The sequence below is a fragment of the Ruegeria sp. CDSB029 genome (assembly GCF_059611125.1).
This window is the reverse complement of the sequence record NZ_JBXWOX010000006.1, coordinates 115,344-227,518: the sequence shown is the minus strand read 5'-3', so window position 1 is coordinate 227,518 and position 112,175 is coordinate 115,344. Positions and strand designations below refer to the sequence as shown.

Here is a 112,175-nt window from a genome sequence, read left to right as displayed (position 1 = left end):
ACGCTTGGGGCACGTCCTCCGCATTGTCCGCGCGGATCATTTCGGCTGGCCGGTCAAAACTGGTTCCTGACCCGGCTGGCCCCTGATCAAAACGAATACGCAATTGCATCCTCATTTGCCGTGCTGCGCGGTATAGAGAATACGCCGCCAAGGGAAAGGGGGGAAAGCGGCAATTTCGCCCCTGTTTCCGATCCCCCTTGCACCTTTTCGCGCGGTCCCTATAACGCAGGACAATTTGGGCGCTTGGGGGTGCCCTGAATCGCGGACAATCGAAGGAACGTGGCCATGCCGAGAAGAACCGACATTCAGTCGATCATGATCATCGGGGCGGGCCCCATTGTTATTGGTCAGGCTTGCGAGTTCGACTATTCCGGCGCTCAGGCCTGCAAGGCACTACGGGAAGAAGGATACCGGGTCATTCTGGTGAACTCAAACCCCGCTACGATCATGACCGACCCCGGGCTGGCCGACGCAACATATATCGAACCGATTACGCCCGAAGTTGTCGCCAAGATCATTGAAAAAGAACGCCCCGACGCGCTGCTGCCCACGATGGGCGGGCAGACCGGCCTGAACACCTCGCTCGCGCTGGAAGAGATGGGCGTGCTGGACAAGTTTGGCGTCGAAATGATCGGTGCCAAGCGCGACGCCATTGAAATGGCCGAAGACCGCGCCTTGTTCCGCGAGGCGATGGACCGGCTGGGCATCGAAAATCCCAAGGCCGAGATCGTGACTGCCCCCAAGAACGAAAGCGGCAAGAAAGACCTGGACGCCGGTGTGGCGCTGGCCCTCGAAACCCTTGAAAATGTCGGCTTACCCGCCATCATCCGCCCCGCCTTTACGCTGGGCGGCACAGGCGGCGGCGTGGCGTATAACCGCGAAGACTATATCCATATTTGTCGCACCGGCATGGATGCCTCGCCAGTGGGCCAGATCCTAATCGACGAAAGCCTTTTGGGATGGAAAGAATACGAGATGGAGGTGGTGCGCGACACCGCCGACAACGCCATCATCGTCTGCTCCATCGAAAACATCGACCCGATGGGCGTGCACACGGGTGACTCGATCACCGTCGCCCCGGCCCTGACGCTGACTGACAAAGAATACCAGGTCATGCGCAATCACTCGATTGCCGTGCTGCGCGAGATCGGCGTCGAGACCGGCGGATCGAACGTACAATGGGCGATCAACCCGGTCGACGGACGGATGGTCGTGATCGAGATGAACCCGCGCGTATCGCGTTCTTCGGCGCTGGCGTCAAAGGCAACCGGTTTCCCGATTGCCAAGATCGCCGCCAAGCTGGCCGTCGGTTATACGCTGGATGAGCTGGACAACGACATCACCAAAGTCACCCCGGCCAGCTTTGAGCCGACCATCGACTATGTTGTCACCAAGATTCCGAAATTCGCGTTCGAGAAATTCCCCGGCTCCGAGCCCTACCTGACCACCGCCATGAAATCGGTGGGTGAGGCCATGTCTATCGGCCGTACTATCCACGAATCGATGCAAAAGGCGCTGGCTTCGATGGAATCGGGTCTGACCGGGTTTGATGAGGTGGAAATCCCCGGCCTGAATGTCGGTGTCTGGGACGAAGCCGACGACAAGGCCGCCGTCATCAAAGCAATCAGCCAGCAGACGCCCGACCGTCTGCGCACCATCGCGCAAGCAATGCGCCACGGGCTGACCGACGATGAGATCTTTGGCGTCACCAAGTTCGACCCTTGGTTCCTTGCCCGTATCCGCGAGATAATCGAAGCCGAACGCCAAGTGCGCAAAGACGGCCTGCCCGTGACCGAGGAAGGCATCCGTAAGCTCAAGATGCTGGGCTTTACTGACGCGCGTTTGGGAAATCTGACTGGTCGTGACGAAGACAACGTCCGCCGGGCGCGCCGCAATCTGGGCGTTACAGCCGTGTTCAAACGCATCGACACCTGCGCCGCCGAGTTCGAGGCGCAGACGCCCTATATGTACTCGACCTACGAAGCCCCCATGATGGGTGACGTAGAATGCGAGGCGCGTCCGTCTGACCGCAAGAAAGTCGTCATCCTTGGCGGTGGCCCGAACCGGATTGGTCAAGGCATCGAGTTCGACTATTGCTGCTGCCACGCCTGTTTCGCGCTGACCGACGCTGGTTATGAAACCATCATGATCAACTGCAACCCCGAGACCGTGTCGACCGACTACGACACCTCGGATCGTCTTTATTTTGAACCTCTGACTTTCGAACACGTCATGGAAATCCTGACGAAGGAACAGGAAAACGGCACGCTGCACGGTGTGATTGTTCAATACGGCGGTCAGACCCCGCTAAAACTGGCCAACGCGCTGGAATCAGAAGGCATTCCGATCCTCGGCACCACGCCGGACGCCATCGACCTGGCCGAAGACCGTGAACGGTTCCAGGCACTGGTCAATGATCTGGGCTTGAAACAGCCTAAGAATGGCATCGCATCTACCGACGAACAAGCGCTGGAAATTGCTGAAGATATCGGTTTCCCGCTGGTGATCCGCCCCTCATACGTTCTGGGTGGTCGCGCTATGGAAATCGTGCGCGATATGGATCAGCTGAAACGCTACATCAACGAGGCGGTGGTCGTCTCGGGTGACAGCCCTGTACTGCTGGATAGCTATCTGGCTGGTGCGGTTGAGCTGGACGTCGACGCCCTTTGTGATGGCACAGACGTTCACGTTGCAGGCATCATGCAGCACATCGAAGAAGCCGGCGTCCACTCGGGTGACTCGGCCTGTTCGCTGCCGCCCTATTCGCTGTCAAAAGAAATCATCGTGCAAATCAAGGACCAGGCATACAAATTGGCCAAGGCACTGAACGTTGTCGGCCTGATGAATGTGCAGTTCGCGATCAAGGACGATGAAATCTACCTGATCGAAGTAAACCCACGCGCCTCGCGGACCGTACCGTTTGTGGCCAAGGCGACCGACAGTGCGATTGCTTCGATTGCAGCACGCGTCATGGCCGGTGAGAAACTTTCGAACTTCCCTATGCGCCCCGCATACAAGGATGGTCAGGATACCAAGATTGCCGACCAGATGACGCTGGCCGATCCGGACATGCCGTGGTTCTCGGTGAAAGAGGCTGTTTTGCCTTTTGCCCGCTTCCCCGGCGTTGACACCATTCTGGGCCCGGAAATGCGTTCCACTGGCGAGGTCATGGGCTGGGACCGCGACTTCCCGCGCGCCTTCCTCAAGGCGCAGATGGGCGCAGGCATGGTTCTGCCCTCTTCGGGTCGTGCGTTTATCTCGATCAAGGACGCCGATAAAGGTGCCGCTATGCTTGAAGCCGCTCAAGTTCTGACGGAACAGGGCTTTTCGCTTGTCGCGACCCGTGGCACACAAAGCTGGTTGGCCGAGCAAGGCGTTGCCTGTGAGATCGTCAACAAGGTCTATGAGGGTCGCCCGGACGTGGTCGATATGTTGAAAGACGGCCAGGTTCAGCTGCTGATGAACACCACCGAAGGGGCGCAAGCGGTTGAGGACAGCAAGGCCATCCGATCCATCGCGCTGTACGACAAAATCCCGTACTACACGACGGCTGCCGCAAGCCACGCCGCCGCGCTGGCGATCAAGGCGCAGGCCGAGGGTGATGTCGAGGTTAGATCGCTACAGGGCTGATCGGCCTTAACCTGCTTACACGACCGAACGTTTCGCGCGCCCGTTGACCTTGTGTCCGCGGGCGCGCATCTTTTCTATGATTGAGCAGAAGGAAAAAAACAAATGCGCAGGTTTATGGTTTTCGCCGCAATGATGACGCTTGCAGCGTGTGATGTGCCCTTTGTCCCGTTGATCTAAAACAGATTTCAGTGCCGTTTTTCTGTAACCCTCCGATATAAAGGCCGTGTGATACCGTCTCTAAATCGGGGGAAGCCGTGCGCCTTTACGCCACTTATGGAACAAATGACCTGTCGCGGGCCAAAAGGTTCTATGACGCGATCTTTTCTGTCTTGGAACTGCCACGCCTTCCGGGATGGACCAAAGATCGTGCGGGTTGGGGAACCGAACCAGACGATGGGACCGGGTTCTGGATATACACACCCTTTGACGGGAACCCTGCCAATGTGGGCAAAGGGACGATGATCGCATTTCCCACCCAAAGCGCCGCAACGGTCCGACAGTTTCACTCTGCAGGGCTGGAGTATGGTGGCACAGACGCTGGTGCCCCGGGTACAAGAGACTATTACGCACCTGAATTCTATGTCACTTATCTGCGCGACCCTGACGGGAACAAACTGTCCTGTTTTTATTATCACTATGACCCGGCAAGGGATCCGGGCGACTGAACCCGGCGCTAGAAATACCGATGAGCTGGCTATCTAAGCGCATGTAAGTTGGCGGCAACAATTCGAAATTGCCAGCAAGTTTAAGGCAACGACTTTGACACAAGAGCACTATCCGATTTTTGCCTCCAGCAGCCTTACGGAACTCGGGCTACGCCGCGAAATGAAACCGGGCCATGTTGGCCCAGACTATACCGAGCACGTGTACGACTATGACACGTTCTGGTACGATGCATTTTGGGACCGGGGCAGCCTGGTGGTTTTCTGCCCAAAACTGTTCGGCCTGTACCACGTGATCCGAGAAGGCCAGTTTTATCTGGATGAAGACAAAGTCGGGAAACCCCGCCTGAAGTCCCATGAGTTCTATGATCTATTGATCATCCGGACGTCAAAGAAGCCACAAACCCTAAGGTTTGAATGGCGCGGTTCTGGTGTCGAGTCGCCCGTGAATTCGGTCCAGCAGGATTCGGCCCCTCACACTGGGAAAAACGTGGCCGTAACCTTGTCGCGTGACAACGACCTGACCTGGATTGAAGATTTTGCCCGTTACCATTGCCAGGTGCATGGGCTGGAGCAGATGCTGTTCTTCGACAATGCCTCAACCCGGTATGGGCTGGACGACATCCGCGAAGCGCTGAGGCGGGGTGGGATCCATAACCCAACGGTGCTGTCCGCGCCTTTCAGGTACGGCGTTGTTTCGCAAGACAGAAAGGGCAAAAACCGTCACAATACGATGTTTCTGCAGACTTCGCTGCTGAACATCGCGCGCTTGCGTTTTCTTTCGGGCGCTCGCGCGGTTCTTCAATGTGATATTGATGAACTGGTCTGGTGCAAAAGCGGTTCAATTTTTGACCTCACCCAAAAACGGCCAACCGGGTTTGTCCGCCTGGGTGTGGAATGGCGGTATCCGGATGCAGGCTGCACCGAAAATTTTCGACATTCCGATCACATCCGCAAAAAGGCGGACGACAAACTGTGCAGAGCCAAATACTGCATCGCGCCCTCTGGTCCTCTTTGGTTTACGTCATGGCACGTCCACACAATCGGGCTGTTGAAGTCACGAGGCAGTCTGATCACCCCAAAATCCAATGGCGTCTGGCATTGCAAGGCAATCACGTCGAGCGCTTGGCGAAGTTATGACACTAATGCCCGATCCAACTATGACATTGCCCCTGAAACGCAGGCGGCCTTAGACCGAGTCAATTGGTCGAAAAACCCGGCTGGATAGGACACCAGCCGGGTTTGAGAAATTCGACAAAAATCTGAGCTGTTACGCAGCGGCTTCTTTAATCTCACGCTTTTCATCTCGCGCGAAGAAGATCATGTAGAAGACGGGCGCTGCGACCATCGTCAGGATTGTCGCGAAGGCCAGGCCGCCCATAATCGTCACCGCCATGGACTTGAAGAACGCATCTGTCAGCAACGGCGCCATGCCCAGAATAGTGGTGATCGCGGCCAGCATCACTGGGCGCAGACGTGAGACCGAGGCCTCGATGATCGACTCGCGCAAGCCTTTGCCGGTTTCGCGGACCAGATCGATTTCCTCGACCAAAACAATGCCGTTCTTGATTAGCATCCCCGACAGGCTGAGCAGACCCAGCAGCGCCGTGAAGGTGAACGGAAGACCAGTACCCAACAACCCGATAACCACGCCATTTACGGACATCGGCACCAGCAACCAGATGATAATCGGCTGACGGATGGCGTTAAAAATCAACACCGAAATCAGCACCATGATCAACAGGCTGACCGGCAACTGACGGCCCAGGCTTTCGTTGGCGTCACCGGCGTTTTCGAACTCGCCACCCCACTCCATGCGATACCCTGCGGGCAGTTCCATCTCTTCGATGGCAGCGCGAACTTCCGAGTGGACCTGAGCCGCCGTCAGACCCGCCGGAATTTCGGCGCCGACGGTAATGGTCAGCACCCGGTCACGACGATGAACCAGCGTGTTGAGCGATTTGTACTCGAACCCGTCGACCATCTGTTCGATTGGCACAAACTTTTCGGACTGATCCGAGTACACGACCTGATCGACGATCGAGTAATCTCCGTCCGCAGGGCGGCGGATGATGATCGGGATCAAACGGTCGCGTTCCCGGAATACACCCGCCCTGATACCATCGGTCGAAAATTGCAGCGTTCCGGCGATGTCTTCACGGGTGACACCGGCAGTCTGCGCTCGTTCTGTCGCATAGATAGGCTGAACCGCCAGTTCCTTCTCACGCCAGTCCTGATAGACATGCAAAGCGTTCTCGGACGCACCGCGCATCCGCTGAATCGCTTCGTCCGCAAGCTGCCGCAGAACAGCCGGATCACTACCCGAGAACCGGGCCTGGATCGGATCACCGCCGCCAGGGCCAAAGATCAGACGCTTGGTGCGGAACTCACCTTCGGGGAATTGAGCGGAGCCAAACGCCTCTAGATCAGCCTGCAATGCGGGAATGTCATCCAGAGTTTCTGTACGGATGATCATGTGGCCATAGCTGGGGTTCGGTTTCTCTGCCGAATAGGTCAGCAGAAACCGGGTTGCCCCCTGCCCAACAAATGTGGTGACGGCAACGACATCGTCGCGTTTGTCCAGCCATTCTTCGAATACAGCCATATCCTCGGCCGTTCGCGCGATGGGCGTACCTTGCGGCAGTTTGTAGTGCACGAAGAACAGCGGCGTGTTCGAATCGGGGAAGAACTGCTGTTTGACCAGTCCAAACCCGGCGAAACAGGCAACAGTGACGCTTATCAAACCGGCAACAACCAGCCAGCGGAACCGGAGCGCCCAGCGCAGGATGCTGCCGTAGACACGGAACATGATCCCGCCATAGGCATCCACAGCGCCTGCCTCACCCTGCTTGAAGAAATAGTGGCCCAGCATTGGTGTCACCGTCAGAGCCAGCACCCAGCTCAGCAGCAGTGAAATACCGATCACCGCAAACAGAGAGAACAGGAACTCGCCCGTCGCATCCGGGCTAAGACCGATCCCTGCAAAGGCCATGATCCCGATGACGGTCGCGCCCAACAACGGGATTTGCGTCTTGGAAGCAGCTTCATCCGCAGCATCGCGCGAGTTTTTCCCGCGCAGCATCGCGATCTGCATGCCCTCAGCCACAACGATGGCGTTATCCACCAACATACCCATCGCGATAATCAGCGCACCCAACGAGATCCTCTCCATCTCGATTGAGAACATCGACATGAACAGCAGCGTTCCCACCACGGTCAGCAACAGGGTTGAGCCGACAACAACCGCCGCGCGCCATCCCATGAACACCGCGAGTACGATAACCACAATGGTCACGGACATGGCCAGATTTACCAGAAAGTCATTCGAGGCCTGCTCGACCACCACGTGCTGTTGGTAGATCGGCAGGATTTCGACGCCAAACGGGATTTGCGAGTCCAGCTCGGCGAATTTTGCATCAGCGCGTTTGCCGACCTCGACAATGTTTTCGGTGGACAGACCCGCAATGCCCAATGTGAAAGCTTCGGTCCCGTTGAACCGGATCATCACCTCGGGGTCGGTCTGGCGACCACGATACACGTCGGACATATCAAACAAGTTGATCACCTGCCCTTGCGAGCCTACCGACAATCCCGCAATCGCTGAGACACTGTCCGACCCTTCGGCAGTCAGGATGGTCGTGCGGTCATTCTCTGAGCGGACCGAGCCCGAAGCGTTCACCGAATCCGCATTGGCAATAGCTTCATTGATGGACTGCAGCGGCACATTCTGGTTCACCGAGATGGCCAGATCGGGTTCTACAAAGATAGCCTCTTGCGGCAGGCCCATCACTTCTACGTCTGCGACGCCTTCGACGGTCAGCAATTCGCGCCGCAAGAAGGTGGACAGCTCGTGTTTTTCAGCGTCTGAAAACCCATCAGCCGTTACCGCATAGAACAGCCCGAACACGTCGCCGAACCTGTCATTGACCAGCGGCGCCTGCACTCCGGACGGCAGGCTGCGGGCCGTATCACGCACCTTGGCGCGCAGCTTGGTCCAGATTTCGGGCAATTCGGTTCCGTCATATGTCGATTGGATCTCAACTTCGATCAGCGAAAGCCCGGGCTGATTCACGGATGTGATCGTATCAACCTCACCCATTTGCTGGATGGCGGATTCCAGTGGCTCGGATACCTCCAGCGCCACCTGTTCAGCCGTTGCACCGGGATACTGGGTCACGATGACCGCGTTTTTAATAGTGAAGGCCGGATCTTCCAGACGTCCCAACGACAGAAACCCCCAGACGCCACCAAACAGGGCGATCAGGATTATCAGCCACGTATAGATCGGGCGATCAATGGATGCGCGCGCAATGTTCATCGATCCGCCCTTCAGTTTGCAAAGCCGACAAAGCGGCGAACGGCTTGGCCATCTGTCAACGTGCTGCCACCCGCGACGACGATCTCGTCACCATCGTTCAACCCTGTCAGAACACGGACTTCGCCGGTCTGCGTGGGTTCGATGGTAACCGGCACAAGCTGGACGGCGCCTTCATCGGCCCCAACCGGTGAAAACACCATGACGCCCAGACCGCCCTCAGCGTCCGAAATGATGGCCGTTGCGGGCACAACGATACCTGTCCGGGCGTCCTGGACTTTCACATTCACGGTCACTGACGAACCCGGCAAAATCTGCAATCCTTCAGGTGGCGTGAGGCCAAACTGGATGCGGAAAGTCTGACCCACGCTCGAGGTTTCGGCGTCAAATTCCCGGATCTGCAGGGGGAAGACCTCGTCGCTGGTTGGAAACTTCGCCGTAATCGCAATGTCATCTTCCTGACCCGATCGTTGGAACAGGATTTCCGGAACATCTACTTCGATCCGCAATTCGGACATATCGTGGATACGCACGATGGGCGCCCCTGCGTTTACAGTGGTAAAAGACTCGACCGTTCGGCGTGAGACCAGCGCGTCAAACGGCGCGGTCAGTGTGGCGTGTTCCAGATCATATTCGGCATCGCGGACGGCGATATCCGCCAGTTGCGCTTCGGTTTCCGCGTCGTCCACCGCCACCTGGCTGGCTGTGGTTCCGCGCAAACGAGAAAGACGGGCCACGGTACGATCCGCCTGATCCTTTTGCAGGACAGCGCGGTCATAGCGGCGCTGGAATGGTTCCTGATCCAGTTGCGCGATCAGCTCGCCCTTGGGTATCACAAACCCCTCGGTCACCGGCATTTCGACGATTTGCCCGGAAACCTGAAAGGCCAGATCGACGGTTTGCCGCGCAGCGACGCGACCAAAAAACTGGCGCGAGAAGCCGGGCGAAGTCTCTTGGACCATCATTAGTTTTACGGGCTTGGCGCTATCCTGCGCCAAAACGGAGGTGGCGAACACGGTCAGAGCGACGCTCAATACAGTGAAGAGTTTCATTTCTTCAATCCCTCAGGAATTCCTGTTTTCATTATATTTTCCCGGATTTTCCGGGCCAGTCGTGCAAATTCGGCAGTTTCGTCAGCATCCAGCCCAGAGGCTCGGCGGAACAGGTCCCCCGCCTCGGACATCAGAACCTGTCGCATCTCAAGCCCCTTGTCGGTCAGAACCAACAACCACGCCCGACGGTCTTCCGGATCGCGCTGTCGGGTCAGGTATCCTGCCTCTTCCAGCGCGTCAGCGGTTGACGTGATGGTGGACGGCACCGTCAGCATGTCTGCAGCCAAAACGCCCATGCGTTTGGGTCGCTCAAGCTTGACCATCATATGGCATTCCTGATGGCTCAGCCCGACCTCAAGTGCGTCAAGGCTTTCTTCCAGTTTCCAGTAGAGCGCATAGACCCCCATCATCGCCTGCACTTCTGGACTGAGGCAGCGCACCAGCGCACTGTCGTCATGGGTCATCGGTGAATCCGTTTGTGACTTTGGCCTCGCATATACTTCGAAATATGAACTATTCAAGATGCGAAGTGGATTTCAGCGCAAACTTTGACATTCCCTTGGGTCAACGTCTCTTGATCTAACCCTTGTAAGCCTGCATTTTGGGCGAATCCGAAACATTCAGGTCTTATCATGTACACGCCCGCGATCACCGGCTCAGGTGTTTTCACCCCCGAAAACGTCATCACCAACGCCGAACTTGTCACGGCCTTCAACGCCTATGCCGACAAGATGAACGCCCAAAACGCAGACGCAATCGCGGCGGGTGAGATTGAGCCGATGCAGCATTCGTCGGAAGAGTTCATCTTCAAGGCCTCGGGTATCGAGAAACGCTACGTGATGGACAAGGACGGTGTTCTGGACCCTGACGTGATGCATCCTTTGTTGCGTCAACGTGGCGATAACGAACCGGGCATCATGACCGAGATGGCCGTGGATGCGTGTAAAAAGGCGCTGGAACAGGCCGGGCGCAGCGCTGAGGACGTTGATCTGGTGATCTGCGCCGCCTCGAACCACGAACGCGCCTATCCTGCGGTTGCTATCGAGATACAGCAGGCCCTTGGGATCAGCGGGTTCGGGTTTGATATGAATGTCGCCTGTTCTTCGGCCACTTTCGGGATTCAGGCCGCCGCGGACATGGTCCGCTCCGGCTCGGTCCGCGCCGCATTGGTGGTAAACCCCGAGATTTGTTCAGGGCATCTGGAATGGCGCGACCGCGATTGTCATTTCATCTTTGGCGACGTGGCCACCGCCACTTTGATCGAGCGGGTCGAAGACGCGAAGGGTCCGCATTTCGAAATTCTGTCAACACGCTGCGCGACCGAATTCTCGAACAATATCCGCAACAACAACGGCTTCCTGCGTCGTTCACGCCCTGACGGGGTGGTCGACCGCCGTGACATGCAGTTCATGCAGAACGGACGCAAAGTCTTCAAAGAAGTGCTGCCAATGGTCAGCAAGCACATCTCGGATCACATGGACGCGGAAGGCGTGAACAGCGATGACCTGAAACGCCTGTGGCTGCATCAGGCCAACAAGACCATGAATGACTTCATCGGCAAGAAGGTTCTGGGACGCGAACCCGAGGTAGGCGAACAGCCCAACATCCTGCAAGATTATGCCAACACCTCCTCGGCCGGGTCCATCATCGCGTTTTCCAAGTATTCGGATGATCTGTCAGATGGAGATGTCGGCCTGATCTGTTCCTTCGGCGCGGGGTATTCAGTTGGATCGGTGATTGTTAAGCGCCACGGGTGATATGCCGAGATCACTCGGGGCAAACACCAAGCCAAGGGCCGTCGCGGCTCTCGCGTGTTACTTCCAACCAACGGTTTGGCTCTGACTTACACCATTGGTACAAGGCTGGGTCTAGTGGCCGAGTGAACGTCGCTACAACCTGATCCGTTTCCAAATTGACCTGCTTTAAACCAGCTTCGGGCAATACCGCTTTCAGCGCATCACCTAGTGCGGACAACCCGGCCCGTGCAGCAATATCCGACGTCGGGAATTGTGTCGAAATGTGAAAACTGGAAAACGCCACTTCTTCATCTTTGGGCATTCCCCTTAAACCAGCGACAATCAGCTTTCGTCCCAGATCTTGAGAGGCAAGTTCACAGCCTCTGCTCGAGTTCCGGGGGCGGGGCCATTTCCAAAGTTCGGATCCCAAATAGATCTGGAGTTGCCCCTCATTTGGCAAAACGTAGCGGCCGGGACTTGTTTTGATGTCAGCAACGCTCGTTGCGCCATCAATTAGCCAGACAGCGTCATCGGTCACGTCCGCGGTCACTTCGGCCAACTCTTTCAGCTTGAACTTTTCATCCAAGACCGGGCGCACCAAAATCGCCTTCGGAAAAGCCTGCGTACAGACCTTCAAAATTACCCGAGACGTTTCGAGCGTGATCCGATCCAAGTAAGCTCGAAAGTAAGTTGTTTCGCCGGACAAGTCAGTGTTTCTGTCTGCATCAGGGCTGGATTCCGTGGGTAGAACACCCTGAACAGTGACACCAAAATAGTGGCAGAAATGCCTCAGCGAAATCGTCCCGTCTAAGATCGGGCCAACATCCGCCTCAAGAATCGGTTCGGCGCTGGCGGGGTCGGCACCGGGTTTTTCAGCAATCTGAACGCTCAGCCGACCGCCTCGGTAGCGAACATAAACATCCCGTTCGTCATGAGTTTGGCCATAGAACTGGCTCGGGCATGACCCGCCGCCGTTCAGCAAGGCAAGGTCAAGATTCAGAGGTTTAGGAAGCTTGGGCGTATGGAAATTAAACATAGCTTGTCGCCTGATCCCCATTCGAGGGGCAATTGACCGTAGCGAGTAGAAGGCAAACAGCTGTCAGCTCACGCTTTCCTCTTCCAGATGCAGCTTCATATCCAGCAGGACCTGTTGCAGCTGGCTGGTTTCCCTCAGAAGACGCTTGGCTTCGTTCACCGTGATGATGCCGTCCTCGATCGCCGATTGATATTCGGTCATCAGCATCGCAAACCGCTGGCTCAGCGCGATGACGTCGGAATTCACTCCACCGGTGCGGGGGCTGTCGTCATTGCGCCCGTCATAGGACAGGGTGATATTCTTCAGATCGGCAAGCGCCGAGGTGACGTGAGGGAAGTTTGCCACTGCCTCAAGCCGCGCCACCGCATCGACCGGCATGAACCGATCAGTATGTTCGACATTGTCAGAATAATAACGGCCCAACGTGGCTTTTGATTTGCCGGTAATCTCGCACGCGGATTCGATTCCCACGTCTTTAACCAGCGCTTCTGTGTGTTTTTTCAGGTAGGCCCCGATATCTGCCATGTTTTTACCTTTACTGCCTGCACGCCCCACTAAATCTGCCATTGCGGGGGAAAGGGAAAAGAAAATTCCCATACTCGATTCATAATTGAAATGTCATATGTTGGCTATCCCTCAGATATGCGGGGGTTTTGTGAGTGAGTGGCGGCATTTAATGCCGGTAATGAGTGATTGCGGGTCGGTATTCTTGTCCCGCTACGGTTAGGCCGCATGTTGGCCGACGGCGTCGCCGTTGTTGGGGCGGGGGGATCCATCCCCAATGGGCTTACGCTCGACCTCTGCAACGATAATGGCGACGTCGCTTATTAAAGCTCTTGATGGCTTGCCCGATCAAAGCAGGCGTTTTAGACCCGACCCATGGCAAAACTATACTTTAATTATTCGACGATGAACGCGGGAAAATCGACCGTGTTACTGCAAGCCTCGCACAATTACCGTGAGAGGGGGATGGACACCTATTTGATGACCGCGGCCCTTGATGGCCGGGCCGGTGTTGGCAGGATTGCGTCGCGGATCGGCATATCGGCTGATGCGGACACGTTCGCCGCTGGAACCGACGTGTTCGCGATGATTGAACAGCGCCTGAAAAAAGGGAACATCACCTGCGTTTTTATTGATGAGGCGCAATTTTTGACCGAAGAGCAAGTCTGGCAATTGGCCCGTGCAGTGGATGACCTGCGGGTGCCTGTGCTTGCCTATGGCTTGCGCGTGGATTTTCAGGGCTGCCTGTTTCCCGGCTCCGCTGCCTTGCTGGCATTGGCAGACGAGATGCGCGAAGTGCGGACCATTTGCGAATGCGGCCGCAAGGCGACGATGGTCATCCGTCAAGACGAAAACGGCAACGCCATCACCGAGGGCGCGCAGGTGCAGATCGGCGGCAATGAAACTTATATTTCGCTGTGCCGCAAACACTGGCGCGAGGCCGTCGGGCGCTAGACCGGGTTCGGCAAAGATCGCCCCGCGACGAAAGCAGTAACGTTGTCCAGCGCTATATGCCCCATATCGGTGCGCACCTCTTCGGTCGCTGTGCCAAGATGGGGCAGTATCGTCACATTCTCCATATCGCGCAGGGCCTGCGGAACGGTGGGTTCGAACTCATAAACATCAAGGCCCGCGCCTGCGATCTGACCTGATTGCAGGGCGTTGACCAGTGCGGATTCGTCCACAACTTCTCCGCGCGCGATGTTGATCAAGATGCCCGAAGGTTTCATCGCCTCCAGCACCGGCGCATTGATCAGGTGGCGCGTTTGCGCACCGCCTGGAACGGCGAGCACCAGGAAATCGACCGCAGCCGCCAGTTCTTTCAGGTCCGGTATGTTTTCTGCGGGAAACTCCACCTCTTTCGGGCTGCGCGACTGGTACGCCACGTCCATCCCAAAACCGAAATGACAACGCCACGAAATGGCCTGACCAATTCTGCCCATCCCGACGATCCCAACGCGTTTTCCGGTCACATGATGCCCCAGCATTTGCGTCGGATGCCAGCCTTGCCATTTGCCCGAACGAACCAGCCGTTCCCCCTCGCCCGCGCGGCGCGCGGTCGACAACAGCAACGTCATCGCGATGTCTGCCGTGGCATCGGTAACCGCACCGGGGGTGTTTGAGACCTGAATCCCTGCAGCCCGCGCGGCTACGACGTCGATATGATTGTACCCTACGCCGAAATTTGCCAGCAGTTTGCAGCGCGGCTGCGGCACTTCCGCGAAAATTGTGGCCGAAAACTGATCGCCCAGGGTGGGCACGACCACATCAAATTCGGCCAATGCGTGCCGCATTTCGTCGGGCGACATTGGCAACGTGCTGCTGCGGATCTCGACGTCGAACTCGGCGCGAGCGCGCGCCTCGACGGCGGCCGTCATGGGGCGTGCGATCAAAAGTTTCATCAGTGCATCCGCCCGCCGGTTGGAACCTCGCCATCCGGACCGATCAGAACGATCTCGCCCTTGTCGTCGGGCAGGCCCAGCACCAGAACCTCGGACATGAACTTGCCGATCTGGCGCGGTGGGAAATTGACAACGGCCATCACCTGCTTGCCAACCAACGTCGTCGGATCGTAATGCGCCGTTATCTGGGCTGAGGTTCGGCGCTCGCCAATTTCGTCTCCAAAGTCGATCCACATCTTGATCGCGGGCTTGCGGGCCTCTGGGTAAGGCTCGGCGCGGACAACCTTACCGACCCGAATGTCGACCTTCAGAAAATCATCGAATGAAATCTCACTCACGGGACAGCTCCTTGGATCGGTCAGTTGCAGCCTTGACGGCGCGGTGCAACAGATCGGGGAAACCTTCTTCCTCATGCATCAGCACTTCAAGCGCAGCTTGCGTCGTACCGTTGGGCGACGTCACGTTGACACGCAGCTGCGATGGGTCTTCCTCTGCCGCCATGGCCAAAGCCCCTGCCCCGGCAACGGTCGATTTGGCCAGTTTCATCGCCAGATCAGGCGGCAAGCCTTGCGCCTGTCCGGCTGCTGCCAGCGTTTCGATCAGGTGGAAGACATAAGCAGGCCCCGAACCGCTCAGCCCGGTCACCGCGTCCATCTGCGCCTCGTCCTCAAGGCGAACTGTGTCACCAATTGCGGACAGCAGGTTTTCCGTTAGGGCTACATCGGTGTCTGAGGCGTTTGCATTGCCGATCAATGCTGTGATCCCCTGCCGGATCGCCGCCGGTGTATTTGGCATCGCCCGCACAATTGGGGTGCCTTCACCCAACAAAGCTTCAAAGGTGGCGATTGATGTGCCCGCTGCGACTGACACAAACAGGCTGCCGCCTCCGCCCAGCGCTTTGATCGCTGGCAGTGCCTCGCCCATCATCTGTGGCTTGACGGCCACCAATACGACCGCCGGGGCCTCGGGTAATGGAGTGTTGATATTGACGCCCTGCGCCTTCAGCCAATCCGAAGGATACGGGTCGATCACCCAGACGGCTGACGTAGGAAGGCCATGCTCCAACCAACCGGCGAGCATGGCCGAACCCATCTTGCCGCATCCCAGAAGAACCAGCCCCTGCTCGGCGACGCGTGACATGTCCATGATTGCCCCTCTCCATATCCGGTTTGGGGCAAATCTTTACGCGCGGCCGTAGGCCTCTGCAATGGCGACCTGCATCGCGTCCTCGGGATCGCGGTTGCCCCAGGTGACCAGTTGGATCGCGGGGTAATAGCGCTCGGCGCTCAGAACCGCGGCGGTGATCATTGTGTCGATCTGTTCCGGGCTGGCCATCTGGCCACCCGCCAGAACCAAACCGTACCGGTAGACCATCAGCTTTTGATTGGCCCAATACGTAAATGCACCAGCCCAGCACTGATCATTCATCTTGTTGAGCAGCTCATAAAGCTCGTTCTCGCGCTCGGATGGAGGTTCCATTTCGAAAGAACACACCATGCGGAGCGTTTCGTCATAGTTGGACCAGGCCAAGGTGATCGAATAGGTGCGCCACTGTCCTTCGACAGCCATGGCAATCTGATCATCCCCGATCCGGTCGAAATCCCAGTCGTGGTGTTCGGCAAGATGTTCAACAATGTCGATTGGATGAAGGTCTTCTTCGAGAAACTGTTCGGAAAGGGCCATAATGCCACCTCACTAATCTCTAGCCTTTTAGGGGCTGGCAGCGCCCCAGCGCTAGTTGCTTGCTCTACAAGCCGGGCTTCCCCAGTCTGCCTGTACTAGATATGGTGCGCCGCTGGCAGGGTTCTGGCAACCCTATTTGTTGGGGATAACATCAATAAGTTGTGGACAGTCGGCAACGGCGATCAAAATATTGGCGCCACCGCCAGCTTTGTCTTGATTAAATTTGGTAAGGTGTCAAAATACACAACACCGCACAATCCCAGCGTGGATTGCGCGGCGGTTTTCTTTTTTCAAAATCTCGAGTGTGCGGAACTTATTTGTCCAGCTTGGCTTCAAGCGCGGCAATACGTGCCTCAAGCGCTGCGTTCTCTTCGCGCGCCTTCTGGGCCATGGCGCGCACAGCATCAAATTCTTCGCGCGTGACGAAATCACGATCGGCTAACCAGCGGTCGATCATCGACTTCATGGCGTTCTCGGCTTCTTCCCGCGCGCCTTGCGCGACGCCCATGGCGTTGGTCATCAGTTGGGAAACGTCATCAAGAATCTTATTACGGGTTTGCATGGCTTTACTCCGGTATCGCGGTTGGTCTCTATATGGGCAAAGAATGGCCCGGGCTCAAGGTTGACTTGCCCCGCTAACCCCGGGCAATGAGACGCACATGCAGGCTGTTCTGAATTTCCCCGACCTTTCGCCCGAAGTTTTCTCGATCTCGCTGTTCGGGATGGAGTTCGCACTTAGATGGTACGCGCTGGCCTATATCGCCGGTATTCTGATCGCATGGCGATTGGGTACTGCGGCGCTGAAGCGTCCGGCCCTTTGGCCTGCAGATACTCCACCGATGAAACCGCAGCAGTTGGAGGATCTGATCACCTGGATCATCCTCGGCGTGATTCTCGGCGGGCGTCTGGGGTTCGTTCTGTTTTACCAACCGGCTTACTACCTATCGCACCCGTTGGAGATATTGATGATCTGGCAGGGCGGTATGGCCTTCCATGGTGGTTTGCTGGGGGTCGTCGTTGCGTCCTATCTCTATGCGCGGCGTTACCAGGTCCCGGTTTTGTCTTTGGCCGATCTGATCGCACACGCTGTGCCGCCCGGACTGCTGTTGGGGCGGTTGGCGAACTTCACTAATGCCGAGCTTTGGGGGCGACCCAGCGACGTTCCATGGGCAGTGATCTTTCCAGGTGGCGCCGCGCAGGACTGCCCTGGTGTTGTGGCCGGGATGTGTGCCCGACACCCCTCGCAGCTTTATGAAGCTGCACTGGAAGGTTTGTTGCTGGGCGCACTTCTACTGTGGATGGCCTATCGGCGTGGGGCGTTTCACAAGCCCGGTCTGGTGATGGGTGTATTTCTGGCAGGTTATGGCGCCTCGCGTTTCATTGTTGAGTTCTTTCGTCAGCCTGACGCACAGTTCGTCTCGGCAGGGAATCCGCTGGGGCTGGCGTGGCACGTGGGCGGCTATGGTCTGACCATGGGGCAAATGCTATCGCTGCCAATGATCGCGCTTGGCCTTTGGTTTGCACTGCGCGCGCGACGCACTCAATGAACCTTAAGCATCACCTACTGGCGCAAATTGCGCTGAATGGCCCGATGAGCGTGGCCGATTTCATGACTGAATGCCTGCTGAACCCTAAGTTTGGATACTACACCACCCGCGATCCGCTGGGGGCGCAGGGGGATTTCATCACTGCACCGGAAATCAGCCAGATGTTCGGAGAGTTGATCGGGCTTGCTCTGGCGCAAAGCTGGATGGATCAAGGCAAGCCGGACAGGTTCATTCTAGCAGAGCTGGGACCGGGTCGCGGCACACTGATGGCAGATATCCTGCGCGCAACCAGCAGCATATCTGGATTTCACGAGGCCGCAGAAATTGTTTTGTTCGAGGCCTCCCCTGCCCTGCGGGACAGGCAGGCGCAATTGCTGAGCTGTCACAACCCGCGTTGGATCGATACGCTCACCGCCCTGCCCCAAGCCCCCCTGTTTCTGGTGGCGAACGAGTTTTTTGATGCCCTGCCAGTCCGCCAATTCATACGTGAAGGTGATGGCTGGCGCGAACGTCTAATCGGTGCGCAGGGCGAATCGCTTACGTATGGGCTGGGGCCGAACACGGCTCAGATCGGTCTGGCAGATCGCATGACCGACACCCAAGATAGCGATTTGGTTGAACTTTGCGCGGCCGCAATTCCGATCCTGACCGTGATCGCTGGGCGGATCGCCACTTATGGCGGGGCGGGTCTGATCGTGGATTACGGTGACTGGCATTCGCTGGGCGACACGTTTCAAGCTTTGCAATCACATGAACGTGTTGATCCCCTGCAAGCTCCGGGTCGGGCGGATCTGACCGCGCATGTAGATTTTGAGCCCCTTGCTATTGCCGCACGCGCCGCCGGTTGCGCCCATACAAAGCTGACACCTCAGGGCATGTTTCTGGAACGGCTGGGCATCACGGCCCGCGCACAGGCGCTGGCTGCGCCACTCGGCGGGTCTGAGCTTGAGGCGCTCATTGCTGCACATCGCCGGTTGACGCATCCCGAGGAAATGGGAAATCTGTTCAAAGTACTGGGCCTCTACCCTTCTTATGCTGCACCTCCACCGGGACTGGAACCATGACATTGGAAATTCTGACCTCGGACGTCCTATCGCCTGTCCGCCACGGGTTTTTCAGCCGTCGGGGCGGAGCGTCTTCCGGAATATTCGCGGGTTTAAACTGCGGCTATGGCTCGTCTGACCAAACCGAAGCGGTGGCAGTGAACCGTCAGCGCGTGGCCGCGGCGATGGAGGTCAACCCGGACGCATTGGTCGGGGTGCATCAAGTGCATTCCCCAACCGTTCTGACGGTGGACGCTCCGATAAATGGCGACAAACCCAAAGCGGATGCGGTTGTCACCGCAACCCCGGGATTGGCGCTGACGATTCTGACAGCGGATTGCCAACCGGTCCTGTTTGCCGATTCTGACGCGAATGTGATCGGGGCTGCGCATGCCGGGTGGCGCGGTGCTTTGGACGGTGTATTGGAGGCAACCCTGGACGCGATGGAGGCATTGGGCGCGCAGCGGGAAAACACCGTCGCTGTCATTGGTCCTACGATTTCTCAAAACGCGTATGAGGTCGGTCCAGATTTCCTGGATGAATTCGCAGCGGATTCGCCCGAAAACCTTAGGTTCTTCGCGAATGGCAATGGGGATCGACTGCAGTTCGACCTGCCCGCCTTTGGTCTGCACAGATTGCGGCAAGCCGGGGTGGGTCAGGCGGAATGGACGCGGCACTGCACCTATTCAGACCCGGACAGATTTTATTCCTTCCGCCGCTCGACCCACGCGAAAGAAGCCGATTATGGCCGTTTGATCTCCGCCATTAAATTGTAGAGCGCGCCCAAAATGTGGCGAAATCGCCGCTTTTTCGCCACATTTGTTGTGTCTGTTTGAGTCGAGACATTTTGACTTTTATTGTCCGCACTCAGGTGTTTATCAAACGATTATCCCGCGGTGCGAGGCATTCCAAAGAAGAGGATCTGCCGACCTTCGACTTTACTGTTTAAATCCTGAGTCAGCCTTATCGGTGCCGCATTGACGCGCCACACTGATCCTACACAGGAACCCGGGGTAGCTGCCCCGGTACGACTAGGAATAATAACATGAAGGTTAAATCTCGTTTTCTCAGTGCCGTTGTTGCGGCCACGCGAGAACAGGCACCGGAAATGCCGTGGAAACGGGTTTCCAGTTCTTCGATCAGGGTCGCGCGCCGCTTGGCACGCCAACGCTGATCAAAAGCCCAAGGAACCATGCTGCCGGTTCCAAGGGTCAAGACGCACATCGGAGGGGTGCTCCGGGCCGGTGTGTGACCAACCGCTGAAATTTCCAGCGGCCTGGTTCAGGGGTGTGTGTGCGCAGGTAATTTCCGCCTGTGTTTTAGTGAGTTTGTCTGGGGGGTCAGTGTGTTGACCAAAGGAAAGCGAAAGTTCATCGCGTTGCGACGCCGCAAAGGCGTGCGCCCTGAGGTCGCTATCTCATTAAAGACAAAGAATACGCCGGTCAGGTTGCCCTGTACGGAGGGCTTTACCCGTCTGAACGGTATTTTAGGAGGGACGGAATAAAAATGACAATTCCACATTCCTTGACGCGCGCAGCCAGAAACGCGGTCGAAACTTCGGCCATGCTGCGCGAAATTCCGAAGACAAACGCAAGACCAAAGGCGCAGTTGCGGCGCTATGAGGTCAGTACCTTGATGCCGAACGGAGATGTTTCGCAAACGCGCCACATCGCCCCGGCATTGCCCATGTTCGAAGACGCCTTTTGTGCCTTTACACGCGGATCCCTGGTGGAAACCGAAAACGGCCCATTGGCGATCGAAGATCTGCTTCCGGGCGACATGGTTCTGACACAGGATGGCGCACTTCAGACCGTGTTGTGGAAGGGGTCGGTGACCCTGATTCCCGGGCGCGCGGATTCGCGGGGCCGAACACGCCCGCTAACTCGGATCATGGCCGATACATTTGGAATGCAAAAGCCGCTGTCCGGCGTAATCGCGGGACCCGCAGCACGTCTGCTGGGCACACCTGCGCATCTGCGCCATTTACACGACGGGGGCGAAATTCTGACCCCTGTCCATGAATTCCAGGACGGTATGAGCGTGATCGAAACATTGCCGCCGACCCCGATTGAGCTGTTTCACATCTGCCTGAAACGTCATTCGGTCATCAAGGTCGATGGCCTGCAATTCGAATCATACCATCCGGGAGTCAATGCCGCACGCCAGGTTAGCCAATCGCTCAGATCGATCTACTTGAACTTGTTTGCGCATATCGAATCGCTGAGCGATTTTGGTCCACTGGTTCTACCACGCGCAGGAGACGGTGAGATAAATGCGCTTTCTGCGTGACAACGAAAACTAACTGCAATGTGGGGGCATTATGCAGCTGATAATTAGTTGGGTTCTATCATTAACGGTCGCTGCTTTTCTGCCGCCGTCAAAACCGCATCAAAAGCGAATGATGTTCACGCCGTCCGGTTCATTCGTTCTTCCAGAACGTCGAAGGGAACGCCGGGTTCGTCCTTGGCGCCGCGAATAACCAGCGATGTTTTTACGCTGGCTACATTGGGCGTGGTCAGCAGCTCACCCGTCAGAAACTGCTGAAAACTGCTCAGGTCGGGGGCGACGCATTTCAGGATAAAGTCCACCTCGCCGTTCAACATGTGGCATTCCCGGACCAGCGGCCATTCACGGCAGCGTTCCTCGAACGCGTTCAGTTCGGATTCGGCCTGGCTTTCCAGCCCCACCATGGCAAAGACCTGAACCTCGAACCCCAACTCGCGTGAGTTCACATCGGCATGGTAGCCGCGGATAAGCCCGGAATCCTCAAGCGTACGCACGCGCCGCAGGCAAGGCGGCGCAGAAATACCTACGCGTTTTGCCAGCTCTACATTGGTCATGCGACCGTCTGCCTGCAATTCTGCCAAAATCTTGCGGTCAATCTCATCCAGCCGTATCGCGACCATGAAATGCTCCTAATTTTTCGGTTGTTATATCAGCACCCGACCAATGCGCAATTATCTTTCGTACCTGCGCAATATTCTATATTTTCAATGTTCTTTTTTTGGGCGCCTTGCCGCAAATGCATTGCTGCCTGTCAAAAGGTTGGGGGTTTAAGCCCTGCGCGACGCTCGCTATATCCATCCGTCAGGGGCCACGCGCCCCAATCAGGCAGATCGAGTTGGGGGTACTATGGCCGAAACACGACACACCAGGGTTCTGATCATCGGATCGGGACCGGCCGGTTACACGGCCGGCGTTTATGCAAGCCGCGCGATGCTAGAGCCGATTCTGGTTCAGGGCATTGAGCCGGGTGGCCAGCTGACCACAACGACCGAGGTTGAAAACTGGCCCGGAGACACCGAGGTTCAAGGCCCTGACCTGATGGTGCGTATGCAGGACCATGCCAAGGCGATGGGTTGTGAGATCATTGGCGACATCATCACCGATCTGGACGTCAGCAAACGCCCGTTCACCGCAACAGGCGACAGCGGCACAGTCTATACGGCTGATGCTGTCATTTTGGCCACCGGCGCGCGCGCCAAATGGCTGGGGCTGCCGTCGGAAGAGAAATATAAGGGCTTTGGCGTTTCGGCGTGCGCGACCTGCGACGGCTTCTTTTATCGCGGGCAGGAAATCGTGGTAATCGGCGGCGGCAACACCGCCGTGGAAGAGGCGCTGTTCCTGACCAATTTTGCCAGCAAGGTCACGCTGATACACAGACGGGATGAGCTGCGCGCGGAAAAGATCCTGCAGGACCGGCTGCTGAAGCATGAAAAAATCGAACCCCTGTGGTTCCACGAGTTAGAAGAAGTGACCGGCACCGATGCCCCGCTGGGCGTCGAAGGTGTGCGGGTCAAAAACGTGAAGACCGGCGAGATTACCGAAATCCCCTGCAAAGGCGTTTTTGTCGCGATCGGACACGCACCTGCCAATGAACTGGTCAAGGACTCGCTGGAAAGCCATATGGGCGGCTATGTCGTGACCAAGCCAGGTTCGACCGAGACCTCGGTGCCGGGTGTATTTGCGGCGGGCGACCTGACTGACCACATCTACCGGCAAGCTGTCACCAGTGCGGGAATGGGATGCATGGCCGCACTGGACGCCGAGCGCTTCCTAGCCGAACAGGACTAATCAGATGCTGGAATTCTCTGGCCCGGTCTGGAGAATTTTGTTTCTGTCACAATTGGACGCCCCTTTGGCCCCTGCCCGGGCGCCAGAGGGGCGTTTTCATTACGCGGGACAATCGGCGCTTTACGCTTCGCACAGCGCGGAAGGCGCCGGAATCGCCATTCGGCGATATGTCACGGCAGGCGATCCACCAAGGGTGTTGGTGCAGGCAAACGTGACAGACGCAAAGCTGCTCGACCTACGGGGCCAGTCTGATGCATCCGTCATATGGCAGGATATTCACGCCAAATGGGGCACCTCGCCGACATGGCGGTTCTCGGACCGCGCGCGTGACGCAGGCGCTGACGGGTTGCTATATAGCTCACGCTCGCGCCCCGAACTCAGCCACATTGTCCTGTTCGACCCGTCTCCTTCGCTGATCCGTGTGAATACGCCGTCAACAGATTGGACGCCGCCCTATCCGCAACCTGCGCTTGACCGCTAAGCCGCGGCGTATCAGACTCGGCCTCAGGCGAGACCAACGCAGGTGATCTGATTGAAAACTGTTCTGTGGCAAGGCGGGTGGGCAACCCGGCTGAGGATCGGCAGCGGCCTGGTTCTATTCGCCTTTGCGTTCTTTCACTTCATCAACATCGGCCTTGGTCTGTTTCACACGGACTACCTGCATGACATGCAGGATGCCCGGCATGTAATCACACGTCACGATGTCGGCAGCATAATACTCTATGCTGCTCTTTTGATTCACTCGGGGTTAGCCCTGTACTCGATCAGCCAGCGCCGGACTTTGCGCATGCCGTTCAGCACAGGGTTGCAGATGGTTCTGGGGTTGTTGATCCCATTGCAGCTGATCTCGCATATCGTGCAAACGCGCTATGCGAACACGGTCTACGATGTGAACGATGAAATGGGCTATATCATCGTTCTGATGTGGCCCAGCTACGCGGTCTGGATGCAAAGCCTGTTGTTGCTGGTGGTGTGGGTACATGGCTGTATCGGACTGCACATGTGGCTGCGGCTGACCCGCTGGTGGCCCAAACTGGTGCCATATCTGATTGGCCTGGCTGTGTTTGTTCCCACATTTGCCCTTGCCGGAGTGCTGACGGAAGGGCGCCGTATCTGGGCCGATTTTGCAGACCCGTTTTTGCGCGAACAATATATCGAGCATTACAACTGGCCCTCTCCCGAAGACTTCCAGCACCTGTTCAGCGTAAAAGACAATGCGCTCATGGCGTTCTGGGTGGCCCTTGGCGCATCCCTGGCGGTATTTGCGATCCGCAAGCTGTGGCGCCGCCGACATTCCGTGCGCGTCAAGTACGCTCAAGGCCCTGAGGTCGTTGCCGAAAAAGGGATGACCCTACTTGAAATTTCCCAAGCCAACGGTATTCCACACACGGCGCTATGCGGTGGCAAAGGGCGCTGCACCACCTGCCGCGTGATTGTCGAGGCGGGCGGGGATCAACTGCCCGAACCTGGTGAGGTCGAAGCCCGAAGCCTAGCTGCGGTCAGCGCCCCGGCGGGTGCCCGGCTGGCATGTCAAATCCGACCGATGGCTCCGATCACAGCGTTTCGCATGTTCCGTCCAGATGGCGCCCGACACCGGGCACATGCAAGCCAGGGTCAGGAACGGCAATTGGCGGTCCTGTTTCTGGACATGCGCGGCTTTACCTCGCGCACCGCTGGCCAACTGCCCTATGACATCGTTTTCCTGCTAAACCGCTTTTTCGACGCCATCGTCCCCGCGATCACGGCCGAGGGCGGAGTGGTCGACAAATACATGGGCGACGGCCTGTTGGCCGTGTTCGAAACCAACGACGCCCAAAGCTCTGCTCGGGCCGGGATGAAAGCGGCCATTGATATCAGCCTTGCCTTGCAGCGTTTCAACCAGCAGCTGGAATCCGAGGGCAGCCCCCGGATCCGCATCGGAATGGGCCTGCATCTAGGGGACCTTGTTCTGGGTGAAATCGGTGCCGCAGGCCACGCCGCCCGTACAATCATCGGCGACACCGTAAATGTGGCCAGCCGGTTAGAAGCCGAAACCAAATCCCTGGGCTGCGAACTTCTGGTCTCGGAAGAGTTGTTGCTGGCGTCAGGATATGACGGCGATATGCGGCAGGTTCGCCCATTCGAGCTGCGTGGCGTGACGCGACCGATTCCCGCCCTGCCCGTCCTCAAAGCCGCGGATCTGAACGCCAATGTCACTGCATAAGAACACTCGCCCTGAATTGGGTGGAATTGTTGCCCACATCGGGAACCAGATTCGCAGATTGCCACGCAAACCGGAATTTCCTTCCATTGCGTGGAAAAACCGCGCATATCGTCCTTTGTTTCACCAAGGTATATGGACTTCACCCAAAAGCCGGGGCAAACGCCCCGTAATCAACGGCAAAGCAGCACTTTTACAAGAGTATTCCCATGACGATGTTAAGTAACCTGGCCCCAATCCCCGAATTGTTCGTGTCCTACGATTCAGCACAGAAACTGAAGGTGGAAGCCGCCGATCTGACCAGCTGGGACCTGAGCCCGCGCCAAATCTGCGATCTGGAATTGCTGATGAACGGCGGGTTCAACCCTCTCAAAGGCTTCCTGAGCCAGGCGGACTACGACAATGTCGTTGAGAACATGCGGCTGACCGATGGTACCCTTTGGCCGATGCCCATTACTCTGGACGTAGACGAGGCGTTTGCCGACAAAGTCGAATTGGGCCAGGACATCGCGCTGCGCGATCAGGAAGGCGTCATTCTCGGCACCATGACCGTCACCGACCGTTGGACACCGGACAAAGCCCGCGAGGCCGAGAAAGTCTTTGGTGCCGATGACGAGGCGCACCCGGCGGTGAATTACCTGCACAACGTGGCGGGTAAAGTGTATCTGGGCGGACCCGTGGTCGGCATTCAGCAGCCCGTCCACTATGACTTTCGCGCGCGCCGCGACACTCCGAACGAGTTGCGCGCCTATTTCCGCAAAGTCGGCTGGCGGCGTATCGTGGCGTTCCAGACCCGCAACCCTCTGCACCGCGCGCACCAGGAACTGACCTTTCGCGCCGCGAAAGAGGCGCAGGCCAACCTGCTGATCCATCCGGTCGTGGGCATGACCAAACCTGGCGACGTCGATCACTTCACCCGCGTGCGCTGCTATGAGGCAGTGCTGGACAAATACCCGGCCTCGACCACATCGATGTCGTTGTTGAACCTGGCAATGCGCATGGCCGGCCCGCGCGAAGCTGTCTGGCACGGGCTAATCCGTGCAAACCACGGCTGCACGCATTTCATCGTGGGTCGCGACCATGCGGGCCCGGGCAAGAACAGTCAGGGCGAAGATTTCTATGGCCCCTACGATGCGCAGGATCTGTTCCGCAAGTACCAGGATGAGATCGGCGTCGAAATGGTCGACTTCAAGCACATGGTTTTTGTGCAGGAACGCGCGCAATACGAGCCGAACGATGAGATTTTGGATAAGGACAATGTCACTATCCTGAATATATCGGGCACCGAGTTACGCCGTCGTCTGGCCGAAGGTCTGGAGATCCCGGAATGGTTCAGCTTTCCCGAGGTTGTCGCCGAATTGCGCAAGACCCGCCCACCGCGCAGCCAGCAGGGCTTTACTGTGTTCTTCACCGGCTTTTCGGGCTCGGGCAAATCCACCATCGCCAACGCGCTTATGGTCAAACTGATGGAGATGGGCGGCCGCCCGGTTACTTTGCTGGATGGTGACATCGTTCGGAAAAACCTGTCGTCCGAACTGGGCTTTTCGAAGGAACACCGCGACCTGAACATCCGTCGCATCGGCTATGTGGCCAGCGAGATCACCAAGAACGGCGGCATCGCAATCTGCGCGCCGATCGCGCCCTATGCCACGACCCGCCGTGCGGTCCGGGAAGAGATCGAGCAATTCGGCGCCTTCTGCGAGGTTCACGTGGCCACCACCATTGAGGAATGCGAACGCCGCGACCGCAAGGGACTGTACAAGCTGGCCCGCGAAGGCAAGATCAAAGAGTTCACTGGAATATCGGACCCGTATGACGTTCCCGCGGACCCCGAACTGAGCGTCGAGACCGAAAATGTCGAGGTCGACAACTGCGCCCATCAGGTTCTTCTGAAACTGGAAAGTATGGGGCTGATTGCAGCATCCTAATTGCTACAACAAACAAGCAAAGCGGCCAGCAGTGGCCGCTTTTTGTGTTGGATTGGCAAGCGCACGCTGCCTTGGTGCAAATGCAGACCCTAACCAAAACGCAAAGTGCCCATGACCCGCAACCTGCCTGCAATTGCCAGTTTCTGGTTCGGTTCAGACCTGAGCTGGCTCGAGGCGCTGTGCATTCAATCCTATCTGGATAACGGTCACCGGTTTATCCTGTATACCGTGCATGACATCCAAGGCGTGCCCAGGGGCGCCGAAGTACGGCCCGCTTCTGATATCCTTTGGCCCGCGCCGTTTGATTTCCGACCGGAAGACCGGTTAGGGGTCGCAGTGTTTTCCGACATTTTCCGGCTGCGGTTGATGCAGAAAACCCCGTTCATTTGGGTCGATCTGGATGCCTACTGCGTCAAGCCATTCGACTTTTCTTCGACTTACGTTTTCGGGTCGACGCAATCAGGCACTTTTCCCAATGGTGTTCTGCGTCTGCCACCAGACTCAGAGACGCTGGCGCTATGGATTGATTTCGTGATCTCTGCCAACCCGACCCAGCCCTGGCGTGGCGGTCGGCTGTTTCGACACAATCGCAGGCGCATCCGAAACGGAGAGACCTGGGGCATCGAAGCACTTCCCTGGGGCAGCTCCGGCCCCAAGGCGTTGGAGTATTTTCTGCGCCAGACCGGCGAGGACAGCCACGCGATGCAGCCGGATGTGTTCTATCCTTTGGACAAGGAACAGCTATGGAAACTGCACGATCCGCGCATTTCCACGGCCGAGATCGAACGGGATAAGGTGCATTCAGTTCACATCTACGGACATCAGAAAAAATTCATGGCAGCCAAAACCGCCGGGCTGCCGGTCAGCGGATCATATCTGCAGCGCCTTTGCCTTCGACATGGGATCAACGCGCTGGCGAATCCGATCTTGCCGGTGGGATGGCTGGCCCCGCGGCCATTGGACGACTAGGCCGCGTTTATCTGTTCCCGCAGGGTTCGCACCGCTCGGCCTTCAAAGTCACCGAACTCTGCCGCCTTGCTTTGTGCAGCTTTCAGATGCGGCAGGCGTTCGGCATAGTCGTCAGCGGACAGGCTGTTGATTGCGCGCTGAATGTCGGCCTCGGACTCACAGAGGATCATACCGGCTGTGTCCATGAAGTCCCCGATATTCGGGCACCCCCAATAGATCGGGACCGTTGAACACAGGACCGCATCCGTCAGCTTTTCCGAAAAATAGTTCTTCTCGCGCACATTCTCGATCACAACGGAATAGCGATACGGAGCCAGCCCGTCTGATTTGCGATCAAACGGCGTGTATCCCCGCCCCATGATATCAACGTCAGCGCCCGTTTCCCGCACCCAGTCAATCACCGAATGGCGAAGTTGGTGCCCTTCCAGATCGCGTTTGGCTGAGGCGATGAGCGAGCAGGATTTCGTTTTCTCTACGTTGAGGTCTCGCCAATCCGGCACCATCGTCACGCCGTAGGGCAGAAACACAGCGTTCGGAAGGTTCTGCAGCAACACGTCGTGGAACGTCATCACGCGAAAGAAACGCCGCCACGTGTAGCGCAGCATCTTGTCGTGCTTGGCGTGAATTGCCGACGGCTCACCCATCATCAGGGAAATCCGGGCGCGGGTCCCTCGGCGCAGGCGCAGATGGACGGTTGAATTAGGGTACATGATCAGGTGATCGGTACGCTCAAGATCGCCAACCGTTTTGCCCATCAGGCGCTCGGGGCACCCTTCGGGCCAGATCAGATCGGACAATGGAACCGAAGCCAGTTTCGGACCCAACCGATGCCCATAAGGAAGGATGGCGATCGCGGGTTCAGTCATTACAGTTGCCCGGGCAAATTGACCTGACCACGCATCAGAATATAGCCACGGCCCGCCACCTTGATACCGGTCATCGCATCGGCAGGTCCAACGCGTGTAACGGTCGCTTGGCCGGGGCGGCCCAAGTCGTGGCCCTGTTCTGCCGTAAACGTGTCCTTGGGCATCAGGCCATATTTCCAGAGATAAGCTGCCATCGCCCCGGTTGCGGAGCCGGTGAACGGATCCTCGGGCGGGCTGGGCGGCAACATCAAAAGGCGTGAGAACGTGTCGCCCGCCTCGCTCGCGCCCTCCAGCGTCACAATAAATGGCTCGGCCATATCCGATCCGGAATACCCTCCGGCCTCCATCACCTTGCGCAGCGGTTCTTGTGCCAGCTTTGCGGCACGTAGCGCTTCGAGGTCGCGCAGCACAGTGACGCAAAACGGCAACCCTGTGGATACCATCTGAGGTGGCGAGATGATCGCGCTTTCCGGTAGGCTGATGGCAGCGGCAACCAGGTCGGCAGGAACGATCGCACCGAATTGCGGGGCAACCTGCGTCATTTCAATCTCGTCACCGTTGAGTTGGATTAAAACGATCCCTGCCCCGGTGTCCAGTGTCAGCGCATCCCCCTGAAACAGCCCACGCGACCGCATCGCCGCCACAGTGGCTATTGTGGGATGCCCCGCAAAGGGGATCTCACGGCTGGCTAGAAAATAGCGCACTCGGACGTCGGCCACGTCAGACGGCCCGGTAAAGGTACATTCGACCAAGGACGTTTCGCGCACGTAAGCGGTACAGACATCTTCGGGCAGGACGGCCCCACCATGGACCACGGCGCATCCATTGCCGCCAAAGGCACGGTCGCTGAATGCGTCCACCCAGTCGAAATCAAACCAGCTCATGTATGGTGCCTCCGCCCTGCGAACCTGTATTGGTTCGCATATCTCACCCGTGGGGCGGCGGATGTCACGGGAAAATCACCTTCTGCGGGGCCGTTTCAGTGAACGGCCACCGGCGAGAAGTCATGTTCGCGCGCCAGAACAAAGGCTAGCTTGCGGTCTGCAACCAGCGCCAGTTGCTGGCCGTCGGAGTCGTGAACAGCGTAAAGCTGATCCAGATCACCGGCCTGTTCGCGCACTTCGCGCGGCAGGTCAGCTACATCGACAGCTTTCACATAAACGATCCGATCGCCTTCGGTGTTGATTTCAATCGGTGTATTCATTGCTCTTACCCCTTCCGAATATTGATTGTCTGAACCACGGTTTCCGGCACGGCGCGGGTCAGGTCCACATGCAGCAGACCGTTCTCAATGATCGCTTCGCCCACCTCAACACCATCGGCCAGCACAAACATGCGCTGAAACTGACGCGCCGCGATGCCGCGATGCAGAAAGATGCGCCCCTCGCTATCGTCGCGTTGACGGCCCCGGATCACCAGCTGGCGATCCTCGATGGTAATCGACAGGTCCTGTTCCGCAAAACCGGCCACGGCCAGCGTAATGCGATAGGAAAAATCCGAGGTCTGTTCGATGTTATAGGGCGGGTATCCTTCGTTTCCGGCCTTTGCAGACCGTTCCAGAAGGCGTTCCAATTGCTCGAACCCCAAAAGATGCGGGTATGAGCCAAGAGTAAGTTTCGACACGTATTTTCGTCCTTTATTGCCAAAGCGACGTGTAGTGCGGTCCCGTTTTGGCAACCGCGTATGATAGAATATGGGAATATGCAGGGATGTCCACAAGGTCTGGCCGGATAAACCCTGACACACTATCTTGTGTGGAAAGCACCACAACAACAACCGAGTCGCCCATGAACGCGCCCACTGACATTTCAATGAAGACAGATGAAGTTCTTCGGGTCGAACTGGAGGTCTTTCGCCGCCAGCACCGCGATCTGGACGAGGCGATCGAAGCGCTGCAAGCCACGGGGACGTCGGACCAGTTAACGATCAAGCGGCTGAAAAAGCAGAAACTGCGCCTTAAGGACATCATTCGCCTGATAGAGGATCGTCTGACCCCGGATATCATCGCCTGAAGGCCCTGTACCGCATTGCCAGATAGGCCGATTTGGCTATAGTGCGCGCTCTTTCGACAGGCAGGGGCGACAAGCGGATGAGCGATGTGAAAGTGGGGATCATCATGGGCAGCCAGTCGGACTGGCCCACGATGAAAGAAGCCGCAGATATTCTGGATGAACTGGGCATTGCGTATGAAAAACGCATCGTTTCGGCCCACCGCACCCCTGATCGCCTTTGGGACTATGGCAAAACCGCTGTTCAGCGCGGCTTGGATGTGATCATCGCGGGCGCAGGTGGTGCTGCACATCTGCCCGGGATGATGGCCTCAAAGACGCGCGTGCCGGTGATCGGTGTGCCGGTGCAAACACGGGCCCTGTCCGGCGTCGATTCGCTGTATTCTATTGTGCAGATGCCTAAAGGTTTCCCGGTGGCGACGATGGCCATCGGATCGGCCGGTGGGGCCAATGCCGGATTGATGGCGGCCGGTATCCTTGCCCTGCAAGACCCAGCGCTGGCTGATCGTCTGGATGCATGGCGCGCGGCCCTTTCGGCCTCGATCCCCAAGGAACCGCAGGGATGAGCCGTATCGGCTTCATCGGAACCGGACATATTGCAGCCCCCATTGCGCGTTTTCTTGTGGCCAAAGGGCACGAGATTGCTGTGACTGAGCGCAACGCCACAGTGTCCGCCGAACTGAAAGCTGAACTGGATGTCGTGGTCGCGAACCCACAAGCGGTTCTTGACGCATCAGATATCGTTTTTCTTTGCCTGCGCCCCCAAATCGCCCCGGAAGTTTTGGAACAGCTAAACTTTCGCTCGGATCAGCAGATCGTGTCGGTGATGGCGGCGGTATCGGCGGATCAGCTTGCTGCGCTGTGCGCGCCCGCATCTGACTTTGTACAAACAATCCCATTAGGGTTTCTTCAACAAGGTGGATGCCCGCTTGCAGCGTTCGGCAACGACACCTTGCTGGCTGAACTGTTCGAGCCCGAGAACCCGGTCGTCAAAGTATCCAACGAAGCCGCGCTTAATGCACATTTTGCCGTCTGCGCCATGGTCCCGGGCCTTCTGGACGTGTTGGCAACGGGTGCCGAGTGGCTGGCCGAGCAAACGGGCGACGCGGATGCCTCAGAGTTTTATACGACACAGCTGCTGTCCGGGTTTCTGCACACGATGCAAACCGGGCAAGCCGGGCGTTTGGCCGAAGAACGGGACGCGCTGGCAACTGATGGAACACTCAGCCTGCAAATGACGCAGGCCTTGCATGCGGGCAACGCACATGATGCGTTACGCTCGGCCCTGCAGGCGATTGGAAAAAGGTTGGAGACAGACTGATGACGGACATGCTTGCTCCGGGGGCGCGGATTGGAATTCTGGGCGGTGGCCAATTGGGCCGGATGTTGTCCGTCGCGGCGGCCCGGTTGGGCTTTGTAACCCACATCTTTGAGCCGGGCACCAACCCACCCGCCGGTCAGGTGGCGCATCGTGTGACCACTGCAGCCTATGATGACGCTGCGGCGCTCAAAGCGTTTGCCGAGTCGGTTGATGTCATCACCTATGAATTCGAAAACATCCCGACCGAAGCGCTGGACCTGCTGGAATCTCATTGCCCTATCCATCCGGGGCGCGAGGCGCTGCGGGTCAGTCAGGATCGACTGACCGAAAAGACTTTCCTTGCCGGGTTGGGTTTGAAAACAGCGCCATTCGCCGACATCACTGATCTGGACAGCCTAAAGGCAGCGATTGACCAGATTGGCACGCCAGCCATCCTAAAAACACGTCGTTTCGGCTATGACGGCAAGGGACAGGCGCGGTTGCGCGGTCCCGAGGATGCCGAGGCCGCACTGGCCGATATGGCAGGTGCGCCCGCAATCCTCGAAGGGTTCGTCAATTTCAGCCACGAGGTATCGGTCATCGCCGCCCGCGGTATCGACGGTCAGGTGGCCTGTTTCGACCCCGGCGAGAACGTACACCGCGACGGCATCCTGCATACAACGACGGTCCCTGCCCGTCTTGCCCCGGCGCAGCGAACCGATGCTGTTCTTCTGGCCGCCAACATCTTGAACGCGCTGGATTACGTCGGTGTCATGGGTGTCGAACTGTTCGTCACACCGCAAGGGTTGATCGTGAATGAGGTTGCGCCTCGGGTACATAACTCGGGTCACTGGACTCAGAACGGCTGCGCGGTGGATCAGTTCGAGCAGCATCTTCGCGCCGCAGCCGGTTGGCCGTTGGGCGACGGTCAACGCCATTCAGACGTGGTTATGGAGAACCTGATAGGCGACGATATGGACCGCGTGCCGGAATTGGCGCGGGAACGCGACGTTGCGCTTCATCTCTATGGCAAGGCTGAAGTCAAACCGGGCCGCAAGATGGCGCATTTTAACCGCATTACGCGGTAACTCAGCCCACGAACCTTGCGGCGATATCGCCGGACATGAAACTCACCCGCCCGCCAGCCAGCGTGGCGGCGACGCGGTGGGACCGAGCATCAAGGATCACTAGGTCTGCGCGTTGACCCGGGGCGAGCGTGCCCCGGTCCTGCAACCCAAGAACCCGTGCCGGACCGGAAGAGACCAACGCCCAGGCTCCGGCCAGATCCAACAGACCGGATTTGGCCAGCATCAAAGCCGCGCGCCTGGGACTGGGGTAATGGTAATCCGAGGCGAGCGCATCACACAGCCCCATCGTGATCAGATCCAACGCGCTGACGTTGCCCTTGTGCGATCCGCCACGCACCACGTTGGGTGATCCGAGAATAACGTGATCCCCAGCAGCCCGTGCAGCCTCGGCTGCCTCTAGCGTTTCTGGGAATTCCGCGATCTGCGCCCCCCGCGCCCGCCAATCGGCGCGGGTTTGGGCGGATGCGTCGTCATGACTGCCCATACGGACACCCTGCTCGGCCAGCGCTGTACAGAGCGTGTCCAAGGCAGCGGGCACATCATCCCGGCGGGCATGCATGGACAGCAGCATCTCAAAATGTGCGTCCGGATTGCGCCCTGCCTTAAGCGCCTGCCCCGTCAAACGTGGCGGCTTGCGCCCCTCGGCCAACCGGTCATGCGGCAAGTGGTCGTTGAACACGACATAGGGCACCTGCCAATCGGTGATGCGTTCAGGCAGGTTGGGATATTCCGCCAGCATGTGCGTTTCGAACCGTAACTGAGGCAGCAGATCGGTCACGACGCGATCTTTGACCGACGCGATAGCATCAAACACTTGGCCAGCGAATTCAGGGCCGCGTACGCCGCCCTCCCAACTCAGGAACTGGGCCAGGACCGCCGTCGTGATCCCGTTGGCGGCCAGTTCAGCCTCGACCGACAGGATGCCCTCGTCCATCTGCTTCATCGCCCCTCGTCGCGGTGCGATGTGACGCTCGAACCCGTCGCCGTGCAGGTCGATGATGCCGGGCATCACCAAATATCCAGACAGGTCGATTGTCCGTCCCGCCCGGTCCCGTTGCACGGCCCCTTCAGAAATGGACAGATCGGCACGAGTCATGCCCTGATCCGGCAACAGAACCTTTGCGCCGGACAAAGTCAGAGAAAGTGCGGTCATTCAGAGCGCTCCGAGTCCGGTTCCGAGCAATCCTGCCCAATGCAGATTTCATCGATGATTTCCATCACCCCATCCAGCCATGTGATCTGCGGATCAAACTGACCGAACTCGATGAAATGCAGCGCTTGCGCCATCACGCGTGGATTGTTCATCATGAACGTGTGAGTCACCGGTAGGACGATATGATCCGCCATCCCTTCGACCTTGGTCGTTTCAACCGAAACTTTCCCGTCATCCGAGCCATCGATCATCGAAGAAAACAGTGGGTTCAACGAATTCTCCCCGGCGATCACACCAAGTTCGAAATCCACGGGGGGCAGTCGTCGTGGGATACCTTCGGGGCCCGTGCCCAGCGCCAGACCGGCCGGGCCATTCAACATCCCGAACACCTCATACGCGCTAAGTTCGTCCACCAGCTGGCTGCCCTGATTGGGCGGGCCGAGCATGACTACGCGACCCAGGTTTTCCGGATGATTGTCCTGCAGCCAATAGCGCAACAGAATACCGCCCATCGAATGCGCGACAACATTGACTTTGTCGTCGCTGCATTCCGCAAATGCACCCGGCAGCGTCTGTGCAGCCAGATCGGGAATTGGCAGGTCGGTAGAGGAATACCCCGGGCGCACGACGGTATAATCATGCGTTTTGAACAACTGTTCCATGACGGTAAAAGACGCTTCGGTCCGTGCCAACCCATGCAGCAGGACCACGCATTTTGCCTGCACAATGGCAGGCACAAAGAACAGAAAGAGGGCAAGCAAATAACGCATAGCCGCCAGATAAGGCCTAACGTCCAGCGAATAAACCCCTACCGCGGCGTCCTGCGCAGAACGGCCAGTGCAATTCCGCCCAATACCAGCCCGGCCCCCATGATCAGGCGCAGGCTGGCGGCCTCGCCCAGCAGGAGGACACCGCCAATAATGGCTATAATCGGAACGCTGAGTTGCACGACGGCCGCCGTTGTGGGCGTCAATTCCCGCAGAACCTGATACCACAGCGCATACCCCATCCCTGATGTGACCGCACCGGCCAACGCGGCCAGCAAGTATCCGTTAGCAGTCATGTGCCACGCCCCTCCTGTCGCCAATAAAGCCAGCGTTGTCACTGGCAATGCCACGACGAAATTTGCAGCAGTGCCGGATAAGGCATCCGGTTCGGACTTGCCAACCAGCGAATAGATCGCCCAGCCGATCCCGGCAGCAATCATCAGAGCTGCTCCGACCGGGTTGACCTGTATCGATCCGGACGGCCAAAGCACGTAGCCCAACCCCAGCAACGCGATTGCGGCGCCCGCGATCTGCCGACCAGTGGGCAGAGTGCCTTTCACTGATGTCACAGTGAACATCGTCACCTGCACCACCCCGAACAGGATCAGCGCGCCAAGACCCGCGTCCAGCGTCAGATAGGCGACAGAGAATCCGATCATGTACAGGGACAACGACCCTGCCCCGGCAATCCTGCGCCGGTCAAACAGGGGCAAATGGCCAGCCCTCAGAAGAACCAACCCGGCCAGCACCACTGCACCGGCTAAAACCCGCACCACGGCAAAGGCAGCGGGATCGCTGGCGCCACTATCAATCGCTAGCCGATTAAGTATCGAGTTGGACGCAAAGGCGCACATCGTCAGGCACGTGAGTAGGAACAGTTTCATATCAACCGCATAGCCGGTTTCGGCGCGTTTTGCACACTCACATTCCTGCGGGATGGTCCGCAAAACGAAACGGGGCCGCCCGAAGGCGACCCCGTCCCTAGATACTAAGGCTTCCCTCTCGGCAGCTTGGCCTTACAGCCAAGCGCCTGTCGGGACCGTCAGAATTCGCCGAGGCGAATTCGACGTCTTACATCATGCCGCCCATGCCGCCCATGTCGGGCATGCCGCCGCCAGCAGGCGCGCCGTCTTTGGCAGGCTTGTCAGCAACCATTGCTTCGGTGGTGACCAGCAGGCCAGCAACCGATGCTGCATCTTCCAGCGCAGTGCGGACAACTTTGGCCGGATCGATAACGCCGAACGAGAACATGTCGCCATACTCTTCGGTCTGAGCGTTGAAACCAAAGGCCGCTTCCGAAGATTCGCGAACTTTGCCTGCAACAACTGCGCCGTCGACGCCCGCGTTCTCAGCAATCTGGCGCAGCGGCGCTTCGATGGCTTTACGCACGATATTGATGCCTGCGTCCTGATCAGCGTTTGCGCCTTTCAGAGTGTCCAGTGCTTTACCTGCCTGAACCAGCGAAACGCCACCGCCCACAACAACGCCTTCCTGAACGGCTGCGCGCGTTGCGTTCAGAGCATCGTCAACACGATCCTTACGCTCTTTCACTTCAACTTCGGTCATGCCACCTACGCGGATAACAGCAACACCGCCTGCCAGTTTGGCAACGCGCTCTTGCAGCTTCTCACGGTCGTAGTCCGACGAAGTTTCTTCGATCTGAGTGCGGATCTGAGCAACACGTGCTTCGATCTCGGCTTTCTCGCCAGCACCGTCAACGATGGTGGTTTCGTCTTTGGTGATTTCGATTTTCTTGGCGGTGCCCAGCATATCCATGGTGACGGACTCGAGCTTCATGCCCAGATCTTCACTGATGACCTGACCGCCGGTCAGGATTGCGATGTCCTGCAGCATGGCTTTGCGGCGATCGCCGAAGCCAGGTGCTTTGACAGCAGCAATTTTCAGGCCGCCGCGCAGTTTGTTGACAACCAGAGTTGCCAGCGCTTCGCCTTCAACGTCTTCAGCAATGATCAACAGCGGCTTTTGCGACTGGATCACCTGCTCGAGCAGCGGAACCATCGGCTGCAGCGAGGACAGTTTCTTTTCGTGCAGCAGGATCATGCAGTCGTCGAGATCTGCGATCATCTTGTCAGCATTGGTGACGAAGTAAGGCGACAGGTAGCCACGGTCGAACTGCATACCTTCGACAACATCGGTCTCGGTTTCCAGACCTTTGTTTTCTTCGACGGTGATAACGCCTTCGTTGCCAACCTTCTGCATCGCGTCTGCGATTTGCTGACCGATTTCGGCTTCGCCGTTGGCCGAGATGGTGCCAACCTGAGCGACTTCTGCCGAGTCTTTGACTTCACGCGCCATCTCTTTGATGCCTTCAACGACTTTGGCAGTTGCCAGGTCGATGCCGCGCTTCAGGTCCATCGGGTTCAGGCCCGCTGCAACCTGCTTAAGACCTTCGCGAACGATTGCCTGTGCCAGAACGGTTGCGGTGGTGGTGCCGTCGCCGGCTTCGTCATTGGTGCGGCTGGCGACTTCTTTCACCATCTGCGCGCCCATGTTTTCGAACTTGTCTTCCAGTTCGATTTCCTTGGCAACCGATACACCGTCTTTGGTGATGCGCGGTGCGCCGAAGGATTTGTCCAGAACCACGTTGCGGCCTTTGGGGCCCAGGGTCACTTTGACAGCATCGGCCAGGATGTTCACACCTGACAGCATGCGGTTGCGGGCATCGGTGTCGAACTTGACGTCCTTAGCAGCCATGTTGTTTCTCCTTGAGAAAAATGTTGGAAATGAAGATCAGAGAAGCGTGGGCGCTTACTCGATGATCCCCATGATGTCGCTTTCTTTCATCATCAGCAGCTCTTCGCCGCCGACGTTGACCTCGGTGCCCGACCACTTGCCGAACAGGATCTTGTCGCCAGCTTTTACAGCCATTGCGATCAGTTCGCCGCTGTCCTTGCGCGCGCCTTCACCGGTCGAAACGACTTCGCCTTCGCTGGGCTTTTCTTTTGCGCTTTCGGGAATGATCAACCCGCCTGCGGTTTTTTCATCGCTTTCGGTACGACGAACCAGCACGCGGTCATGAAGCGGTTTCAATGCCATCTTTGCAGCTCCTTGGGCTCAAAGTTTATTATCCTCCCCTCGCCGGCTGGCGAGGCGTTAGCACTCAAGGGTAGAGAGTGATAACGACGCATAGCTAGGGGGTCGGAAACCCCGAGTCAACAAGCTGTGATGGATTTTTTAGTTGCGAGGCTCAGCCGGTCTCTTCCCAGCTATAGGCCCAGTGTTTCAACCCTTCGGCTCCTGTGGTCGACAGCGCATAGACCCCCTTATCGACCTTTTCGAACCACCCGTAGTGATTATCCCGCATCAGGCGCGTGGCCTCGGCGACGCCGGTGGATTGGGCAACTTCCGCCCCCTTTGTCGCTCCGCATTCGGCCAGATGGGCTGCACATTTCAGCGCGTCCTGACGATAGGCCGTCACGATCCCGTGCCGGGTGGCCCCTCCTGCATTGGGATCACCTTCAAGCCGGTCAAATTCACGCAAAAGACGAGCCGCTTTTGCTTTGTTTTTTCGCGGTGCATACGGGCCAGGGTCACATTGCACCTCGACCGCACCGTCAGCACGTACGGTGATCAGACCCAGACCAAGCCTGCGGCACAGCGCCAAATTGTCCTTTAACGCACGCCGCGCGGTTCGCCCCTTGGGTTTGCACACACCGATATAGACCTGGTCAGTCACCCTTAACCGCGTGATTGCCTGATGAAACAGCGCCAATGAGAACCGCAGCTTCAGCTCAACAATCACCGGCTCATCGCCATCCCGAACAGCGACGATATCGGCAGCGCCGACTTCGCCTTTGACGGTATAGCCCTGACGCTCGAACAGCGCCTTGATCGGCGGGTATAGATCCTGCTCACGGTCCATTCCGCCATGCTATGCAAATTTGCCGCGAACGCCAGCCATCACCTGCATCTGGCTTGAATACATTGCTGCGCAAAGGCAATGTCGCGGTCACACTGAAGATTCCGAGATGATCCTTATGCGCTTGTTTGCACCTCTGCTGTTCCTATTCCTGCCCGCCGCCGTACAGGCCGCATGCGAAGGGAATGATCTGAGGCCGGGACTTAGCCCCGCGGTAAAGTCCGAACTGCAACAGACAGTGGCCGATATCCCGTTTGCCGAGGGCAATCACTGGATCGCGTCCAAGGGTGACACGATCCTGCACCTTGTTGGTACGTTGCATGCCAATGACGCACGTATGGACGCAGTGGTCGAACGGCTAACGCCGACCCTCGGCGATGCGGACGCGTTTTATTTCGAGGTCACGCGGGAAGAAATGGACGCGTTCGAAAAAGACCTGGCCAAGGACATGAGCCCGGTGATGATCACCTCGGGACCCAGTCTGATTGATCTGATGTCCGAGGAAGACTGGTCCGCCCTGTCGATCGGGCTGTCCGAACGCGGTATCCCCGGCTGGATGGCAGCCAAAATGCGGCCCTGGTTTCTGAGCATGATGCTGGGCGTCCCTCCATGTATGATGCAGGACCCCAGTGCGAACCACGGGATGGACGCCCGTCTGGACCAGTTGGCTGACGAGTTGGGTATCCCCAAACGCTCGCTAGAACAGATTGCCGATCTTATGAGTATGTTCGACAGCCACCCCATCGAAAAGCAGGTTCAGTCCCTTGTGCGGATGGCCGGTGCCATGGGCGGTAGCGAGGATCAACTGGCGACGATGGCCAACGCCTACCTGGAAGAGAAACATGTCGAAATCATCCAGCTCGCCCGTCTTCAGGGATTGGAAGACTCGGGCCTGTCGCCCGAAGTATTCGACGAGGAATGGAGTGATTTCGAGCAAAAACTCCTGGTCGAGCGCAACAGCAACTGGATGCAGAAAATTCTGAACATTCAGGACCAAAACGTCGTGATCGCGGTCGGTGCCGGGCATCTTGGGGGCGACTACGGGCTGCTGAACCAATTACAACAGGCCGGGTACACCCTGACCCGCGCCCCGTTCTGACCAACCTCGATTTCAGACCAACCGTCGCAGCGTAAACACTGTCGGGTGACAACCCCGGCGGACCGCCCTATAAGGCGCGCAAAATGATCACCCTCAGGACGCTGACATGACAACGCTCGTATTTGGACATAAATCCCCCGACACCGACTCCACAGGCTCACCTATCCTGTGGTCATGGTACCTGAACGAAATCAAAGGCGAACAGGCCGAGCCAGTTCTGCTGGGCGAACCCAACACCGAAGCGGCATTCCTGCTGCAGCGCTGGGACCTGCCCAAGCCGCGCATCATCGAAGACGTGGCCGAGGGCACGCCGGTTGTCATCGTGGACACCAACAACCCGGCCGAGCTGCCAGCCAGCGTAAACAGCGCGGACATCCGGGCAATCATCGACCACCACAAGCTGGTCGGCGGCCTGGAAACCAAAGGCCCGATCGACATCACCGTACGCCCGCTGGCTTGCACCGCGACCATCATGATGGACCTGATCGGTGACGACGCCGCCAAGATGCCCGACGCCATCAAAGCCGCCGCATTGACCTGCATCCTGTCAGATACGCTGGAATTCCGCTCTCCCACCACCACCGCACATGACCGCGCAGTGGCCGAGAATCTGGCCGCTGATCTGGGTCTGGACGTCGCGACCTATGCCGCGGAAATGTTCGCAGCCAAATCGGATGTCTCGTCCTTCTCGGACGCCGAACTGATCCGCATGGACAGCAAGGAATATGAGGTCGACGGTACCAAGTTCCGCGTTTCGGTTCTGGAAACCACTGCACCCGGCGTCGTTCTGGACCGCAAGGCCAGTCTGGCGGGTTCGATGGCTGATGTAGCCAAGGAAGATGGCGTTGATCAGGTTCTGCTGTTCGTGGTCGATATCCTGAACGAAGAGGCCACTCTGCTGGTACCCAACGATCTGGTCAAAGGTGTCGCCGAAAAGAGCTTTGGCGCAAGCGTGGACGGCGATGCCGTAGTCCTGCCCGGCATCATGAGCCGCAAAAAACAGATCATCCCGAACCTCAAGGTTTGACGCGGACAAACATCCCAACCGAAAGGCGCCCCACCCGGGCGCCTTTTTTCTTTGCTACTAATGTTTTGCGCGAATGGCATCCGTTGGTAGTCTGACATCAATAGCCAGACAGCGAATTGGGTCAGACGACGTTCATGAGTTCCCGCAAGTTCAGCACCACACGCGACATCCTGAGATTTGAAGGCAAGGACAAATCTGCCTATTGGCGACGGTTTGCCATGCTTCTGACCTTATCCGTGGTGATCGCCACGATGGGCATGCTGCGAGATTCCGGTGCGGTCGTCATTGCCGCAATGCTTGTTGCGCCATTGATGACCCCGATCCTTGGGGTTGCGGCGGCGATGGTGATGGGATGGCTGGGTCGCGCGTTCAAACTGGCTTTGATTGTCTGCGGTGCCGCGGTAATCAGCGTCTTGCTGGCGTGGCTTCTTGTCTATGTCGCAGACGTCCCGCGCGGCATTCTGATCCCCGATCAGGTTCTCGCCAGAACGGATCCGGGCACCGAGGATCTGATCGTTGCCCTCGCCGCCGGAGTGGCCGCAGCTTACGTTCAAATCAACCGGTCCGAGGCCAGCCTGCTTCCCGGTGCCGCCATCGGCGTGTCCTTGGTGCCACCTCTGTCTGCATCGGGTGTTTTGCTGTATTTCGACGAGCCCGCCGAGGCCTATGAAGCCGGCCTGCTGTTTGCCACCAACCTTGGAGCAATCATTCTGTCGGCCTGCGCGGTTTACATCGTATATGCGGCGCGCGCGGTGGTGTTTAGCAAGGGTCGGCGCAAGCTGAACTTCACCGCAAGCGTGGTGGTGACACTGGCATTCCTGGCCTTCGTTGTCCTTCAACTGGGAAAGTCGACCTACAACCGTTACCTCGAAACCCGGACCGAGGCGCAGTTGGCGCAAACGATCCGGGACTGGGCCGATCCGGTGTCGGTCGAGATCATCCGCGTGGACGTGAATGCCAAACGTAAACACGCCGATATTTGGCTGATCGTGGACCTTCCGATTGAAGCGGCTTACAAAGTATCCTCGATCGCCGGTTTGCTGCCCGAGGCCCTGCGTGACACGCCTTTGGTCGACGTACTTCAGAAAGAACTGGGGCCGGGTTTTCTGGTCGTAGTGCGTTTCCAGAACAGGATCGGCGCACAGATCATATTGGGCACCGAAAACGTCCAACAAGCACCCGATGTCGAAGAAATCGTCGAATGACGCGATCAGACACACCGTGTTCGACCAGCAATTGATATTGCGGGATGGCCAAGAGGTGAAAGCTTTGCCATAGCTGTCACAACTCAGAATTTCAGGTCCCGAGGCTCCCATGACCCAGATCATCCACACGCTTTCCGAGATTTCAGGCCGCTACAAGTCACTGTTCGTTGACCTGTGGGGATGCGTTCACAACGGCATCACTGCCTATCCCGATGCGGTCGCGGCTTTGCAAAACTACCGGGCGCAAGGCGGGATCGTTGTGCTGGTCACCAACTCACCCAAACCGCGTGCTGGCGTGGCTGAGCAGCTTGGGCAGTTCAATGTCCCCGCAGATGCCTATGACACCATTGCCACCAGCGGGGACTCGGCCCGGTCCGCTATGTTCCGTGGGGCGGTTGGTGAAAAAGTCTATTTCATGGGGGAATGGGAACGCGACGCGGGATTCTTTGAGCCGCTGAAAATACTACACCATCCGATCCACATCGAACGTGTCCCGCTGGATGAGGCCGAAGGGATCGTCTGCTGCGGGCCGTTCGACCCAATGGCGGATCCGGCGGTCAATCGCGCCGATTTCCTCTATGCCAAGCAGAAAGGCATGAAGCTGCTCTGCGCCAACCCCGACATCGTTGTCGACCGGGGCGAGATACGCGAATGGTGCGCGGGTGCGTTGGCGAAGCTGTATACCGAGATGGGAGGCGAGAGCCTGTATTTCGGAAAACCCCACCCGCCGATCTATGATCTTGCGCGGCGCAGGCTGCAGGAATTGGGTCATGACATCCCTGATGGCGACATTCTTGTGATCGGCGACGGCCCGCATACGGACATTCTGGGTGGTATGGGCGAAGGGATTGATTCTCTGTTCATCTCGGGTGGTTTGGCCGCAGCGGAAACAAAAACTGAGCATCATCCGCACCATGAATCTCTAAGTGATTATATTGCAAAGGAAAACATTAATCCTACCTACACAATCGGTCGATTGAGGTAGTCAGAAAAGACTTGATTTTCTGCAGTTGCGAAGTAATAAAGTTGCCAAACGGGGGCGACTTGAGTTGTTTTGTTGCCCATTGAACTCGAGTGAGGGCGACATGTTGGATAATCTTCCACGCGGCACGATCTGTATTGAAGACATCGAGATGGGCATGACCCGCCACCTGCGCAAAGTGGTGACGGACGAAGATATCGAGATGTTCGCGCAGGTTTCGACGGACCGGAATCCGGTACACCTGGACGACGACTATGCCCGCGACACAATCTTCGAAGGCCGTATCGCCCACGGCATGCTGACGGCCGGCCTGATCTCGGCCGTGATCGGCGAGCAGCTGCCGGGCCACGGCACGGTCTATATGGGGCAGTCGCTCAAATTTCTGGCTCCGGTGCGCCCCGGTGATATGGTCTATGCCGAGGTCAAAGTGATCGACATCGACTTTGCCAAGCGTCGCGTGAAACTGGATTGTCACTGTGCGGTCGACGGCAAGAAGGTGTTGGTGGGCGAAGCGATGGTTCTGGCCCCGTCGCGCAAATTCGATTGAAGTCTCGATACCTGTATCCTTTTGAAGGGCGCTGGAAACGGTGCCCTTTTTTGTTGCGCAGCATTTGGACCAATCAGGTGCTTGAACCCGGTCTCCAGTCCCGCTAGGCAAGCTGCATGCAGATCATCCGTGATTTCCAGTTTGTCGAGCCAGAAGACCGCGGTGCCAGTGTGGCAATCGGGAACTTTGATGGCGTGCATGTTGGCCATCAGTCGGTGATCGAACTGGCACAACGCGTGGCCCCGGATGCTCCGCTTGGCGTTCTGACGTTCGAGCCTCACCCTCGCGAGTACTTTGCACCCGATGCCCCACCTTTTCGTCTGATGCGCGGAAACGCACGTGCGCACCGGTTGGAGAAACTGGGCGTGCAAAAGCTGTACGAATTGCCGTTCAATGCGGCGCTTGCCGGTCTGACGCCTGAAGAATTTGCTCGCAATGTCATCTGCGAGGGGCTTGGTCTATCGCACGTGGTGGTCGGCGCGGATTTCTGTTTCGGCAAAGGTCGAAGCGGGACCGCCGAAGACATGGTCCGGTTCGGGCAAGAGATGGGATTCGATGTCACCATTGCACCCTTGATGGAACGATCTGATGACGTCGTATCCTCAACCGGGATCCGCACCGCACTTTCTGATGGCCGCCCGCGCGACGCCGCAGCGATGCTAGGCCATTGGCACCGGGTCGAGGGCGAGGTGATCGGCGGTGAACAACGCGGGCGCGAGCTTGGGTTCCCTACCGCCAATATGTCCATTGAAGGGCTGCACCCACCAAAATTCGGTGTCTATGCGGTGCTGGTCGATGTGCTCGATGGCCCCCATCAGGGCAGCTATCTCGGAGCATCTTCGGTTGGCGTGCGCCCCATGTTCAACGGAGAAGTCGCGAATATTGAGACTTTCCTGTTCGATTTCTCTGGCGACCTGTATGGCTCGACCCTGTCCGTCGGGTTGGTCGATTACCTGCGCCCCGAGATGACCTTTGACGGGCTGGATGTCCTGATCGCGCAAATGGATGCCGATTGCGACAAGGCGCGCACCCTGCTGGCCGCGCTATGACCGCCGACCCGATTGATCGCAAAGGTCTTACCCCCCGGTTCTGGGAACGCAAACCGCTGACCAAGATGAACCAGCGCGAATGGGAAGCCTTGTGCGACGGCTGCGGCAAGTGCTGCCTGAACAAACTTGAGGATGAGGACACCGGCGAGGTCGCCCTGACCTGCGTCGCCTGCCGTCTGCTGGACGATGAGACCTGCCGCTGCACGCAATACGATATCCGCCATCAATTCGTGCCGGAATGCATCGTGATGAAGCCCAACAACATCGACGATCACGCCTATTGGCTGCCCGAAACCTGCGCCTATCGGCTGCTGTGGGAGGGGAAACCGCTTTACGACTGGCATCCCCTGATATCAGGTACACCGGACAGCGTGCACGCCGCCGGCATGTCAGTTCAGGGGCGCACGGTGTCCGAATTCGAAACCCCCTTGGAAGAGTGGGAAGACTATATCATTGAGGAACCCAGCTGATGTATTTCGCCTCTGACAATTCCGGTCCGGTTCACCCACAGGTCATGGCCGCATTGAACGAAGCCAATCAAGGCTATCAAATGGCCTATGGCGCGGACACCCTGATGAACGAAGTGCGCGATCGTATTCGCGGAATCTTCGAAGCGCCAGGGGCCGCAGTTTATCTGGTGGCCACCGGGACAGCCGCGAATTCGCTGGCTCTGGCGACGCTCTCAAACCCATGGGAAACCGTGTTCTGTTCACCTGTCGCGCATATCCATGAGGATGAATGCAACGCGCCCGAGTTCTATAGCGGCGCAAAGCTTACACTCGTGCCGGGCGGCGACAAGATGGAGCCCGCAGCGCTACGCCGCTCGATTTTGGCCGAAGAAACACGTGGCGTGCATGGGCCCCAGCGTGGGCCCGTGTCGATAACTCAGGTGACAGAGCGTGGCTCGGTTTACTCACTGGCCGAGTTGGAGGAGCTGTGCAGTATCGCCAAAGAATACGACCTGCCAGTTCATCTGGATGGTGCCCGATTCACAAACGCGCTTGTCACGCTCAATTGCTCTCCTGCCGAGATGACATGGAAAGCGGGCGTCGATGCGGTCAGCTTCGGTGGCACCAAGAACGGTCTGATGGGCGTCGAAGCGGTGGTTTTCTTTGACGAATCCAAGGCCTGGGAATTCGAACTGCGGCGCAAGCGTGGTGCGCATCTGTTCTCCAAGCATCGTTACTTGTCCGCCCAGATGGCCGCATATCTGAACGATGATCTGTGGCTGCAGATGGCGCGACAAGCCAACGCTAACTGCGCGCATCTGGCCGATGGTCTACGCGCCAAAGGCGCAACCTTTCTACATGAGCCGCAAGCCAATATGATCTTTGCGCAGTTTTCGCGCGCGCGTCACAAGCAGTTGCACAAAGCGGGTGCGGTCTATCATCTGTGGGGCGCAGAGCTGGACGGTGCGGATGACGACGAGATCCTGGCCTGTCGACTGGTCTGCGACTGGTCGATCAACTCGGACGAAATCGACCGGTTCATCGGCTTGTTGTGATTTCAGGGATTAGGGGCGTCATCCTGTCCACAACATGGTTCAGGATAGACCACCCCAAAACTTTCGAATGACGGCAGCCGTCTGATCCGGGTGAGTGATTGGGACCATGTGGTCAGCACCCGAAACAACGCCCGTTCCGGCATTGGGAAGCCGCCGGGCAAGACCTTCTCCGATCGCGGGCATAACGGGGTGCGTCTCAGACCCGCTCAGGATCAGAACCGGCATAGATGCGCGGTCGAGAACGCCAGGGTTCAGCATCCCCTTCTGATCAAGGAACAAAGCGTCATCAACGGCGGGCACAACGTGAATACCACGGATCATTCCCGCGCGTGTCCGCTCTGGCAATTCGGGCCATCGTGGGCCGTCCTGTGCGCCCCACATCCGGTTGAACAAACGGGCGGCCTGCTCAAAATTTCCGGCCGCGAGCGCATCAGAGACAGGTTTCGCCTCTTCATCATGTTGCCGCACCAAATCGGGCGTGTCCTGAATCGCAACCGCAAAGAACACAGGCTCGATCAGGACCGCACTGCGGACCAGGTCCGGAAATTCGACAGCCAACCGAAGGGCAAGCATTCCACCGAAGGAATGCCCAATCACGTCCATCGGTTCGGTCAGATGCGCGGCCGACAGTTGGATCACTTGGTCAAAGAAATCCCCTCTCCCGTCCCAATCGGAACTGCGGCCATGGGACGGCATGTCGGGGGCCGTAAATGTCGCCTCGCCCTCTAGAGCCGTCGCCAGCCCCGACCACGCCCCGGAATGCGCGATTGTGCAGTGCAGGGCGAGCACCTCGCGCGCGCCCTGCCCCAACGTTCTGACAAAAGTGTTGTCTGCCAGGGGGGTGTCCCTCACCCCTTCAGTTCCGACAAATGACGATCCAGATCATCCAGCCGGTCCTGCCCCCAGAACCGCTGATCATCTTCGGTAATATAAAACGGCGCGCCAAATACACCGCGGTCCACGGCCTCTTCTAGATTGGCGGCATAAGTTTCCGCGCCCACCAGAAGGCCGCTGTCCGCCAGCCCTGGATCAAAACCGGCCTGCGTTAGGCAATCGCGGATCACATCATCCTGCGCGATGTCTTTCTCCTCGGCCCAACAGGCCCGCACGAAGGAATGCGCAAGTTTGCCAACATCCCCTGACCCGTCCTTGATCGCAGCGATGATCGCATAGGATGACGGCGCCGCATTGGTCGGCCAATGCGCGGGCTGTAGATTGAATTCCATACCAAGTTGCTTGGACTGTCGCTGTAGTTCCTGCGTCCGATATTCGATGCGAGAGATGTGGCGGTCTTTGGGAGGAGTGCCCCCCGTACGCCCAAACAGAGCGACAATATCCAGCGGTTTGTAGTTGATCGTCGCGCCATGTTTCGCCGCCACCTCTTCCAACCGCATACCTGCAAGGTAGGTATAGGGCGAGAGTGTCGCAAAATAGTAGTCAATCTGGGTCATCTGCACTTTCTCCGCTGCGTTATCTTTGCTGGACGTTAGACCCGTGCTAAGCGGTGTCAACATCACGAATCTGTCACATTGCCATTGCTGCCCGGGGACCTCAGCCGATGCCGACACTCAACGAACCCAAGCTTATCGCTGGGAACGCCAACCTTCCTCTTGCCGAATCCATCTCGCGACGCATGAGCCTGTATCGCGGCGTCGATCAGAATCTTGTCGATGCGCGGGTCGAGCGCTTCAATGACGGCGAGATTTTCGTCGAAGTTTTCGAAAACGTGCGCGGCGAGGATATGTTCATTGTCCAACCGACGTCGAATCCGGCGAATGACAACCTGATGGAGCTGCTGATCATCGCTGACGCGCTGCGTCGGTCTTCCGCACAGCGTATCACCGCCGTGATCCCTTATTTTGGTTACGCCCGTCAGGACCGCCGCACCAAGGCGCGGACGCCAATCAGCGCCAAGTTGGTGGCCAACATGCTGACCGGTGCAGGGATCGAGCGGATCCTGACCATGGACCTGCACGCAGCACAGATTCAGGGGTTCTTCGACATGCCTGTCGACAACCTTTATGCGTCGCCGATTTTTGCGCTGGATGTGAAACACCAGTTCCAGGACAATCTGGACGAGCTTATGGTCGTATCACCTGACGTTGGCGGCGTTGCCCGCGCGCGGGAATTGGCCAAGCGCATCAACGCCCCCCTGTCGATCGTGGACAAGCGCCGCGAAAAGGCTGGCGAAGTGGCTGAGATGACAGTGATTGGCGACGTCAAAGACAAAATCTGCCTGATCGTCGACGACATGTGTGACACTGCCGGTACGCTTTGCAAGGCCGCTCAGGTCCTGCTGGATAACGGCGCGAAAGAGGTACATTCGTATATCACCCACGGTGTCATGAGTGGCCCGGCGGTCGAACGTGTGACGAATTCTGTAATGAAATCTTTGGTGCTGACCGACACGATCCAGCCTACCAAAGAGATCACCAACGCCAAGAACATCCGCATCGTGCCAACCGCGCCTATTTTCACACAGGCGATCCTGAACATCTGGAACGGAACAAGCGTGTCTTCATTGTTCGAGGACAAGACACTGACACCGATCTACGAGTCGATGTATCACATGGACTGACCGAGTTGGGCGGCGTAACAGCCGCCCTTTTTTGTCAACACAGCAAGACAGGACGTACCCGTGACAGCCTCAAAACGCATTGTTCTTTCCAGCGACCACGCGGCTATCGAGCTGCGCCAAGCGGTCGCCGACCACATCGCAGCGCAAGGCTGGGAGGTTGTCGATATCGGCCCCAAGACGCCTGAAAGCACACATTATCCCATCCACGGTAAAGCTGCGGCTCAGGCCGTTGCCTCGGGCGATTGCCACCTTGGAATCGTCCTATGTGGTACGGGTCAGGGGATCATGATGGCGGCCAACAAAGTTCCGGGTATTCGCTGTGGCGTATGTTCTGACGCCTTTTCGGCCCGCATGATCCGCGCGCACAACAACGCCAACATGCTGTCGATCGGCGCGCGTGTCGTGGGCGAAGGTCAGGCCCTTGATATCGTAGATGCGTTTCTGGGGGCCGAGTTCGAAGGCGGTCGTCACGCAACCCGTGTGGACATGATCGAAGAAAACGATTGATAGGGTTCAAGTCCAAAGACCTTTCGAAGCGAAACTAAGTGCAAAAAACGCTTGTTCACGGCACTGATGAAAACACATTACGCCCACCACCTTAGGGATCGGGCAGGTGGTTGAGGGGACCCGCCTGTCCTCGTCACACCCCCATTTTCGATGTATTTCAACGCTTGCTCCCGCTGGAAAACCTTTCACAAGAGAGGCCACCCAACCAATTGTCACCACATTCTCGCAGCAAGTTGCAGTTTATTGCGAAACCAAAAGAAATCACCTTATGTCAAACGCCAATTTTCACGATCGCATACAACGCATCAACGCCAAATCCCAACAACCTCGGGCAACGTTGTATGGCGGGTCACAAACCGCCCCGACACAGGTAAAAAAGAAACCGAACCTAGCTGTTCTGTTTGCCGGTTCTCTCTTAATGTGCATGGGACTATATATTATCAAGGACCTAAACGAAGAATACGAGGTGCTTCGCGATAGCAATGGCCTAGGGTTCATAACTGCGTTTGCTCTGAGTGGCGTGGTTTTTCTTCTAGCGGGTTGCTTCATCCTTTTTCGCGCTTTTTCGAGCAAACGAAGTTCCCGCAATGGCACTGCGCTTCAAAGTTCAGAGAACGGTAAACCCCAAATCCTAAGAGCATCGGGCAAGGCGCAAACACTAAGCTCGGTTTTCGGCCTCATACTCGGTGTTGGTGCATGCATTTGCTTTTTATCAGGGGTGATGGCTACAAGAGTTGCAACTGAGACCGCGTTTGAGGTCTTTCAGAGTACTTTAGTGGTTTCGATTTCTTTGCTTGTTTCTTCGATACTCATCGGACTCGTTTGCGTATTTCTGCGTGGATATGCGCTTGGCCGAGTTCCGGTGTATTTTGCAATCGGCGCATTGGCGACCTTTTCGATAGTCCTTTTTACAGGATTGCCCGAGCAGTTAATGGAGTACTTCTATTCCGCTTTGCAGTAACTACGAGCGAATGGAAACAGAGGTGGTGCCATATGATTGACCCTCAGTATTAAGAGATATTCCAATCGTCGTCATGGGCCACCTCTCCGATTGCGGTCCATGTGACCCGTATTCGGGCGATCCGTGTATCGGACCATGTGCGGAAAACGGCGCTAAAGCCCTCTGGTGTGATGTCTTCAGCCGTGACTTCGGCGCGCAGAGCGGAAGATGTATCCACATCCCACAAAGAGACACCGATCTGAACCACCGGATTGGATCGAAACGGTTGGTTGAAAACAACACTCGACCGCCTCTGGCGCGGTCCTTCGCCCGTCCACATTTCGCCACCATCGGCGAATTCGGAAAAAATAACTGCCTCGCCTTGGTCAATACCAATTGGATGGGTTCGAAACGTCTTCATTGATTTGTCTTTATCTATGTAAATCCAGACCTTAACCCGTCGCATTGATAAAATCACGATAAAAAAACGGCCCCGTATTAACGGGGCCGTTTCTAACTGTCGGAATGCGGTGAGCCTTACAGGCTCATATGCGTTCCAAGGGCTTCCATGTCGGCCAGCAGTTTGGCAGCGTCATCGACAATTGTCTGATCATCGCCTGCCTTGGCTGCTTCGTGCGAAGCACGCGCCTCGGCGACCAGATCGTCCAGATGCGACCGTGTCACTTCGGCGACCGGAATGGCTTTTTCGGCCAGAACCGACAGGCCATCGCCATTGATCTGAGCAAACCCGCCGGTGACCAGGTATTCACTGGACCCTTCGGGTGCCTCGACCTTCAGGATGCCCGGGCGCAGCGTCGTGATGGTGGGGGCATGATCAGGCATTGCCGTCATGTCTCCGTCCGCGCCGGGAAGCTGGACCGCGGTCGCGCTGAGCGAAGCAAGGCTTCGCTCGGGGCTGACGAGGTCAAATTGCATCGTGTTTGCCATCAGGTTTGCTCCTTAGGCAGCTTCTGCGGCCATCTTCTCCGCTTTGGCGATCACGTCGTCGATGCCGCCAACCATCAGGAAGGCTGCCTCGGGCAGGTGATCGTATTCGCCAGCCACAACGGCCTTGAACGACGCGATGGTGACATCCAGAGGAACCTGAACGCCGGGCGAGCCGGTGAAGACCTGTGCCACGTCGAACGGCTGCGACATGAAGCGTTCGATCTTACGGGCACGGGCCACGGTCAGCTTGTCCTCTTCCGACAGTTCGTCCATGCCGAGGATGGCGATGATGTCCTGCAGCGACTTGTAGCGCTGGAGGATCTGCTGAACGTCGGTCGCAACCTTGTAGTGCTCTTCACCAACGATGGCCGGGTCGAGCAGACGCGAAGTCGAGTCGAGCGGGTCAACCGCCGGGTAGATACCCTTTTCCGAGATCGCACGGTTAAGAACGGTGGTCGCGTCCAAGTGAGCAAACGAAGTTGCCGGTGCAGGGTCGGTAAGGTCATCCGCAGGCACGTAGATCGCCTGAACGGATGTGATCGAACCCGACTTGGTCGAGGTGATGCGTTCCTGCAGGGCGCCCATGTCGGTGGCCAGTGTCGGCTGGTAGCCCACCGCCGAAGGAATACGACCCAGCAGAGCCGAAACCTCGGAACCCGCCTGCGTGAAGCGGAAGATGTTGTCGACGAAGAACAGAACGTCGGTACCGGACTGGTCGCGGAACTGCTCGGCCAGGGTCAGGCCGGTCAGAGCAACACGCGCACGTGCTCCCGGAGGTTCGTTCATCTGGCCGTAAACCAGGGCAACCTGCGATTCCGACAGGTTGTCAGGCTTGATGACGTTCGATTCGATCATCTCGTGGTACAGGTCGTTTCCTTCACGGGTCCGTTCACCAACACCCGCGAACACCGAGAAGCCCGAGTGCACTTTTGCGATGTTGTTGATCAGTTCCATGATCAAAACGGTTTTACCAACGCCGGCACCGCCGAACAGGCCGATCTTACCGCCTTTGGCGTAAGGGGCCAAAAGGTCAACAACCTTGATGCCTGTGACCAGAACTTCCGACTCGGTCGACTGTTCTGCGAAGGTCGGCGCAGGCTGGTGAATTGCGCGGGATTCGGTTGCCTCAACCGGGCCCTTTTCGTCGATGGGGTCGCCAACAACGTTCAGGATGCGGCCCAGAGTGGCGTTACCAACGGGAACCGAGATCGGTGCGCCCATGTCGGTTACAGCCTCGCCGCGGACCAGACCTTCGGTTGCGTCCATCGCGATGGTGCGGACAGTGTTTTCACCCAAGTGCTGAGCAACTTCCAACACGAGGCGCTTGCCGTTGTTGGTGGTTTCCAGCGCGTTCAGAATTTCAGGCAGCTGATCTTCGAAGTGCACGTCGACGACGGCCCCGATGATCTGTGTGACTTTGCCTTTTGCATTCGCCATGTTTCGTCTCCGGTTTGTCTCTACAGCGCTTCGGCGCCGGAAATAATTTCAATCAGCTCGTTGGTGATCACGGCCTGACGCGAACGGTTGAACTGGATCGTCAGCTTGTCGATCATCTCACCCGCGTTGCGTGTTGCGTTGTCCATCGCGGACATACGTGCACCCTGTTCCGAGGCTCCGTTTTCGAGCAGAGCCGAGAAGATTGCAGTCGCAACCCCCTTGGGCAGCAGGTCGGCCAGAATAGCCTCTTCGCTGGGCTCGTAGTCGAACACGGCACCACTGTCGTCGCCCTCGGTGTCCTCGAACGAGGCAGGGATAACCTGTTGTGCCGTCGGGATCTGGGTCACAACGTTGACGAACTTCGAATAGAAGATCGTGGCAACGTCGAACTGACCCCCGTCGAAGCGGGACAGAACATCCTTCGCGATGTCTTGCGCGTTGGTGTAACCCAGACGCTTGACCTCGCTCAGGTCGATATGTCCAACGAACAGATCGCCAAGATCACGCTTGAGCGCGTCGCGGCCCTTCTTGCCGACAGTCAAAACCTTGACCGTCTTGCCTTTCAGGCGCAGCTCTTCCGCTTTGACACGGGCCAGCTTGGCGATACTCGAGTTGAAGCCGCCACACAGGCCGCGTTCAGCTGTCATGACAACCAGCAGATGGACATCATCACTGCCCGTACCACGGAGCAGCTTGGGGGCGCTGTCGCTGCCCCCGACCGATGCCGCCAGCCCCGCCATCACGGCATTGAACCGTTCGGCATAGGGACGAGAGGCTTCGGCAGATTCCTGGGCGCGGCGCAGTTTTGCAGCCGCGACCATCTGCATGGCCTTGGTGATCTTGCGGGTCGATTTGACCGACTCGATCCTGTTTTTAAGATCCTTAAGATTTGGCATGTGCCCGCCTCTCCCTTAAGCGAAGGTTGCGGCGTATTCGTCCAGCGCAGCCTTGATCTTGTCGGAAGCGTCGCCCTTGATCTTGGGATCTTCGTCGGTGATCCACTGAAGCAGGTCGGCGTGCTTGCCGCGCAGGTGCGCCAGCAGGCCAGCTTCGTAACGGCCAACATCGGACACGTCGATCTTGTCGAGGTAACCGTTGGTGCCGGCGAAGATGACGCAGACGATTTCAGCGTTGGTCAGTGGCGAGTATTGCGGCTGTTTCATCAGCTCGGTCAGACGCGCACCACGGTTCAGCAACTGCTGGGTCGCGGCGTCAAGGTCGGAACCAAACTGCGCAAACGCAGCCATTTCGCGGTACTGAGCCAGTTCCAGCTTAACCGGACCGGCAACCGACTTCATCGAGTTGGTCTGAGCCGAAGAGCCCACACGCGAAACCGACAGACCGGTGTTCACAGCAGGACGGATGCCCTGATAGAACAGTTCGGTTTCCAGGAAGATCTGGCCGTCGGTGATCGAGATCACGTTGGTCGGAATAAACGCCGAAACGTCACCACCTTGCGTTTCGATAACCGGCAGAGCGGTCAGCGAGCCAGCACCAAAGTCTTCGTTCAGCTTCGCCGAACGCTCCAGTAGGCGGGAGTGGAGATAGAAAACATCGCCAGGATAGGCTTCACGTCCGGGCGGACGACGCAGCAGCAGCGACATCTGACGATAAGACACAGCCTGTTTCGACAGGTCATCATAGATGATCAGAGCGTGGCGGCCATTGTCGCGGAAGAACTCGGCCATTGCGGTTGCGGCATAGGGTGCCAGGAACTGCATCGGCGCCGGGTCGGACGCGGTTGCGGCCACAACGATCGAGTAGTCAATCGCGCCGGACTCTTCCAGTTTCTTAACCAGCTGCGCAACGGTCGAACGCTTTTGGCCGATCGCGACGTAAACGCAGTACAGCTTCTTCGACTCGTCGTCGCCTGCCGCATCGTTGTAGGTTTTCTGGTTCAGGATCGCGTCCAGAGCAACGGCAGTTTTACCGGTCTGACGGTCACCAATGATCAGTTCCCGCTGGCCACGGCCAATCGGGATCATGGCGTCAACCGACTTCAGGCCGGTTGCCATCGGCTCGTGAACCGATTTACGCGGGATGATGCCCGGTGCTTTGACGTCAGCAACGCCACGCTCGGTGGATTCGATGGGGCCTTTGCCGTCCAGCGGGTTACCCAGGCCGTCAACAACACGACCCAGCAGACCGTTACCAATCGGAACGTCCACGATCGAGTTGGTGCGCTTGACGATGTCACCTTCTTTGATGTCACGGTCGGAACCGAAGATAACGACACCAACGTTGTCGCTTTCCAGGTTCAGCGCCATGCCCATGATGCCGCCGGGGAATTCGACCATCTCACCCGCTTGCACATTGTCCAGACCGTATACGCGGGCAATCCCGTCACCGACGCTCAGCACGCGACCGATTTCGGCCACTTCGGCTTCCTGACCAAAATTCTTGATCTGGTCCTTCAGGATTGCAGAAATCTCTGCAGCTTGGATTCCCATTTATCCGACCTCTTTCATTGCATTCTGTAGGGAGTTGAGCTTCGAACGGATCGAGCTATCGATCATCTTCGAGCCCACTTTAACGACAAGACCGCCAATGAGGCTTTCATCAACGGTCGCATTTATTGTCACGGTCTTGCCCACACGCTCGGACAGCGTCTTGGACAGTTTTTCCAGTTGTGTCTTGGTCAGCGCCTTGGCCGACGCGACATCGGCGGTCACTTCGCCACGTTCGTCCGCCAGCATGTCGCGCAGAACCTGCACCAACTCGGGAACGACGAACAGACGGCGCTTCTGTGCCATCAGAGCCAGCGTGTTACGCATGATGGCGTGCAGACCCATTTTGTCAGCGATTGCGATAATGGCGCCTTCTTGTTCGGCGCGAGACACCAGAGGCGATGCGATCAGGTCGCGCAGCTCGGCGCTTTCGCCCAATGCTGCTGCCAGATCGTTGATTCCGGTTTCCAGACCTGCGAGGTCATTATTCTCTTTGGCGATCTCAAAGATCGCGGTGGCATAGCGCTTGGCGATGCCTGTGGAAATCGAAGCTGGTTCGGACACGTCCACCCTTCCGATATTTTGGGCCCCGAATTCGCGTTGCGGCAGCTACCCCGGGGGCGTGAAGAAACCCCGGCCAGACGGTCGGGGATCAAAATCACCGGGGGTCTAGCAGAGCCGAACCCAGCTAGCAATATATTATCACGGCAACAGGCTTATCCACAAAATGTTTAATTTCAAATAGTTAAGCCGGGTGCGACCCTTTTATCCGGCTTAAACGGACGAAAAATGTTACGAAAGTGTAGGTTTTTGCGATTCCTGTGTCCTATTTCCCTCAATTTTCGCAAATTAAAGTGGGAAATTGGCTGGACGGCTCACGCTGGCTTCAGCAAGCCATCAAGCGCTTTGATCGGACGACGTTCTGCATCTTTTGTGACACTTCCACTGGGCGGTCGGATGTGTTTCGTGACTTCGACCATCAGCACGCCGCCCGCCATGATTGTCGGTAGCCGTTGCCCGGTCTTTTCAATCAGGCTCGCCGACTTTAGCCAGAAACGTCTGAACGATGGCGGCAAGTAAAGAGCGGAACAATGGCTTTCCGGGTTAAAATGATGCGCCTTAAGTTGGCTCTCCAACTGCGAAGCCGTGTACGGCCGCCCAAAACCGAATGGTGTCTTATCCGTCCGCGACCACAGCCCTGCCCGGTTCGGCACAACAAAGAATGCGCGCCCCCCCGGCCCCAGCACCCGCCAGCACTCGCTCAGCAATTGGCTAGGCCGCTGCGACGTCTCAAGCCCGTGCATCACAATCAGCTTGTCGACATGGCCCGTTTCAATGGGCCACAGGGTTTCTTCGGTCAAAACCGACACATTGGGCATTCCGGCGGGCCAAGGCATGACGCCCTGCGGCCCCGGCATCAGGCCGATGACGCGACGGGCGTCCGCAAGATAAGGACGCAGCAATGGAACCGCAAAGCCGAATCCTGCAACCGTTTGCCCCTTGGCCTCGGGCCATTGCTCGATCAATCGCCCACGGATCGCCGCTTGCGCGGCACGACCCAGAGTGCTGCGATAGTAGAAGTTCCTCAAATCCTGCACATCAAGATGCATTGCAGACACCTGGTCAATCGGCTTAGCTGGGCGCAGTCTAGCAACGAAAGGGCAAAAGGCCATGCCTCTTGAGGTCGTCACCATCCCATGTCTCAGCGACAATTACGCATTTCTGGCGCATGACGCCGCAAGCGGCAATACCGCACTGGTCGACGCGCCCGAAGCCGGGCCCATTCTGGCCGAGTTGGACAAGCGCGGCTGGACATTATCCCATGTTCTTCTAACCCATCACCATTGGGACCATGTGGATGGCCTGTCTGCCATTTTGGAAAAACACCCGGCCAAAGTTGTTGGCGCGGCTGCCGATGCGTACCGCCTGCCCCCGCTGGATCAGCAGGTCAGTGACGGCGATACGTTTGAATTCGGAAGCGAGCAGATTCGGGTGCTGGATGTGTCCGGCCATACTGTTGGCCATGTCGCCTTTTACATGCCGGACAGCGCAGTTGTTTTCACAGCAGACAGCCTCATGGCTTTGGGGTGTGGGCGCTTGTTCGAAGGCACGGCACCGCAGATGTGGGCTTCTCTCAGCAAGCTGGCCGCGCTTCCCGATGAGACAATCGTATGCTCGGGCCACGAATACACGCAATCAAACGCAAAATTCGCGTTGACCGTCGATCCAACCAATGCTGCGCTGCAAAAACGCGCTGATGATATCAACCGCGCGCGGGCTGCCGGAGAACCCACGGTTCCTTCGACGATGGCGCTGGAAAAGGCCACAAACCCGTTCTTGCGGGCCGCAGATCCGGCGATTCAGGCGCACTTGGGAATGCAAAATTCAGACCCCGCAGAAGTTTTTGCTGAAATTCGGACTAGAAAAGACAGCTTCTAGTACCCAAATTGCCTTCCTCACGGCCACGGTCACGTGAAATGTGACTGTCAAGAGCAAGAAAACCCTTGAAGCCGGGCCACGATCAACCAAACTCTAATAGTATGAGGACATGGTTGGGATGGGGTTCCGGCCGAAGCCTGCCCCTTTCGACCCAAGACAGAGGAGCACCCGCGTGCCTTCATTCTCGAGCACATTAGAACAAGCCATCCACGCGGCCTTGGCAGCTGCGAATGAACGGCGTCACGAATTTGCCACGCTAGAGCATCTGCTTCTGGCGTTACTTGAAGAACCTGACGCCATCCGCGTCATGAAGGCCTGCAGCGTCGATCTGGAAGAACTGCGCAGCACTCTGGTTGAATTCATTGACGAGGACCTGTCCAATCTGGTCACGGATATCGACGGTTCCGAGGCCGTGCCAACGGCCGCTTTCCAGCGCGTCATACAACGCGCGGCGATCCACGTCCAAAGCTCGGGCCGGACCGAAGTGACCGGCGCAAACGTTCTGGTCGCCATCTTTGCCGAACGTGAAAGCAATGCCGCCTATTTCCTGCAAGAGCAGGACATGACGCGCTATGACGCGGTAAACTTCATCGCGCACGGCGTGGCCAAAGACCCTGCCTACGGTGAAAACCGCTCGGTATCCGGCGCGGATCAGGTCGAGGAAGAGGCTCAACCTGGCGTCACCGAAGGCGAACAGAAGGAAAGCGCGCTCGGGAAGTACTGCATTGACCTGAACGCTAAATCGCGCGCAGGCGATGTCGACCCGCTGATCGGTCGAGCTGATGAGGTTGAGCGTTGTATTCAGGTCCTGTGCCGTCGCCGCAAGAACAACCCACTGTTGGTTGGGGACCCGGGCGTGGGCAAGACGGCTATTGCGGAAGGCCTGGCACGTAAGATTGTTGGCGGCGAAGCGCCAGATGTACTGTCTGAGACCACAATTTATTCTCTCGACATGGGTGCTCTGCTGGCAGGTACCCGCTATCGCGGCGACTTTGAGGAACGCCTGAAGGCGGTTGTGACCGAATTGGAAGACCACCCCGACGCGGTGCTGTTCATTGATGAAATTCACACCGTGATCGGTGCCGGTGCAACGTCGGGTGGCGCGATGGATGCGTCGAACCTGCTGAAACCTGCCCTGCAGGGCGGCAAGCTGCGCACCATGGGCTCGACCACATACAAGGAATTCCGTCAGCATTTTGAAAAGGACCGCGCGCTAAGCCGCCGGTTCCAGAAGATCGACGTGAGCGAGCCTTCGGTCGAAGACAGCGTGAAAATTCTGCGCGGTCTGAAACCCTATTTCGAAGAACATCACGAGATCAAATACACCGCTGATGCCATCAAGACCGCAGTGGAACTGTCGGCCCGCTACATCAACGACCGTAAACTGCCCGACAAGGCCATCGATGTAATCGATGAGGCCGGTGCGGCGCAGCATCTGGTGGCTGAAAGCAAAAGGCGCAAGACCATTGGGGTCAAGGAAATCGAGGCGGTCGTCGCCAAGATCGCCCGCATCCCACCCAAGAACGTCACCAAAGACGATGCCGAAGTGCTGAAAGACCTCGAGGCCTCGTTGAAACGTGTCGTGTTCGGCCAGGATCTTGCAATCGAGGCGTTGTCCAGTGCGATCAAGCTGGCGCGTGCCGGTTTGCGTGAACCTGAAAAGCCCATCGGCAACTATCTGTTCGCTGGCCCGACCGGTGTGGGTAAAACCGAAGTCGCGAAACAGCTGGCGGATACGCTGGGTGTGGAACTGCTGCGCTTTGACATGTCTGAATACATGGAGAAGCACGCCGTTTCCCGTCTGATTGGCGCGCCTCCGGGCTATGTAGGCTTTGATCAGGGTGGTCTGCTGACCGACGGCGTCGACCAGCATCCGCATTGCGTGCTGCTGCTGGATGAGATCGAAAAGGCCCATCCGGACGTGTTCAACATCCTTTTGCAGGTGATGGACCACGGTGAGTTGACCGATCACAACGGACGTACGGTGAACTTCCGCAACGTTGTGCTGATCATGACCTCGAACGCGGGTGCGCAGGAACAGGCCAAGGCTGCCATCGGCTTTGCCCGTGACCGTCGCGAGGGCGAGGATACGGCCGCAATCGAACGTATGTTCACGCCGGAATTCCGCAACCGCCTGGACGCTGTGATCTCCTTCGCGCCACTGCCGAAAGAGGTCATCCTGCAGGTGGTCGAGAAGTTCGTTCTGCAGCTTGAAGCGCAATTGCTGGATCGCAATGTGACCATCGACCTGACCCCCAAAGCTGCCGCGTGGCTGGCGGACAAAGGGTATGATGACAAGATGGGTGCTCGCCCTCTGGGTCGTGTCATTCAGGAACACATCAAGAAACCATTGGCCGAGGAGTTGCTGTTCGGAAAGCTGGCCAAGGGTGGTGTGGTCCGCGTGTCCGTCAAAAAGGGCGATTTGAACCTGGAAATTCTTGGCCCCGATCAACCGCGTATTCCGGGCGACAAACCTCCGCTTTTAACCGCGGACTAAGACCCAATTTTCTCAATGAAATTGATCGCCCGGTTGCCCAGCAACCGGGCGATTTCGTTTCCAATACAAGCGAAATCGACGGAATAACCAACCCTGCGCGTTTCAATGTCACTGTTGAATCGCAAAAAGGGGATTTTGATGACCAAAACCGTCGCCGTTTGGAGCGTTGCTTTCGCTCTCTCCGCCGTTGCCGCCATTGCAACCGCCCAGCACCGATTTCGGTATCATGACGAGACGGAAACACGACCGTTGCGCTTGCAGGCCGCAACGGTTGATCCGGGGCACAGCCACTCTGAAATCTCTGAGACCCGCAAAAGTATACGCGTCTCGGCAAACGGGATCCCCGATCACCTTGTCGGGCGCTTTCCGAACCAAGGCAACCCGCACAGCATTTCCGAGCAACGTGTCAATTTGAAAGTACCGACGAACCCGAAATCCAATCGATCCACCACCCCGCTTGAAATGGGTTGGAATTTTGGTGTGTCTCTGAACGGCGTCGTGTTCGACCCGCTGGCCGCTGAGTTCTGGCAGGGCAATCCCCGCTCAGGCTGGTCATACAATGCGCTTGGGGGCGCGGTTACTTTGGGGTTCGACGAAAACTATGCGCACGTTCAACCCAATGGAAAATACCATTATCACGGCATTCCCACCGGTTTTATTGAGCTGCTGAACTATACACCCAACCGACATTCACCGCTGATCGGATATGCGGCAGACGGCTTCCCAATCTATGCGATGACCGGCGTTGTGGATGGGAAAGTGACACAAATTAAGTCGTCCTACCGTCTGAAGAACGGCAACCGCCCCGGAGGAAACGCGCCCGACGGAAAACATGATGGCACATTCAATGAGGACTACGCCTATGTAGCAGGCGCCGGAAATCTGGATGAATGTAACGGAGCCTTTACGGTTTCGCCTGAATATCCATCTGGAACGTATGCCTATTTCCTGACTGAAAGTTACCCGGTCATCCCGCGCTGCTTTGCGGGCAAGCCCGATAGCAGCTTTCGGTTCGGTCGTCGCTAACCCGGGTTTCTTAACGAGTGTCTCGGTTACCTTTCGGTGAGTTTCAGCTCGATTCGGCGGTTTTGCGCCCGGGCCTCCGGGGTGTCTGCCGGGTTTACGGGCTGGAACTCACCAAAACCGTTTGCGGCCAATCGGCTCGGCGGGATACCCAGCGCATCGACCATGTACCGCACTACGGACAAGGCACGACCCTGACTAAGTTCCCAATTGTCGCGATAGCGCCCGGAACCGGCCAGCGGCACGTTATCAGTGTGACCATCAACGCGGATCACCCAGTTCAGGCCTTCGGGAATTTCAGCCGCCACGCTGCGCAGGATATTTGCCACCTTGGCGATGTCCTGCTGCCCGGCCGGTGACAAAACGGCCGAACCCGTGTCAAACAGGACCTCGGACGAGAACACAAAACGGTCGCCTTCGATCCGAACGCCTTCTTCATCCCCTAGGACGTCGCGCAATCTTCCAAAGAACTCTGACCGATAGCGCTGCAGGTCCTCGGCCTGCGCCGCCAATTCCTGATTTTGTCCAGACAGAGCTTCGGCCTCGGCCTCCAGCCGGGCACGCTCAGCCTCTTCCAACAGACGCCGACGGCGTTCTTCCGAGGCCGCGCGGGCCAAAGCTGCGTTCAGGTCCTGACCCAGGGTCTGAATTCGAATGTCCGAAGCGGCGTTGCGTTCTTCATAGTCGTCCAACAACGCCTGCAACCCGCCAAGTTGTTGGCGCAGTGCCGCCATCTGTTGGTTCAACAACGCCGTCTCTCGCTGCGCTTTTGCGGAAATCGTTTTCTCATCTGAGATCGCTTCACGGGCCAAAGCCAATAAGTTTGCACGCTCTTCGGCTAACGAGCGCTGCGATTGTGCCTCGGCCTGCGCCTCGGTCTGCGCGGCCAAAGCGGCTTGTAGTTGCGCCTGCAACTCCTCTGCGTCCAGCGCACCAAACTGGCGCTCAAGTTCGGCCCTGGCAGCTTGAGCGGCGGCAAGCAGGGTCAGCGTATCCTCAGCTTCTTTGCGCTGCGCTTCCAATGCCAGCGTCATCGCCGTCAACTCGGCATCCGCATTCTGCAGACGATTGCGCAGGTTCTCGGCAGCCGCAGCCTCGGCCAGCTTGGCGGCTTCTTCCGCGCTGAGCTGGTTTTCCAGTTCACCGATCCGAGTGGATTGCGCAGCATCGCTTTGTTCGAGATCCGCAACCAACGCCTCCAACGCCTCGCGTTGGGCGGCTGCCAGCCGGGCGGCTTCGGCCTGTTCATCGATCTCCGACCGACTTTGCGCCAGCGCGAGGTTCAGCGCCTCTTGGTCCTCCAGCAACTTGGCACGCTGGGATTCCAGTGTTGCAATTGCACTGCGTGCCCGCTCCTGATCCGTCAAAAGTGCGGCGACCTGCGCCTCAAAATCCGTGATACGCGCCTGCGACAGCGCCAAGTCCACTTCGGCCCGCGCCAGCGTATCTTCAGTTTGCGACAGGGTCGTGTTCAACGCGCCAAGACGGGCCTCCAGGCGGTTATTCTCACGCTCCTCCAATCCCAATGCCCCGGCCAGCGCTGCGACTTCATCCGACAGGGCGGTCAATTCGTCCTCTTGCCCGGAAATGGTTTCGCGCAACACGAACTGCACCACCATAAAGATGGTCAGAACGAAGGTCAGCACCATCAGCAAACCGGTGATCGCGTCAACAAAACCCGGCCAAACCGAGCCCTGAAAACGCTGACCTGTGCGGCGGGACAGAGCCATGGATTACTCTCCTTCCGGAGCGGTGCGAACGGCGCCTCGGGGCAATGTCAGGGCTTTGACAAGCAGTTCGATATCCTTGCGCAATTCGCTCATGCTTTCCTGGCGACCGGCCGAGATTTCTTCGAGGATGCGCAATAGTTGAACGTCCATCGACCGCAGACGCATCCGGCTTTCGGCGTCAATTCCATCCCCTGTACCCTGATCACGCATGTGATCCAGAAGGGCGTCCTGCCCAAGGGCCACGCGTTCCAATGCGGCTGTCACCCCTTCGGATTCAGACTGTCGCACGTTCATCTCACCGATCGCGTCGACCAGTTGGCCCAGTTTGACCGACACGGCAGCACGATCAGCCTCTTGCCCCGAAAACAGGTCCTGCAGTGCATCCATCTGTTCGGACATCGCGTCCAGAACTGGGGTCAGAACCGCAAGCTCTGCGCCACCCTCATCTGCAGCCGCAAAACCAACGCGGGTGATTGAGGACAACCATTCCTCAAGCTCGCGGTAGAACCGGTTCTGGCCGTGACCTGCGAACAGTTCCAGCAAACCGACGATCAGAGACCCGGCAAGGCCCAAAAGGGACGACCCAAATGCCACGCCCATTCCTTGTAGCTGGGCTTCTAACCCCACCATCAGGCGGTTGAATACGGCCAGCCCTTCTTCGCCCTCTTGCGGGTTCAGGCTGCGGATCGTGTCGACAATGGCTGGAACGGTGGTCGCCAAGCCAAAGAACGTGCCCAAAAGGCCCAGATAAATCAGAACATTGGTAATATAGCGCGTGATCTCACGCTCTTCCTCGACGCGTTCCGCGACCGAATCCAGGATCGACCGGGTCGAACTTGAGCTGATCTGCGATCGTGCACCGCGTTCGCGCAGCAATGAGGCTAAAGGTGCCAGCAATTGCGGCGTGCGCGCGTCTTCGCGGACAACGCCGCCAACAAAAGCTTCAATCCAGCGCACCGACCCAATCAGCTGTGTCACCTGAAAGAAACAAGCAAAAACGCCGATTATGAAAACCAGGATGATAAAGCCGTTCAGGTACGGGTTGGCCTGAAATACCGGCAACACATAAGGCAGCGCCATAAAGACGCCCAAGCCTGCCAGGCCAATTGCGACCAACATCATCACAATTTGACGGATGGGATGCGAGAATTGGGGTCTCGCGCCCTGATGTGCCTGCGCCATGCGCGTAATTCCCGGTTCTTGCCTGCTCTGGCGTGAATCTAGCCAAAATCCACCGGGTACGCCAAGGATTTATGCGGTAATGCTGCGCACCCGTTGCGCTAACCACTCAAGATCGGGATCGCGCAGGTCGATCTCGGCCAGATGTTCAGCAGTATTATACAGGTATTCTGTGTTCGGACCGCGCCCGCCAACTGCGTGTGCTATGATCTGCGCCTGCTCTTCCAATGGCATACCGCCACAATATTGGACGTGATCCGCGTCGATCACATAGGTCACCGCGGTGACGACTTCGCCGTTGTTCAAATGCACATCAAGGTTTTTCTCGACATAGGCTGACGAAATCAGCTCACGCTCGCGCAACTCATGCAAGGTGCGCTCTTCATGGCCGGTCTCGACCGAAAGTGCCAAGCCAGTGCAATTGGCATCAGCCTGTTCATCCAGTGCCAGCACAAGGCCGGGGTGTTCTTCGGTGCCGCGATGGTGGATCGAGCTCATGCAGAACGACCGGGCGTATCCATGCAATGTGGCGTGTTCGCTGCGGGCGACCGGAAAGCCCGGATTCCACAGCAGTGATCCATATCCAAAAACCCACATCGTCATAGCTCTGGTCCTTGCCCGTTTCGGCCTATAAACATCAAATTCAACGCGGGAAAAAGGGCCAACTGCCATGCGCGGTCTAATACGAGTAGTCATTTTCTTAACGGTTATCTGGAGCGCCTATTGGTTCGTTGCCGGATTCGGATTGCGCAACGCAATCACCGCCTGGTTCGACAATCAGCAGGAACAAGGCTGGCAGGCGGACTTTTCCGATGTTTCAACAGCCGGGTATCCGTTTCGTCACGTTACGCGCCTGAACAGTCCTGCTCTGGCAGACCCGGTCAACGGCACCGCGTGGAGCGCGGATTGGATTGAGTTCCAAAGTCCTGCGATCTGGCCCGGGCGCCAGGTGCTGCGCTTTGCCGACACGCCCCAGCGCCTGTCCTATTTTGATCAGACTGCGACCATTGAAGCCAGCGATCTGCAAGCCGAGCTACAGCTGCAACCCGGTGTGGCGCTGGAGCTGGAAAAAATGGCTTTGACCGCGGGTTCATGGTTGATCACCGATGATGCCGAAGCGCTGGCTGGCGGCGATACGCTGACATTGGTTATGGAACAGACCTCTATTCCGGTAACCTATGCCATCGGCGCTCGAATAGACGGGTTTACCCCGGGAGATGGTCTGCGCGATTTGATGCGGTCTGCGACCACGTTGCCGCAGGCGTTTGAGACGCTCGAACTGGACATGACGGCCACGTTCAACAAACCGTGGGATCGTACGGCTCTAGAACAGGGTAGACCACAGCCGGTGAAGATTGACCTGAACCTGGCCGAGATGAAATGGGGCGCTTTGCGTTTGTTTGCGGCGGGTGAGCTCGACATTGACCACCAGGGCATCCCAACGGGCGAGATTGCGGTCAAAGCTGAAAACTGGCGCGACATGATTGCCATGGCCAATGCCGCAGGCGCCCTGCCCGATCAGGCCGTTGATCCTGTGACACGAGCGCTGAATTTCATGGCCGGGTTGGGTGGAAACCCAAATGCGCTGGATCTGCAGCTTAACTTTCGGGACGGTTTCGTGGCACTTGGGCCGTTGCCGCTGGGGCCTGCGCCCCGCCTGATCTTGCGTTAACGGCAGTATGGCCCGCGACGATGGCGGGCGGTATCCAGATGGAAATGATCCCGGTGATATCGGTCGGCGTTTGGCCCTAGTACAGTGCCAAACGGCCCGCACGCTTCGCGCCAGATCTTGACCAGTTGTTTTTGGGACGGGTTCTTGCGCCACCCGTTCAGGACCGACACAACCTCTCCATCGGCCATCTTGAAAGCCGAGATATCAATTGCACGGCCTTTGCCGTGCTCGGAAATACGGGCGCCTTTACGGTTGTTTCGCGTCCGACACGCGTAATGAGCTGCGACCTGCAACTGGACCACCGGCCCGCGTCTCTTGAAGGTCGGCTTGACTGCCTTTTCAACCCACTTGTTCAGCGCAACAGCCGTTCCACAATCCATCGTGGAAGGACGACTAAGCGTCACCCCCGAGATCGAGGTGATCTGCACTGCGTCCTTGATCCCACACGCCTTGATCTTACCCGGTACAGTGCCGACTGGCTTGCCCTGTATATTGATGTCGCCGCATACCGACCCCTTACGCAACTTACGCTTTTTGAACAGCGCCTCCTGCTCAAGGGCTTTGGGCCGCAGGTACGGCATCAGCGATGTGTCTGGTCCAAGCAGGGGCAGGTCTGCGGGACGGGCCGCGACCGCCAAAACCTGCGGCGACGCTGGCCGCAACTCCGGGCGTATCGTCGCCGGAGGCAGCTGAGGCAACACCGCGCTGCTGAGGACGATCTGTTGCGGGACCAGTACAGTGCCGGGCCGCGACAATGGTATTAACGAGCGTTCCAGTGAACCAGCCTGAGTCGACGCTGCGCAAAGCGCTGCAAATGCAATCAGAGTGGTTCTCCAGCCCCGTGTCATGGGTTCGTTTTCCCCCGTCCGAAATCTGGCGCATCCGTGTCTTGCCCGGCGTCAATGATGCCGCGGCGGATCGCGCGTGTACGGGTGAAATAGTCGAATAGTTGCTCGCCGTCACCTGTTCTGATTGCGCGCTGCAAGGCAAACAGCTCTTCGGTAAACCGGCCAAGGATCTCCAGCGTCGCTTCCTTGTTGGTCAGGAACACGTCACGCCACATCGTCGGATCCGAGGCTGCAATGCGGGTGAAGTCCCGGAACCCCGCAGCGGAATACTTGATAACTTCGGTATCGGTGACCCGACGCAGATCATCCGCCACGCCAACCATTGTGTAGGCGATCAAGTGCGGCGCATGCGATGTCACGGCCAGAACCAGATCATGGTGATCCGCGTCCATTTCATCAACGTTTGAGCCCATGCCTTCCCACATCGCTCGCAGGCGGGCAATCGCGTCCGGATCAGAGCCTTCGACCGGAACCAACAGGCACCAGCGGTTATCAAATAGCTCGGCAAATCCCGATTCCGGGCCAGAATGCTCGGTCCCCGCCAACGGGTGCGCGGGTATGAAATGAACGCCATCAGGGATTTCAGGCCCAACGGCCTGAATAACGTGGTGCTTGACCGAGCCGACATCTGTCACTGTCGCCCCAGGTTTCAATGCGGGCGCAATTTCCTTTGCAACAGCCCCCATCGCGCCGACAGGGACGCAGAGCACGACAAGATCCGCGCCCTCGACCGCCTCTTGCGCGCTGTCGCAAACGCGGTCGCACAGACCGATACGGCGGGCCGTTTCGCGGGTGGCCTCGGACCTCGCATAGCCAGTCACCTCGCCCGCAAGCCCGGCGCGTTTGATCGCCCAGAACATTGACGAGGCGATCAAGCCCAGCCCGATCAAGGCCACACGGTCGTAAACTTGGCTCATGCGGCGCCCCCTTTGAACGCAGTGATGGCCGCAACAACACGGCGGCAGGCTTCTTCGTCGCCCACGGTGATCCGCAGGGCATTTGGCAGGTTGTAGCCCGCCACGCGGCGCACGATCAAACCCTGGGTCTTGAGATAGTCGTCACACGCTTCGGCCTCGGCCTGGTTGGCAAAGCGGGCGAGGATGAAATTGGTGCAGGACGCATCCGACGGAATCCCGATCTTGTCCAGTTCTTCCGACAGCCACACCCGCAGGCGCGCGTTTTCAGCCTGGCAGAAGGACAGGAATTCCAAGTCATTCACCGCTGCCTCTGCAGCAGCCAACGCGGTCAAGGACAGGTTGAACGGCTGGCGCACCCGATTCAGAACGTCGATAATCGACTGTGCGGCATAGCCCCAGCCGACACGCATCCCACCCAGACCGTACACCTTGGAAAAGGTGCGCGTCATAATCACGTTGTCAAATCGGTCTACCAGCGATGCACCGCCGTCGAACCCTTCGACAAACTCGGCATAGGCCCCGTCGATCACGATCAGGCAGGTCTTGGGTAATGCCTCGGCCAAACGCAGCAATTCAGCCTCGGGGATCATAGTCGAGGTCGGGTTGCCCGGGTTCGTCACGAACACGATCCGGGTCTGGTCGGTCACGGCGGCCAAAATGTTGTCGACATCCACGTGGCGGTTGCGCTCGGCCACCATCACCGGTGTCGCGCCGGCCATACGGGCGATGATCGGGTACATTGAAAACCCGTGCTCGGTATAGATGACGTCATCGCCCGGCCCGGCATAGGCCTGGGCGATGAATTGCAGCACCTCGTCACTGCCTACGCCGCAGATTAACCGCGCAGGGTCCAACCCGTGCCTTGCGCCTACCGCTGCGCGCAAACTGGCGTGGTCGGTGCTGGGATACCGATGAAGCGTCGCCGCACTACCGCGCACGGCCTCGATCGCCTTGGGGCTGGGACCAAACGGATTTTCGTTGGAGCTGAGCTTGATCACATGCTCTACCCCCGCCACATGCGACTGGCCGCCCTGATAGAGCGCGATGTCCATAATGCCGGGTTGCGGGGTGATCTTGTTCATAAGAGGCTCCGTTGTTGGAGCCTCTCATACCCGTCTCAACGCGTTGAGAAAAGCGGCAATTCCGTCACGCCGCTTTGAAGCGGGCGGTCGCCGGGTCGGCGTTGTAATAAGGGGCGAATTCTTCTGTCCTGTGGGACAGATCATTGACGCTGTCGATGATGAACTGAACCGTCGCCTCGCTCATCAGATACGAGAAGTTCAGCCGCACCCATCCGGGTTTCTTCATCTCTTCGCCCGCAGACAGGGCCGCATGCAATTCAGCGGACGTTGCGCGGTCGATTTCCAGCAAGCGATGCGCATATGGCCCGGCACAGGCGCAACCACCGCGCGCCTGAATGCCGTAGATGTCGCTGAGCATCCGGGTAAACAGCTGCTGATGCACCGGCTGGCCGGAGTTGTCCCGCACAAGGAAAGAATAGATCGGCAAACGATGCGGGTTTTCAGTACCTAGCAAAGTCAGGTTCGGATTGTCGCCCCACCCTTTCAATGCCATTTCATTGTACCGGGCTTCGCGTTCAGCAATTTCATCCGTGCCGACGACATCCTTAACGATGAAAGACAGCGCGGCGCGGATATCTCCGATCACATTGGGTGTTCCGGCTTCTTCTCGCGTGGCCAAATCCTCGCTGTAGTCATGGCGCCAGGGCGACACAAAGCTGACAGTGCCGCCACCAGGCCAACTTGGGCAAGTGCGGCGAACTGCGTTCTGATTGACGATCAGCACACCGGACGCGCCCGGGCCGCCCGGGAATTTGTGCGGGGAGACTACGATGGCGTCCTTGCGCGCATCTTCCGGCCCCATGTCCATCGGCAAATATGGTCCACCACCAGCGTAATCCCAGATCGAAACAGCGCCATGAGACTTGAGCAGCCGCGTGATCGGGTCCGGGTGTGTAATGATGCCGGTTACGTTAGAGGCAGCGGAAAATGAACCGACAATCAGATCGGAATCGGAATTGTCCACCAATGCCCGTTCAAGTGCACCCAGATCAACGCCACCTTCAGGCGCTTCGGGGATTTCGATGACCTGCGCTTTGCTTTCCCGCCAGGGGAGGATGTTCGAATGATGCTCATATGGCCCGATCAGAACAACCGGCCGGTCAGCCCCCTCAATTCCCATCAAACTGACCAGCCGGTTAAGGCCCGCAGTGGCGCCGGACCCGGTAAAGATCACCGCGTCGTCTTCCTTTGCTCCAACAATGCGGGCTATTTCCGCGCGCGCTTCGCGGCGCAGACGGGTCATATACGACCCACAATAGGAGGCCTCAGTGTGGCTGTTGGCATAAAAAGGCAGCACCTCATGGGCGACAAAATCCTCTACCTGCTGCAGCGCACGACCCGAAGCGACGTAGTCCGCATAAACCAGCGGCACGTCCCCATTCAGACCGGGGATCAGAACATTCTCTCCGATCAGCCCGTCGCGCAGGGTTGAATTGCGAGTGGTGGATTGGAGGTCCGCGCGAAATTTGGACAAGGTCATGATTAATTCTCCATATTGCATCACCAAATATGATTGAATGAGGATGCAGAAACTTCACCTTTCTTTTGGTGGATTTCTAAAATTTTGTGTCATATGCTTCTATATGGCCGAAAAACTAGATCAAATTGACAAGCGTATCCTTCGCGAACTTCAAACAGACGCAACACTGTCCCAGCGTGAGTTGGCGGACCGAGTCGGATTGTCGCAAAATGCCTGCTGGCGGCGGCTGAAGGCGTTGAACGAAAATGGCGTCATTACCGGTTCGACCGCGCGGATCGCCCGCGAAAAACTGGGGCTGAGCCTTGTGGTCTTTGTTATGCTGCGCACCCGGCACCATTCGGCGGAATGGCTGCAAGCCTTTCGAAGCCATGTCCTAACCATCCCCGAGGTGGTGGATTTTCACCGCATAGGTGGCGACTATGACTATCAGTTGAAAGTCGTCACGCAAGATATGACGTCATATGACAAGGTGTATCAGCGATTGATCGACAAGGTCGAACTAGACAGTGTGACCTCGTACTTTGCGATGGAGGCCATCGCCGAAAGCAGGCCCCTGCCAATTTGACTCAGCGCCTTCGGCGGGCTTGATCAGTAATTTGGCTGCAAGGCTGTTCGTAGGTTGTTACGCGTTCAATTCGAAATGCAGCTTGTGCAAGCCGAGCGTGAATTCCAGCATCCCACCCAATGCGGGCGTTCTGCTGAGGCACTTCGGTTGATACTTTTTGAAAACCCGAGACGCAAATTTTGGACATGCCGTCAAACCCAATACGCGTCGTCACATGACCAAACAAAAAAGGGCCGCGCAAACTGCGCGGCCCTGGAATTCTGGGTGTCGGCGAAAATTAGTTCTTCGCGTAGAATTCGACGACCAGGTTCGGCTCCATGACGACCGGGTACGGCACATCGCCCAGGCCCGGCGCGCGAACGAAGGTCGCTGTCATTTTCGAGTGGTCGGCGTCGATGTAGTCAGGCACGTCACGCTCGGCCAGAGCGGCAGCTTCCAGAACAACGGCCAGTTGCTTGGATTTGTCGCGTACTTCGATTACGTCGCCTTCTTTGACACGGTAGCTAGGGATGTTGACCCGCTTGCCGTTCACTTTGACGTGGCCGTGGTTCACGAACTGACGTGCAGCAAAGACAGTTGCAACAAATTTGGCGCGGTAAACAACAGCGTCCAGACGACGCTCCAGCAGGCCGATCAGGTTTTCACCGGTGTCGCCGTTCACACGTACGGCTTCGGCATAGATGCGGCGGAATTGCTTCTCGGTCAGGTCGCCATAGTAGCCTTTCAGCTTCTGCTTGGCGCGCAGCTGCAGACCGAAGTCCGACAGCTTGCCCTTGCGGCGCTGGCCGTGCTGGCCGGGGCCGTACTCACGACGGTTGACTGGGGATTTCGGACGACCCCAGATGTTTTCCCCCATCCGGCGGTCAATTTTGTACTTGGCAGACGTGCGTTTGGTCACGGCTGATCTCCTTCTTTAGGTCGAGGCCCACACAGGCCACTATGAAGGGCGTTGTCCTCTTGAGGTTTCCCCCATGACAGGAATCCCCTTACGGGGCCCACCAACACCAATGAAGCCGCGCTTATATCCGCAGAACTGGCGGAGTCAACACGACTATGGTTTTTTTGCTATGTGCGAATGCAGGCAGCCTGATTGGAACCTTAGTCTGCTACGCGTCGGACGCCCGCAACTGCGTTTTCCCACCCATTATCCATCGGCGACCGCGTCGGGAAAGCGACAACGGTTTGGTCCGGGAGGCTGGAATTGCTTTCGCTTTCAAACTCGGTATACGCGCTGACCCAGAATTCCTGATCGCGCGCAGGATACCCGTTTTCGAAAACCAGCGTCGGGTGTGTGTCTCCGGCAACCGAAAACAATAGCGCCGTGTACTTTTGTGCGCCATTGGTCAAAACGATACGACCCAGTGCTCCGTCTGCCAGATTCGGCGGCGGCGCTATGCTGCTTAGCACTTTTGATGCGTATGCTTCGGCCTGACCCGACAACACAAGGCCCTGTTCGGCCGGACTGGCCAATGAAAGAGCCTGCCCACGCCACGACCATGCGGCTCCTACTTTCAAAAAAGACTGAGGCGCCGCCTCAAGTCCGTTTAACTCTGTCTGCGTCCACGAAATGGATATGCGACCGCTGTCCCCGGCTGTCATTGTATCCGCCTGTACCTTTCAACAAATCACTGCTTACTGCACCTTCTTATCAGGACAGAATCTGGCGGAAAAGAGACCGAAGTGCAGCAATCACGTAAATGTTTCCGGTGTGTCAAGTCAAACTGATACTAAAAGCGAAATTAATTCAACCTTAGATTGTTTCTGACAAATAACGACGCACTAGCCTCAAGAAATCTCAAAGCGATTCTCTACTCAAATATTTGTTTTTAAATTGCAAAATAAGCCTAGGGTATTCGCTCTTCGTGTACCACCAATTCCAAGCGGTATTTTGGAAACCATGATATTCCGGTTCATCCAATCCTATCTGGGCCTCCGATTTGAGACGTCCGATCGTTGCATTGCAGCAACTAAATTGGGCAGCGGTACCAATCTGGGCCTGCCCTTGCTTCAACTCAACAATGGGTGCCATCCGACCGCTTCAGCTTTTCCAAGTACGCGCGTTTCGCGGCCGCCACCTCTTCATCGCTCAAATTCGACCGGTTCAGGTCCACAAAATAGTCTGCGCCTCCGGCTGGCTGGACGTTCCGATTTTCACTTGTGATGAGCCTGTCGGATCTCACGTTCAGAATGGAAAGTGCCTTGATCAACGGGAAATCGTGATCGCCCAGACCAGAAACGTTGACAGATTCGACCTCGGCACGCGGTGAAACCACTTCATTCACCCGGCGCACCACCGCCTCAAGATCTGCACCCTGTTGCAACGCCCTCCCGTATTGTGACAGATCCTCGCGGATTCTGTGGCTGCGAAGGTTTTGCCAATACGTACTTCTGATCCAATCGGCCGCGTATCTGGTCGTAAACAGAAAGATAATGCGATCCCCGGCATCAGTCAGGCGCGAAACCTCATCCAACAGGGCTTTGGAAAGAACGTGCGTTTGCTCATATGACCAAACCCCTTTGCGACCGGGGATCAAACCAGCGAATTCTTCATTGCTGATCAGCAGAGGTTTGCCACTTTGGTCTGCAAACGGCTTAAGCGCCTCGCGAACGGTTGCTCCGAAATTGCGAAGGGTGCGATCCTTGGGGGCGACCGCATACCGCCGCGCAGCCAGGCTGGCTTCTTGCAAGTCATCAGGCAAAAGAACATTCACGCGATCTTTCAGGTATCCCCGATTTTTCGAGAGCGTCTTTTGCAAGGTCGTTGTGCCCGTTTTATGAAAACCTTGATGAATTACGACCTTCAAAACATAACGTCCCGTTCGTCCTTGGCCTGCGTGGTGTTGGGCTTTCAAAAAAATGCCAAACCTGCTCAACACAGGTTTGGCGCTTCTTTGGTCAGACCAATTTGAATGTAAAATGACCCATAGTTTGCCCATTTGGCAAACACTTTTGGCATGCAAATCATAGCCTTAATCGAGACCCATCTTTGAATGTTACTCTTTGGCGCCCATAAAATACACATAGCATGCACATTAAATCTAAATACTATTTCTCATGAAATTTGAGCCCTCAGTTTGAGCTGATGGTTGTTTTAATGCCTTAAGGCCCACGAAGTCGCCCTCTCGCACTACTGAAAATCAAAGACCAACTGCTGTGAGGCATTCAGCAGCCCGATTTTTCGCCCCATTGAAGCTTCTGCTTTCAAAGTAACTTCAGCAGCAGCACGTGCATCTTCTCCGGCATCATGGTGTTTGAATTGAAGCCCTAACACCTTCTTGAGATTGGCCAGACCATGCCCACCATTGCCCCTCAACTCCGGCCAGGCTTGGCGAGCGATGGTAACGCTGTCTGACCATACCGACTTCAACACTTGAAGTCCTGCAAGTCGGCACGCTGCATCAAAGGCTTTCTCATCGTAACGGCTATGTTGAATAAGCGGATTTGCTTCAAGAACCGGACGCAGGTCTGGCAGTACTTCTGCAAATTTGGGGGCGTTTTTGACAGTCGCAGCATCAATGCCATGCAATCGGGTGTTGCCTGCAGCGAATGGCGTGCAGGGATCGATGTATGCACTATAAGTTACAATTGAGCTGTCAAACCCAACAAAAGCGAGGCCAATTTGACAGATGCTCGCGATATCGTACCCGGCAGTCTCGACGTCCACAGCTATGAACCTAAGGTTGTCGCTCAGCGGTTCGACCTGATTGAAACAGGTTGGTAAAGACAAAGATGCAGCAATGGCCATGATAACGACTTTCACACGCTCACTGACTGATGCAAAGCCCGACCAGTAGCTGAGCAAAGCAGCCAGGCTTCTTTTCCTGACCACGCAGCACATGATAGCAGTCATTGGTACAGATTGTAGCGAACAGCGTAAGAGAGCCCAAACTAACGGATGCTGCGACACGCACGAAAGGCGGCTTACAAGCGCGGTATGCGATGCGATTAAGAACTCTGATCAATAGGTCAAAGAGACAACATGATCGATCAAGAGCAATGAAAAAGAGTTCTTGCTACTTATGATAAGCTGATTAACCAGCGAGGGTTGCCGGGTGTACTTGTGAACCCCGTACGCGCGGAATGGTGTGGTCACGAAATGGCGGATCGTGACAAAAAAATCGCCCTATTGATCATCAAGGAGCTTCAGAAGAGATTTGCAGCGTCACATCTGCACGAACCAAAGATCCTGATACAGGGGTGCGGTGCAAAGATTTATCCCGGTGAAGCCATAGAACGGACCTCTAGTCTGACTGATCAGTCATAGATTTCTACCGACAGCGCATCCATCGCATATGAGGTTTCGATATTTGCCTGGCCGTCCACGAAATTGAGTGACTGGGACCTGCTCAGTGCCCGCATTTCTCCGCTTATCCAGACTGGCTTATATAACTCATCGAGTTCGAAGCCTTGTTCGTATCGCACATAAACCATCTGATTGGCTGGAGGTGGTGGTGTGTGAATGCAGGCTCCAACTGTCGGAACCAGAAGGAATTCGACCGCCTTCTGGTCGACAATATCCAGGGGAAGGAGATAGCCGGGAAGGCGCACGTTCTCTCCCAAAAGGTCAAGGTTCGGTTCGCGCGCGGCAATCAACCGTTGGTTCATCACAATTTCGCGTTGTTCAAACAACCAATCTGGGTCAAGGCCTTGAGATACGAGGTCTTCGCGTATCTGAAACGCTTCGGCGCGCTTCTCGTCATCCGCAGTGTCCGCATGCAGAACCTCAATCCGATAAAGCATGGCCAACGCATTGACCTGAGAATATTCTAGGGTGGTAAAAGGATCGTGGTAGGGCCGCTCTTCAGGAAGGAGATCCTGCCAACTTATGTTGCGCGGATCCGCTGCTAGAAGAGGCCCCGCAATCGCAAGGGCGAATAAGATATTCAGAAAATGCGCAATGGTCTTCATTTCAGCGGATCCTCTTATTTAAAGCCGCACCGACAGTCCGTCTGATAGCGTCATACAGTACACCCTTAACGCAGGTATGATACTGGCAAGAAGACCAGAGCAGAAAACGAGGGCTATGAGAAGTACCTCGCGAAAACTCGGCAGGCCAACACCGATGCGAAGCCCAAAATTTGCGGCAAGAATCGGATCTATCACGAGCGTGAGAGCGCTGAGTGCGATTACTCCAAGCACGATGCCGGCCAACAACAGTAAAACGGCTTCAAGCAAGATCAGGGAAAACACGCCGACTGGTGTTGCGCCCACGGATCGAAGGATCGCAAATTCACGCCGCCGGTTGTCGAGCGAAGCAGACAACATGACCACCATGCCGATCATTACAGCCACTGCCACAGCGCCTGCCATCAGACGCAGCGCAGTCTCGGCCGTACTGGTAATCGACCAAAGCTGCAACAGCGCAACATTAGGAAGAACAGCGGTCAGTGCCTCGTCGCGATGGTCTGCCAGTTGCCGTTGAACTGAAAGCACCGCCGTTTTCTCCTTCAGCCCGGCAAAAATCGCGTTGATGGTCCCCGGTTCATGATCATGGCTATCGTGATCGTGCCCGTCAGAGGTCGTGACAGTTTGCCCCTCGTCTTCATGGCCGCTTCCGTGAGCATGACGGTCGTCATGTTCCTGATGCCCTTCTTCGTGCTCGTCAGGCTCGTCTAACTCCACATGGTCATGGTCTTCGTGTTCTCCGGCGACTTCTGGTGCTTCGATCAAAACGAATGGGTCCGCAACCTCTGTTGCAGGTTCTTCGTGCAAGGCGTCAAAACCCTCGAGTGAGACAAAAACCATTCTGTCGACGGCCGTCCCGGTATGCCCCAGCACGCCGGTCACTGTGAATGGCGCTTCGTCGTGCACATCAAAGGCAACTTCCCCTGAGCCATGGGCATTCACGATTTCAGTACCTGACGTGTACCCGAAAGCCTGAGCAACTTTTGCTCCAATCACTGCGCCATCTGGAGATTTAAACGGAACACCTTCAGCAAATATCAGTTGCCGGCCGCCACTATGACGAAAGTGGTCAAAATATTGCTCGGACGTTCCGATCACGGGATATCCTCGGTGGTTGTCACCCATCATGATTGGCACTGTCCAGCTTATCTGGGGCAGATCTTCGATCATCTCGTAGCTGTCCCAGCTGATACCAACGCCAGTTGTGCCGACACCAAAAACCGTTGCCATCAGGATCTGCACATCGTTTCCGCGTGCCGCAATGATCAGGTCGATCCCTGATGCAGAATTGGCAAAACCCGCTCGTGCCTCTGTTCGCAGTCGTTCAACCCCAACAATCAAAGCCACGCTCAAGGCAATGCTAAGAACAGTTAACGCAGCGATGAAGCGGCGATTGAGAAGGCTTTTATAACAAAGATTGAACATCACGTTTTGCCCGCGTTCAGCATCGGCAAGTCAACGCTCCGATCGAAGTGTTTTTCCAGGCTGCGATCATGGCTGACAAATAACAAACTCGCCCCTGATGCTTTGCATTCCTTCAACAACAACTGGACAAACGTGTCTTTCGCTTCCTCATCCAAAGCCGAGGTGGGTTCATCCGCCAAAACCACTTCAGGCGCCCCTATCAGAGCACGCGCCGCCGCAACGCGTTGTTGCTGCCCAACACTCAGTGCGCTGGCAGGTCGATTGATCAGCTCAGCATCCTCGAGACCCAGCTCACTTAGCAACCGTGTTGCGGTAGCTTTGGGGTCTGGCCCCGACCGATTGCGCCGTTGCGCTGAAAACCGGCAGGGCAGCAACGTGTTTTCAAGCGCACTGAGCCAAGGCAAGAGATTAAAGACCTGGAAAACAATCCCCAAATGATCCACGCGAAAACGGTCACGATCACCTCCGGCCAAAGCCCCGACATCCGTGCCTGCAACGCGAACCGCGCCTTGCGGTACATCGATCACGCCAGCAATTGCCGAAAGCAATGTGGTCTTTCCGCTGCCACTGGGGCCTTTCATAAACACACTTTCCCCGGCCTTAAGATCGAAGCTATCGACTGAGAGAACCGGGTCAGGTTGACCGGGCCACCGAAACACCAAGGATTTGAGTTCAACAGTTTTCATTGATGACACAGATGCTTTGGCTTGGTTTTTCAAAGATAATTGAGCTTTTTAGTGATCCAGAAAAGGATCTCTGCCAAAACACCAATGGCTCCGGCTTTGTCTGTCTTGACCAAAGCTGTTCCTGACGTTCCAAATTGCAAGTAATTATTGTCTGCGTCTGCAGGTAGTTCAACCAATACGATGTAGCTGGATATCCCGGCTAGTTCGCGCAATGAGGGAAGGCCTGATCTAAGATCAACAGTACCTTCGACAGTTCCGACCGGAAAATCGGAAATACGGCCGGTAATTTCTCCACCGGGTTCCGTTCTAAATGCCAGCCGGATTTCATCACCGACCGAAACATTAGCGCGACTGGATTGGGGCAGAGTTGCAATTACTGCATAGTCCCCAGGTTTGACAAAAGTTATTGCCCCTTGTAGCGGAGTGGCGCGGTTGCCTGGTCGGAGTGATACAGCCGTGACAACGCCGTTTCCCGGCGCTTTTACAACTGTTTGCTCTAAATCCCAAAGAGCTTGCGCAAGTGTCTGCTCGGCCTCCACAACACCTGCGTCACGCCCGTCGATCTTCGCGGCGATACGCCGTTCAAGGCTTGTCTTCCGGGCTTCTGCTGCGCGGATATTCGCGGTCAACTGGTCGATGGTTGAGACAGCCTCTTGCAGTTGGAACGTGGTTGAAGCCCCGCGTTCTTCCAAACGGATGATGTCATCACGACGCTGAATTCCGAAAGTCAGCTGAGCAGTCAAGGATTCAATCTCGGCCTCGGCAGCTGATAAATCTGATACCAGTTGGTCGGCAGATGACTTTGCAGTTTCCAGGACAGCTTCGAGCCGGGAAACCTCGGCTTTGAAAACCTCATTATCTATCCGGAATAGGGTCTCGCCCTTTGCGACTTCCTGGTTTGGCTCCACAACGACTTCTGTAACCGTGCCCGCCACGTTCGGAGCAATATTCGTTGAAACACCCTGAATGGATACCGGGCCAGTCGGAGTTGAGTGGTTCAGCGCACCGATGACCACCAGAGCGATAACAGCGGCTACACCGTAAACCAGAGTTTTCCAGAATCCATTCCAGGGGAGAAGGTGAAACTTGGAAAAGACCAGCCAGACTATTCCAAAGTAGAGGCCGAGTACAATTAACAAGACTTCATTCCTTCGTGATGTTTCCGGAAAATTCGAGCGACCACCCAAACTTACGAGTGATCGCCCTGTTTGTCATGATGACTTAGTTGTCACCTTGCTCTTCCAACACTTTGCGGTTGGCTTCACGATGGCGCCACGCCGCGCCCATACTCTCTTTCAGATTTTCGGGAAGCGCTTCCAGAGGAACAACAAGGTCGTCATCAACTGGCCACTCTGTCAGCAGCTCAGGATGATATCCCTCGGGATAGTACAGCTTAGGATCGATCTCCATATCGCGCACGTAGGGTTCTTGAATGTCTTCGCGCCGATGGGGTGGCTTCGGCACGATCAATTGACCATTGCTAAAGTCAAACTGCGGCGCACGTGAGTTTGGAAACTCGGGCAATATGCCTTCGCGAACCCATATCTGATCTTTGGTGACGTTCACAACGATCCCGTCAGGCGCTCCAAAGTGATAGGGGCCTTTCCAATGCTCTCGGATTTCCGCTACGGTTTCCTCGATCTGATAGGGGTCATAGCTCATGTGAGTGTTCATCAAAAGCCTGGGTTGCACCAGGTTGGCAATGTAGCCGGCCGCATAGCTGGGCGTGTGATGGGTATCGACGGTATACCGCCCGAGGAATGGCGGCACGCCTTGAACTCCGGATGAGATTTCGATGATTTCCTGCTGCTGTTCCGTGACGAAGACATCACAGCCTTTGGCAAAAGGAACATCGATCATGTTGGGTCGACCGTCACCCGTCCAGATGAAGCACATGCCATTCCAATCCATCCGGTATCCGGACGCACCGTCCTTGGCATGGCTTCTTTGCCAGTGTGTGACTTTAACCCCGTCTTCATCATAGATCACGCCACCATTGTCACGGAAATCAAATTCGTTGACTTCGATGTCCCAACCTTTGCCAACGGGAAAGACGCTGAACGCATCCCGGTGCCAGCCGGTCATCATTTTCATGCCTTCTACCATCGTTGCGGTGCCGTACTCCTTGGTGCGGCCGGATGGGCCGTGGACCGTCAACTGCTCGTGCCATCCACCTGCCCAGGTTCCGAACATCCACAGGTACGGCAGCCCACCAAAGTGGTCCACGTGCAGGTGCGTGATGAATACATCGGTAATTTCATTCAGTGCATATCCACTGGCAATGATGTTCGCTGGTGAGCCCTCACCAATGTCAAACATGAAAATCTTACCGTTACCCAGCTCAACAAGAATGGCTGTGTTCATTTGCCCAGGGCGAATGAACGGGGCAGATCCCATGAAGATAATTCTCATCTCGTTGGGCTGTACATCTTCTGTGCGTGGGAACCAGTTTGCCGCACTTTTCAACCACGGTTGAGGAGAGATGCCCTCAAAGGTCAGACCCTCTTTCCAACGTCCCATTGGGACGCCGCCAGTCAGTGCAGCCTCAATATCTTCTTGGGATGAGGGCTCCTGTACCGGAGGAGCCTGACCAAACGCATTTGTGGCGAACAATGTCGCTGCGACGGCGAGTGCGCTGAGTGACTTAATTGACTTCCTCTGTCTGTCTTGCAGCATATTTTCAGTCCTTTGTTCGAGCCTGGGTGAATATGGGAACCACTTCTGAAATGGCTTTCGGGACAATCTCTGAATTGGTGAATCGAGAGAGATGCTCGGCGATTTCCTCGGCTAGCCCGTCTAGGCTTTCGGTGACAGGATCGATCAGACATGGTGACGTCCGCTCATTGACCTTCCGGGCCCTCTCCAACTCGGTTGAGAGCAACTCGAAGTCACCGCAAAGTGCCTCGAATCCACGATGGTTCTTTCGCATAACGCGGATGCGGCTGATTTGGTCCGGAAAAGCGAGCTCTAGTAAGTTGATGTCCGTCATTGCCCTGGCGCCTAGTCCATCTCTGGGCACTAGGCTGAGGGCACATCGCGCAACGCGGAAGGGTTACACCGTGAATTTAGGGTGACATTCAAATATTCATTTGACAGTATGAGGTTGAAAATACAGAGAAACTTGAAGTTTCAGATGCCCGACAGAGAATTGACCCTTGATCCGGAACGTCACGCGACCCGTGTGAAGTACGCGCTGGACCAGGTATTGGCGAGTGACATATTTGGCAAGGCGGAACGCCTTCGGAATTTTCTGAGCTACGTTGTCGAAGAAGCCATTGCGGGTAGATCCGAGGCTATTCTTGGCAAAACAATCGCTCAGGATGTTTACTTCAAGAGTTTTGCCAGTGATGACGGCCACATCAACGTTGTTCGTGTGGATGCGGGGCGGTTACGGCGGAAACTTCAGCAGTACTATGAAACGGCAGGTGCTGGAGACGATCTGCGCATTCACATTGATAGCGGCGGCTACGCGCCTTGGTTCGAGGACCGCTCTGGTACAATTCAGAGCAATGTCGATCACACGCCATTCAGGCCAGGATTACCTTGGCGGATTGGTATCCCTGCTGTCACCATAGCGATCATTGCTCTTGCTTACGTCTTGGGCGGGCGCATGGAACAGGTTGTCGACCTCAACCCAAAGACATCCGCGCGCTCACTTGAGCGACAGGCTCTATCCGCTAAATCACCCGCTGCAGTACAGGCGTCAAATTACTGCGATCAAGCTCGGGGCCTGCTGTTTCCAATCGCAACTATCGATAACCAGATCCTGGCCAGCGACGTATTTAGAATGGCAATAAATGAGGCTCCCGATTTTTACTGTGGATATGCCGGATTGGCCCATAGTCTGGGAACCCAGGCTCTACTAACGCGAGGCGAGGAAGAGCGTGACGCGCTGATACTGTATTCAGGACAAATGGCACAGAAAGCTGTGGATATTGCGCCCTCAAACGGCTGGAGCCAATCGGCAATGGCATGGGTGTCTTACGTTTCTGGCGACTATGACAGCGCATTGGAATATTCAGCACTCGCCCAGTCGCTTCGACCCAATGACGGAAACGTTCTGGACTTTCGCGGCGTGATACTACTGGTTATGGGTCGCTTTGAAGAAGCGTATGACGTCAGCGACCCAAGCCACCCCAGAGAGATAGGAAGTCATCGGTTTGCCCACAGGAACATTCACGCGGTTGCCAGTTTTCACATCGGTGAGTTTAGGGAAGCAATCGCATCTTTGAAATTTGCGAGTGACAATGGGGACCCGGTCAGCGCGCTCTCTTTGGTTTATTTGGCGGCTGCCCATCAGAGTTTGGGTGAATTCGAAGAAGCAAAGGCAACACTAAAACAACTTAAACAGTCCTGGCCAGAGTTCAGGCCAGATCTTGTACTAGCTGTGTTTTATTCCAGTCCAGATTTATCAGAAGAGGTGATTTCAGCCTTAACGGATGCGGGATGGCGGTTTTAAGATATACCCTTTCGAGCCATGGTTGGAGACAGGCCCACGCACGTAAAGTGTGTTTTACCGCCAACACAAGCGAACATACCTTGGTAGTTTTATTGAACGCCGAAAGCGGTCATTGGAATTTGTTGTAGCTAACGGCGGAATTGTCCCGCATCTTACCAGTTTAAGCGTCGTGTAGCGAACGCCTGCTTCTCGGCAATAGATGCATTCCGCATGGTCTGTATTTACCTGAACCGATTCAGAGCCTAAGTGCTGACAGTGACTGGGGCAGCGGCCTCTCACAATGGAGATTTTGTGAAAGAGTCCCGGGCCTAACGCCCGTTCCTGCCGACGCAAATTCAGGAACACCCACACTGATAGGCACACTCATGCGCGACGCTGAGTGGCCCGTTTGTTGTACTTTCGTAAAATCGAGACATCCCAATGAACATCTCAAAGCACGAGCAACGTGTTTTGCATGAACTCGCTTTAGGCGGCGAGATAAAATTCGTGCGCGCTGACAACGGCAAGGTCAAATCCGTACAGTGCTTCACACGTTACGGCTTCGTATTCTCAGCTTGCACCTTGGACGTATTCACGCGGCTCAAGGAAAAGCGCTTCATCAAATCCATCAAAGGCGGCCAATACCGCATCACCAAACTGGGCAACACATCCGTGCGCGCCCAAATGAACCAGACTTGAGGAAACACACATGAAAAACGATGACATTGACGCCATTCTAGACGTCCACCGATTGGCATTTGGCGAGGCCGAAGGCGAAGATATAGCTCAGCTCGCCAAGAGCATCCTTGACCATCCGGAGACGATTTCGGTCAGTGCTGCACGGGACAGGAAACTCGCGGGTAATGTGCTGTTCACGCCATTTGTCTTTGCGGATCATCCCGATGCGACATGCTACCTGCTCGCACCGTGCGGCGTTGTTACAGAATACCAAGGCCATGGCGTTGGAAAAGAAAACATGGAGACTGGCATCGAGCACCTCAGGTCCATCGGAACGGACGCAGTGTTCGTGTTGGGTGTCCCGACATTCTACCCGAGATACGGCTTTGTGCCGACCCAAAAGCAGGCACCTTATCCTGAATTGATGAGAGCGGCTGATGCTTGGATGGCTCTGGAGTTGACCTCAGGTATAGTCGAAAGACTGAGCGGCCCGACAAAGGCTATCCCACAATTCATGCATCCGCATTGGTGGGATACGTCACAACACGGTTGATGTCTGCATCGCCAGCAGAACCAGGCACTCGGTTTCAATGAACGAGTGCCTGGTTCGTCCCGCGATTGAAATCAACTCCACCAAATGCCGCAATTTCCCAATTTGAATGCTATCGCCATCCAATAATACGGTTAGATCAATAATCATACCAATTAGTATGATTATTGTTGACTTGGTGCTCACGCCAACATAATCACACTTGAAAGTATGATTATGAGTGGCCGAACTTCATTTGCTGCTCCTACAACGCAAAGGATACGGCAATGTCTGAAACAACAACCGCTCAACTAGGCAAGAACCTTCGATTCAAAGGAATGTTAATCGCGCTTGTCGGTGCAGCTCTGATGAGCCTCGACCCGGTGTTCATCCGGCTTTCTGGAGTCGATGAACTTGAAACCACATTCCTTTTTGGTTTGTTTACCGCAATTTCCATGGCTGTCGTCATTCAGGTAACTGACAAACGGGGTTTGTTCAAAGTCCTGATCGAAAGCGGGTGGCCTGTGATTGTCGCTGGCATTTTGATGTTGGGCAGCAGCACTGGCCTGGTCTTCGCCATTAAGAACACCTCTGTCGTCAATACCTTCGCAATTCTCAGTGCAATACCCGCCGTTGCAGCTCTGTTTGGTTGGATTTTCTTGCGCGAACGTGTCTCCAAGCAAACGATGTTTGCGATCATCGGGGTTATTGTCGGCATTGTCGTGGTTGTTTCCGGTTCTACCGGTGGCGGTGCCAGCAGTTTATACGGCGACTTGCTTGCCCTGTTTGCCGTTGCCGTTCTGGCACTGATGCTGACATTGCTGCGCAAATTTCCGGACGTTAGCCGCATGGGCGCGGTAGGCTTCGGTGGCTTCCTCGTCGCAGTGGTCATGTTCTTCTTCACCGAACCATCCTCCTTCAGCACCAACACATGGCTGATCATGGGCGTGATGGGTCTTCTTACGGCCCCGTTTGGCCGTGTACTGTCGATGGTTGCGACTCGCTACGCCACAGCGACTGAAGTTTCGATGACCCTGATGCTGGAAACCGTTCTGGCACCAGTTTGGGCATACATTTTCTTCACTGAAGTGCCGGGTGCCAACAGTCTCGCCGGTGGCGCCATCATCTTGATCACCATCACTGCTTACACGCTGTATCTGGCGAAACAGAAGGACTGAAGCCGCAAGGTTTCAGTCCTCTTTATGATGACAGGAGTTCAAAATGGACATCAAACAGATCTCAGCCGACTTCAGCGTAAGCTCGCAAATTTTTGAGAATGACCCGACAGCCGTGAAAGACGCTGGATTCAAGGGGATCATTTGCAATCGGCCCGACGATGAGATTGCGGGGCAGCCCAGGTTTGCCGAGATAGACAAGGCAGCGAACAAACTTGGATTGGCTGCCCGCTATGTGCCCGTTCACCCCAGCGCGGTAACGAGCGAAGATGTGGCTGCATTTATCAAAGCGCTCGGAGATCTCGAAAGCCCAGTTTTGGCGTTCTGTGGGTCGGGTATGCGCTCTGCCTCACTGTGGTCCCTGCTGCACGCAAAGTAACCACTGACTGAACTTCCTGACCAATTTCAAAGCAAGAGGTGACCATGACTAAATTTGAGATTGTAGGTTATGATTTTTGCCCATTCTGCCAACCCACCTTAATCACGCTCAAGGAAAAGGGCGCTGAGTTCAAGGTTACTTACATAGAGCCCGACAAAAAGCCGAAGTGGGTGTACCAGTTATCGCCGCAGGGCGCGACGCCGTTTCTATTGGTGAACGGTAAGCCGCTATTCGAGTCTGCTGCCATGAACGAGTTCGCCAACGACGCAACCAGTGGCGACCTGCATCCCGAGGATGCGTTCCAGAGAGCGCAGAATCGCATGTGGATTGGTCGCAGCTATGATCTGCTGGATCACATCTATGAATTGAAAACCGCCAACGAACAGGTTGTGTTTGAAGTTGAAAAAGAGAAGCTGAGAGCCAAACTCTGCACGATTGACGAGGCTTTGGGCGATAACACGTATTTTAACGGGGGCGATTTCAGCCTGGTAGATACAGCGTTTGCACCTTCACTCCGAGCCATCGTGATACTGGATGAACATTTCTCGACGGGCATACTATCTGAATTACAAAACATCGCTCGGTGGTCCAACAACGTCCTAAAAAGGCCATCGGTTCGGACGTCAGTTGTTGAACACTTTGAAGCCAATTCAGTGGCAAAAATCGCTGCTAGCGAAGCGTTCGTGGTTCGCTAGCGCACGGTTAAGGCGGTGTGCGCACTGAACCCTAAGACTGATTAGAGTTAGCCAATACCATAGTGGTTGCGGCCTCCGCGAGCCGGACGATCTGCTGGTCGTTCGGCTGCCTTCTTCCAAGCAGAGCTTCATCCCGGTAGGCTGAAAGCATCGATGTATAAAGAAGTATCTCCTCGTGGGGATCGGAAATGGACAGCCGTTTTTTGAAGAAATTATATAGTGCGGCATTTGTTTCATCAGGGGCCGCTGTAAAGAAAGTCTCTATGATCTCTGGCGATTTGACACTTTCTGCGGTCAGCAACCTAAAGACACGCATTGGTTCTTCTTGGATGTGCCAGCGGATAAATCCCTCTGCGAAGCCGACTAGCGCTTGTCGCGTATCAGAATGCTCAAGATGGCGAGTGAAGTCCGCATTGCTTGATTGTCCAAGGAACTTGATAGTTGTTCCAAACAATTCGATCTTGGATGGGAAGTAGCGATAGACGGTCTGCTTCGTCACGCCTGCTAGCGAAGCTATCCTGTCCATATTGGCGGCTTCATAGCCCGCCGAAAGAAATTCTTCCCTAGCAGCGTTCAGGATGGAGACGCGCTTCGCTTCTCTCTTTTCTTCCATCTTGCCCATACTGCGGTAACCACTCCCAATATTATCATCCCCATAAGTATGATAATATTGACTCCGGAGCAAGCGCAAGTTAATCACACCGCTCCGTATGATTATTGGAAAGTTCTCTAGATGCTTACCCTCAACCCAATTGGGTGAATCAAAACGCCCGACGAACGACTTGAAGATTGCCCGAACAATGTCGAGGCCGAAGGACCTGAATGTGAAGTCATCTTGTATCAAGAGTTTGCGCCGGGCTTGAAAGGTCTACGTGTCGGCCAATCGGTATTATTGTCATACTGGTTTGAAGGTGTTGAAAGGCCTCTTGTTACACAAACCCGTGGACCAAAGGCCAACGGTAAGGAAGTTGGCACCTTTTCCCTACGTTCTCCGCATCGACTAAACCCAATTGCTGCCTCAACTGTTCCAATTCAGTGGATATCCGACGACAAACTTGGTGTGAGAGGGCTAGACTGCCTCAGCGGAACTGTTCCGTCGGGCATAAATAACCCATAATCGGCAGCTCCCAAAATTTAAAGTATTGATTTTTATATATATTTATTATCACCCTTGATTATGCCGCGGCCACTTCACCCATCTTGACAACTCATTGTCGCCCACAAAAAAATTTGGGCAACAAAAAAGCCGCCCCGAAGGGCGGCTGTTACTTCAGCTTTTGTTCTTCTAGAATTCTGAGGTTCTGTAGAGCTCCACTCCCGCCGTTTTGGGTTCCCAAACTGGCAAGATCCCTCGAGATTTTAACTTCCTTCGGGCTTCCGGAACTGTTGTTGCCATTCTCGTCGCAACGTCGGTGATCTTTTGGTAGTCCAACTTGAAACGGTCCACGCTAGCAGGGCTAACAAGATCACGCATCTGCCCCATGTGTCTAGTTTGTCCGCAAATTGTCAGAACCGGTTCCATTCCGTCTGGTGGAGTTCGAAGAAGGAAGTCCACTGAGTTGGCAGAAAGGCCAAGCTTTCGCGCGACATCCGAAATCGATTTCCCGGGAGAACCAGTTCGGCAACCGAGTTTTTCACCCACTTCTGCCACGTCAACAAGTACAGATTGGTAACGCAGTTCTTCGTCGAGAAGCTCAACTCCAGTTAGTTGCCTTTGGAGCAACAGTTCGACAATCTTGACAGCGGGCACTTTCAAGGCTTCAGCCGCATTGGCAATTCCCAACACACCCTCTGAAGGTTCAGAAATGGGCTGTCCGAAACTTCGCAAGCGGTTCACAAAACTGTCCAGGTCGTTGGCGTCAACTCCCTGAGCAATGCTCCTTCGGCCATCTCTACAGCCCGCGATTGGTTTAAGCATGCCGGCTTCGATAAGCTGCGCCACTTGGGGCCGTTTGCAGCCTAGATATTTTGGAACTTCAGAAATCGGAACCGAACGCCGCATCCTCCTGAGAAGGTCTTCAGAACGTGCAACGTCAATGGCGCCGAAATCCCGTTTTGCGTCATAGTCCGCAGGCAGCAGATCGGCGACCATCAGCGCATTTTGAACAGTTCTAGGATGCACACCAAACTTCTGGCTCAGTGACACTACAGAATGACGCCGCCGCTGCACGACGGGTTCTCCAAACAGAATCGTTCCCGCACCAATTGGCATGGTTTCCAGAATATGTTCACGGAAAACCTCCCGAAATGGCCCAATCGGTTTTCGGTTTTTTTTGAACTGAATCCACTTGTAAAGAACACCGAACACACCTTGCGGCCCGGCTTGGACTTTGGAGCATGGCGTCTTCTTCTGCACCGCTTCAAGCCCTTCTCGAACGCCTTCGGGGCCACATCGAGTAAACTCGTACCCAACCGCCCCGGCCAAGTCCCAATCCGCTTGCGATAAACTTGGAAGATTTGCATTTGGACCAAATGCGATACACGCACCGAGCATTTCAGATGCACGTGAGGCTAGATCAATCAGCTGCCCGTCTAGCCACTCTGGCCCAGGGCGCCCTTCAAGTCTGGCTTCAAGGTAAGATTGCAGTTCAGAGACGCGCCTCTGTTTCCCAATTTCGGCCAGCTTTGCCAATCGCGCTTCGTCTGGCATATGGGCAGCCAAGTCCAGGAAGAGATTGCCTCGGCCTCTCCCAGGCTCTCTGACCAAAGGAACGGAATGAACGGGACAAGTTCTCACAGGTGAAAAAGCCCAATTGATCTTCCCAACCGGCATTCTCAACGATTGAGGGCAGTCCGAGATGTCGTTCAAGATGCATTGCGGGCAATAACTTACTCGATTGCCCGCAACGAATTCTGAATGAAACTCTTCATCTCGATGCTTGTAGTAGCGAAAGGCAAGCTGTTTGTATCCGCCCTGCGTAAGTCGCTTCGCAGGAATGCCGGTCAGCTGATGCATCTGCTCAACTGCGTTGTCTCGGGTCCTGGCGAGGTCCTGAAGTGGAATACGCACAAAAGAAGAAAACTCTTTCGCAGACATATCACATTGAACACGGGCGAACCGGCTGACCCATGAAACAAAGCTCTCACCTGGCAAAATGGGCATCATTGGCAAAATTGTATTCAATGAATCAACCCCGTCCAACTTGCTGATGTTGCCGCCGGGTTCGTTCTGCATCAAACTCTTCGGCGTCGCTATCAATCTCCAGCGCTGCCCAATCATTGATCTCGAACACGTTTTGATCCCAAGAGCAGCCTTCTTGGATGCTCCAAGCTTCCGCAAAATGAGATCGCTTCAAACAGTAGCTCTCTTCGTAGAGGGCTTGTTCGATGGCCGCGAGGATAGTCTCGATTGCTCTTCCGAACAGACCCCGGCTGCCATGGATAAGTCGCCTCAGTGTATCCGGTTCGATGTCGGGCCGGATACCGGCCATCTGACAGTATGTATCAATCAAGCCTTGAAGGTTTTGTTCGTGGTGACCCACGACAAGCGGTCGAGACATGATTTTTCTGAACCGTCGGTCGACTTGCTGGTCGTAGCGCGCCACCTCAAGAAGCCGGTCAGTACCACTGAGAACGAGGACCACTGCTTGGTCTCCTTGCATCAACGATTTCAGCGTTTTGAGCATGTCGTCAATCTCACGTGCTGAGCGTGACAAGAAAACGTCTTGGGCTTCATCGATCCAAAGCACGACGATGCCCAACAACGACAAGCGATGCTTCACGACACGCCAGATGTCCCAAGCGGGGGCTCGATCTGAAACACCGGTCATTCCGAGTTCTCCGAGAAGGGCTCGGCCCAAGCTCTTAAGTGTTGCTGGACTTGGCACCTGAATGCGGATGTACCGAGGCGAGTCCTGCCCCGTCGCCGCTTGCAACGCCGGGTGGCGACTCAGGACCCTGTGAACCGCGGTAGTTTTGCCATCTCCCGGCTTCGCAACAACCATAAGCCCCCTGGCCTCAAGCCCTCCTGCATGGAGTTCCGGAGCAGGCAACCTACCACCTTGCTGGTCGGGTTGAAGCAAACGGTCAAGTTCACGCGTAATTTGGTGGTGCCGATTGTTTGTGAAGTACTTGGCCCGCAACGACTGCATAACAGTCTGAGGATCGATAACTGGGTTAGTCTGGTTCATTTGTCACCCTCCTCGTCGCTCTCCCAAACATCTTTTTCAACGAGTGGATGGCGGTCGTGGTTACCCTCGCCCTCGGACAAGTAGTCCGGTTTTTTCGGAGCAACGGTAGTGCCAAACTGCGTTGGCCTCTGTTCCAGCCGTGTCTCAGACGAGGAAACGGAAAATCCGACAAACAGTTCCTTTTCCAACGCCGCCAAGCGTGTCTCAGAGTAGACCTGTGAAACCAGACCAAACTCGAGCGATTTTTTGAGGTTCATTGCGTCAATGGCTTCAAGTGCATTTGCGACGACATTTTGTTCCCACGCTCTTTGGCGCGGTTCAGCACTCTTCATCTTGCGTCGAGCTGCAACCCACTGTTGTGCATGAACACTGTCGAATTCATCGTAAACCGCTGGCACTTCATGCCAGTATTCCCCAAGCTTCACAGAGATCGTCCCAATATTCTCAGGCAACCAGCTGACTTGCAGATCCTGCTTGCCACGATGCGCAAACCACTCCGCCAATTGCTCTGAGTGGTACTGAACACCCAAAACTGTGACACCTGATTTGCTCAGGGTCCGTTCAAGTTTCTTTCCAAAAATCAGCCGCCTCTTGCGCATATCAGGCGCTGCCTGAGCGGGGAAGTTGCCGTCCGCGATGTCTTTGTTCCACTGCTCGAGCGGTGTCCGGCCGTGCAGACCTTCATGAGGTGTATTATGGTAAACGTCCACAATCCAGCGTACCAGCGCAAAGCACAGATCTTCTGTGTTCAAGCAGGTGCGCTCCTCTGTCGGATGATCTCCGCGTTCAACCGAATTCGAAAACGTGCGACCATGAAGTCGGGCGGCAAGCCCCGTCGATGCAGTCTTGAAAAACCTTTCGACTGTTCCGCGCATACCAGGCATGCCGGCGATGGTTTTTTCGACGGTAATACCCAGATCCAGGCAAGTGCTGATGAACTCTTGAGATTTGAATGCAGCTCCATTGTCAGTAACAAGGACTTCCGGCAAACCAAACATGTCCCAAGGCGCTTCGGCGCCTACGGCATCCACCCATGCACCTTTATCCTGTACCGCCATTTGCAAGCAATCGATTGCTGTGGCGGATTTAGGGTTCTTCGTCAGCTTCATCGCAAGAATGCAGCGGCTGCGGCAATCAATAATGACAGACAACCACCAACGTGTGCTCTTTGCCCCCTTTTCACCAAGCAAACCGAGGTCCTCAAGCTCTTTCAGGGTCAAAAGTTCGCCGAGACGTGTACTAGAAACCAGAGTGCGAAGATCGACTCGCCATTCGTCCATTTCGCACCGTTCAAGTGGCCGGGATGTTTCGATCCCTCGCCCAACTGGCTTGCACCGTTTCATCGCCTCGTCGTACCCGTACCGGTGCAGCAAAACTTCGAACTCACTGAAGCTCTTGATGCATTGACGCACCGCATACCGACTAGGAACCCGAAGCGGGGTCAGACCCTCCTTTTTGCGATCTTCATTGACCTTTTCAAACGCCCTCTGAACGTCTTCTGTGGTTTTTACTTGGGTGGGACGGTTGAGATTGAAGTAACTTTTTCGCGTTTCTGAATTGAGCAACTTCTGCTCTTCGGAGCTAAAATAGCTATACCGATTTCCGCGGTTGTGAACGCTATCGAGAAGACCAAGCTTGCCATTTCGACGATATGCGGTCACCCACTTCCTCAACGTGGTCGCATGGACGGGCTCAACGCTCCTTACAATCCGTCCGCCGCCCTGCCGACGACGCCGCTTTCCAGACCGAATTTCTTCGTCGCGCATGCACTCTTCGGGGGTCCGCATCTCTTCCGAGGCAATTGTTGCGGCCAATTGACAAATTTCCGCCATACACTCCTTGATCGACTTGTCATTTGGTGAGACACGATCCTCGCTTTCCAGCTCCAGATAAGCGCTTACCAAGCTGAAGCGTTTCCAGAACCGCTCTTTCTGCTTTTCCGTCAAATCGAACAGCGAGATAGAATTATTGAAGTTTTGATTGCGATCCGCCTTGGGCAGGAAGTGGTTACGTTCATGCACAATTTCGCCAGAGGCGTTGCGACGGCTCAATTCTTCATAACCAAAAAACTCGGCAAGTCCTGATCCGGAAGTTGGGTAAAGGACATAGCCGTTTGCAGTTTTGCCGGCCAACCGCATACGTTTGCCTGCAATAGTTACGCGGTCATGCATCGAGATTTCGAAGCGGCTTTTTGTTGAAGCGTTTGCGGTATTCTTCGCTTCAGCGATTTTCTTGGTCAGATCATAGTGAACAGTCATGGGAATTATCCTTTCCGTTGGACAAGTGTTTGGGGGTCGATGATTTCGCGGGTAAGTGGCACAAGATGTTGAGCGGCAACCAAACGCACGAGCGCTCGCCAACCGTCGGCACCAAGTCCAGTTTTGATTGTAAGGTCACGCAGTGAGGCTGCACCCAGAAGGTCTTGAGCTACATTCCAAGCTACGTCGTCAGCACTCGGCATAGGCTGCCGCACGGCCCAGAAAAGCTCTGCATTCCTCTTTTCAATCTGATCTGCGCTGCGTTCCGTCAGGATACGTACTTCATCGCAAAAGCCAGACTGAACGGAGAACCACGCAACCTCTTGCATTTTTTCTACAAATACCGACTTCGTGGCCTGAAAGCTTGGCTTTACGGCGAAAGCAACTTTAGAGCCTCCACGGATGTGCGCGACGTAATCAAACACATGCTCTCGCACCTTTTCGCTGAAGCCATTCCAACGGAACCGCACTTGATCGAAGATGTCTTCAACCTCGAGCTGCGCGTGCATTACCAGCAGATTGACCAACTCAAGTTGAGACTCCGCCTGAACCCTTACACCCGGGTTCGAACCGATCACGGTGTAAGCAGTACAATGGCGTTTCGCGGCTTTCGCAATGGGACGGTCTGAACGAAAATCTGACGGGAGCCGGATTCCGTCAGGAAAGTTCTTCTTCATGTGAATACCTCACGTCTTATCGAGCCCACCGAACGCGTTCGGTAGAAAAACTCGTGATTTGAATTTTGGTGGGAAGCAGGCGGCCGAAACCGCCCGATCACACGGCTATTCGCGTGAGATTCAAGAAACGTGGAGCAAAAGAAGGAGTGATGTCGCGATGGCTATCGCAACACGTCTTCAAGAACCCCAAAAGTTTTGTAGTAAACGCCATGACAAGCGCCTCATATCGACTTAGTGCCTACAGGAGCTCGCAGCAGAAGAAGGATATGTGGACCTATCGCTGAAGAGAGCTACCAACGGATCGGAAACTCAGAAAACCCGTATCTGATTGGGCGCGATATGATGGACAGAATTTTGCATGGGCGCTTCTCGTACTCAAAACTCGGAGGTCTGTGCAAGCGAAAAGATGCGGGTATAAATGATGTGACTTTCATGCCGATAAAATGTGACAAATTTGTCAGATCATTCGACCCCACTCTAAACAACTGGCTACCTCATTGATTAGCCGATTTGTGCTTTTCGTCTTTTTCAACGAAAAGGCGCCTCCGAACTCAGCACTGCGTCACCGGCAGCAAATTTATCTACAACGAATGGCATATCTCTCAGCCTCGCTTTCATTTCGTGCACCCCCCAGTTTGGGATAGGTTCGACACGCCAATCAGCATACCAAATTCCCGCAGGATTCTCAATAAGACACTGTTTTTAAACATTTATCCTTGGGTGCGCTTGTGTTGCAAAATGGGGCCCTGAATTAGGCTCTGCCTAATTCACTTCTTCCGAGTAAGGATAAATTGAAAGAGAGATAGTTGTTGTTGAGGCATGAGAGAACGCTCAAATGTAAGAATAGAATTCCTTCACTTTCGTCTGGTCAAATGACCTCAACAGCCAATCCACCCGTGTCCTGAGCGAGGTGATTCGCCGCTTGTTGAAACTGGAGCCGGGGCTCTTTGGAACCCACGGCAGTCTCCGCTCAATGTGCTCCGACACTATCGCAGTCAATCAATCGGAACGGTTTCACGGCGGTTAGTCCAATAGTGATATTGCGCGGATTGCCCTGCAAGTCATCAACGGCAGAAATGTTTATTTCCCGGAGCTATCGAATGCACGCACCGGTTTTGCGGAAAAAAGCCGGGATTTGATGATTTTATCCAGGTCGCGAAAGTACTGCATTTGCAGTATCGCGATCTCGCATCGTGCGGACCCGATCAGTGTTTTGAATAAACCCATTTCAATGCGATTGGCCTTTTCGCCACGTTGCTTGATGATCCTCATCCGGAGCGCTTTGGTTCTTAGCAGGAGAGGCGCTTAGAGGAAACGCGCACAACTAAAACGACAGTCGCCATATGACTTCTTATGTTAAGTATTTGGTAATGGCGGCAGGTAAGCTGTACTAGCGGTCTGGGTCTGTATCGAGTTTGCCCCAGAGATCATCAACCAGATTTGAGAAGCCATCATTCGAGGCCTCTTTGGGCACTAGACCAGTTCTTCGCCGGCGTTCGACCTCGGCCGCTAGTTCTTCCTCTGTAGCTGTCTCAACCACATCACATCGAAGAGCTTCAATCTCGTCCCCTGTCCACGACTCAAATTTGTCAGCGTAGAAGCCCAGGGAATAGGGCTCGTCATCAGAAATCTGTTTAACCACAGCATTCCAATCATCACTCTGGTTCGATTCCTTTTCGACCCTCTCTTCAGGTTCGCGAATGGACTCACGGATCAACGGCGGCAGCTTTGCCTGAGCGCTTTCCATATCCACTCCGGTTGTTAGCAGCCACATGTCCGCGATCTTGCGAACAAGCGACCAAACAGTTTGATTTCGTGGGTGGTCTTCAATTCTGCCGCCAAGGCCTTTTTCCTGAATGCCCAGCTGTTCAGCGGCCCGTTCGTTCATTCGAATATTGTAATCAGACACGTCCGCGAGTTCTGAATCGTTCTCAGCCATAGCTCGGGCGACCTCTTGATCACCAACATAGACAACCACCTTCAACATCCCGCTACCCCTTCTTTGGCAGGTTCATCACTCGGTTCAGGTGGCTGTAGTCCAGATCTCGCATTATCCTTTGCACTCGCTCTGGATCGACTTCGCGATCTTTTCCAGCGGTGTAGACGATGTGTCTGACGTAGATCGCCAACGCGACAATGATCACGGCGGATAAGATCAAGCTGAAATGCTCGGGCCCCATCACTAAGTCTTTTTCCTTGGGTCTTCGATCCCTAGGTCGTCGAACACGTTGCCGCTGCCATCCGTGATCTCGACATCATCGTCGTCAGTCACTAGATTCCAGGTGTTCTCTTTGACCCATTCATCCCGCCATTTGGGCGCATCGGTCGGACGCTGTGCAAAATCGGCGATTTGCTCGAAAATCATTTTGCGCAACGCAAGCCAGACCTCCGGACCCTCTTTGCGACGAGCTTGCAACTCTGCGATCAAGTCATCCAGAGGAACATCCTGTAACGGGCGCCCGAAGATCTCTTCTTCTGAAAAATCATCTGTCATCACTCAACATCCTCGACACTGGTCGTCAAGACTAAGATCTTGTTTGGTTTTACAGTGATCGCCTTTCCTTCAATCTCTCGAAGTTTGCCGTTCACCAAAGTCTCGCAGATTACGAAAATTGGGATTTCCTCTTCTGAAGTCTCGTCACTCATCTGGCTTACTCTTCGGATCAGGCACCTTTCGCGACCGGATCTCATCCGAGGTAATCGGCTTGGTTAGTTTTGCTCGACCGGCCGCAATTTCAGCCTCCCGAAGCCTAAGCAAACGCAAGGTTTGTTCATCCAGCTCAACGTCGTCGTCATCACCCATCAGACTTCTCCCGAGTACAGTAACAGTGAGAACAGAGCACTTGAGACCCGTCGGCTGTCCGAACGATGTCACCAACGTGGCCACACTCTTCACACGTCACACCGCATCGAAATTCCATCCAGTCAGCGTACTCCTGAATGAGATCGTGGTATCGACTGAAACCGATGGAAATCTTGCCATCCTGGCCTTTCTTAATATCCGAGATCTGAATAGTTCCAGGGTCCAGTGCCCTGAAATCCTGACTGAAGGAAAGCTTGTGGAGTGCTTGCGAAATCATGACGAGCCAACCCTTTCCGACAGCAGGAACAAGAGATGCGCAGTCCGGAGAAACGAGGTCTGGATAGTTTTCCACAATGTCCAGCCTCAGGCTTTCGGGCCAAGATTCTTCGGCGCCCTCAAATCGCCGCCGCAGAGCATCATTGTAGCACCAGCTGCAAAGCGTCGTCACAAACCCAAGGATGGTCTGGCGTTGGGCAGAATTAGAACAACCTTCACAGGTTTGCTCAATCTGATCGACACGCCATTGAATCTCTTCACTCGTAGCCTGGTTGCAGCCCGGGCCCTCATAGACGCGCAAGCCTCCCCATTTCTGTTTGATCTGAACGATGGACGGGCGTTCATCACCAAACAGGTCGGGCTGCTCGTCGATCAACCTCTTCACTTTCTCTAGTGCAAGCGTAAGCTGCTCCGCCCACCCGGCACGATACTCACCAAGCTGCTTGAAGACGCTTCCATGAATATCATTCCAGTCGACAACACTGCTCATCACTGACCTCCGGGCCCGCGCCTCTTTGAGATCGTGTGAAACCTCCGCCACAGCAGTCATCATACGGTCGACCACTTCGCGGTCATCACACTCGACATGCAGACCCTCGGTCGACCATGTGACGTCAAAGACGTGCGGAGCTGGGTAGTTGTGCGCCATCACCAAACGCATTTCTTCGGCGTACCAGGCGTCAAATGAGCGGAGATCATCTGGAGTTCCATGGTCCGCGATCACACCTCGAACCTTTTCCCGGAAATCCTTCCAGCTCTTTTCGACATCATCCATCAGTCACATTCTCCTCGACCGATTGCTTGATGTCGTTGAAATCAATTGCGTTCGTAACTTCGTCCGCCATGTCGGACACCTCCTGAGAATGGTAGGAGGCGTCGGAATCGAACCGACTCGTGCACTCTAATCTGGAGCAATTACAAGGATATAAGCCTCGCCCGCATACCAATGCTGCCTCCCACGGATTTTGCGTGGGTTATCGACCTCAGGCCGATATTCGATGGCAGTGGATGCGTGTATATGTCATGAGCCGAAGCTGAACCAGTTCGTGTCACCATGTCAAGATGGAGTGTGCTGCACTTCGAAATTCACCGCGTAGCTCCGGGAACCTTCTAGCTTAACGTGTGCCAAATAGGCTGTCCGCATTTCAGAATTGTACGCACAGTTGGAAAGGTCGGCTTTTGGCTTCCTCTAGCCACTTGTGCGAAAGTTAGCGACGGACGATACCGGGGCTACTTTGATCGATGCTGCACGGTGCCCCAATGACGGCAACGCGCAGATAGCTAACTTTGCAATTTCAAGTGAACGGCCCAAAGCCGACTCTCGGCCGCGGTCGGCTTGTTGCATCGAAGCGATATGGCGTCGGTCGTTCATTCTTCGTCACCTGGTTGAGATGTATTATCTACATCCAGCGTTGGTCACCAAAAAAAGCTCCATTCAACGCGAGCTGAAAGCTTTTTTTCAGGTACTGACAGTTGATGTCCTGCTTGGCCGTTACAAATTGGGAACGCCCCATGTGTTTCCAGGAAATCGCTCAAGAAGAAACTCTCGACATCGAAAAGATTGTCATTGCCGAAATTGCGCAAGATTTCGGCCGAGTAGGTGGTAAATTTCACTGTGTGGGATTTGGCATAGTTGGATATCCCTACATTGCCCGACTGGCCTGTGAGGTGCCCACGCAGGCGCATTGCGATGCTGTTCTGCTTTGACTCGCTCATACCTATATAGATCAGTCCCGAGGATTGAAACGGATAGGCAATTCGCAGGTCGGTCAGGAAGATGAAGTAGATGCCCGCCACGCCCTGAAGGAACTTGACCTCTTGCTCTCGTAATTTATACGTTCGTGTGAAAATAATATTCATGTACAATACTTTAGCGGAGCCGTTGATTTATGGCCATCGAGAAAATCCAATCTGCCGCCGACGTGCTGGACGCCTTCATAGGCGAACAATCGCAAGATGAGAGTCTTGATCAGACAACCGTCGCGGTCATCGACAGTTTGCGTGCCGATGACAAGCTCACCCGTACCAACTTGCTGCGCAAGCTCGACGAGGCTCGCATAGCGGCATTAAAAGACGGCGAAATGCAAGACGAAGGCGGATTATGACCAAGCTTCGTAGGCTCTCCATCTCAGGGTTTCGTGGTGCGCGTTTCGCGTTGCCACTCGATTTTACCAACAAAAGCAGAAGCCTTGCCATCTTCGGCGAAAACGCCGCTGGAAAGAGCACGATTACTGACGCGTTGGAGTGGTTTCTGACTGACCGAGTCGGACATCTCTGGCGCGAAGACTGCAAACTGGAAGCCTTGCGCCACGTCCTAATTGCAGAAGGCGAAGACAGTACGGTTACTATAGAATTCACTGGTGATCGCCTCACAGGCGAAAAGCGCCTCTCTCCCGCCCTCAAGACAACCGCCTACTTCGCCACCGACGACATCCGCACCGTTGTCGAGGGGCTTCAGGACGACCGAATCATTCTGCGCCACGCTGACATTGTCGCCTTCCTCGACCAGCAAAAGGGCGCCAAGCGCAAGGCCATCGCCGATATCATTGGCTATGAAGAGATAAATAAATTCCGAGATGCCATAAAGAGCACACTGAATGCGCTGAAGCGCGAGCCCGTTTATACGGGCGCCAAAAACAACTCCGATAACCTTGGGGGCGACATGGTCCGTAACGTGGGCCAGATCGTGCCGAATAGGCAAGCATTCCTATCCATCGCGCAAACCATTGTCGCACCTTTCAAACTTGCCAGAGAAATCACGGATGAGGCGACTTTCACTGAGGCCGTGACGGCGTTGAACAGCCTCAGCAATAGCGAAGAGAAAATCAAAAAAGCGCAGCGATTGAGACAGCTCGTCATGGCATGCAACGCCGTGGCCGCTGAGATCGCCATATTCCTCGCAGATGCGGAGGCGTTCGTCACCGCCTACAACGCTATAGCCAGGGAACGCGAAAGCGTGAACCAGCTCCGGCTAAGTGACTTTCTAAATAGAGGGCACGTTGTCATTGAGTCCGAAGACTACGTCGATGATGCCTGTCCATTCTGCTTGAGCGCCTACGAGCTCAAGCTCTTGCAGGGCGAAGTTGCTAAACGCATTGAAGGCATGAGCGCAATTCAAGAGCGCCTCGACACCGCTCAGACCCAGAAGGACGCAGTTCTAAAGGCCATTCTCTCCATCGGGGTGCAGGCCAAAGCCATTGGTGAGACGTATACTGACCTCACAGGCTTCGATAATCTCGTAGCCGCAACCGCTACCGCGCGTGAGCTCCTGCGCGAGGCGCATAAAGCCATAGCCTCTGCATTTGAAAGCCTGACGGTCTACGAAGCCGCGGACAGCTTCGAAGATGACATTGCGTGTCTCCAACAGTGCTGTGAAGCCGGTGCTGCCAAAGCGGAGGAAGAGGCAAGCAAACTCGGGCTAAGCGAACAGGAGCAACAAGTTGCTACCGCGCTGTCGTCTCTCAGAACGTTGGAGGGCCAAGTCCGGGATTATGAACGCGCACAACGCGTCATCGACGCCTATGAAGCGCAGATACTGACGTTGGATGCGGTACTCGAGCGTTTCATCACGGTCCAGAACGCGACCCTTCAATCGGTACTTGATACTATCAGTGCTGATGTCGGGAAATTCTATGCCAAGCTCCATCCCGATGAGAGCGTCGATAATGTCCGCCTGACCATGGTAGGCGAGGAAGGTGTCGAGTTTCAGTATTCCTTCCATGGTCAAGAAGTTCAGCCGCCGCGGAAGTATTTGAGCGAAAGCCATCTGAATTCCCTTGGCGCGGTGCTTTTCCTGGCCAATGCCCGCATCTTCAACACACAGGCGAAGTTTCTGGTGCTGGATGACATCGTCACCAGCTTCGACACCTCACATCGCCGGCGCTTGTTGCGTCTGCTGCGTGACGAGTTTTCTGACTGGCAGATCGTCATACTGACCCATGAGAGCGTCTGGTTCGAGATCATCAAGAAGGAGATGGCCCAACACGGCTGGAAGTTTCACGAAGTCCGCGCGGATGGCCCCAACGGTATTGTGTTGGACGACTCTCCGACGAGTCTCAAAGAGATCATCGCGCAGAAGAAGGGCCAGGAGGACGTCACAAATGATCTACGTAAGCTTCTGGAGATGGTACTCAAAGAAATCTGTGCCTCGCTAGAGGTGAAAGTCGCTTTTCGTTTCAACGAATGGAACGAAAAGCGTATGGCCGATGAATTGATCAGCCAGCTTCGGTCGACACTCGGCAAGAAGTCTCCTGATTTGAAGAATGCAAGTTTGTTTTCTGATCTGTCTGGGTCCGCGCTCGTTGCCAATCTGGTGTCGCACGACAACACAGATAAGATCATAGGCGAAGACATCGATGTGCTCTTGGAAGACATAGAAAAGCTAATTTCGTTGTTCTCATGTTCCGAGTGTGGGCGTTATGTATCCGCAAGGATTGAGGTTCCCGGAGAGAAGGTTATTTCCTGCAAATGCGGCAAAACGCGGATTCCCTGGCGGTAGGGTCTCCACCGTTGACTGAACTTGAATTCCGCCTCGGAGTGATCACTGACGTCAGCTGGTCAAATTTTTATGGAAAAAAGGTTTCTTTTTGTGCCCGCATCGAACGATTTACCTACATTTTCAGCAATTCCCGATGAATTGCGACCATCGCCCAGGTGTCACGCGTGCAATACGCAACAAGATCAGCATAGACCTTCTCGCGCGCTGGATCATCCGGTTCCGTCAGCGTTACGTCCTTCCAAAGGCGAGACGCGCTTGCCCCCTCTTTGATGTCCAAATCATCGTATGAAAGTTCTGGCAAAAATGCTGGAAGGACGGCTTTGATAGAGGCGCTTCCCTTGAACGCGGGATCGTTGATTACTTCATCCGCAAACGGCTTCATCAGATCAACTGCGCGGGCGTTTAAGCCTTCCAGGAACTCTGCGTGCTCGGGATAAGTTTCCGCCATTTCCGTATTGCGCGATTTCTCGAACGGAGCATACCAAACCGCAACGGAACCAACGTCACCCATGTCCTCACGTAGCCTTTGCAGTAAGGCTGGCATCGGGTTACTGGCGTCGCGGTGCAGATACTCCCTGTGCTCGATTTCTCCGCCAGGCTCATGCTGGATATGCAAGGAATACTGGAAAGCCACTTGCTGATAGGGACGCGTTCCGTCCCAGGGTGGCAGCAAACTCTGAGACGTCTCGTAGTCAAAGTAATAAACCGGATACACAATCTCGCTCAGAAACCTGCTTAAGTCTTGATGATCGATTGTACGTGCACCGTTCGCCAAAGCTCTCAAGTAGCGTTGCGTCGACTTGCCCAGAACAGTTGGATCAGTGATCTCGTCAACCTTTGTGATCCCATTTGCGATGAGTTCGGAGGCTTTTTCCGCGTTCATGAACGGAAGGCGGTGTATACTGTCCTGCGCGATTGGAGGGTCGAGCTTCTCGCGGATCTCCAACCATTCACCGTAGGATTTAAGGCGCGCGCGTTCGGGGGACGGATCAGGCATCGTAACGCTGGCAACGACGCTCAATGCCTGATCGATACGCGTGCGTGTTTTTTCGAGCTGCTCAGTCACCGCATCCGTGATGTCAGTGATGCTGACAAGCTCTTGCGGATTGATTTCGCCGTTTCTGACGTAATCACGGTTCACATGTGCCACTTCGCAGCGTGCAATGGGGAACCCCGCTGCCTCAAGCACGACACGCTGGAATGCGAGATCAAAAGTGTGTTCGGGCTTTGCAGATGTCCCGCTCTTGATCTCTGTCAGAACGTACCCATCGCCACTGCGGCTCACGATGTCGGAGATGCAAGTTATGGTTCCATCTTCATAGCGTCCCTGTGCCACGGCGTTCGCACCATCTCTCCAAGCATCCAGAGTACGCGCGGGCAGAGCTTGGTATTCTGAAAAATCGGAAAAACCGAGGCGAACGAGATCACCAAATAGCTCCTCCGCAAAAGGCTCAAAGGCGTGCCCCTCGTCAAAGCGTGCTTGCAATGAAGGGTCAATTGGCGGCAACAGATGCCTGGCGTGCTTCTTGATCCATAGCCAGGCGGGGTGCCTGAGAAACATCATGTAATCTGATTTGGATAGCATCATACTACCGATATTCGAGAAAAGTTGTAATCACTGAACGATTATTGGAGGTGCCTTGTAAACAACTCAAATTAAGCACAGTTTTCGCCAGAGGATACAGAAGAATTTCCCTTGGCACGGGGTGCATTCTCAAAGAACGTCTGGGACAAAGCCTGAGTTCCGGCAAGCGTCGCTGATTTCTTGGTCTAGCAACTTTTGTGCTACCTTCGGTGTGCTTGACCACGCGCTTGACAGTCACTGACTTTTGCCCAATATCTGAACCGCGAAACTTACGCTAAACGGGCAAGTTTCGTGGTAAAGAACTAAGGCGTTGATCCTGTAGGCAACGCCCGTGAAGAGTAAAAAGCTTTCACAGCCGGTTCTCGATTAAAATCGAAACTAGGACTGTGAAATGACAACTGATTTAAGAAGAATCCGCGATGCAAAATATGCTGCGCAAGGTGGTCGATGCTTCTATTGCAATCAGCCGATGTGGTCAGGATCACCGCTAAAATTTCAAACTGCCCATTCTGTTTCAGAGCGCAAGGCGCGTTGGTTCCAATGTACAGCAGAACACTTACTTTCTGTTTCGGATGGTGGATCAGACACTTCAGCAAACATTGTTGCTGCCTGCAAATTCTGCAATCAAAGCCGCCACCGATCAAAGCAGCCACTATCGCCGGAAACATACAAGTTAAAAGTGCTCGGCCGAATGGAACTGGGTGGCTGGATGCGGTTGAGTTCATCAGACACCGCACCGGCTAGTGGCTGAAAACGATTAACCCGCGAAACTCCATCGCTGCAAAACGTCTCGCGCTTTTGCCATATTCAATGCGTTTGCTATGTCGTTTTGCATTCCTTCACGTGCCTGATCATCAAGCACAAGCAACTCGCTAAAACCACATGCACTGCAAGTGATATCTTCATTCGAAATTGTACTATCGGAAGAGCCGCATTCTGGGCACTTTGCAAGGACATCGTCGTTGAACATTTCGCAACCTCTGACCAGTTGTCCCTAAACTAGGTCGGTCGATTGATGTTTCACGGGATCACAGAGCGCCAACTGATTTTCAATAAACGCCGCTGACTTCTTTTCGTTCGTTTTGGTTGCGTAACGGCCCGAATGCAAAACCGGATGATGTTCTGCATCGGGCCGAGACATCGCTTTGTCCGTTGAAATTATTAGCAATACTTTGGTGCGGCAGTGCTTTCTGGAATCCTCAGTTGTTCAGTTTTCGAGCGGCTTGCTTTGCTTCATATTGCTTCCACAGACCCATGTGTCCATTTTGCCGTGCATTGGCCAGCCACAGCTTCTTTCGGGCATCAGGTATTTCCATTGATCGATACTTTCCGCCTGAGAATTTTGGCCAATCTATCGCTAGGCCAAGTTTGACCATTTCTGCGGATAGATCACGGCCATCCTCGAGGTAGCACTTTGCAACAGTCCGTCCGTGTGTATCTTGCTCCGTCACTTCCGCCCTAATTTTTTGACCCTTGCAGAGCGAAACGAGCGCCCATTTTGCCTTCTTGCCATAGGGGTGGTTCATCTCGGGAGCATCGACACCAAACAAACGGACCTGTGTTTTCTTAATGACCAATGTATCGCCATCTACAACGTACGCTGAACCCGCCAGTATCGTGACGTCGGGTTTCGGTAGCGTATGGTCTGGATCAAAACGCTGTGGCGGCGTTGTGCGCTGCCGTTGGTTCATGGTCAATCTAGGTTTCTCATTCACACCTGACTGACTCGACGGAGTAGTTGTATCGCCTAACCTGTTACTGCGGACTGCCAAATACACCGCGACAGCCAAAACCAAACCCAAAACTATCAAGATTTCCACGAACCAGGCCCCCAAAAAGTTAATTCAATCAATATTGTCACACCGGATCAGGATCGACCCAAGCACACGCCGGGGTTGATTTGCTAGGGGCACCTTATATTCAGCTGGAGAGATGTGACTGATTTGCTTCGCTGAGCGATCTCACGCCTAGGACTGCGAGACAGTTGATCTCTACTTACTTAGTTCCCCAGAATAACAACCGGAATTTCAGGTAGTTGGTGTTCTTTGCCAATACTAGAACCTCGGGCGCAAGTTGGCGGGAACTCACAGAAGAATGGCAGTTCCGCGCAAGCAATTGCTTCGTAGCGCTCAGACATGCAACCCAGGGTGAAAAGTCTTAATGAATGATTAAGTGACGAACTATCGCGTGATGAGTGTGGAGCAAGATGTAATATGACGGAGAACAAGGATCGCTTGACAGCGGAGGAAGCAAAGGGACTTCGGACTGCTAAAGAACTAGAAGGTCATCTAGCGTGGTTAGACACGTTTACGCCCGCTGCCTTAGGTGTTCTGGCCATTGCATCTGGTATTTACACCTATCTCGGCGTGTCCTCATTGCTCGAAGATAACGGCGCAGTCTCATTCTTCGCAGCCGTTGCGTACTCAATCGCCGTCTCTGTCGGCATCTTCGTCTTTTGGAGCTACATGCTTCGGTTGCTGCCTTCAATGCGTACGGCCAGTGGTTTCATTGGTTTGACCATCTCCACGATTGTTGGCTCTGTCGCCATTATAGCCATGTCTAGCTGGCTTAATGCAGCCGCTCTCGCAGGTTCAGCGGCGGTTGAGCAACACTTGGAAAACACAGTCCGTGACTACCAAGCTGCTCTCGAGCAAGCCCACGACATAGCCCTAAGTGGCCAAGCGTTGGGTCGCGAGGTGGAACGCGCCCGCCAGAGTTTTGAAGAACTCGCTGAACTCGAGCAGTCCGGAGACCTCTCAGGTACTGCCGGTCGAGGTGCCGTGTTTCGGGTGCTGACACAAAAGGCGGAAGAACTAAGAAACCTTGAAGAGCAGATCGCGGCACAGCAAGAACCTATCGAGGAAGCCTTCCAACAAGGCAACGAAATCCTTGCGAAAATGCGTGAGCTTACCGTCGCGCCCGGTCCAGTAGATCGCCGCTCGGTTCAGTTTTCTGAGGAAAGCGTGAAGTTGGCAGGTGTAATCTCGCGCCTCAACCAATACAGCGTTGCACCACTTGTTGCCCGCGCTGCTGAGGACTTGCCATCCTCAGTCGTACTTCCAGAGCTTGATGGACGCAGCTCCGACGTAAGAGACGCCCAATCATCAACAATCAACTCTGTTTTGAATGCCTTGGACCAACGCAGCAAGACACTCAAGAACGCTGCTGACGAGGTATTGGACATGGAACCACCCATCGAGACGGCATACAACCCGATTTCCAGTGCCGATGCGGTGATCAAATACGCCCACAACTTCGTACCTTCTTGGGCAGGAGCCATAGCCATCGATTTGTTGCCCGCCGTGTTAGTGTTTGTGCTGGCTATCACACAAGCCGCAATCCGCAGCGGTAAAGACGGCATGAGCATCGAGGATACTCTGACACTTGCAGACCTCAGAGCCGCAATGAATGCCATGAAGGACGTCGAAGCGACAATGGGCGTGGCAGACGCAGCTATCCTCAACCGCGCCACTCCACAAAAAGATGAAACGTGATGAGCCTGTTAAGCCGTCTCGATCCTCGTTCAGGGCTACGCTACGTTCTCATCCTACAGCTCGCTATTGCAGGCGTTCTGATAGCGTCGGACGTTCTTGGTGTAATGCCAAGCCCGTTCAAGGAGCGTGTTCAACTCCCTACTGGTCCGATATCCCCCGGCGATCAACGTCGAGAGTATCGCACTGATCGTAGCGATCCGTCGCTTTTGCCGCAGGATGGACCTCTGGACGTACCCGTGCCAGAGGCTTTTCCAAACCGATTGGACTTCTCAGTTCAGGAAGTCGAAGGACTGGGGAGAATACTTCTTCTTAGCGGCCAGATAGAGGTAGACGACTCCGCCCGCTTCGCTTCGTACCTGTCCGACATGCAGGAGAAGCCCGACCTTGTGGCTCTCCACAGCCCGGGAGGAGTGGTTTCTGAGGCACTGTCCATTGGCAAGCAGGTGAGAGGTGCTGAGCTTTCTACAGCCGTTCTGGCTGGCTCGATGTGCGTATCCTCATGTCCTTACGTTCTTGCAGGCGGTGAGGAACGCATCGTCTCTCTTCGCGGCATTGTAGGTATGCATCAGCACTACTACGACCAGCCTCGCTTAATTCCTGTCGTCTTCGCGGTAGAGAGCATCCAGAAGGGGCAAGGAGAGACGATGCAGCATCTGATTGACCTGAGTGTGGACCCGTCACTGATGCTGTTCTCACTGAACACCCCACCCGAGGAAATCTATGCGCTTATCGAGGAAGAACTAGTAGATACCCGCATAGCGACCCAAATTATCGATTAACTCGAAACACCGAGGACTTTGCCTTGTTCAAGAAGCTAACAATTGCTGCGGCGCTGTTCGCCACAACTGCCACTGCGGGAAGTCTCCAAGTACGTGATGCGGACACAATTGTTGTCGATGGCACTCCTGTGCGCTTGAACGGCGTGGATGCGCCAGAGCTTGGCACTCGTTCTGGACAAGACGCTAAACGCTGGATGGTTAATTTCTTACGGGGCAAAAATATTGAATGCATACTCGACGGAGAGCGCACACACGACCGTTGGGTTGGTGTCTGTTATGCGGACGGGCAAGACATTGGTGCTGCTGTGATTTCCGCGGGGCATGCACTGGATTGCAAGCGGTATAGTGGCGGTCGCTATCGACAGTACGAGACACCTGCTGCCAAGTCGCGATTGCAAAGAGCTCCATATTGCTGACTTTTCTTAAGTTTCAATTAGCGGTCAGCTAGTTATGGGATAAGCTATGCTCATAGTCTTTGCTTTGGTCCAGCTACCCGTTTTAGCTGCTATTCGTTCAACCGACTTGTACAGTCCTGAAAACGACTTTTCCAACTCAGTCGGGCAGCCTCTAAATAAACTAGCCGGCATTGGCGGAAGCGAAAAAGTGATCAACATTGAGGGCAGTAGGGCCAATCTATGAAAGTCTATATCGCCAACTTTGGGCGCCAAAACTATGAGTGGCCGATCTGTCAGGAGCGCGGAACGATAGCGACTATGAACGCAGTAGACGCCCAGAAATATTGGGAGGCCAATGATCGCGAGGGTTATGTTTCCAGCAGAATGGCGAATGACACCACTGCGGCAGGAAAGAGCCCAACCAAGGCGACTGCATCTAGATGGTTCAACTTGATGACTACTATCGCGGAAACTGTGGGTGATATTTGGGTTCACAAGGATGGGGACGAGCTCTGGTGGACAACATCCAGTAGCGAAGCCCCATACTTCGAGACCAAGATTGAGCCTATTGAGCGAGGTCGTGAAGTCGTTGTTTGTCATAAGCCCTGCAAGTCTTGGTCGAACAAGACAAAAAAGGGTATTCCATTGAGATGGAACGAACTGCACCCCAAGGCCAAAGACTTCTTGTCTACGGAAGCAACTCTTCAGTCACTTAGTCCTTCGAACCGCGATTATACATTGGCTCTGATCGCGGGCGATGACCTAAGTTATTGGCATGACACTCCTTTTTGGAAGAAACGAAGTGAAGCCGCCAAAAAGGGGTATGCGCCGATCAAATATGGGTCACAGGCTGATAAGATTGCATACCAGCGAGCCTCGGAACTCTTCAACGCCGCTGATGCAGCCGAAAGGATGGCACGAACCGCCCTCAACACGACGAATGCAGCGAACGGCCAGACGGTAGAGCGCACTGTGAAAAGAAAAGACCTCGGGTTTTCATCAGCAGCGGCTCTTCAGGATTACATAGCAGAGCTAATGGGAGCGCAAGAATATTGCTGCGAGCTGACCGGGCTGCCGCTTGAGTTGGATGAAGTGAATGGCGATTCAGCGATGTTTGCCTCCTTGGATCGGATCGACAGCAGCAGGCACTACGAACCAGGAAATCTTCAAGTAGTTTGCCGCTTTGCGAATTTCTGGAAGGGGGCTTCAGATGATAACGAGTTCCGACGGCTTGTTGGCGTGCTCCGATCAAGTTCTGTCAACTGACCCTTGAAAAGAGACAGGGCATGAACACAAAGAGGCAATTAAAACACGTCGAACGTGATCTAAACGGCATTATCGCTGCGATCACACAAGTCTCAGGAAGTCGAGCCCGTCGTGCGCGACGGGTCGCTCAAATTGCGACTGGTAAGGTTACAGGCGCTGCTACCATTGGCGGAATGCTAATGTTTATCTCAGCATTCGGTTCAGCTTCAACGGGCACCGCCATTGGAGCTTTAAGCGGCGCGGCAGCATCTTCTGCACAAATGTATTGGATTGGCTCGCTTTTCGGTTTGGGTGCCGTAGCAGGCGCTATCATTTTACCTGTGGTTGGTGCTGTGCTTGGTCTGATCGCAGTATTTTTCATCTCGCGAAAAGTGTTAGGAAGACCCCGAAAACCAGCGAACATGCTGGAGTTCGAAGTGCGAACTTTGTTTTCCAGTTACCGTCTCGCTGCTCCTATCGCAACTTTTGTGGCCGATGGCGCAATCGAGCCATCAAAAGACGAGTTGCGAGTGTATGCCCATGAAGGTTTGCTACCACTCTGTGCTCTTGTTGGGGACCATCTGGCGACCCCGGAAAACTCTAGTAGAACGGAAAAACAATGCCGATCTTTCGAAGAAACCCTAGCCCTACTGCCGTTATGGAAACTTCGCCGTCATCATCGGCGATTACTCCGTCGATCTCAAAAAATGGCTCAACCAAAAAGCAAAACCGGAATTCAAGGATTGCTTCGGTCGTCATCGCGGTCACGTTCCAACGCCTGATTGAAGATGCAACACGTGAGTGGGCGATAGAGGAAGGATTGGTGTTACAGGCTCTACGCCGCTCAACGCGTTCTTTGGAAACAGCGCCTGCTGGAGAGCTTTCACAATACTTGGGCTCGCTGTCTGAGGACCAACTTCGCGGCGTAGCATCAAACGTAAAAGGCATCTACCACGAGCTCTTGTTCGTTGAGGCTGAAAACGGTGACTGGGATCACGTTGAAGCGAAGGTGAAAGAATTCACCAACCATCCTGGTGGTGATGTCGAGTTCCTAGTCGATGGAAGCACAATTGGTGAGGTCCAGCTAAAAGCTGTGGCATCTGAAGCACTCGTTCTGGAACATTTGGCACGATACCCTGAGATCGACATCAGAGTGACCGAAGAAGTGGCTGCGAGAATGCCCGGTATAGAGAGCTCTGGGTTTTCTAACGAAGAGCTTACGCGCGACGTTTATGAAAGACTTGCTGAACTCCAAGGGGATGGACTTTTCGACGAGATAAGCGAAGGGCTTGCAACATCATCTTTGGTCAGTTCAGCAATTATCGCGGGCAAAGCTGCTCGTGGGCAGCACTTCTCCGGGTCGCAGATACGTTCATTTCTCGTGGACGCCGGAATAGGAGCGTCAACCGCTGCGGTTCTTGACGTCTTGCTCATTCCTTTGACCAGTTGAAGGTCTCTAAAAGCTACGAGCTATGAACGCCGATTGTTGTGGGAAAGGGGCAATATAAAAAGGTGAGATCGCGAAGGGCAGCTGTGTATTGAAAAGCTTTCAGGGCCATTCAGTTAGGACACTTATCGATTTGCTGACTCACCATCCAGCTCAGCTCAACTATAGGGCTGGCTCCGCGCTTAAAACACAACTACAGTTAGCCTGTTAACTACAAGATTTTTTCGGAGCAAATTAACATCAGTATGTCAAATACAACGTACCAAGATTTCTATGCTGGTGAGCTCGAAGAGCTACCGGACGAATTTACTAAAAGCCTGCTATTGGGTTCACTACGGGTGCTTGACGACGAAGCCAATCCGGCGCGATTGAACCTATTCGCTGCGGGGCTTCGGGAACTTTTCCACGATCTTTTGAAACTCCACTCTCCAGACAACGAAGTGTTATCTTCCAAATGGTGCGACGCTAAGGATGCCAAACAGATTTCAAAACGACACAGAGCGCAGTTTGCAATTCAGGGCGGCATTTTGGATGAAACTCTGGTCGAGCTAGGAATATCCGTGGATCATTTGACCGAACTAAGGCAAATGGTAGTCGACACTATAAACGGCGCGAACGCGTTGCTGCACTTCCAAGTTAGAGAGCTAAATTCTGATCCCAAATCAATTGAAAGTGAGGCATCAAAACTATTGGATGTTCTATTCCATTTTCTGCACACCATCGGGGAGTGCAAACAGGATATTTCTCTAAATATAGAAAGACACGCTCTAGCTGCTTTGGAAGGTTCTCTCCCTGCCAAGATTCACAATAACAAAGACCGCGAAGTTACGCGGTACTTGGTCCCTCTCTGGGGAGAGATAGATGATCAAAAATGTGAAGTTACAGGAGTTTCGTCAAAAGAGATCTCAATTCGCTTCACTGCAAATGTCGAAATCGACGTAGAGACAACTGGAATGACTGGATTATATTCACAAAATGGCATGTTTCCGGTTGTGATTGAATACACAGCTCCCGTTAATGACGTTTCAACCTTGAAAATTATTAGCTCACAGATCGATGAAGAAGCACCAGTTTGGCTACAGGATGAAGAGCAGCGTGAAGAACTAGAAATGCATGCTGAAATTGCTCGTTTGGTTGCCAAAGATCGAAGCTGAGAACAAGCGACTCTGATAGACGGAAGCAGTGGGGTATCAAGTTCTTCTATATCTCTGGTCTCAAACTGCACCACCGCTTTCAAAGACTTCAATAGTGGGAAGCGGAGTATGTGCGAAACCCGTTTGCACGGCTAAACGGGAGGGGCTGGAGATCATGCTTGTTGCTTTCCGGCCGGTGGTTCAAAGTGGAAAATGGCAGCTTGTGCAGCTCGGCCAGCACGGAAAATGGAGCAGTAATTGGATCTCGAACAACTGAAACCTGGCAGTAAAGTCATTGGGATAACACCCGGGCACCCGGTCGACATTGTTTCCATCGAATGGATTGGCGATCAAGCCGTGAACGTCGTTTACCGAGCGTCGGCAGGTCAGGTTTCCGAGACTACAATTTTCCGAGAAGATGAGCACCGCTTGGAGGTTCTCGATAGAGGACAGAATTGGTCTTTTGACGCAGACGGCTCCATGTTGCGTCTGGTGACTGAGGCCAACAGAATCCGACTGGCACACTTCTTTGACCCATTCCTTGCGATACACACAAGCCTTGTAGATCCGCTGCCACACCAGATTTCAGCGGTTTATGGAGAGATGCTTCCCAGACAGCCACTCAGGTTCCTGCTGGCGGATGACCCGGGTGCGGGCAAGACGATTATGGCCGGGCTCTTGGTAAAAGAACTGATTGCGCGAAGCGACTTAGAGCGGTGCCTTATCGTTGCTCCTGGCAGTCTGGTTGAACAATGGCAGGACGAGCTCGGGGACAAATTCAATCTTGAATTCGATATTCTTTCCCGAGATATGATTGAGAGCTCCCGCTCGGGAAATCCGTTCAACGATTGCAACAGAATGATTGCTCGCTTGGATGTTCTAGCTCGAAATGAAGATCTTCAGGAGAAGCTACAAGCATCAACCGAGTGGGACGTGATCATCGCTGATGAAGCCCACAGGATGTCCGCGACATTTTTTGGAAACGAAGCCAAGTTTACAAAGCGCTACCAGCTCGGACAGAAGCTGGGTCAGGTATGTCGGCATTTTCTTTTGATGTCCGCCACGCCACACAACGGCAAAGAGAAGGATTTTCAGCTTTTCATGGCCTTACTTGACGGGGATCGGTTTGAAGGCCGGTTTCGCGACGGTGTTCATGTAGCAGACGTTGAAGACATGATGCGGCGGCTAACCAAAGAGGAATTGCTGCGCTTTGATGGCCGCCCACTCTTCCCAGAACGGCGCGCATATACAGCCAAGTACGATCTTTCGCCTGAAGAAGCAGAACTCTACTCGGTTGTGACCGAATACGTCCGCAATGAAATGAATAGGGTACAACGTTTCGCCGAAGTTGACGGACGCAAGCGCAACAATGTTGGATTTGCTCTACAGATACTTCAGAGACGCCTCGCCTCCAGCCCAGCTGCAATCTATCAATCGCTAAAGAGACGCAGAGAGCGGCTCGAAAGCGACTTAGCTGAGGCGAGACTGGTCGTTAGAGGT

General features: G+C 55.5%; 115 protein-coding genes and 1 tRNA gene (2 of these 116 cut by a window edge). 53 read left to right on the top strand and 63 right to left on the bottom strand.

From position 1 onward, the window contains the following. Window positions 1–109, bottom strand: partial view of an aminodeoxychorismate synthase component I gene (locus AC2FI8_RS09790; protein WP_496704780.1) — the 5' portion only. The gene continues 1,019 nt to the left of window position 1, outside the view; the window shows 109 of its 1,128 coding nt (coding positions 1–109); it begins with the start codon at window positions 107–109; its stop codon lies off the left edge, out of view. A gap of 176 nt (window positions 110–285) precedes the next feature. Between AC2FI8_RS09790 and carB the strand changes: the two genes are divergently transcribed. From carB to AC2FI8_RS09775, 3 genes are all read left to right on the top strand, one after another. Further along, on the top strand, window positions 286–3,630 hold the full coding sequence (gene carB / locus AC2FI8_RS09785; protein ID WP_496778767.1) for a carbamoyl-phosphate synthase large subunit: 3,345 nt from the start codon (window positions 286–288) through the stop codon (window positions 3,628–3,630). Window positions 3,631–3,884: 254 nt separating this feature from the next. Beyond that, the gene (locus AC2FI8_RS09780; protein WP_496778765.1) at window positions 3,885–4,295 is read left to right on the top strand and encodes a VOC family protein; all 411 of its coding nucleotides are present in this window, start codon (window positions 3,885–3,887) and stop codon (window positions 4,293–4,295) included. 94 nt (window positions 4,296–4,389) lie between these two features. Further along, on the top strand, window positions 4,390–5,520 hold the full coding sequence (locus tag AC2FI8_RS09775; protein WP_496778763.1) for a hypothetical protein: 1,131 nt from the start codon (window positions 4,390–4,392) through the stop codon (window positions 5,518–5,520). Between the two features lie 42 nt (window positions 5,521–5,562). Here the strand turns inward: AC2FI8_RS09775 and AC2FI8_RS09770 are convergent, their stop codons facing one another. From AC2FI8_RS09770 to AC2FI8_RS09760, 3 genes are read right to left on the bottom strand one after another with little or no spacing between them, the layout of a single operon-like run. Continuing rightward, a complete protein-coding gene (locus AC2FI8_RS09770; RefSeq protein ID WP_496769055.1) occupies window positions 5,563–8,610 on the bottom strand; it encodes an efflux RND transporter permease subunit in 3,048 nt (1,015 codons plus the stop codon). Between the two features lie 11 nt (window positions 8,611–8,621). Further along, window positions 8,622–9,659, bottom strand: coding sequence for an efflux RND transporter periplasmic adaptor subunit (locus AC2FI8_RS09765; RefSeq protein ID WP_496769057.1), 1,038 nt, complete (start codon window positions 9,657–9,659; stop codon window positions 8,622–8,624). Next, entirely contained in the window at window positions 9,656–10,123 is a 468-nt protein-coding gene (locus tag AC2FI8_RS09760; RefSeq protein ID WP_282151756.1) for a MarR family winged helix-turn-helix transcriptional regulator, read from the bottom strand. Before AC2FI8_RS09760 ends, AC2FI8_RS09765 begins: the two co-directional genes overlap by 4 nt. Window positions 10,124–10,291: 168 nt before the next feature. Here AC2FI8_RS09760 and AC2FI8_RS09755 point away from each other — a divergent pair, with 168 nt between their 5' ends. Next, entirely contained in the window at window positions 10,292–11,416 is a 1,125-nt protein-coding gene (locus tag AC2FI8_RS09755) for a beta-ketoacyl-ACP synthase III (protein WP_496778761.1), read from the top strand. A gap of 10 nt (window positions 11,417–11,426) precedes the next feature. On the opposite strand, the gene AC2FI8_RS09750 is transcribed toward AC2FI8_RS09755, so the two are convergent. After that, window positions 11,427–12,431, bottom strand: a complete 1,005-nt coding sequence (locus AC2FI8_RS09750; RefSeq protein WP_496778759.1) for a hypothetical protein — start codon at window positions 12,429–12,431, stop codon at window positions 11,427–11,429. A gap of 63 nt (window positions 12,432–12,494) precedes the next feature. Beyond that, window positions 12,495–12,956: a hypothetical protein gene (locus AC2FI8_RS09745; protein ID WP_058275729.1), complete on the bottom strand. Its 462-nt coding sequence runs from the start codon at window positions 12,954–12,956 to the stop codon at window positions 12,495–12,497. A 354-nt stretch (window positions 12,957–13,310) separates the two neighbouring features. On the opposite strand from AC2FI8_RS09745, the gene AC2FI8_RS09740 reads away from it, so the two are divergent. Next, window positions 13,311–13,889 (top strand): thymidine kinase, encoded by a 579-nt coding sequence (locus tag AC2FI8_RS09740; RefSeq protein ID WP_496778757.1) that lies wholly within the window; start codon window positions 13,311–13,313, stop codon window positions 13,887–13,889. Here AC2FI8_RS09740 and AC2FI8_RS09735 read toward each other — a convergent pair. The 5 genes from AC2FI8_RS09735 to AC2FI8_RS09715 all read right to left on the bottom strand — a co-directional run bounded on the left by AC2FI8_RS09735 (window position 13,886) and on the right by AC2FI8_RS09715 (window position 17,081). Continuing rightward, a complete protein-coding gene (locus tag AC2FI8_RS09735; RefSeq protein WP_496778755.1) occupies window positions 13,886–14,836 on the bottom strand; it encodes a 2-hydroxyacid dehydrogenase in 951 nt (316 codons plus the stop codon). The two genes, AC2FI8_RS09740 and AC2FI8_RS09735, sit on opposite strands and share 4 nt — an antisense overlap. After that, window positions 14,836–15,174, bottom strand: a complete 339-nt coding sequence (locus AC2FI8_RS09730) for a tRNA-binding protein (RefSeq protein WP_058275547.1) — start codon at window positions 15,172–15,174, stop codon at window positions 14,836–14,838. The genes AC2FI8_RS09735 and AC2FI8_RS09730 overlap by 1 nt, the downstream gene beginning before the upstream one ends. Beyond that, window positions 15,167–15,982 (bottom strand): pyrroline-5-carboxylate reductase, encoded by an 816-nt coding sequence (proC, locus tag AC2FI8_RS09725; protein WP_496769067.1) that lies wholly within the window; start codon window positions 15,980–15,982, stop codon window positions 15,167–15,169. Before proC ends, AC2FI8_RS09730 begins: the two co-directional genes overlap by 8 nt. 36 nt (window positions 15,983–16,018) lie before the next feature. After that, entirely contained in the window at window positions 16,019–16,519 is a 501-nt protein-coding gene (locus AC2FI8_RS09720) for a type III secretion system chaperone family protein (RefSeq protein WP_496724030.1), read from the bottom strand. A gap of 313 nt (window positions 16,520–16,832) precedes the next feature. After that, window positions 16,833–17,081, bottom strand: a complete 249-nt coding sequence (locus AC2FI8_RS09715) for an accessory factor UbiK family protein (RefSeq protein WP_050604795.1) — start codon at window positions 17,079–17,081, stop codon at window positions 16,833–16,835. 97 nt (window positions 17,082–17,178) lie between these two features. Between AC2FI8_RS09715 and lgt the strand changes: the two genes are divergently transcribed. From lgt to AC2FI8_RS09690, 5 genes are all read left to right on the top strand, one after another. Further along, on the top strand, window positions 17,179–18,066 hold the full coding sequence (gene lgt / locus AC2FI8_RS09710) for a prolipoprotein diacylglyceryl transferase (protein WP_496769069.1): 888 nt from the start codon (window positions 17,179–17,181) through the stop codon (window positions 18,064–18,066). Further along, on the top strand, window positions 18,063–19,130 hold the full coding sequence (locus tag AC2FI8_RS09705; protein WP_496778753.1) for a class I SAM-dependent methyltransferase: 1,068 nt from the start codon (window positions 18,063–18,065) through the stop codon (window positions 19,128–19,130). The genes lgt and AC2FI8_RS09705 overlap by 4 nt, the downstream gene beginning before the upstream one ends. Next, window positions 19,127–19,885, top strand: coding sequence for a peptidoglycan editing factor PgeF (gene pgeF, locus AC2FI8_RS09700; RefSeq protein ID WP_496724024.1), 759 nt, complete (start codon window positions 19,127–19,129; stop codon window positions 19,883–19,885). The genes AC2FI8_RS09705 and pgeF overlap by 4 nt, the downstream gene beginning before the upstream one ends. Before the next feature lie 269 nt (window positions 19,886–20,154). Then, window positions 20,155–20,283, top strand: a complete 129-nt coding sequence (locus AC2FI8_RS09695) for a hypothetical protein (protein WP_496738197.1) — start codon at window positions 20,155–20,157, stop codon at window positions 20,281–20,283. Between the two features lie 332 nt (window positions 20,284–20,615). Continuing rightward, window positions 20,616–21,398 carry a Hint domain-containing protein gene (locus AC2FI8_RS09690; protein WP_496778751.1) on the top strand — a complete coding sequence of 261 codons (783 nt, stop codon included), beginning with the start codon at window positions 20,616–20,618 and terminating at the stop codon, window positions 21,396–21,398. A gap of 116 nt (window positions 21,399–21,514) precedes the next feature. Here the strand turns inward: AC2FI8_RS09690 and AC2FI8_RS09685 are convergent, their stop codons facing one another. Continuing rightward, the gene (locus tag AC2FI8_RS09685; protein ID WP_108859290.1) at window positions 21,515–22,015 is read right to left on the bottom strand and encodes an Lrp/AsnC family transcriptional regulator; all 501 of its coding nucleotides are present in this window, start codon (window positions 22,013–22,015) and stop codon (window positions 21,515–21,517) included. 226 nt (window positions 22,016–22,241) lie between these two features. Here AC2FI8_RS09685 and trxB point away from each other — a divergent pair, with 226 nt between their 5' ends. From trxB to AC2FI8_RS09660, 5 genes are all read left to right on the top strand, one after another. Then, window positions 22,242–23,183: a thioredoxin-disulfide reductase gene (trxB, locus tag AC2FI8_RS09680; protein ID WP_496738199.1), complete on the top strand. Its 942-nt coding sequence runs from the start codon at window positions 22,242–22,244 to the stop codon at window positions 23,181–23,183. Window positions 23,184–23,187: 4 nt separating this feature from the next. Further along, a complete protein-coding gene (locus AC2FI8_RS09675) occupies window positions 23,188–23,664 on the top strand; it encodes an RES family NAD+ phosphorylase (protein WP_496738200.1) in 477 nt (158 codons plus the stop codon). A gap of 51 nt (window positions 23,665–23,715) precedes the next feature. Beyond that, a complete protein-coding gene (locus AC2FI8_RS09670; protein ID WP_496778749.1) occupies window positions 23,716–25,386 on the top strand; it encodes an adenylate/guanylate cyclase domain-containing protein in 1,671 nt (556 codons plus the stop codon). Between the two features lie 206 nt (window positions 25,387–25,592). Next, entirely contained in the window at window positions 25,593–27,311 is a 1,719-nt protein-coding gene (locus AC2FI8_RS09665; protein WP_496778747.1) for a bifunctional sulfate adenylyltransferase/adenylylsulfate kinase, read from the top strand. Between the two features lie 111 nt (window positions 27,312–27,422). Then, window positions 27,423–28,280 (top strand): hypothetical protein, encoded by an 858-nt coding sequence (locus AC2FI8_RS09660; protein WP_496778745.1) that lies wholly within the window; start codon window positions 27,423–27,425, stop codon window positions 28,278–28,280. Here AC2FI8_RS09660 and AC2FI8_RS09655 read toward each other — a convergent pair. The 4 genes from AC2FI8_RS09655 to AC2FI8_RS09640 form a co-directional block, all read right to left on the bottom strand. Next, window positions 28,277–29,146, bottom strand: coding sequence for a hypothetical protein (locus AC2FI8_RS09655; protein ID WP_496738204.1), 870 nt, complete (start codon window positions 29,144–29,146; stop codon window positions 28,277–28,279). The two genes, AC2FI8_RS09660 and AC2FI8_RS09655, sit on opposite strands and share 4 nt — an antisense overlap. Beyond that, entirely contained in the window at window positions 29,146–30,030 is an 885-nt protein-coding gene (locus tag AC2FI8_RS09650; RefSeq protein WP_496778743.1) for a PhzF family phenazine biosynthesis protein, read from the bottom strand. The genes AC2FI8_RS09655 and AC2FI8_RS09650 overlap by 1 nt, the downstream gene beginning before the upstream one ends. Before the next feature lie 95 nt (window positions 30,031–30,125). Next, entirely contained in the window at window positions 30,126–30,350 is a 225-nt protein-coding gene (locus AC2FI8_RS09645) for a DUF1150 family protein (protein WP_170466716.1), read from the bottom strand. Between the two features lie 5 nt (window positions 30,351–30,355). Further along, on the bottom strand, window positions 30,356–30,769 hold the full coding sequence (locus AC2FI8_RS09640) for an Hsp20 family protein (protein ID WP_496778741.1): 414 nt from the start codon (window positions 30,767–30,769) through the stop codon (window positions 30,356–30,358). A 164-nt stretch (window positions 30,770–30,933) separates the two neighbouring features. Between AC2FI8_RS09640 and AC2FI8_RS09635 the strand changes: the two genes are divergently transcribed. The 4 genes from AC2FI8_RS09635 to AC2FI8_RS09620 all read left to right on the top strand — a co-directional run bounded on the left by AC2FI8_RS09635 (window position 30,934) and on the right by AC2FI8_RS09620 (window position 33,543). After that, the gene (locus AC2FI8_RS09635; protein ID WP_058275529.1) at window positions 30,934–31,158 is read left to right on the top strand and encodes a YdcH family protein; all 225 of its coding nucleotides are present in this window, start codon (window positions 30,934–30,936) and stop codon (window positions 31,156–31,158) included. Between the two features lie 77 nt (window positions 31,159–31,235). Continuing rightward, on the top strand, window positions 31,236–31,721 hold the full coding sequence (purE, locus tag AC2FI8_RS09630; protein ID WP_058275727.1) for a 5-(carboxyamino)imidazole ribonucleotide mutase: 486 nt from the start codon (window positions 31,236–31,238) through the stop codon (window positions 31,719–31,721). After that, entirely contained in the window at window positions 31,718–32,476 is a 759-nt protein-coding gene (locus tag AC2FI8_RS09625; RefSeq protein WP_496778739.1) for an NAD(P)-binding domain-containing protein, read from the top strand. Before purE ends, AC2FI8_RS09625 begins: the two co-directional genes overlap by 4 nt. Beyond that, window positions 32,476–33,543 carry a 5-(carboxyamino)imidazole ribonucleotide synthase gene (locus tag AC2FI8_RS09620; RefSeq protein WP_496778737.1) on the top strand — a complete coding sequence of 356 codons (1,068 nt, stop codon included), beginning with the start codon at window positions 32,476–32,478 and terminating at the stop codon, window positions 33,541–33,543. Before AC2FI8_RS09625 ends, AC2FI8_RS09620 begins: the two co-directional genes overlap by 1 nt. A 1-nt stretch (window position 33,544) precedes the next feature. Here AC2FI8_RS09620 and AC2FI8_RS09615 read toward each other — a convergent pair whose 3' ends face one another. The 6 genes from AC2FI8_RS09615 to AC2FI8_RS09590 all read right to left on the bottom strand — a co-directional run bounded on the left by AC2FI8_RS09615 (window position 33,545) and on the right by AC2FI8_RS09590 (window position 39,346). Beyond that, on the bottom strand, window positions 33,545–34,696 hold the full coding sequence (locus AC2FI8_RS09615) for an alpha-D-ribose 1-methylphosphonate 5-triphosphate diphosphatase (protein ID WP_496778735.1): 1,152 nt from the start codon (window positions 34,694–34,696) through the stop codon (window positions 33,545–33,547). After that, the gene (locus AC2FI8_RS09610; RefSeq protein ID WP_496723998.1) at window positions 34,693–35,466 is read right to left on the bottom strand and encodes an alpha/beta fold hydrolase; all 774 of its coding nucleotides are present in this window, start codon (window positions 35,464–35,466) and stop codon (window positions 34,693–34,695) included. The genes AC2FI8_RS09615 and AC2FI8_RS09610 overlap by 4 nt, the downstream gene beginning before the upstream one ends. Before the next feature lie 38 nt (window positions 35,467–35,504). Further along, window positions 35,505–36,347: a DMT family transporter gene (locus AC2FI8_RS09605; protein WP_496738208.1), complete on the bottom strand. Its 843-nt coding sequence runs from the start codon at window positions 36,345–36,347 to the stop codon at window positions 35,505–35,507. A 187-nt stretch (window positions 36,348–36,534) separates the two neighbouring features. After that, entirely contained in the window at window positions 36,535–38,178 is a 1,644-nt protein-coding gene (gene groL / locus AC2FI8_RS09600; RefSeq protein ID WP_496723994.1) for a chaperonin GroEL, read from the bottom strand. Between the two features lie 54 nt (window positions 38,179–38,232). Next, the gene (locus AC2FI8_RS09595; protein WP_496723992.1) at window positions 38,233–38,520 is read right to left on the bottom strand and encodes a co-chaperone GroES; all 288 of its coding nucleotides are present in this window, start codon (window positions 38,518–38,520) and stop codon (window positions 38,233–38,235) included. A gap of 151 nt (window positions 38,521–38,671) precedes the next feature. Then, window positions 38,672–39,346 carry a DUF2161 domain-containing phosphodiesterase gene (locus AC2FI8_RS09590; protein WP_496769093.1) on the bottom strand — a complete coding sequence of 225 codons (675 nt, stop codon included), beginning with the start codon at window positions 39,344–39,346 and terminating at the stop codon, window positions 38,672–38,674. 106 nt (window positions 39,347–39,452) lie between these two features. On the opposite strand from AC2FI8_RS09590, the gene AC2FI8_RS09585 reads away from it, so the two are divergent. From AC2FI8_RS09585 to AC2FI8_RS09550, 8 genes are all read left to right on the top strand, one after another. Continuing rightward, window positions 39,453–40,442: a TraB/GumN family protein gene (locus AC2FI8_RS09585; protein ID WP_496778733.1), complete on the top strand. Its 990-nt coding sequence runs from the start codon at window positions 39,453–39,455 to the stop codon at window positions 40,440–40,442. A gap of 106 nt (window positions 40,443–40,548) precedes the next feature. Continuing rightward, window positions 40,549–41,469 carry a manganese-dependent inorganic pyrophosphatase gene (locus AC2FI8_RS09580; protein WP_496723986.1) on the top strand — a complete coding sequence of 307 codons (921 nt, stop codon included), beginning with the start codon at window positions 40,549–40,551 and terminating at the stop codon, window positions 41,467–41,469. Window positions 41,470–41,603: 134 nt separating this feature from the next. Further along, a complete protein-coding gene (locus AC2FI8_RS09575) occupies window positions 41,604–42,674 on the top strand; it encodes a DUF389 domain-containing protein (RefSeq protein ID WP_496723984.1) in 1,071 nt (356 codons plus the stop codon). A 109-nt stretch (window positions 42,675–42,783) separates the two neighbouring features. Then, window positions 42,784–43,659, top strand: a complete 876-nt coding sequence (locus AC2FI8_RS09570; protein WP_496723982.1) for a TIGR01459 family HAD-type hydrolase — start codon at window positions 42,784–42,786, stop codon at window positions 43,657–43,659. A gap of 100 nt (window positions 43,660–43,759) precedes the next feature. Then, window positions 43,760–44,203, top strand: coding sequence for a MaoC family dehydratase (locus tag AC2FI8_RS09565; protein ID WP_058275996.1), 444 nt, complete (start codon window positions 43,760–43,762; stop codon window positions 44,201–44,203). Window positions 44,204–44,319: 116 nt separating this feature from the next. After that, window positions 44,320–45,252 carry a bifunctional riboflavin kinase/FAD synthetase gene (locus AC2FI8_RS09560; protein ID WP_496723980.1) on the top strand — a complete coding sequence of 311 codons (933 nt, stop codon included), beginning with the start codon at window positions 44,320–44,322 and terminating at the stop codon, window positions 45,250–45,252. Further along, window positions 45,249–45,722, top strand: a complete 474-nt coding sequence (locus AC2FI8_RS09555; protein WP_496723978.1) for a YcgN family cysteine cluster protein — start codon at window positions 45,249–45,251, stop codon at window positions 45,720–45,722. The genes AC2FI8_RS09560 and AC2FI8_RS09555 overlap by 4 nt, the downstream gene beginning before the upstream one ends. Beyond that, entirely contained in the window at window positions 45,722–46,756 is a 1,035-nt protein-coding gene (locus AC2FI8_RS09550) for a threonine aldolase family protein (protein ID WP_496778731.1), read from the top strand. The genes AC2FI8_RS09555 and AC2FI8_RS09550 overlap by 1 nt, the downstream gene beginning before the upstream one ends. A 39-nt stretch (window positions 46,757–46,795) precedes the next feature. On the opposite strand, the gene AC2FI8_RS09545 is transcribed toward AC2FI8_RS09550, so the two are convergent. Together AC2FI8_RS09545 and AC2FI8_RS09540 are read right to left on the bottom strand one after the other, a co-directional pair. Continuing rightward, window positions 46,796–47,608, bottom strand: a complete 813-nt coding sequence (locus AC2FI8_RS09545; protein ID WP_496769103.1) for an alpha/beta fold hydrolase — start codon at window positions 47,606–47,608, stop codon at window positions 46,796–46,798. Further along, window positions 47,605–48,207 carry a 2-hydroxychromene-2-carboxylate isomerase gene (locus AC2FI8_RS09540; protein ID WP_496769105.1) on the bottom strand — a complete coding sequence of 201 codons (603 nt, stop codon included), beginning with the start codon at window positions 48,205–48,207 and terminating at the stop codon, window positions 47,605–47,607. Before AC2FI8_RS09540 ends, AC2FI8_RS09545 begins: the two co-directional genes overlap by 4 nt. Window positions 48,208–48,314: 107 nt before the next feature. Between AC2FI8_RS09540 and AC2FI8_RS09535 the strand changes: the two genes are divergently transcribed. The 3 genes from AC2FI8_RS09535 (at window position 48,315) to AC2FI8_RS09525 (ending at window position 50,802) form a co-directional block, all read left to right on the top strand. Beyond that, window positions 48,315–49,334 (top strand): ribose-phosphate pyrophosphokinase, encoded by a 1,020-nt coding sequence (locus AC2FI8_RS09535; RefSeq protein WP_058275513.1) that lies wholly within the window; start codon window positions 48,315–48,317, stop codon window positions 49,332–49,334. A 60-nt stretch (window positions 49,335–49,394) separates the two neighbouring features. Then, entirely contained in the window at window positions 49,395–49,841 is a 447-nt protein-coding gene (gene rpiB, locus AC2FI8_RS09530; protein ID WP_496778729.1) for a ribose 5-phosphate isomerase B, read from the top strand. 268 nt (window positions 49,842–50,109) lie between these two features. Continuing rightward, window positions 50,110–50,802: a hypothetical protein gene (locus tag AC2FI8_RS09525; protein ID WP_496778727.1), complete on the top strand. Its 693-nt coding sequence runs from the start codon at window positions 50,110–50,112 to the stop codon at window positions 50,800–50,802. A gap of 49 nt (window positions 50,803–50,851) precedes the next feature. On the opposite strand, the gene AC2FI8_RS09520 is transcribed toward AC2FI8_RS09525, so the two are convergent. The 7 genes from AC2FI8_RS09520 to AC2FI8_RS09490 all read right to left on the bottom strand — a co-directional run bounded on the left by AC2FI8_RS09520 (window position 50,852) and on the right by AC2FI8_RS09490 (window position 57,223). Next, window positions 50,852–51,202, bottom strand: a complete 351-nt coding sequence (locus AC2FI8_RS09520; RefSeq protein ID WP_282151793.1) for an H-type lectin domain-containing protein — start codon at window positions 51,200–51,202, stop codon at window positions 50,852–50,854. A gap of 116 nt (window positions 51,203–51,318) precedes the next feature. Beyond that, the gene (locus AC2FI8_RS09515) at window positions 51,319–51,729 is read right to left on the bottom strand and encodes a F0F1 ATP synthase subunit epsilon (protein WP_058276005.1); all 411 of its coding nucleotides are present in this window, start codon (window positions 51,727–51,729) and stop codon (window positions 51,319–51,321) included. Between the two features lie 12 nt (window positions 51,730–51,741). Further along, entirely contained in the window at window positions 51,742–53,166 is a 1,425-nt protein-coding gene (atpD, locus tag AC2FI8_RS09510; protein WP_108859264.1) for a F0F1 ATP synthase subunit beta, read from the bottom strand. A 20-nt stretch (window positions 53,167–53,186) separates the two neighbouring features. Continuing rightward, the gene (locus AC2FI8_RS09505; RefSeq protein ID WP_496723962.1) at window positions 53,187–54,062 is read right to left on the bottom strand and encodes a F0F1 ATP synthase subunit gamma; all 876 of its coding nucleotides are present in this window, start codon (window positions 54,060–54,062) and stop codon (window positions 53,187–53,189) included. A gap of 15 nt (window positions 54,063–54,077) precedes the next feature. Next, window positions 54,078–55,616, bottom strand: coding sequence for a F0F1 ATP synthase subunit alpha (gene atpA, locus AC2FI8_RS09500; RefSeq protein WP_058275507.1), 1,539 nt, complete (start codon window positions 55,614–55,616; stop codon window positions 54,078–54,080). After that, window positions 55,617–56,177 carry a F0F1 ATP synthase subunit delta gene (locus AC2FI8_RS09495; protein WP_108859262.1) on the bottom strand — a complete coding sequence of 187 codons (561 nt, stop codon included), beginning with the start codon at window positions 56,175–56,177 and terminating at the stop codon, window positions 55,617–55,619. Window positions 56,178–56,488: 311 nt separating this feature from the next. After that, window positions 56,489–57,223, bottom strand: a complete 735-nt coding sequence (locus AC2FI8_RS09490; RefSeq protein WP_496738220.1) for a class I SAM-dependent methyltransferase — start codon at window positions 57,221–57,223, stop codon at window positions 56,489–56,491. 61 nt (window positions 57,224–57,284) lie between these two features. Between AC2FI8_RS09490 and gloB the strand changes: the two genes are divergently transcribed. The 3 genes from gloB to AC2FI8_RS09475 all read left to right on the top strand — a co-directional run bounded on the left by gloB (window position 57,285) and on the right by AC2FI8_RS09475 (window position 61,575). Further along, entirely contained in the window at window positions 57,285–58,052 is a 768-nt protein-coding gene (gene gloB, locus AC2FI8_RS09485) for a hydroxyacylglutathione hydrolase (RefSeq protein WP_496778725.1), read from the top strand. 172 nt (window positions 58,053–58,224) lie between these two features. Beyond that, entirely contained in the window at window positions 58,225–60,549 is a 2,325-nt protein-coding gene (gene clpA / locus AC2FI8_RS09480) for an ATP-dependent Clp protease ATP-binding subunit ClpA (protein ID WP_496738222.1), read from the top strand. A 138-nt stretch (window positions 60,550–60,687) separates the two neighbouring features. Further along, window positions 60,688–61,575, top strand: coding sequence for a YHYH protein (locus tag AC2FI8_RS09475; RefSeq protein ID WP_496778724.1), 888 nt, complete (start codon window positions 60,688–60,690; stop codon window positions 61,573–61,575). A 26-nt stretch (window positions 61,576–61,601) separates the two neighbouring features. Here the strand turns inward: AC2FI8_RS09475 and AC2FI8_RS09470 are convergent, their stop codons facing one another. The 3 genes from AC2FI8_RS09470 to AC2FI8_RS09460 all read right to left on the bottom strand — a co-directional run bounded on the left by AC2FI8_RS09470 (window position 61,602) and on the right by AC2FI8_RS09460 (window position 65,084). After that, entirely contained in the window at window positions 61,602–63,302 is a 1,701-nt protein-coding gene (locus tag AC2FI8_RS09470) for a peptidoglycan -binding protein (protein ID WP_496738224.1), read from the bottom strand. A gap of 3 nt (window positions 63,303–63,305) precedes the next feature. Next, a complete protein-coding gene (locus tag AC2FI8_RS09465) occupies window positions 63,306–64,484 on the bottom strand; it encodes a biopolymer transporter ExbB (protein ID WP_496723955.1) in 1,179 nt (392 codons plus the stop codon). A 69-nt stretch (window positions 64,485–64,553) separates the two neighbouring features. Then, window positions 64,554–65,084 (bottom strand): gamma-glutamylcyclotransferase, encoded by a 531-nt coding sequence (locus AC2FI8_RS09460; protein ID WP_496778722.1) that lies wholly within the window; start codon window positions 65,082–65,084, stop codon window positions 64,554–64,556. 67 nt (window positions 65,085–65,151) lie between these two features. On the opposite strand from AC2FI8_RS09460, the gene AC2FI8_RS09455 reads away from it, so the two are divergent. Further along, window positions 65,152–66,153, top strand: coding sequence for a DUF2125 domain-containing protein (locus tag AC2FI8_RS09455; protein WP_496738227.1), 1,002 nt, complete (start codon window positions 65,152–65,154; stop codon window positions 66,151–66,153). On the opposite strand, the gene AC2FI8_RS09450 is transcribed toward AC2FI8_RS09455, so the two are convergent. From AC2FI8_RS09450 to AC2FI8_RS09435, 4 genes are all read right to left on the bottom strand, one after another. Next, on the bottom strand, window positions 66,150–67,001 hold the full coding sequence (locus tag AC2FI8_RS09450; RefSeq protein WP_496778720.1) for an extensin-like domain-containing protein: 852 nt from the start codon (window positions 66,999–67,001) through the stop codon (window positions 66,150–66,152). The genes AC2FI8_RS09455 and AC2FI8_RS09450 overlap by 4 nt on opposite strands. Next, window positions 66,998–67,918, bottom strand: coding sequence for a prephenate/arogenate dehydrogenase family protein (locus AC2FI8_RS09445; RefSeq protein WP_496769124.1), 921 nt, complete (start codon window positions 67,916–67,918; stop codon window positions 66,998–67,000). The genes AC2FI8_RS09450 and AC2FI8_RS09445 overlap by 4 nt, the downstream gene beginning before the upstream one ends. Further along, window positions 67,915–69,000 (bottom strand): histidinol-phosphate transaminase, encoded by a 1,086-nt coding sequence (gene hisC / locus AC2FI8_RS09440; protein WP_496778718.1) that lies wholly within the window; start codon window positions 68,998–69,000, stop codon window positions 67,915–67,917. Before hisC ends, AC2FI8_RS09445 begins: the two co-directional genes overlap by 4 nt. 64 nt (window positions 69,001–69,064) lie before the next feature. Beyond that, on the bottom strand, window positions 69,065–70,480 hold the full coding sequence (locus AC2FI8_RS09435; protein WP_496778716.1) for an aminotransferase class V-fold PLP-dependent enzyme: 1,416 nt from the start codon (window positions 70,478–70,480) through the stop codon (window positions 69,065–69,067). 103 nt (window positions 70,481–70,583) lie between these two features. On the opposite strand from AC2FI8_RS09435, the gene AC2FI8_RS09430 reads away from it, so the two are divergent. Next, window positions 70,584–71,045, top strand: a complete 462-nt coding sequence (locus AC2FI8_RS09430) for an Lrp/AsnC family transcriptional regulator (RefSeq protein ID WP_108859492.1) — start codon at window positions 70,584–70,586, stop codon at window positions 71,043–71,045. Window positions 71,046–71,322: 277 nt separating this feature from the next. On the opposite strand, the gene rpsD is transcribed toward AC2FI8_RS09430, so the two are convergent. From rpsD to AC2FI8_RS09380, 10 genes are all read right to left on the bottom strand, one after another. Beyond that, window positions 71,323–71,943, bottom strand: a complete 621-nt coding sequence (gene rpsD, locus AC2FI8_RS09425; protein WP_058275494.1) for a 30S ribosomal protein S4 — start codon at window positions 71,941–71,943, stop codon at window positions 71,323–71,325. 200 nt (window positions 71,944–72,143) lie between these two features. Then, on the bottom strand, window positions 72,144–72,644 hold the full coding sequence (locus AC2FI8_RS09420; protein ID WP_496769130.1) for a hypothetical protein: 501 nt from the start codon (window positions 72,642–72,644) through the stop codon (window positions 72,144–72,146). Between the two features lie 413 nt (window positions 72,645–73,057). Further along, complete coding sequence (locus tag AC2FI8_RS09415; protein WP_496778714.1) at window positions 73,058–73,756, bottom strand: hypothetical protein; 699 nt, start codon at window positions 73,754–73,756, stop codon at window positions 73,058–73,060. 416 nt (window positions 73,757–74,172) lie between these two features. Next, complete coding sequence (locus AC2FI8_RS09410; protein WP_496769156.1) at window positions 74,173–74,790, bottom strand: 3'-5' exonuclease; 618 nt, start codon at window positions 74,788–74,790, stop codon at window positions 74,173–74,175. A 509-nt stretch (window positions 74,791–75,299) separates the two neighbouring features. After that, window positions 75,300–75,953 (bottom strand): DUF3299 domain-containing protein, encoded by a 654-nt coding sequence (locus AC2FI8_RS09405; RefSeq protein ID WP_496778712.1) that lies wholly within the window; start codon window positions 75,951–75,953, stop codon window positions 75,300–75,302. An 18-nt stretch (window positions 75,954–75,971) separates the two neighbouring features. After that, a complete protein-coding gene (locus AC2FI8_RS09400; RefSeq protein ID WP_496778710.1) occupies window positions 75,972–77,375 on the bottom strand; it encodes an ABC transporter permease in 1,404 nt (467 codons plus the stop codon). Next, window positions 77,375–78,061, bottom strand: a complete 687-nt coding sequence (locus AC2FI8_RS09395; RefSeq protein WP_496778708.1) for an ABC transporter ATP-binding protein — start codon at window positions 78,059–78,061, stop codon at window positions 77,375–77,377. Before AC2FI8_RS09395 ends, AC2FI8_RS09400 begins: the two co-directional genes overlap by 1 nt. A 29-nt stretch (window positions 78,062–78,090) precedes the next feature. Continuing rightward, entirely contained in the window at window positions 78,091–79,248 is a 1,158-nt protein-coding gene (locus AC2FI8_RS09390) for an HlyD family secretion protein (protein ID WP_496778706.1), read from the bottom strand. A 34-nt stretch (window positions 79,249–79,282) separates the two neighbouring features. Further along, on the bottom strand, window positions 79,283–80,737 hold the full coding sequence (gene gntH / locus AC2FI8_RS09385) for a guanitoxin biosynthesis MBL fold metallo-hydrolase GntH (RefSeq protein WP_496724566.1): 1,455 nt from the start codon (window positions 80,735–80,737) through the stop codon (window positions 79,283–79,285). A gap of 4 nt (window positions 80,738–80,741) precedes the next feature. Beyond that, window positions 80,742–81,050, bottom strand: coding sequence for a hypothetical protein (locus AC2FI8_RS09380; protein ID WP_496769140.1), 309 nt, complete (start codon window positions 81,048–81,050; stop codon window positions 80,742–80,744). Between the two features lie 81 nt (window positions 81,051–81,131). On the opposite strand from AC2FI8_RS09380, the gene AC2FI8_RS09375 reads away from it, so the two are divergent. From AC2FI8_RS09375 to AC2FI8_RS09350, 6 genes are all read left to right on the top strand, one after another. Then, window positions 81,132–82,520 carry a tetratricopeptide repeat protein gene (locus tag AC2FI8_RS09375; RefSeq protein ID WP_496769142.1) on the top strand — a complete coding sequence of 463 codons (1,389 nt, stop codon included), beginning with the start codon at window positions 81,132–81,134 and terminating at the stop codon, window positions 82,518–82,520. A 420-nt stretch (window positions 82,521–82,940) separates the two neighbouring features. Further along, window positions 82,941–83,198 carry a YjhX family toxin gene (locus AC2FI8_RS09370; protein WP_496769145.1) on the top strand — a complete coding sequence of 86 codons (258 nt, stop codon included), beginning with the start codon at window positions 82,941–82,943 and terminating at the stop codon, window positions 83,196–83,198. 10 nt (window positions 83,199–83,208) lie between these two features. Further along, on the top strand, window positions 83,209–83,730 hold the full coding sequence (locus AC2FI8_RS09365; RefSeq protein ID WP_496778704.1) for a GNAT family N-acetyltransferase: 522 nt from the start codon (window positions 83,209–83,211) through the stop codon (window positions 83,728–83,730). 263 nt (window positions 83,731–83,993) lie between these two features. Beyond that, window positions 83,994–84,884 (top strand): DMT family transporter, encoded by an 891-nt coding sequence (locus AC2FI8_RS09360; RefSeq protein ID WP_496778702.1) that lies wholly within the window; start codon window positions 83,994–83,996, stop codon window positions 84,882–84,884. 43 nt (window positions 84,885–84,927) lie between these two features. Continuing rightward, window positions 84,928–85,260 carry a protein tyrosine phosphatase family protein gene (locus AC2FI8_RS09355; protein WP_496778700.1) on the top strand — a complete coding sequence of 111 codons (333 nt, stop codon included), beginning with the start codon at window positions 84,928–84,930 and terminating at the stop codon, window positions 85,258–85,260. A gap of 44 nt (window positions 85,261–85,304) precedes the next feature. Continuing rightward, window positions 85,305–85,955 (top strand): glutathione S-transferase family protein, encoded by a 651-nt coding sequence (locus AC2FI8_RS09350; protein WP_496778698.1) that lies wholly within the window; start codon window positions 85,305–85,307, stop codon window positions 85,953–85,955. A gap of 31 nt (window positions 85,956–85,986) precedes the next feature. Here AC2FI8_RS09350 and AC2FI8_RS09345 read toward each other — a convergent pair whose 3' ends face one another. Next, window positions 85,987–86,577 (bottom strand): TetR/AcrR family transcriptional regulator, encoded by a 591-nt coding sequence (locus AC2FI8_RS09345; RefSeq protein ID WP_496723914.1) that lies wholly within the window; start codon window positions 86,575–86,577, stop codon window positions 85,987–85,989. Between the two features lie 138 nt (window positions 86,578–86,715). Here AC2FI8_RS09345 and AC2FI8_RS09340 point away from each other — a divergent pair, with 138 nt between their 5' ends. Then, on the top strand, window positions 86,716–87,072 hold the full coding sequence (locus tag AC2FI8_RS09340; RefSeq protein WP_496778832.1) for a TrmO family methyltransferase domain-containing protein: 357 nt from the start codon (window positions 86,716–86,718) through the stop codon (window positions 87,070–87,072). A gap of 168 nt (window positions 87,073–87,240) precedes the next feature. On the opposite strand, the gene AC2FI8_RS09335 is transcribed toward AC2FI8_RS09340, so the two are convergent. The 12 genes from AC2FI8_RS09335 to AC2FI8_RS09280 all read right to left on the bottom strand — a co-directional run bounded on the left by AC2FI8_RS09335 (window position 87,241) and on the right by AC2FI8_RS09280 (window position 97,959). Continuing rightward, window positions 87,241–89,130, bottom strand: a complete 1,890-nt coding sequence (locus AC2FI8_RS09335; protein WP_496778696.1) for a TniQ family protein — start codon at window positions 89,128–89,130, stop codon at window positions 87,241–87,243. Further along, a complete protein-coding gene (locus tag AC2FI8_RS09330) occupies window positions 89,084–90,085 on the bottom strand; it encodes a TniB family NTP-binding protein (protein ID WP_496778694.1) in 1,002 nt (333 codons plus the stop codon). The genes AC2FI8_RS09335 and AC2FI8_RS09330 overlap by 47 nt, the downstream gene beginning before the upstream one ends. Continuing rightward, entirely contained in the window at window positions 90,082–92,343 is a 2,262-nt protein-coding gene (locus tag AC2FI8_RS09325; protein ID WP_496778692.1) for a TnsB C-terminal domain-containing protein, read from the bottom strand. Before AC2FI8_RS09325 ends, AC2FI8_RS09330 begins: the two co-directional genes overlap by 4 nt. Window positions 92,344–92,348: 5 nt before the next feature. After that, window positions 92,349–93,020 carry a hypothetical protein gene (locus AC2FI8_RS09320; RefSeq protein WP_496778690.1) on the bottom strand — a complete coding sequence of 224 codons (672 nt, stop codon included), beginning with the start codon at window positions 93,018–93,020 and terminating at the stop codon, window positions 92,349–92,351. Between the two features lie 1,390 nt (window positions 93,021–94,410). Next, the gene (locus tag AC2FI8_RS09315; protein ID WP_496778688.1) at window positions 94,411–95,007 is read right to left on the bottom strand and encodes a hypothetical protein; all 597 of its coding nucleotides are present in this window, start codon (window positions 95,005–95,007) and stop codon (window positions 94,411–94,413) included. Window positions 95,008–95,011: 4 nt separating this feature from the next. After that, a complete protein-coding gene (locus AC2FI8_RS09310) occupies window positions 95,012–95,200 on the bottom strand; it encodes a hypothetical protein (RefSeq protein WP_496778687.1) in 189 nt (62 codons plus the stop codon). Between the two features lie 2 nt (window positions 95,201–95,202). Beyond that, window positions 95,203–95,514: a hypothetical protein gene (locus AC2FI8_RS09305; RefSeq protein ID WP_496778686.1), complete on the bottom strand. Its 312-nt coding sequence runs from the start codon at window positions 95,512–95,514 to the stop codon at window positions 95,203–95,205. Beyond that, on the bottom strand, window positions 95,514–95,666 hold the full coding sequence (locus AC2FI8_RS09300) for a hypothetical protein (protein ID WP_496778684.1): 153 nt from the start codon (window positions 95,664–95,666) through the stop codon (window positions 95,514–95,516). The genes AC2FI8_RS09305 and AC2FI8_RS09300 overlap by 1 nt, the downstream gene beginning before the upstream one ends. Next, entirely contained in the window at window positions 95,659–95,823 is a 165-nt protein-coding gene (locus AC2FI8_RS09295; protein WP_496778682.1) for a hypothetical protein, read from the bottom strand. The genes AC2FI8_RS09300 and AC2FI8_RS09295 overlap by 8 nt, the downstream gene beginning before the upstream one ends. Further along, the gene (locus AC2FI8_RS09290; RefSeq protein ID WP_496778680.1) at window positions 95,816–96,874 is read right to left on the bottom strand and encodes a hypothetical protein; all 1,059 of its coding nucleotides are present in this window, start codon (window positions 96,872–96,874) and stop codon (window positions 95,816–95,818) included. Before AC2FI8_RS09290 ends, AC2FI8_RS09295 begins: the two co-directional genes overlap by 8 nt. 89 nt (window positions 96,875–96,963) lie before the next feature. Beyond that, window positions 96,964–97,057 (bottom strand) — tRNA-OTHER (locus tag AC2FI8_RS09285). Between the two features lie 458 nt (window positions 97,058–97,515). Beyond that, on the bottom strand, window positions 97,516–97,959 hold the full coding sequence (locus AC2FI8_RS09280; protein WP_496778677.1) for a GIY-YIG nuclease family protein: 444 nt from the start codon (window positions 97,957–97,959) through the stop codon (window positions 97,516–97,518). 29 nt (window positions 97,960–97,988) lie between these two features. Between AC2FI8_RS09280 and AC2FI8_RS09275 the strand changes: the two genes are divergently transcribed. Continuing rightward, the gene (locus tag AC2FI8_RS09275; protein ID WP_496778675.1) at window positions 97,989–98,204 is read left to right on the top strand and encodes a hypothetical protein; all 216 of its coding nucleotides are present in this window, start codon (window positions 97,989–97,991) and stop codon (window positions 98,202–98,204) included. Then, window positions 98,201–100,597: an AAA family ATPase gene (locus tag AC2FI8_RS09270; RefSeq protein ID WP_496778673.1), complete on the top strand. Its 2,397-nt coding sequence runs from the start codon at window positions 98,201–98,203 to the stop codon at window positions 100,595–100,597. The genes AC2FI8_RS09275 and AC2FI8_RS09270 overlap by 4 nt, the downstream gene beginning before the upstream one ends. A gap of 112 nt (window positions 100,598–100,709) precedes the next feature. On the opposite strand, the gene AC2FI8_RS09265 is transcribed toward AC2FI8_RS09270, so the two are convergent. Next, window positions 100,710–102,185: a DUF2779 domain-containing protein gene (locus AC2FI8_RS09265; protein ID WP_496778671.1), complete on the bottom strand. Its 1,476-nt coding sequence runs from the start codon at window positions 102,183–102,185 to the stop codon at window positions 100,710–100,712. A 388-nt stretch (window positions 102,186–102,573) separates the two neighbouring features. On the opposite strand from AC2FI8_RS09265, the gene AC2FI8_RS09260 reads away from it, so the two are divergent. Next, on the top strand, window positions 102,574–102,933 hold the full coding sequence (locus AC2FI8_RS09260) for an HNH endonuclease (protein ID WP_496778669.1): 360 nt from the start codon (window positions 102,574–102,576) through the stop codon (window positions 102,931–102,933). A 448-nt stretch (window positions 102,934–103,381) separates the two neighbouring features. On the opposite strand, the gene AC2FI8_RS09255 is transcribed toward AC2FI8_RS09260, so the two are convergent. Further along, complete coding sequence (locus tag AC2FI8_RS09255) at window positions 103,382–104,002, bottom strand: thermonuclease family protein (RefSeq protein ID WP_496778667.1); 621 nt, start codon at window positions 104,000–104,002, stop codon at window positions 103,382–103,384. A gap of 393 nt (window positions 104,003–104,395) precedes the next feature. Between AC2FI8_RS09255 and AC2FI8_RS09250 the strand changes: the two genes are divergently transcribed. The 8 genes from AC2FI8_RS09250 to AC2FI8_RS09215 form a co-directional block, all read left to right on the top strand. Next, window positions 104,396–105,676, top strand: coding sequence for a hypothetical protein (locus AC2FI8_RS09250; RefSeq protein WP_170385602.1), 1,281 nt, complete (start codon window positions 104,396–104,398; stop codon window positions 105,674–105,676). Beyond that, on the top strand, window positions 105,676–106,455 hold the full coding sequence (locus tag AC2FI8_RS09245; RefSeq protein ID WP_496778664.1) for a COG3904 family protein: 780 nt from the start codon (window positions 105,676–105,678) through the stop codon (window positions 106,453–106,455). Before AC2FI8_RS09250 ends, AC2FI8_RS09245 begins: the two co-directional genes overlap by 1 nt. Before the next feature lie 23 nt (window positions 106,456–106,478). Continuing rightward, entirely contained in the window at window positions 106,479–106,871 is a 393-nt protein-coding gene (locus AC2FI8_RS09240) for a thermonuclease family protein (RefSeq protein WP_496778662.1), read from the top strand. Window positions 106,872–107,090: 219 nt separating this feature from the next. After that, entirely contained in the window at window positions 107,091–108,116 is a 1,026-nt protein-coding gene (locus AC2FI8_RS09235) for a hypothetical protein (RefSeq protein WP_496778660.1), read from the top strand. 20 nt (window positions 108,117–108,136) lie between these two features. After that, complete coding sequence (locus AC2FI8_RS09230) at window positions 108,137–108,877, top strand: hypothetical protein (protein ID WP_496778658.1); 741 nt, start codon at window positions 108,137–108,139, stop codon at window positions 108,875–108,877. Window positions 108,878–108,918: 41 nt separating this feature from the next. Further along, window positions 108,919–109,545 carry a hypothetical protein gene (locus tag AC2FI8_RS09225; RefSeq protein WP_496778656.1) on the top strand — a complete coding sequence of 209 codons (627 nt, stop codon included), beginning with the start codon at window positions 108,919–108,921 and terminating at the stop codon, window positions 109,543–109,545. Between the two features lie 242 nt (window positions 109,546–109,787). After that, the gene (locus AC2FI8_RS09220) at window positions 109,788–110,696 is read left to right on the top strand and encodes a pPIWI-associating nuclease domain-containing protein (RefSeq protein WP_496778654.1); all 909 of its coding nucleotides are present in this window, start codon (window positions 109,788–109,790) and stop codon (window positions 110,694–110,696) included. 237 nt (window positions 110,697–110,933) lie between these two features. Next, window positions 110,934–112,175 carry the 5' end (the start) of a DUF8742 domain-containing protein gene (locus AC2FI8_RS09215; RefSeq protein ID WP_496778652.1) on the top strand. The gene runs 2,268 nt beyond the window's last position, so 1,242 of the gene's 3,510 nt are visible here — the first part of the coding sequence; its start codon is at window positions 110,934–110,936; its stop codon lies beyond the right edge, outside the window.

Bases quoted from the DNA above. Each gene is read 5' to 3' on its own strand.
- AC2FI8_RS09750 (WP_496778759.1), bottom strand. From the start codon at position 12,431: ATGTTTAATTTCCATACGCCCAAGCTTCCTAAACCTCTGAATCTTGAC.
- AC2FI8_RS09235 (WP_496778660.1), top strand. From the start codon at position 107,091: ATGAAAGTCTATATCGCCAACTTTGGGCGCCAAAACTATGAGTGGCCG.
- AC2FI8_RS09655 (WP_496738204.1), bottom strand. From the start codon at position 29,146: ATGACTGAACCCGCGATCGCCATCCTTCCTTATGGGCATCGGTTGGGT.
- AC2FI8_RS09615 (WP_496778735.1), bottom strand. From the start codon at position 34,696: ATGACCGCACTTTCTCTGACTTTGTCCGGCGCAAAGGTTCTGTTGCCG.
- AC2FI8_RS09580 (WP_496723986.1), top strand. From the start codon at position 40,549: ATGACAACGCTCGTATTTGGACATAAATCCCCCGACACCGACTCCACA.
- trxB (WP_496738199.1), top strand. From the start codon at position 22,242: ATGGCCGAAACACGACACACCAGGGTTCTGATCATCGGATCGGGACCG.
- lgt (WP_496769069.1), top strand. From the start codon at position 17,179: ATGCAGGCTGTTCTGAATTTCCCCGACCTTTCGCCCGAAGTTTTCTCG.
- purE (WP_058275727.1), top strand. From the start codon at position 31,236: ATGAGCGATGTGAAAGTGGGGATCATCATGGGCAGCCAGTCGGACTGG.
- AC2FI8_RS09575 (WP_496723984.1), top strand. From the start codon at position 41,604: ATGAGTTCCCGCAAGTTCAGCACCACACGCGACATCCTGAGATTTGAA.
- AC2FI8_RS09610 (WP_496723998.1), bottom strand. From the start codon at position 35,466: ATGCGTTATTTGCTTGCCCTCTTTCTGTTCTTTGTGCCTGCCATTGTG.
- AC2FI8_RS09330 (WP_496778694.1), bottom strand. From the start codon at position 90,085: ATGAACCAGACTAACCCAGTTATCGATCCTCAGACTGTTATGCAGTCG.
- AC2FI8_RS09490 (WP_496738220.1), bottom strand. From the start codon at position 57,223: ATGCATCTTGATGTGCAGGATTTGAGGAACTTCTACTATCGCAGCACT.
- AC2FI8_RS09445 (WP_496769124.1), bottom strand. From the start codon at position 67,918: ATGAGCCAAGTTTACGACCGTGTGGCCTTGATCGGGCTGGGCTTGATC.
- AC2FI8_RS09685 (WP_108859290.1), bottom strand. From the start codon at position 22,015: ATGGTCGCGATACGGCTGGATGAGATTGACCGCAAGATTTTGGCAGAA.
- AC2FI8_RS09665 (WP_496778747.1), top strand. From the start codon at position 25,593: ATGACGATGTTAAGTAACCTGGCCCCAATCCCCGAATTGTTCGTGTCC.
- AC2FI8_RS09720 (WP_496724030.1), bottom strand. From the start codon at position 16,519: ATGGCCCTTTCCGAACAGTTTCTCGAAGAAGACCTTCATCCAATCGAC.
- AC2FI8_RS09430 (WP_108859492.1), top strand. From the start codon at position 70,584: ATGGCCGAAAAACTAGATCAAATTGACAAGCGTATCCTTCGCGAACTT.
- AC2FI8_RS09245 (WP_496778664.1), top strand. From the start codon at position 105,676: ATGAGCCTGTTAAGCCGTCTCGATCCTCGTTCAGGGCTACGCTACGTT.
- AC2FI8_RS09335 (WP_496778696.1), bottom strand. From the start codon at position 89,130: ATGCAGAACGAACCCGGCGGCAACATCAGCAAGTTGGACGGGGTTGAT.
- AC2FI8_RS09220 (WP_496778654.1), top strand. From the start codon at position 109,788: ATGTCAAATACAACGTACCAAGATTTCTATGCTGGTGAGCTCGAAGAG.
- AC2FI8_RS09290 (WP_496778680.1), bottom strand. From the start codon at position 96,874: ATGGATGATGTCGAAAAGAGCTGGAAGGATTTCCGGGAAAAGGTTCGA.
- AC2FI8_RS09260 (WP_496778669.1), top strand. From the start codon at position 102,574: ATGACAACTGATTTAAGAAGAATCCGCGATGCAAAATATGCTGCGCAA.
- AC2FI8_RS09270 (WP_496778673.1), top strand. From the start codon at position 98,201: ATGACCAAGCTTCGTAGGCTCTCCATCTCAGGGTTTCGTGGTGCGCGT.
- AC2FI8_RS09410 (WP_496769156.1), bottom strand. From the start codon at position 74,790: ATGGCCATTGCTGCATCTTTGTCTTTACCAACCTGTTTCAATCAGGTC.
- AC2FI8_RS09325 (WP_496778692.1), bottom strand. From the start codon at position 92,343: ATGACTGTTCACTATGATCTGACCAAGAAAATCGCTGAAGCGAAGAAT.
- AC2FI8_RS09650 (WP_496778743.1), bottom strand. From the start codon at position 30,030: ATGAGCTGGTTTGATTTCGACTGGGTGGACGCATTCAGCGACCGTGCC.
- AC2FI8_RS09460 (WP_496778722.1), bottom strand. From the start codon at position 65,084: ATGACGATGTGGGTTTTTGGATATGGATCACTGCTGTGGAATCCGGGC.
- AC2FI8_RS09350 (WP_496778698.1), top strand. From the start codon at position 85,305: ATGACTAAATTTGAGATTGTAGGTTATGATTTTTGCCCATTCTGCCAA.
- AC2FI8_RS09365 (WP_496778704.1), top strand. From the start codon at position 83,209: ATGAAAAACGATGACATTGACGCCATTCTAGACGTCCACCGATTGGCA.
- AC2FI8_RS09705 (WP_496778753.1), top strand. From the start codon at position 18,063: ATGAACCTTAAGCATCACCTACTGGCGCAAATTGCGCTGAATGGCCCG.
- AC2FI8_RS09280 (WP_496778677.1), bottom strand. From the start codon at position 97,959: ATGAATATTATTTTCACACGAACGTATAAATTACGAGAGCAAGAGGTC.
- AC2FI8_RS09265 (WP_496778671.1), bottom strand. From the start codon at position 102,185: ATGATGCTATCCAAATCAGATTACATGATGTTTCTCAGGCACCCCGCC.
- AC2FI8_RS09765 (WP_496769057.1), bottom strand. From the start codon at position 9,659: ATGAAACTCTTCACTGTATTGAGCGTCGCTCTGACCGTGTTCGCCACC.
- atpA (WP_058275507.1), bottom strand. From the start codon at position 55,616: ATGGGAATCCAAGCTGCAGAGATTTCTGCAATCCTGAAGGACCAGATC.
- AC2FI8_RS09380 (WP_496769140.1), bottom strand. From the start codon at position 81,050: ATGACGGACATCAACTTACTAGAGCTCGCTTTTCCGGACCAAATCAGC.
- AC2FI8_RS09570 (WP_496723982.1), top strand. From the start codon at position 42,784: ATGACCCAGATCATCCACACGCTTTCCGAGATTTCAGGCCGCTACAAG.
- AC2FI8_RS09305 (WP_496778686.1), bottom strand. From the start codon at position 95,514: ATGACAGATGATTTTTCAGAAGAAGAGATCTTCGGGCGCCCGTTACAG.
- AC2FI8_RS09320 (WP_496778690.1), bottom strand. From the start codon at position 93,020: ATGAAGAAGAACTTTCCTGACGGAATCCGGCTCCCGTCAGATTTTCGT.
- carB (WP_496778767.1), top strand. From the start codon at position 286: ATGCCGAGAAGAACCGACATTCAGTCGATCATGATCATCGGGGCGGGC.
- AC2FI8_RS09555 (WP_496723978.1), top strand. From the start codon at position 45,249: ATGACCGCCGACCCGATTGATCGCAAAGGTCTTACCCCCCGGTTCTGG.
- AC2FI8_RS09370 (WP_496769145.1), top strand. From the start codon at position 82,941: ATGAACATCTCAAAGCACGAGCAACGTGTTTTGCATGAACTCGCTTTA.
- AC2FI8_RS09395 (WP_496778708.1), bottom strand. From the start codon at position 78,061: ATGAAAACTGTTGAACTCAAATCCTTGGTGTTTCGGTGGCCCGGTCAA.
- AC2FI8_RS09310 (WP_496778687.1), bottom strand. From the start codon at position 95,200: ATGGGGCCCGAGCATTTCAGCTTGATCTTATCCGCCGTGATCATTGTC.
- AC2FI8_RS09515 (WP_058276005.1), bottom strand. From the start codon at position 51,729: ATGGCAAACACGATGCAATTTGACCTCGTCAGCCCCGAGCGAAGCCTT.
- AC2FI8_RS09520 (WP_282151793.1), bottom strand. From the start codon at position 51,202: ATGAAGACGTTTCGAACCCATCCAATTGGTATTGACCAAGGCGAGGCA.
- AC2FI8_RS09635 (WP_058275529.1), top strand. From the start codon at position 30,934: ATGAACGCGCCCACTGACATTTCAATGAAGACAGATGAAGTTCTTCGG.
- AC2FI8_RS09360 (WP_496778702.1), top strand. From the start codon at position 83,994: ATGTCTGAAACAACAACCGCTCAACTAGGCAAGAACCTTCGATTCAAA.
- AC2FI8_RS09345 (WP_496723914.1), bottom strand. From the start codon at position 86,577: ATGGGCAAGATGGAAGAAAAGAGAGAAGCGAAGCGCGTCTCCATCCTG.
- pgeF (WP_496724024.1), top strand. From the start codon at position 19,127: ATGACATTGGAAATTCTGACCTCGGACGTCCTATCGCCTGTCCGCCAC.
- AC2FI8_RS09470 (WP_496738224.1), bottom strand. From the start codon at position 63,302: ATGGCTCTGTCCCGCCGCACAGGTCAGCGTTTTCAGGGCTCGGTTTGG.
- AC2FI8_RS09405 (WP_496778712.1), bottom strand. From the start codon at position 75,953: ATGAAGACCATTGCGCATTTTCTGAATATCTTATTCGCCCTTGCGATT.
- AC2FI8_RS09300 (WP_496778684.1), bottom strand. From the start codon at position 95,666: ATGAGTGACGAGACTTCAGAAGAGGAAATCCCAATTTTCGTAATCTGC.
- AC2FI8_RS09595 (WP_496723992.1), bottom strand. From the start codon at position 38,520: ATGGCATTGAAACCGCTTCATGACCGCGTGCTGGTTCGTCGTACCGAA.
- AC2FI8_RS09525 (WP_496778727.1), top strand. From the start codon at position 50,110: ATGTCAAACGCCAATTTTCACGATCGCATACAACGCATCAACGCCAAA.
- AC2FI8_RS09735 (WP_496778755.1), bottom strand. From the start codon at position 14,836: ATGAAACTTTTGATCGCACGCCCCATGACGGCCGCCGTCGAGGCGCGC.
- AC2FI8_RS09540 (WP_496769105.1), bottom strand. From the start codon at position 48,207: ATGACCCAGATTGACTACTATTTTGCGACACTCTCGCCCTATACCTAC.
- AC2FI8_RS09625 (WP_496778739.1), top strand. From the start codon at position 31,718: ATGAGCCGTATCGGCTTCATCGGAACCGGACATATTGCAGCCCCCATT.
- AC2FI8_RS09560 (WP_496723980.1), top strand. From the start codon at position 44,320: ATGCAGATCATCCGTGATTTCCAGTTTGTCGAGCCAGAAGACCGCGGT.
- AC2FI8_RS09755 (WP_496778761.1), top strand. From the start codon at position 10,292: ATGTACACGCCCGCGATCACCGGCTCAGGTGTTTTCACCCCCGAAAAC.
- proC (WP_496769067.1), bottom strand. From the start codon at position 15,982: ATGGACATGTCACGCGTCGCCGAGCAGGGGCTGGTTCTTCTGGGATGC.
- AC2FI8_RS09740 (WP_496778757.1), top strand. From the start codon at position 13,311: ATGGCAAAACTATACTTTAATTATTCGACGATGAACGCGGGAAAATCG.
- AC2FI8_RS09535 (WP_058275513.1), top strand. From the start codon at position 48,315: ATGCCGACACTCAACGAACCCAAGCTTATCGCTGGGAACGCCAACCTT.
- AC2FI8_RS09585 (WP_496778733.1), top strand. From the start codon at position 39,453: ATGATCCTTATGCGCTTGTTTGCACCTCTGCTGTTCCTATTCCTGCCC.
- AC2FI8_RS09645 (WP_170466716.1), bottom strand. From the start codon at position 30,350: ATGAATACACCGATTGAAATCAACACCGAAGGCGATCGGATCGTTTAT.
- AC2FI8_RS09505 (WP_496723962.1), bottom strand. From the start codon at position 54,062: ATGCCAAATCTTAAGGATCTTAAAAACAGGATCGAGTCGGTCAAATCG.
- AC2FI8_RS09250 (WP_170385602.1), top strand. From the start codon at position 104,396: ATGACGGAGAACAAGGATCGCTTGACAGCGGAGGAAGCAAAGGGACTT.
- AC2FI8_RS09690 (WP_496778751.1), top strand. From the start codon at position 20,616: ATGACAATTCCACATTCCTTGACGCGCGCAGCCAGAAACGCGGTCGAA.
- gloB (WP_496778725.1), top strand. From the start codon at position 57,285: ATGCCTCTTGAGGTCGTCACCATCCCATGTCTCAGCGACAATTACGCA.
- AC2FI8_RS09400 (WP_496778710.1), bottom strand. From the start codon at position 77,375: ATGTTCAATCTTTGTTATAAAAGCCTTCTCAATCGCCGCTTCATCGCT.
- AC2FI8_RS09770 (WP_496769055.1), bottom strand. From the start codon at position 8,610: ATGAACATTGCGCGCGCATCCATTGATCGCCCGATCTATACGTGGCTG.
- AC2FI8_RS09760 (WP_282151756.1), bottom strand. From the start codon at position 10,123: ATGACCCATGACGACAGTGCGCTGGTGCGCTGCCTCAGTCCAGAAGTG.
- hisC (WP_496778718.1), bottom strand. From the start codon at position 69,000: ATGAACAAGATCACCCCGCAACCCGGCATTATGGACATCGCGCTCTAT.
- AC2FI8_RS09660 (WP_496778745.1), top strand. From the start codon at position 27,423: ATGACCCGCAACCTGCCTGCAATTGCCAGTTTCTGGTTCGGTTCAGAC.
- AC2FI8_RS09315 (WP_496778688.1), bottom strand. From the start codon at position 95,007: ATGTTGAAGGTGGTTGTCTATGTTGGTGATCAAGAGGTCGCCCGAGCT.
- AC2FI8_RS09475 (WP_496778724.1), top strand. From the start codon at position 60,688: ATGACCAAAACCGTCGCCGTTTGGAGCGTTGCTTTCGCTCTCTCCGCC.
- AC2FI8_RS09455 (WP_496738227.1), top strand. From the start codon at position 65,152: ATGCGCGGTCTAATACGAGTAGTCATTTTCTTAACGGTTATCTGGAGC.
- gntH (WP_496724566.1), bottom strand. From the start codon at position 80,737: ATGCTGCAAGACAGACAGAGGAAGTCAATTAAGTCACTCAGCGCACTC.
- AC2FI8_RS09420 (WP_496769130.1), bottom strand. From the start codon at position 72,644: ATGACAGCCGGGGACAGCGGTCGCATATCCATTTCGTGGACGCAGACA.
- AC2FI8_RS09620 (WP_496778737.1), top strand. From the start codon at position 32,476: ATGACGGACATGCTTGCTCCGGGGGCGCGGATTGGAATTCTGGGCGGT.
- AC2FI8_RS09435 (WP_496778716.1), bottom strand. From the start codon at position 70,480: ATGACCTTGTCCAAATTTCGCGCGGACCTCCAATCCACCACTCGCAAT.
- AC2FI8_RS09715 (WP_050604795.1), bottom strand. From the start codon at position 17,081: ATGCAAACCCGTAATAAGATTCTTGATGACGTTTCCCAACTGATGACC.
- atpD (WP_108859264.1), bottom strand. From the start codon at position 53,166: ATGGCGAATGCAAAAGGCAAAGTCACACAGATCATCGGGGCCGTCGTC.
- AC2FI8_RS09550 (WP_496778731.1), top strand. From the start codon at position 45,722: ATGTATTTCGCCTCTGACAATTCCGGTCCGGTTCACCCACAGGTCATG.
- AC2FI8_RS09695 (WP_496738197.1), top strand. From the start codon at position 20,155: ATGAAGGTTAAATCTCGTTTTCTCAGTGCCGTTGTTGCGGCCACGCGA.
- AC2FI8_RS09275 (WP_496778675.1), top strand. From the start codon at position 97,989: ATGGCCATCGAGAAAATCCAATCTGCCGCCGACGTGCTGGACGCCTTC.
- AC2FI8_RS09605 (WP_496738208.1), bottom strand. From the start codon at position 36,347: ATGAAACTGTTCCTACTCACGTGCCTGACGATGTGCGCCTTTGCGTCC.
- AC2FI8_RS09450 (WP_496778720.1), bottom strand. From the start codon at position 67,001: ATGACACGGGGCTGGAGAACCACTCTGATTGCATTTGCAGCGCTTTGC.
- AC2FI8_RS09565 (WP_058275996.1), top strand. From the start codon at position 43,760: ATGTTGGATAATCTTCCACGCGGCACGATCTGTATTGAAGACATCGAG.
- AC2FI8_RS09465 (WP_496723955.1), bottom strand. From the start codon at position 64,484: ATGGCGCAGGCACATCAGGGCGCGAGACCCCAATTCTCGCATCCCATC.
- groL (WP_496723994.1), bottom strand. From the start codon at position 38,178: ATGGCTGCTAAGGACGTCAAGTTCGACACCGATGCCCGCAACCGCATG.
- AC2FI8_RS09745 (WP_058275729.1), bottom strand. From the start codon at position 12,956: ATGGCAGATATCGGGGCCTACCTGAAAAAACACACAGAAGCGCTGGTT.
- AC2FI8_RS09675 (WP_496738200.1), top strand. From the start codon at position 23,188: ATGCTGGAATTCTCTGGCCCGGTCTGGAGAATTTTGTTTCTGTCACAA.
- AC2FI8_RS09295 (WP_496778682.1), bottom strand. From the start codon at position 95,823: ATGGGTGATGACGACGACGTTGAGCTGGATGAACAAACCTTGCGTTTG.
- AC2FI8_RS09590 (WP_496769093.1), bottom strand. From the start codon at position 39,346: ATGGACCGTGAGCAGGATCTATACCCGCCGATCAAGGCGCTGTTCGAG.
- AC2FI8_RS09355 (WP_496778700.1), top strand. From the start codon at position 84,928: ATGGACATCAAACAGATCTCAGCCGACTTCAGCGTAAGCTCGCAAATT.
- AC2FI8_RS09230 (WP_496778658.1), top strand. From the start codon at position 108,137: ATGAACACAAAGAGGCAATTAAAACACGTCGAACGTGATCTAAACGGC.